Genomic DNA, 115149 nt, shown 5'->3' with positions numbered 1-115149 from the left:
GCCGGCCGGTCACGCCCTCTTTACGATAACTAAAATATTTGTCATTGTTGCTGACAGTACATTCAAAATCAGAATAAATTTCAGTGACATTCAGCTTATTCAACTCGATAATGGCCAATTTAAAAATATCCGCGATAAATTTGCATGAATTAGATGAAGGTTTAAAAGCCTGTGTGTAGCCATCGCTCACTTCCACAAACGCTTGTTTAACCTCAGCGCCAACTTCAAAAGCATCAGGACCAATTGCCGGACCAAACCAAACTAAAATATCGTTAGGTTCGAGTGAATGTTTACGCATGGCCGATTGAATCACTTGAGTTAACAACTGCTGCTGTAAGCCGCGCCAACCACAGTGTACAGCCGCGACAAAGTTAGCGTTTTTGTCGGTCAATAACACAGGCAAACAATCTGCCGTCATTACCACGCAAACTTGCTTAGATTTATGCGTCATAGACGCATCGGCCACAGGCGCGCTAGCAAAATTATCTAACTTAGATAAATCGATACAATTGTTACCATGCACTTGCTCAAGCCAAACAATAGGATGCTCAATCGCCAATAATTGGCGATTTTGTTCAACCACAGCAGCGTCATCCGCTACATGCATAGCTAGGTTAAAACTGGTATATGGTGCTGTGCTTAGACCATCTAAGCGTGTTGTTTGCATGGCCTTCACCTTGCTCGGTGCTGGCCAATTTGGCACAAAACAACGTTTGGCTTTAGTCATTATCCAAACCGTTTAATTTAGTGTCTTCACGTAAAATAGCAGCAATCGTTGTCATATCTTCAGGTACAGGCGCTTCAAATTGCATCCACTCACCTGTTGCTGGGTGTTCCAACTCCAAAATTGCAGCATGTAAAGCTTGTCTACGGAAGCCGCGTAAAGCGTCTAATAAACCTTCTGCCGCACCTTTTGGTGGCCGAACTTTACCTCCATAGGCGAAATCCCCCACCAACGGGTGTTTTAAATAAGACATATGCACACGAATTTGGTGCGTCCGTCCTGTTTCTAACCGCAGTCGTAAACGAGTATGGGCTCGATATTTTTCAGCCACTCGAAAATGTGTAACTGCAGGCTTTCCATCGTGGACAACTGCTTGAATAGTTCGTTTGGTCGGATGGCGACCTATTGGATAATCTGCCACACCACCAGCAGTCATAGTGCCATTTACGATAGCTTCGTACTCTCGCGTGACAGTTTTGTCTTGTAGCTGCGCAACCAGCGAGGTTTGCGCAGGCAAGTTCTTGGCAACAACCATTAAACCTGTCGTGTCCTTGTCTAGCCTATGCACTATCCCTGCTCGTGGCACCTGCTCTATTTGAGGGTAATGATGCAACAAGGCATTTAGGATCGTCCCTTTCGGGTTGCCCGCACCTGGATGCACAACTAAATTAGCTGGTTTATTGATAACTAAAATATCATCGTCTTCGTAAACAATGTCTAGCGCAATATCTTCGGCTGGAGCTTCAACTTCAGGTTGGATTTCAGCTTCAATTTCAATGAGCTCACCACCTAAAACTTTCTCTCGAGGTTTAACGGCAACAATACCGTCTACCGAAATATGTCCTGCGAGTAACCACTCTTTTAATCGAGATCTTGAATATTCAGGGAACAATTCTGAAATTGCTTGATCTAAACGGCTACCAATTGCGGTTTGGGGTAGCGTACCAGTTAATGTAATTTTTTCTGTCATATCGCGCTCTGAATGATAAATCTGTGCAACTTGGCCTGCCCTAGGTTAGAATGGGCGAATTAGTAAATTGTATCGCGTTATACAGATAATCTCATCATTTAAAATAAGAGGGAGTTCAAGTTGAACTTGAAACAAAGCCTAATTGTGGGTGCTATAGCACTTAACGTACTTGCTGGATGTACAAACACCCCAGATGAAATCGTAGTTGCAGAGCAGTCTGCGGTCGAAGCTCAATACAACGAAGCCAAAGATTTATTGCTTCAAGGTAATTATGTTAGAGCAGCAGAAATATTATCAGCCCTTGATGCAAGCTTCCCTTTTGGCCCGTATTCGCACCAAATTCAGTTAGATTTAATTTATTCTTACTATAAAACGGATAATACCGCGCAAGCTTTAGCATCAATCGATCGTTTTTTAAAACTTAATCCAACACATACTGATATCGATTATGTTTACTATATGCGTGGCTTAACCAATATCAAAGCCGCACAGAATGCTCTGCAAGAAATGATCGGACTTGAGCGTTTCGATCGCGACATTACTGAGCACAGAGAAGCGTTTAACGATTTCAATACCATTATCAATCAATACCCGCATAGCAAATATGCAAATGATGCGCGCCAACGAATGGTTTTCATTAAAGATTTTATGGCAAAAAGTGAACTTGCCGTTGCACAGTACTATATGAAACGTGGTAGTTATGTAGCAGCAGCGAACCGTGCACAGTATGTATTGGAAAATCTAGGTGATACGCAACAACTAGAAGGTGCATTAGAAATAATGTTAGAAAGCTACCGTCAACTTGATTTAGATGAACTTTATGACAATACCTATCAAGTGTTGAAATTGAACTATCCAAACAACCCGCTGGTTAACTAATCTCAATATATTCTTGTAACTGAGTCAGATTTGGTATAGCCAAATCTGACTCTTATTGATAACCTATTCTACGCCCAACTCCTTGAGCCGCTGTTTTAAATAACGACCGGCAGTATATCGCTCTGACAACACCACATCTGGCCGAGCGTGCAAAAACAATGGCATTGAAATTCGTGACTTTGTAGTTGCCTCGCCCGTTGGATTCACCACTCTATGGGTAGTTGAAGGATAATAATATTCACAAGCTTCTTGTAGCATGTCGCCAGTATTAATAATTAAATAACCAAACTCTGCAGGTACATCTAACCAGTTGCCGTTTTTATCTTGTACCTGCAAACCCGATTGTGTCGCAGCGGGTAATATAGTCAGTAAATTAATGTCTTCATGTGCGGCAGCTCGAATCGCCCCTTGTGCCTCGTTTCCGACAAACGGCGGATAATGCAATATTCGCAGCATAGTCATATCTGAATCAACTATCATATTAGACAGCGGCTCACTGAGCTTGTCTGTAATATGTGCTGGCGTGTATTGTTCAACCCAAGATAACAAGGTACAGGCAAGTTGATTAGCTTGTTGGTAATATTTAAGCGTGTCTGCTTTGAGGTTTTCAGGGCATTGACCCCAAGGGTAAAAATGGAAGTACTCTTTAATATCTTTAACCGAAGCACCTTTAGCGGTTTCAGCTTTTTCAGTGGAGAAAAAACCATCTTGACGATCTTTATTAAAAGCATAATCAAACTTAGCAGCTGAGTTATAAAACCCTTGCCATTGTTGATATAAATGGGTGACCTGTGCTTTTTGTAAAGGGTGATTTTTTAAAACTGCAAAACCTATTTCTTTCAGTGAATGTGCAAACTCTTGAGCGGCATTATCACTTATATAATCAATTGCTTCTAACATAAATCCCAACCTATTTCAGCCTCTACGCCATGGTCATTAAGGGATAATTTTCGCAAAAACGCTGTAAATACATCCTTGTACGCTCTGCTTTTTCATCCATGAAAAAGAGGTTTTGCTCTAAATCATCCCTTAACAACCACAGCTAAATTTCGTGCAATCATAGCCAACTGTAACAACCAGAAAAGCGATTTTGCGAAAATTCTAGCCCTAGCTGCTAGGCAGACAACTCGAAAATAAGCGCCTTGATGTCGATTAAATCATCCCTAACGACCATAGCTAAATTCGGAACTACAATCGCTACAATAACCATCCATAATGATACAAAGCAAATAAACACGCCCAGGCAAATAAACCCGCCACTATATCATCCAACATAATGCCGATACCGCCATGTACATATTTATCAAACCATTTAATCGGCCATGGTTTTAAAATATCGAATACCCTGAATAAAATAAAACCAACCACGACGGTTTGCCAATTAAATGGCATTGCAAACACTGTGATTAAATAACCAACTACCTCATCCCAGACAATCGCGGGGTGATCATGGGTTTTTAAACTGTTGGCTGTGTAGCCGCAAATATAAAAGCCAGCCAACGCAAATACCACAATTGCGGCCAGAAAAAACCAATTTGGAGTCAATGCCAACAACAAATAAACCGGAATAGCCGCTATTGTACCAAAAGTACCGGGGGCAATAGGCGCTAAGCCAGTGCCAAATCCTAGAGCCAAAAAGTGAATTGGATTGCGCCAACTAATTGATTTTAATTCTGGTTTAATTTGCCAATAAGGAGCGAGTTTAAGCAAAATGTTGATATCCCAATTGTGTTAATTGCTGTGTTTGACCGTCTAATAAAGTGAATACTTGGTGGTTATTTTGCTCAGATTGGGTAATTTCTCCAACCACAGTAACTACAACACCAGTTTGCTCAGCGATTTTATTAATGTCCATTAAATGTGCTGGATTAATGGTAAAACACAACTCGTAGTCATCCCCACCAGTTGCCGCGTATTCTATAGCTTGCATTTGACCAAACTGACCGACTAACGCGTCAGACAAAGGTAACTGCGATAGTTTAATTTCCGCTGATACTTGTGATGCTTTAACAATATGCGATAAATCAGCGACTAAACCATCTGAGACATCTATCGCGCAGCGCACAAATTGTTTGGCCGCTAAACCAAACGCCACTCTAGGTGTAGGGTGATTAAATCTAGTTAACAAATGTTGTTTGTATGCTGGTTGAACCGCAGTTAAATCTGAGTTCAATACAAACTGCAAACCACCAACTGCATCACCCAAACTACCAGTCACACACACCAAATCACCTACTTGAGCATTTTCTCGCAGCATAGCTTGGCTATGTTCAACTTCACCAATAATGCTAATAGTGACAGCCAGTGGGCCAGATGTCGTATCACCACCGATTAAATAGCAGCCGTATTCCTCATTTAACGCAGCAAGTTGTTGACTAAATTCGCTTAACCAAACTTGGTTGTTGGCGATGTTCTTTGGCAAAGTTAAAGCAAGGCTATACCATTTGGGAGTTGCCCCCATGGCTGCCAAATCACTTAAATTAGAGTTTAACGCCCGACTAGCCAATGCTTTTGGCTGGATGTCAGCTAAAAAATGAGTACCCGCAACGAGTGAATCTGTGGTAATTGCTAACAGCTTTTCGGACGAAGTAAGGGGTTTAATAAGAGCGCAGTCGTCTCCTTTATCTAAGACGACTGACTCTGGTTTATGACCGAAGGTAAAGTGTTGAGCAATCAGCTCAAATTCGGCCATAAATTATTTTCCGAATGGACGTAACTTTTTAACTGCTTTGTCTAAAACACCATTAATAAATTTGTGGCTATCTTCAGCAGCAAAAGTTTTTGCAATTTCAATTGCTTCGTTGATGACGACTTTATAAGGCACGTCAACACAATGAACAAGCTCGTAGGTAGCGACTCGCAAAATAGCAAGCTCAACCATATCTAACTCATCCAAAGGTCTGTCTAAGTGATCTTGAAAAGCAATATCTAGGTCTTTAGCGTTATTAGCTGTGCCAGTTACTAAGCTTCGATAAAAGTTAACATCAAAACTCTTTACATCTACTTCTTCCATTGTAGATTCAATGATATTTGCAGGCCTATTGCCTGAAGCTTGCCAAGAATAGATAGACTGAGTAGCAAGCTCACGTGAGCGACGACGATGAGAAGGTTTCAATGCCCCACTCCTATAGCTGAGCTAATACGTTAACCATTTCCAACGCGCTTAATGCAGCTTCGCCACCTTTGTTACCCATTTTGGTACCAGCACGCTCGATAGTTTGTTCAATTGAATCCGTCGTTAATACACCAAATGCAACAGGCAAGCTAAAGTCTAAAGAAACTTGCGCCAAACCTTTGTTACATTCATTTGCAACGAAATCAAAGTGCGGAGTACCACCACGAATAACAGCACCCAATGCGATAATTGCATCGTAGTTTTTACTTTCTGCAACTTTCTTAGCAACCAATGGCAACTCGTAAGCACCCGGACAACGAACAATTGTAATGTCTTCGTCTTTTACTTGACCATGACGCTTCAAAGTGTCAATTGCGCCTTCAACTAAACTTTCAACGACAAAGCTGTTAAAACGAGATACAACGATCGCAAACTTTTTACCTTTTGCAGGAAACGCACCTTCAATAACTTGCATGTAATTAACCTTATAAAATCTGTACAGTACGAAATTGGCGTGGATTCTACCAAAAAAATAATCATATGTTGATAACTATTAGCCAGTTATTCCTCTACATACTCTACTACTTCTAGTCCAAATCCACCCAATGAATGATATTTCTTCTGAGAGCTCAATAAACGCATTTTACCTACGTTTAGTGCAGCTAAAATCTGTGAACCAACACCTACGGTTCGAGACGACCCGCGCCAATTAGCGGTTCTGCGAACATTTTTACCTGCGTCTTCAGCTTCAAATGCTTTTACTTTAGCAATTAACTCTTCTGGCGTTTCGTTTTTACCCAGCAACACCAAAACACCGCCTTCTTTAGAAATACGCTCTAATGCACAACCTAATTCCCATCCACGTGACTCCTCACGAACAGACTGCAATAAATCACCGAATACATGGGTGACGTGAACACGCACTAAAACAGGGGTTTCGTGATCGATTTGGGTATTTTTTAATGCAAAATGTACTTGGCCGTCAATCGTATCACGGAAAGTGACTAAGTCGAATTCACCGTATTTTGTCGGTAATTTACATTCGGCGATTTTTTCTATGGTGGTTTCTGTATTGTTGCGGTACTCAATTAAATCGGCAATTGTGCCAATTTTAATATCATGCTTTTTGGCAAATTTTTCCAATTCAGGACGGCGCGCCATCGTGCCATCTTCATTTAAAATTTCGACAATCACTCCTGCAGGCTCTAGCCCTGCTAGCCGGGCTAAATCGCAACCCGCTTCCGTATGCCCAGCTCGATTCAATACCCCACCATCTTGTGCCATAATTGGAAAAATATGCCCAGGTTGGACAATATCATCTGGCTTTGCGTCACGAGCAACAGCGGCTCGAACAGTCCGCGAACGGTCAGCTGCAGAAATACCTGTAGTCACCCCAGTTGCCGCTTCAATGGATAAGGTAAAATTAGTGCCAAATTGAGCTTTGTTTCTATCTACCATTAACGGTAAATCTAATTGCTCACAACGCTCTTTAGTCAATGTTAAACATATCAAACCACGGCCATGGGTCGCCATAAAATTGATAACATCCGGGGTGCAATGTTCAGCAGCAACAATTAAGTCACCTTCATTTTCTCTATCTTCGTCATCCATCAAAATAACAATTTTGCCTTGACGAATGTCTTCAATAATTTCTGCGGCGCTATTTAATTTCATTGAATACCCTTATTTAATCATGCCACTTTTTTGCAACAAGTCTAATGTTACGCCTGACGTTGCTTGACCATCGGCACGCCCTTGCATTAATCGTTCTAAATAACGAGCAATTACGTCGACTTCCAAATTTACTGCAGAACCAATCTGCCAGTTGCCTATTGCTGTGCGCTCGCTTGTATGAGGAATGATGGTCAATCTAAATTGATTACCAGCAACTTCATTTACAGTTAAGCTGATGCCGTCTAACGTGACCGAGCCTTTTTCAGCAATATAATGGGACAAGTTTGCTGGCGTTTCTAACCAGTAGTCTATGGCATTTGCATTATTGTAAATACTAGTTACGTGCGCTACACCATCAACATGGCCGCTTACTATATGTCCACCCAAACGCGTATCAGGCGTACAGGCTTTTTCCAAGTTTACTTGACCTCCAATTGGCAATTGACCAATTTTAGTCCGTTTAATTGTTTCCGCCGACACATCAGCAAAAAAGCTTTGGCCTTGGAGTTTTGTAACGGTTAAACAAACGCCACTTACAGCAATGCTGTCACCGAGCTGAACGTCTGATAACTCTAATTGACTTTCGATAACAATTTCAAAATCACCAGCTTTTTGATTTACTGCTTTAATCGTTCCAACAGTTTCGACGATACCTGTAAACATGCGTTATATTGCCTTCAATACTAATTTTAAATCTTGCCCTACTCGGGTTTGGCTCTGATACTGCCATCTCACAGCTTGCTTCAACTCAGTTAGCTCAGGAATATTGACTAACCCAAAAGTATTCTCCCCCATTAATATGGGAGCTTGGTAAATAATCAACTCATCAACCAAGTTTTCTTTTATCAGAGCACCGGCTAATTTAGCGCCTGCTTCAACCCAAATCTCATTGATTTGTCTATTGGCCAATTCAGCCATCACCTGGTGTAAATCTACTTTTGCGCTCTGTTTGCTCAGTTGAATGGCTTGACAGTTAATGGGCAACTCCTGTTCTCTCTTCTTATTTGAGAGTAAATAAACCTGTGCATTGTGCTCAAACAAGTTTAAATCAGGGGTAATTTTAAGCTGATTGTCGATAATACATTTAACCGGTTGGCGAATAGGTGTGTGCAGGTAATCAAAATTTAGATCAGATTCGCGAACATTTAAACTTGGGTTATCAGCCAACACTGTGCCCGAGCCAGATAAAATAGCGCAACTGCGCGCCCGATAACTTTGTACATCTCGCCTTGCGTCTGCACTGGTAATCCATTTACTCTCACCTGAATCCATTGCCGTACGGCCATCTAAACTAGACGCTAATTTTAAACGTACATACGGCATATTTTCCGTCATACGTTTAATAAAACCAGGGTTTAAGTTTTTGCAATCTTGCTCTAAACAAGGCTCAATAACTTGGATACCAGCATCACGCAGCATTTCAATGCCACGGCCACTTACCTGCGGGTTGGGATCTGTCATCCCAACAACCACTTTTAAGATACCAGCTTTGATTAACGCTTGAGCACAAGGTGGTGTACGGCCAAAATGGCTACATGGTTCAAGTGTTACGTAAGCGGTCGCACCTTGCGCTTGTTCACCAGCCTGTTTAAGTGCATTCACTTCAGCATGGGCTTCGCCAGCTCGAATGTGATAGCCCTCTCCCACGACTTGTTGATCTTTGACAATTACACATCCAACTCTAGGATTCGGGCTTGTTGTATACAAACCTTTTTCAGCTAGATGGATTGCTCTAGCCATATATTCGAAGTCTTGCTTATAAAGCGCCGACATATCAGTTGCAACCTGCATTTTATTTACTTGATCTATTAGCTTAGATTATTTTGCTGATTTATCATCTAAACCGGCAATTGCTTCACCAAATTCTTTAATATCTTGGAAACTACGGTATACAGATGCAAAGCGCACATAAGCTACTTGGTCAATATCTTTAAGCTTTTCCATCAGAATATTGCCAATTAATTTGCTTTCAACCTCACGCTCACCAGTCGCTCTCAAGGCTGATTTAAGCTGCGTAATCAGTGTTTCTATATGCTCTGCACTGACGGGGCGTTTCTCTAATGCCCGCATTAAACCTGCGCGTAACTTTTCTTCATCAAATGGTTGTCGGTTTCCATCATTTTTAATAATGCGTGGCATTACTAACTCAGCCGTTTCAAATGTTGTGAATCTTTCTTGGCATTCAAAACATTGACGTCGACGTCGAATTTGATGGCCTTCAGCAACCAAACGGCTATCAATCACTTTAGTGTCTTGTGCCGCGCAAAATGGACAGTACATTTGTTTACCTCTATACCCAAATTACCGGGGTATAAATGCAAGCAGGCCGCTTAAAGCGGCCCGTTGTTCATTCAGAAAGTGTATATATTTTATGCATATACAGGTAATTTTTGACAAATACCTTTAACTTTCTCTTTAACTGCTTCAATAGCTGATTCGTCGTTGATGTTATCTAACACATCACAAATCCAACCTGCCAACTCTTTAGCTTCGGCTTCTTTAAAACCACGGCGAGTAATAGAAGGTGTACCTATACGTAAACCAGAAGTTACAAATGGTGAACGTGGATCGTTTGGTACAGAGTTTTTATTTACTGTGATGTTTGCGCGGCCTAATGCAGCGTCAGCATCTTTACCAGTAATGTCTTTGTCGATTAAATCAACTAAGAATAAGTGGTTTTCAGTTTTACCAGAAACAACTTTGTAGCCACGTTGGTTTAATACTTCAACCATAGCTTGTGCATTCTTAACAACTTGTTGTTGATAAGCTTTAAACTCAGGCTGCATTGCTTCTTTAAAAGCAACCGCTTTAGCCGCGATAACGTGACATAAAGGACCACCTTGGCCACCAGGGAAGACAGCACTGTTTAGCTTTTTGTATAAGTCTTCATCTTTCTTAGCAGATAAGATTAAACCACCACGAGGGCCAGCTAAAGTTTTGTGGGTAGTTGTCGTTACTACATCAGCATATTGCATAGGTGAAGGATAAACACCTGCTGCAATTAAACCTGCAACGTGTGCCATATCCACTAAAAGGTAAGCACCTACTTTATCCGCGATTTCGCGTAATTTAGCCCAATCAACAACTAATGCGTAAGCTGAGAAACCACCAATAATCATTTTTGGTTTGTGCTCTAACGCTAAAGCTTCGACTTGTGCGTAATCAATTTCGCCAGTTTCTGGGTTTAATCCATATTGGATTGCATTGTAGTGCTTACCAGAAAAGTTTACGTGTGCACCATGAGTTAAGTGACCACCGTGCGCTAGGCTCATACCTAAAACTGTATCGCCTGGTTGTAATAAAGCTTGGAAAACTGCGCCGTTTGCTTGTGAACCTGAGTGAGGTTGTACGTTGGCGTAATCAGCACCAAATAACTCTTTTGCACGATCAATTGCTAATTGCTCAACAACATCTACATGCTCACAGCCACCGTAGTAACGTTTGCCTGGGTAACCTTCAGCATATTTGTTGGTTAATTGAGAGCCTTGAGCTTCTAAAACGCGTGGGCTTGCGTAGTTTTCAGAGGCGATAAGCTCAATGTGTTCTTCTTGACGAACCGTTTCTTCTTGAATGGCTTGCCATAAATCTGGATCAAAATCAGCAATATTCATGTCACGAGTTAACATGGTTTCTCCTGTTAAAAAGCACAGTAAAGTATTAAAGTCGCGTATTGTAGTATGAACTACGAATAATGCCTACTGTTTGATCAAGCTTTTTCTTACAACTTTAAGATGAAATTTTCTCAATCAGTCGAATGAAGATATTCATTTTACACTTACTGGCTTAAGATATACGTGGGCGAGGATAGAGTATTAACTGTTGAAGAATCGTCTATTTAAATTGGACGTTTTGTTTTAAAAAATTCACCTTATCAACCGTCATGCCAATACCACCACCATTAAATGCAATGGTGATCTCTAAATTTGGATGTAACGACTTGATGATATCACCCCCTTTAACAAACAAAATGTCTGATGCTCCCATGTTTTTGATATACGACTCATCTTCAGAAATAACCACTGTGAAGGCATTTTCTGTTTGTTTTGATTGATAAACTAGATAATCAAAAGTTGGCTTTTTTTCATCAAATTTCTTGTGAATCGCAATATGAAATTTAGTATTTAGAAACTCAGCAATAAAAATACTTTCTTCCACTTTGCCCTGCTGGACATCTATGGTCAATTGCTGGAAAGGCGTTAATTCAACAGATTTTTTATTCATAATGCTCAACTTATAATGCAAAAGCCGAGCATGATAAAGTTGCGAACAAAGGAACACAAGTTTTAGCTTATATAGAACACAAAAACACCAAGTTTATTCCGATATTTACCTGCCGACATATCGGCTAGTGCGTTGCAAACTTGCAGTCGGAAAGTTGTGATATACACTACCAATAGAAAAATAAATGTTATAACATAACATTTATTAAATATTTAGTGAGGTAATGACATGACCAACTCTGCGATAGCATACAATTACCCTTCCATCAGTAAAATACTCAGCGCAAAATCACAAGACCCGTCGATACTCGCAGACATTTACGACCCAAATACCAATATTGCTATCTGGAAGCACAAACTTGAAGCTAAAATAACCGAAGAAATCGCAGTTATACAAAAATTGAGCCGCCTCAACCTTGTTTCATCGGTAACACCAGACAGTATAAAAGAGCAGCTAATTAATCATTCAGATATTTTTGGGCAAACACCTCAGTTTACTCAGCACTTGGCGACAGTTGTCGAAATGTTTTGCACTTTATTCGATTTACCACGAGCCGGCATGCGATTAAATTTATTAACTAAGGCCATGTGCCCCAAATTTCATGTTGATCACATTCCTTGCCGTTTAGTCAGTACATTTTCAGGCCATGCGACTGAATGGTTAGAACACAGCAAGGTAAACCGTGCTAAATTAGGTGCTGGTAGCCACGGATTAACAGACGAACAATCGGGTATTTACCGACACCATAGCGACATTCAACAACTTGATGTCGGTGATGTCGCTCTGTTAAAAGGCGATGGGTGGCAAGGCAACGAAGGCGCAGGATTAGTCCACCGCTCGCCAACAGTAAGAACAAATGAGTGTCGTTTATTACTCACGCTAGATTTTATCGACTAACAAGTGTTATTGACCATGCAAACTAGAATTCAAAAAAATTTCAAAAGAATAGCCGCCCACTTTATCGGCTGTACACTAATGCCAGTGACATCTGTAATGGCAACGCAGTACGATGCCCATATCCATGGTGTTGCAGAAATCTCTATAGTAATGGAAGGCAAAGAATTACACATGCAATTGCATTCACCCGCAGATACTCTTGTTGGCTTTGAGCATAAAGCACAAACACAACAACAAAAACAAGCCGTCCAAACGGTTGATAGATATTTAAACACGGTAAACAAGATTGTCGAATTTACTGGCAATAAATGTAATGCGGTTGAGATTGAAGTTGACGTAACTGCACTTTTGCCAGAAGAACACGGTCATGATGAACATGAACACGAGCATGATAAACATGCACACGAGCATGATAAACATACACACGAGCATGATGAACATGAACACAAGCATGATAAACATGAACATGAACATGAACATGACGGGCACGAGCGTTCAGACACTCATATAGAAATAACCGCCAATTATCAATTTTTGTGCGACGATATAACCGAAATATCGGCAATCCAGATTAAATTGTTTGAACAGTTTCCAGCGTTAGAAAAAGTTCAGGCCATCTGGATTGGACCGAATGGGCAGAACGCTCAAATGTTAAGCAAAAATGACAACTCAATCAAACTCAATTAAGCGATATGGCTGCATTGCGCAGCCAAACTTAATCGTAATACAACTCGTGATGACTCATCTGCACCACATAAGCGGACGTTGCAATTTCATCTTCAAACAAATCTGTCGATAACGTTCCAGAAATCCAAACGGGATCATATAAATACTCAACTTCAATACTTGTTTCAGTCTCAACATAAATTGTTTGATTGGGTGGCGGAGGAGGCATATGAATGCATGCACCGAAATACGGTACTAGGAAAAAGCTCTTAATCTTTTGCTCGTTGTCGTAATTCACCGGTACTACAAACCCTGCAATACGAATCTTTTGGCCATCCATTTCAGCAATAATATCCGACGACATTAATGCCTTTTCATAAGCAATAATTTCATCTTCATTTTCCTTTCTCGCCTGTTCTATGGTAGCCAACAGCTCTTGTTCACTCAAACCGTCAGGTAAATCGACCAAATAATTTGGCGGATTTTCAATTAATTCTAGTTGCTGTGGCGGAATTAAATCAGGCCAATCAATCGTTTTGTACTCAACTTCATTTGTTTGCTTTTCAGCTGCTTTTATATTTGGTGTTGCTAATGGTGTTGGATCTGCAGTCTGTTGCGGCGCTTGCTCACAACCAATAAGACACAATCCGCAGAACATCATTAAAATTCGAAACATGATTAAAAATTTCCAGCAATACACGGTTATGTTATATTATCACAAAGTAATCAATATAAAATTGTATCGCATGCTTATTCAGCTCAATAACACACAATTTGCTTACCCAGCAGCGCCAAATAAAACCGTGATCAATATTGATACCTGGCAAATACAACAAGGTTTAAAACATTTTTTGCATGGCCCTTCCGGTAGCGGTAAAACGACCCTGCTCAACCTGTTAACAGGCATTTCAGCACCTACTGGTGGTGAAGTTTATGTCCTTAACGAACCCTTGCACAAAATGAACCGCAAACAAAGAGATAAATTTAGAGCTCACAACATTGGGTACATTTTCCAAAAGTTTAATCTAATCCCATATTTAAACGCTATTGATAACATAAAGTTGGCACATTACTTCTCTCGTTCACACAGCAAAACATTAGACGCCAACATTGACGATTTACTACACACATTACAAATTCCGACAACGGACTGGAGCCGGCCAGTTGGTCAATTAAGTGTTGGCCAGCAACAACGCATTAGTATCGCTCGAGCATTTATTAATAAACCGAATTTGCTGATTGCTGATGAGCCGACCTCTTCTATCGATGAAGACGCAAAAGCCAATTTCTTGTCGATGTTGCAGACTTTATGTCAAGAATGCAACACCAGCTTATTGTTTGTTAGCCACGATATGAGCCTGCAAAATATGTTCGACCATAGCCATAGTTTACCTCAAATCAACCGTCCCAAAGGAGCGTAATCGTGTTTTTGAAACTTGCACATAAAAGCTTGCGCTTCCGCAAAAATTCAGTGCTATTGACTATATTCGCAATGGCTATCAGCCTTACCGTGTTATTGGGGGTTGAACACATTCGTCAACAAACCAAACACAGCTTTGCGAGCAGTGTATCGGGTATTGATTTAATTATTGGCACTCGGACCAGCCAGCTAAACTTACTTCTTTATTCAGTATTTCGGATTGGCTCGCCAACTAGCAATATCAGTTGGCAAAGCTACAAAAACATCCGCCAACATCCTGATGTAAGGTGGTCAATTCCAATCTCCTTAGGAGACTCTCACAAAAGCTATCGTGTTGTCGGTACGACAAATGACTACTTCAAATATTTTAAGTTTGGTGATACTCAGCAATTAGCTTTTGCTCAAGGACAAAATTTTCAAGGCACGTTTGATGTTGTGATTGGCCATAAAGTCGCGCAATTGCTTAACTACAAACTTGGCGATCAAATTACACTTTCACATGGTATTGGTTCAACGAGCTTTGTAAATCACGACAAAAATCCATTTGTTGTTAGCGGCATATTACAACCAACCGGGACCCCTGTAGATCAGAGTCTACACGTTAGCTTAGCCGGTTTAGAGGCAATACACGCAACACCACAAAGTATGCCTGGTACACTCACACCTAAATCAATTACAGCCATGATGATTGGTCTGGATTCAAAAACAAAAATATTCAGATTTCAGCGAGCAATAAATACCGATCCGAACGAACCTTTAACCGCGATTCTACCTGGCGTTGCGCTAGCCGAACTTTGGCAATCTTTGTCTATGATTGAAGGTACATTAACTGTGATATCTAGTTTGGTATTTGTTTCAGCAGCAATTGGCTTAGGCGCGATGTTGATGGCATCCATTAAAGAACGCACGCAAGAAGTACAATTACTGCGCATGTTAGGTGCGACGCCCATCTTTATATTTTGCTTTATCGAATTAGAAGCTTTGTTAATTACAGCCGTAAGTATATTAATTGCAGTGGTCATACTCAGTATTGCCATACTCATTGGCCAAGAACATTTGGCATCTCAATATGCAGTACAAACTGATTGGCTAATTTTGAGTGCAACCAGCGTCACCACACTAGCGCAAGTATTTGTAGTTGCCGCGGTTTGTTCAATCCCAGCGGCAATTGTTGCGTATAGAAGGCTTTAATTTTAGCGATTGAAGCTAAGTGGCATAACTTCTGGCTTACTTGAAATTGGCATTTGTTGTGCCTGATATGCTTGCTGGCCATTTACCCACGTAGACAATATTTTTGCTGAAAAATGAGTGGATAAAAATGGCGTCCAGCCACATTTATATAAAGTATTGTCTTGTGTCACCAGTGTAGAATCAGCCATATCAACCAAAACTAAATCTGCAAAGTAACCTTCTCGAATATATCCACGCTCTGCAATTGCATACCTTTTAGCTGGGTTATGCGCAGTTTTTTCCACCACTTGCGGCAAACTTAATCGACCCTGATTGACATGTTCGAACAAAGTTAACAACGCATGTTGTACAAGCGGCAAACCTGCAGGCGCTTTGGCAAACTCAACTTGTTTTTCTGCTAATGTATGTGGTGCATGATCAGTCGCGATAATATCAATTTTATTACTGTGCAATGCTTGAATAAGTGCATCTCGGTCTGCCTGAGTTTTAATCGCTGGATTACATTTAATAAAATTTCCCAAGCGTGCATAGTCTTGGTCACAAAACCACAAATGATGCACACAAGCCTCAGCGGTAATGTGCTTGTTTTCAATAGGGCCTGCCGCAAATAAGTCTAGTTCTTTGGCCGTAGTGATATGTAAAACATGTAACTGACTTTGATATTTTTTTGCCAAACCAACGGCATAAGAGGATGAAGCATAACAGGCTTTCGTATCTCGTTGAATTGGATGGTCTTCAATAGTCAAAGTTGACTTCTTTTCGAGCAGAGCTTTAGTATTTTCCGCAATAATTGGGCTGCTTTCACAATGCGTTACAATCAAAGTTGGTGCATCTCGAAAAATAGCGTCAAGCGCATGTGGTGCTTCTACCAACAAATCGCCAGTAGACGCGCCCATAAACACCTTTACACCACAATGGCGGCTCGGGTCTAAGCGTTTTATTTGCTCTAAATTATCTTCAGTTGCACCTAAATAAAATGCATAGTTTGCATGAGACTTTTCAGCTGCTATGGCATATTTTTGTTCAAGCGCTTCAATCGTTGTTGTTGCAGGGTTAACGTTAGGCATTTCCATATAGCTGGTAATACCACCTGCAACGGCAGCACGAGACTCACTTGCAATAGTGCCTTTTTGCGTAAGCCCTGGCTCACGAAAATGTACTTGGTCATCAATCATGCCAGGGATTAAATAACAGCCTTTGGCGTCAATAACTATGTCGTTTTGCTTGGCTGTAATATCTGTGGCTATTTTGTCGATACGTTGATTTACAATGCGTAAATCGGCTTGAATAACTTCGCCTTCATTTACAATTTGGGCATTTTTAATAACGGTTGTTGTCACTGTATAGGTGTCCTCTCATAGATGCCTGCCAAGCTTAAATTTTCGGGCTGCATTCAATGCAAACTCCGTGCATTTCTAACTGTTGGCTAGCAAGGGTAAAACCTGCTTTGTTAATACTCGATTGAAGAGATGTTATGGTTTCTGTTGCGACTTCAATTTCTTCGACTTTATTGCAATCGGTGCAAATTAAAAACTGTGATGTTTGATGGTGATGGCCACAAGATAAATGCGAGCAAGCAACAAACTTGTTCGCTAAGTCTAACTTATGCACCATGTGATGTGACTGCAAAAAAGCCAAAATACGATAAACGGATATGGCGGGTAAAGTTACTCCGTCGTGCTTTTTACAGTATTCGATAAGCTCATATGCAGACACTGCTTTACCCACTCGAATAAGCGCAACCATGACCATTTTGCGTTTAACAGTTAGACGCACACCATGGGCATTACTGAAGTCATCCACCTGTTGCACAATTTCAGTTAATGTCATTATTTATCCTTTAACAATTAGTTCCACGCTGGAAATGGATCCGCCAAACCAACCCAATGCATTTCCCCTTGTTCCATCTCAGCTTCAGATAATAAACAAGCATCTAAAGCCGCAATCATTTTAATTTTATTTAACCCTTGGCCAATAAAAACTAACTCTTGGCGCGAATCACCATAAGGCTCAACCCAATTTTCTTGAATTGAAGCCAAATAGCTTTGGTCTTGTGGCCAATGTTCTTCAGGCACTGAATTCCAAAAACGTCCAGCATAACCATAACGTGCTACCCCACCCGCTTGGCTCCATTGGCCAGCAAATTCTGGACGCGAAGCTAACCAGAAAAAGCCTTTTGATCTCAATAATTTTCCATATTCTTTGGTGTTGTGCAGAAAGTTGTAAAATTTTTCAGGATGAAACGGGCGTCTTGCTAAATAGCTAAAACTGGTAATGCCATATTCTTCAGTTTCTGGCACATGCTCTCCACGCATTTCTTTTAACCAACCTGGCGCTTGTTGTGCTCGCTCAAAATTAAACAAGCCAGTATCTAAAATATCAGACACCTCAACTTGTCCATTTTGGATCGGGATAATGCGTGCATCAGTATTTAGGGTTTTGATAATACCAATAAGCTTTTCAAGATCAGTAGGTTCAACCAAGTCAGTTTTGTTCACTAAAATAACATCGGCAAATTCAACTTGGTCAATCAGTAAATCAGCAACACTGCGCTCGTCTTCTTCATCCAAAGATTCACCTATATCTTGTAAATATTCGGCTTCTTCATAGTCTTGCAAAAAATTAGCCGCGTCGACAACTGTTACCATAGTATCGAGCTTAGCGACATCTGATAGCGAAACGCCATCTTCGTCAGCAAAGGTAAAAGTTTCAGCCACAGGCAATGGCTCGGAAATGCCAGTCGATTCAATCACCAAATAGTCAAACCGCCCTTCTTGAGCCATTTTGGTAACTTCTAACAGTAAATCTTCGCGTAAGGTGCAACAAATACAACCATTGCTCATTTCAACGAGTTTTTCTTCTTGATAATTTAGTGCAACGTCATTTTGTACAGTTGCAGCATCAATATTTATCTCACTCATATCATTGACTATAACGGCGACTTTTTTACCTTCGCGGTTATTTAAGATATGACTTAAAACTGTGGTTTTTCCGGCACCGAGGAAACCCGATAAAACGGTTACAGATAACTTGCTCATATGTATTTTTCTTCAATTTAAAGCGACCTTAATTAATGTTATAACATAGCATTAATTAAGTAAAACATATGGCTGTGAGAGTTTGGTTCAAAACATTAATGCTCGGCTGGCTTTTTTGCCATTCAGATACGCTTTATAAAATACCGTGAACTAAATTAGATAAATAAAAATGAGCCTAGCTCAACCCATTGATCTGAACCATTAAAAGTGGGCACTTCATTAAGCTACGTTTAATAGTTCATAATTTTCTGGGCTGAGATAGCCAAGAGCACTATGCCTTCTCTTCTTGTTGTAATCAACTTCAATTAATTCCAGCTTGATTTAATTTTGTCGCTTTGTTCATAAATATTTCATCCTGTTAAAGTAAAACTAATTCAGTCAGGTTCATGGTAGTCGAGCTTAGCTCAATGAATAAGGCATAATTTTTAACAAGGCGTTGAAGTTTATCTAAATGAAATGTGGTTCATTTTATTTAATAAGGAGTAAAAGGATGTTAAAGACCATTGGAATTATCGCACTAACCACACTCGCTACATTTTTATCTCAAGCTGTTGAAATAGTTGACAGAAATACTGATTCAACATCAGGAAAACAGATGCATATTTGCGGAGTAGGTGTTATGTCAGGATTGAATGTCAATAAAAACAGGCTTCTTTGTAATGTCGTTGTCAGAGAAATGCCTAGCTTAGATGACTATAGCAACTCCCGCTTGGGCATGCATGTTTGTTCATTGGGAACTGAAATGCTGGGTATACATGTAAATGACAATGAGTTCCTCTGTAGTCAGTTAGGCAACTAACAATACATAGATTGCGATACAAGGAACGTTTCGTTCCTTGTATATTAAGTTTAGCCTATTTAGCCTTTGTGCAGTAGCGCATGCAAAGTCATATAACACGCTTAAGAAGGCACTTAAATCAACGTAAAAGTATAACCAATAAACATAAAAGATAAATAATGAAAAAAATACCTATCGTATTCGCTTTTGATGACAATTTAATCTTACAAGCAGGTGTCTGTTTTAGCTCTTTGCTTGATCATGCTCACTCAGACACATTTTATGAAATTTACGTTCTTTACTGCGACCTTCTCGAAAACAATCAAAATTTGTTAAAAAAACTGAATGCTCGTTATGATAATTTTTCTCTCAAATTTATAGATTGTTCCCGTGAGTTCTTTGGCGGCTTTGAAACACGCGGAATTACAAAAAGCACTTACCTTAGACTATGGATTCCAAAATTATTAAATAATTACAGAAAAGTTTTATATTTTGATGTTGACATAATATTTAGAACAGACCTTACAAAGCTTTATGAATGGGATATTGGAGAGGCTTGTTTTGCAGGTGTCAAATCACCAGAAATAAGGCAAAAGTACTCTCGTTCGAAGGGCTGGGGTTCTGACTACATAAATGCAGGCATGTTAATAATCAATAACGAAAGAATATCTGAAGACGATGTAGAAAAAGCTTGCAGTCTTGCCATTAATGATTGTTTCAAATTTCAAGATCAAGACATCATTAATAACGTTTTTTCCGGACGAATATACTCGAGAATCCCTCGAACATTCAATTTTACGCCATCTGTTTACAAAACAAAGCTTAAATCTAATTTAAGCGATAATGATATTGGAGAACCAGATGTCATACATTATGTAGGCGCAAAGCCATGGAATGCATCAGTATTTTTAGGTGAGTATTGGTGGTCTGTTTATATAAACAGCATTTGGTATGAAAACACTTTTTATCACAAGTATTGCAGATCTTCTAGAAAACTGCCTCCTATACAAGTTATTTTAAGATATCTATTGAAATCTTTATTTTCTAGAAAGAATCAATTAGTTTGAACAGAAAGGAATATTTGAACCTTTATCTACTCTAACTAATATATAATTTTTGAGTCTATTCGACAAAACTCGATACTTTATCGCTCTTCTAAGCTAAACTTACACAAGGTAGTATAAAGTAGTATATATTCAGACTCATATATTGGAGGCTAAATATGGCAATGGTAAAGAAAAGTATCACAGTAACCGATCAACAAGAACAATGGATACAAGCTCAACTTGCAACTGGTAATTATGCCAGTGACAGCGAGTTATTACGAGATTTGATCAGAAAAGAGCAAATGCGTACTAACGAAGTTGAAGTTATTAGGCAAGAACTGATCAAAGCAGAGCAAAGCGGTTTTAGCTCTCGCTCTCCTGAAGATATTGTTAATGCAGTGATTGCTAGAAAACAAACTGATGGCTAAGTATAGATTAAGTAGTGCTGCCGATCAGGACTTCGAGCAGCTATTTGAATATGGCATTGATAACTTCGGCTTAGCTCTGGCTAAATCATACGTTGACGGATTGATTATCCAATTTCAAAGCATTGCGGAAAACCCATTGCATTACCAAGCAGTTGATCATATTCGTAAGGAATATAGGCGCAGCGTGTATGGAAAACATGCTATTTACTTCGTCATTTCTAACGACTGTGTCGATATCATGCGAATATTAAGAGCGGAAAACCTTAATACTGCTTTTGAGTAATGAATGTGTCTAGTTCGTTGTCAGATAGGCTATTAGAAATTGATAATCGGCTTCGGAGACTCAATTAAGAAAAAGAATCATTGTTACATGAACGTAATAATATTCTTGCGAAACAAGAAGTCGAGCTAGCCAAGCACTTTAATCAAAACGTCTCGCCAGAAGCTAAGGTCGATTTATTTCATATTTTAAAGGTCGAAATGACGTTTACCCGTTTCGTTGGGAGTCACAAAACGGCCGTAGTGGATACTCACCAGCGTGTTGGAATGAATGGAAGCCTAAACTCTGTAATAAGCCTAGAATTAGTTGCACGGAATGCACAAATCAACAATTCAAGCATTATGATGGTCAGGCCATATTTGATCACTTAAAAGGTAATCAAACGATTGGGATTTACCCACTTCTAGATAACAATACTACTCACATTCTTGCTGCTGATTTCGATAAAGATGACTGGATTCACTCCGTTAAAGCTTTTTCTGAAGACTGTGGTTTTTACAAAGTACCTCACATTATCGAACGCTCTAGAAGCGGTAATGGTGGGCATGTATGGATCTTCTTTTCGCAGGCTATTGAAGCAGCCAAAGCTAGAAAACTAGGTAACGGCTTATTAACGAAAGCCATGGAAATGTATCCCGCTCTTTCATTTACTTGCTTTGATCGTTTATTTCCAAATCAAGATGTTATGCCAGAAGGTGGCTTTGGCAACTTAATAGCATTACCTCTTCAACTAGAGCCAAGAAAGCGAGGCAATAGTGTATTCATAGATTCGTCAGGGATGCCTTATAAAGATCAGTGGGCTAAGCTCGCTTCTATCCCAAAAATCGATAATACGACACTTGATAGCTTGCTGGGTGAAATAACGTTAATCGATGAAAAAGCTAATAATGACTGGGCAGACACACCTTGGAAGAATCTCTCATCTATTGATAATGATGTGATTGCCAATTCCCCAGAAGAAATAACCTTAGTTATTGCAGATCAGATTTATATTCCTATCGATAAACTTCCCGGAAAATTAACATCAAGACTTAAACAGTTAGCGGTATTTTCTAACCCAGAGTTTTATAAACGGCAAGGCCTTCGCTTATCTACTATTGGCATTCCAAGATATATTTGCGCCGCTCATATTGAAGGTAAATTTTTAATTTTACCCAGAGGGCGTTTATCATCTGTAGAAACTCAATTAACTAAACAAAAAATTGAAATAAATTTCGATGATAAGCGCTTTTCTGGTGACAATCTTGCCAACGTTAAGTTTACTGGAAAGCTGAAAAGTCAGCAGAATAAGGCTGTTAATGCGTTATTAGAATCATCGGTTGGCATACTCGAAGCTTCTACTGGCTTTGGTAAAACAGTTACCGCTTTAGCACTGATAGCTAAACGCAAGGTCAATACGTTGATATTAGTTCACAGTCGGCAATTGGCTGAACAGTGGTTAGAGCGTATTAATGTTTTTCTAAAAGATACTGAAGTTGGTTCATTACTTGGTGGTAAGGAAAAGCTGTCGTATCAGGTTGATGTGGCTACATATCAAAGTTTAGTCAGTCGAAACGGCATGGATATAAAGCCATACATTGAAAAATATGGGCAAATTAGGGATATTAGCCCAATATGCAGGACGAATAGGCCGAGAGTGGGGTAATAAAAATTCAGTTCAAGTTTATGATTACCTTGATACTTTTCCAACACTTAAGAGAATGTTTTCAAAACGTGAAAAGGGATACAAAGCATTGGGTATAAAATTACCTTCAAGTGATAAATATGCTACCAAAAAATTAAAAGCCCCGCTTAATAACGGGGCTTCTTTTAGGATTGAGGGGTATACGCCACAAAAATTACATCATGCCGCCCATTCCACCCATGCCGCCCATATCTGGTGCTGCTGGTGCTGCTTCATCTTTAGGGATCTCAGTAACCATAGCTTCGGTAGTAATCATTAAGCCTGCCACTGATGCTGCAAACTGTAATGCACTACGAGTTACTTTAGTTGGATCTAAGATACCAGCTTCTAACATGTCACCATAAGTGTCGTTGGCAGCATTGTAACCGAAGTTTGCGTCACCTTCTTTAACTTTGCTAACCACTACAGATGCTTCTTCACCAGCGTTAGTTACGATTTGGCGTAAAGGCGCTTCCATTGCACGTAGTGCAACTTTAACACCGTGGTTTTGGTCTTCGTTTTCACCAGTTAACTCAGCAATTTTTGCTGCAACGCGCACTAATGCCACACCACCACCAGGTACAACACCTTCTTCAACTGCAGCGCGAGTAGCATGTAACGCATCTTCTACGCGAGCTTTTTTCTCTTTCATTTCAACTTCAGTTGCTGCACCAACTTTAATTACTGCAACACCACCAGCTAATTTAGCCAAACGCTCTTGTAATTTTTCTTTGTCGTAATCTGAAGTGGTTTCTTCAATTTGACCACGAATTTGTGCAACACGGCCTTTGATAGCGTCTTCTTCACCAACACCGTCAATGATAGTTGTGTTGTCTTTGTTAATTACAACGCGTTTCGCTTGACCTAAGTCTTCTAAAGTTGCTTTTTCAAGCTCCATACCGATTTCTTCAGAAATAACTGTACCGTTCGTTAAGATAGCGATGTCTTGTAACATTGCTTTACGACGGTCACCAAAACCAGGCGCTTTAACTGCTGCAACTTTAACAATGCCACGCATGTTATTTACAACTAGAGTTGCTAATGCTTCACCTTCAACATCTTCAGCGATGATTAATAAAGGCTTACCGGCTTTTGCAACACCTTCTAACGTACCTAACAATTCACGGATGTTAGAGATTTTCTTATCAACTAATAAGATGAAAGGATTTTCTAATTCAACAGTACCGTTTTCTTGGTTGTTGATGAAGTAAGGAGATAAGTATCCACGGTCAAACTGCATACCTTCAACTACGTCTAATTCGTTTTGAAGTGCTTGACCTTCTTCTACTGTGATAACACCTTCTTTACCAACTTTTTCCATTGCATCAGCAATGATTTGGCCAATTTCGCTATCAGAGTTAGCAGAAATAGTACCTACTTGTGCAATTGCTTTGCTGTCTGCACATGGTTGAGATAAAGCTTTTAGTTCTTCTACTGCACTAATTACCGCTTTGTCGATACCACGTTTCAAATCCATAGGATTCATGCCAGCAGCAACAGCTTTCAAGCCTTCGTTCACAATAGATTGAGCCAAAACAGTCGCAGTAGTTGTACCGTCGCCCGCTTCATCATTTGCTTTAGACGCAACTTCTTTAACCATCTGCGCGCCCATGTTTTCGAATTTGTCTTCTAATTCTATTTCTTTAGCAACAGATACACCGTCTTTAGTGATTAATGGGGCACCAAATGATTTATCTAGAACAACGTTGCGGCCTTTTGGACCTAAAGTTACTTTAACTGCGTTTGCTAAGATGTTTACACCCGCAAGCATTTTTACGCGAGCGTCTTCACCGAATTTTACGTCTTTAGCTGCCATAATTCTCTTTCCTAAATTCTAAACTAATGATTACTAACTAATTGAGGTTGGGAGAATTAACCTTCAACCACACCTAAGATGTTTTCTTCTTTCATGATCAATACTTCTTGACCATCAATTTTGTGTGTTTTTTCGATGTAGTTACCGAATAAAACAGTATCGCCAACTTTAACATCAACCGGTTTAACCTGACCGTTATCTAAAGTGCGACCATTACCCACAGCTAATACCTCACCTTTAGATGATTTTTCAGCTGCACTACCAGTTAAAACGATACCGCCTGCAGACTTAGTTTCTTCTTCTAAGCGCTTAACGATAACGCGATCATTTAAAGGACGAATATTCATCTTCTCCAATCTCCTGAGAAAGTAATTACACTAAATGTTATTTATAAAACCCAGCCTTAACAGACCAAGTAATTCTTGAGTTGTAGCATAAATGGGGATGCAAAAATGCTTCACAAGGGTTCAGATCAATTTTTTTTAAGTTTTTTATTAATTTTTTTGCTTTAAGCAGTTGTGCAACCAGCAGCTTACAAAATTTGTACTAAAATTAATCAATAAGTGTTGGTTTTGTGAGGCCGGTTATGCGCTACTTAAAGATTTTATTTGCATCATTTTCTTTTGCGCTGTTGTTCGGTTGTCAGCACCTACCTGAATATTTACGCTTATCTGTTGACCAACCCACTATTCCGCAACCAAACAATTATTTTAGTCATTTTATTCCGCCTGACGAGAAGTATGAATTTCTTGAGGTCACACCAGAAATGGAAGATTTTTTAGCCCAGCTCGATTTAGAAGATATGCAAGAGTCTGAAAAAATTATCACCATTTATGATGCCATATTTAAAAGTGAAGGCTTTAAGATAGACTACGACATGTTTACCACAGCTTCTGCCGCAGAAACCTTTGAAACCAAAGTCGGTAATTGCATATCACTTACTGCTATGTTTGTCGCATTGGGTCGCCACGTTGGCTTAAATGCACGCTTTCAAGAAGCGAATACAGCCCCCATTTGGCATTCTGAAAACGGTATATTCACCGAATTACATCATATCAATACTCTTATGTATCGTAATCGCGCTATTTCTGTGGTGATTGACCTGTACGATAAATACACCTATCGACCTCGCGAAGGCCGAATCATTTCCGATGAAGAAAGTTTTGCCTTTTATTACAACAATAAAGCAGCGGAAGCTATGATGGAACACGACAATGCTGCTGCCTATTATTACTATCAAAAAGCTTTAAGCTTTACCCCAGACACAGCCTATATGTGGAGTAATTTTGGTACTTTGTTTACTCGATTAAAAGATTACGAGCGGGCCGAACAAATCTTTCGATATGCGCTCAATTTAAATCCTCGAGAATATAATGCTTTGTTGAACTTGCGAAGCTTATATTATCAAACTGAAAGATACGAGCTGGCCGAAAACTTAAACAGCATTATAGACACCGAGTACGGTGATAATCCTCATTACTTAAAATCTGTCGCAGAACGAGCACTAATGAGTGGGGATATCGAAAAGGCAATTGTCTACATTAAGCGGGTCGAACAAATAAAACCTGGGTTGATTGATCCAAACTCAATTATGTTAACTAATAATCAAAATCAGCGTATTGAGTACCAACTCGACATAAGCAAGTATTAATTAATTCACATATTTCAAGTGCATAACTTTAGTTAATTCACAGAAAGCACTAAACTTAGCTCAGTTATAGTTTTTTGTTTGAGCTAGATGCATTACCGTCATAATCATGTATCAAAAGCCGTGCATAAATAATAAGGACAAAAGTCCACCAGGAGATAGAATGAAAACGCCTTGTTTTTATCATCTAGTTAAAAGCTTACCCATTTCATTTGCATTAGTACTTGCTGCTTGCGGCGGTGATAGCGCGCCAAATCAATCTAATGATAGCAGTGTTGAACCCCCAATAAATAACATCACTGTGAGTCAGCAATCGTACTCTGATTTCCAATTGCCAAAACGATTTGTCAGCGGCCAACCAGTACATTACATTAATGATGGCAACACTGCTCGTAGGGCTTTACCAACAGTTGATCTAGCTGACCTAACTGGTGATTTTACAGAAATAAATACCTCATTGTGGCAAAGTCAATTACTCAACTTAGAGCCAAATGTGCAAGGCGGCTTTTTTATTCGTTTAAAACTCTCTCCTGAGCAAAACATTAATTTACCAAGTCGGTTATTTTTTACCTTCTCAGGCTCAGACAAAAACATTATTTTGTGCCAACCTTGCAATCAATCTAGCTTAGTCAGTGCCAATAGTAACGAGCTAGATATCACTTTGACCGGCATCAACCCGGCAAATTTTGATTTGTCGCAAGGCAGTCAAGTGGTAGAAATTTGGGGGCAATCTGCTGAAGATATCGATAACCAATCAATTCGTTTAGTCGCGAGCCAATCATTTACTTGGCAACCAGCCAACATCGACCTAACGACCATAGAGCGCTCACAAGCCTCGATCAGCTTAAACTGGCAAAACCTTGGGGGTGATTACAGCCACTACAATGTGTATTGGCAACAAGATGACCAGCCTCAAGAGCACCAACTTGCAATTAGTGAAAACAACTTTAGTTTGCCTGCGACAGGTGGCAATTACAAAATTCAAGTGAAAGGCGTCGATAGCCACGGTGAATCAGCGCAATCGGAAATCATATTGTTAGGCAATCAAGCCCCGACATTTAGCCCAAGTAAAATCTCTTTAAGTGAAGACAGCCAAAGTCAATTTAATATCTTAGATAACATAGCTGATAATGAAGATCATCAAGTAAGCTTTTTAACGGGTACATTTTCAACCGCTCAGAATGGGAGCATAACACTTAATCAACAAGGGGATGTTAGTTACACCCCTGCCGACAACTTTTTTGGATTAGACTCGTTTTCATTTGAACTGGCTGATGAGTTTAATGCAACAACAACAGCAACAATAGAATTTGAAGTAGTTGCGGTAAATGACGCGCCCACTGCAACGACTGATAGCTTTTCTGTCACCAGCGGACAAACTTCTTTTCAAATTCCCTACTCTGAACTTTTAGACAATGATTTTGATATAGACGGTGATACTCTAACGGTTGAAAGTAGCAGCATAGCGAATATTGAAAATGCAACGATAGAGCCTACTAGTGATGGCTTAACCTTTAACGTTTCATTCGACTTTATTGGGCAGGTTCGTTTTAGTTATCAAGCAACAGATGGCACCGCATTATCCGAACCCGTTAGTGTCGCAGTGAATGTTGGCGATATCGCTCAAACGTTACGGGCGATAAATGATAGTTATGAAATCAATGAAGATACAAGCCTTGATGATAATCTAACAGCAAATGATTCAATCAATGCAAGTTTACCTTTTAGTTTAGCGGTAGTCAGTCAACCTAACCACGGTAGCCTTATTTTAGACGAAGCTGGCCAATTTAGTTATCAACCATCTGCTGATTTTAATGGAACCGATACTTTCACTTATCAAATCACTCAGGCGGATACGACCGCGCAGGCTGCCGTTAGCATAACAATTACTGCGGTGAATGATACCCCAAGACTGCAAGCTGATAGCTACTCAGTCAATAAAGGCGAATTGTTAAATATTTTAGCTCCAGGTGTGTTGGGCAATGATAGTGACGCTGATGGCGAAAGCTTAACCGCTAGTTTGTTAACCCCCCCGGCACAAGGTGAGCTAACGCTAAATTCAGATGGAAGTTTTAGCTACCAAGCCAATGAAGCTTTTGTCGGTAATTTATCATTCGTGTACGTGGCAACGGACACCGCAGGCTCGAGCGAACAACAAAGTGTCAGCCTAGAGGTTAAAGATATCAACCTCCCACCTGAAGTAAGTAACGGAAGTTTTGTTACTGCCGAAGACCAAAGCATCAACATAAGCCTAATCAATCTGACGCGGGATCCAGAAGGCGATCCACTTGTTTATAACATTGCAACTGACGCCCTAAATGGACAAACAAGTATTCAATCCGGCATTTTAAACTACCAACCTGCAAGCAATTATTTTGGCAGCGATACTATCGTATTTTCCGTGTCAGATGGGGTTAATGCGCCAATAACTGGCCAAATAGATCTGTCTGTCACCGCTGTAAATGATCCACCTATCATTAGCCAAACAAACTTTAGCTTAGATGAAGACAGTAACAAAACCATAGTTTTGGCCGACTTCGTTCAAGATGCAGAACAAGACAGCATAACTTTTGAAATCACAGCGGCACCGCAATTTGGTCAAGCAAGTTTGTCTGAAGGCACCTTAAACTACACACCCAATGATGACTTTTCAGGGCTAGATTCACTCACACTTACTATGTCAGATGGTCAAGGTGGCAACAATCAGGTTACGCTGCAATTTGCCGTCGCCATTGAAAATGATCCTCCAACTTTTAATAACCAAACATTAACGACTCAAGAAGACATTACCTTAACAATAGATTTAGAAACACTTGTCGATGATCCTGACGGAGATAGCCTATCGTTCGAACTATTATCAGGGGCTGAAAATGGACAAACAAACCTGTCCGGTAACACATTGATTTTTGTGCCTAATCCAGAATTTTCTGGCCAAGATAAAGTTCAGCTGCAAGTTTCAGATGGTTTATTAACAGATTCAGCTGAATTTACCATTACAGTTGAGGCAGTAAACGATGCTCCCATTAGCCAAAATGCCGCTGCAAATGTAAATAGTGGTACAAGCATCTTGATTGACCTAAGCAACTACGCAACAGATGCTGAAAATGACACATTAACCTTTTCAATCCAAACTTCTCCAACACAAGGTTCAGCAAATATTGAAGGCAGTAGTTTACTGTATACACCAAATTCAACATTTGAAGGCACAGACAGTTTAGCGTTTGTTGCCAACGACGGAGAACTGAATTCTGCGCCTGCTACCATTAGCTTTACGGTTTCAAGCACTCAACAAGAATTTTCGCCGCATTTAGTCAGTCATATCCAAACGGATGAAAAAATGTATGATATTGCGGTCAATCAAACAACCGCTTATATCGCCCAAGAAAGTGGCATCGCAATTTATGACATTAGTGATAAGAATGCCGCTAACTTAGTAGAAACAATTACTACATCAAGCCGACCTTACAAAATACTGTTTAATTCCGGCACCTTATACCTAGTGCTGGATGGCGGCAACTTAGAAACTTGGGATGTTTCTTCATCAAGCACACCGACTAATTTAGCCAGTCTTCACTTAGGTGGAAAGATCAACGATATAGCCATTGTCGGCCCTTATTTAATTGTAGCGAATGAACAAGATGGTGTTGATTTTGTTTATAGCGACCAAGGCCAAACCCTGACTAAAGCACTGCAATTCCATCACCATGAAAAAATCACAGCGGTCGCAACCAATGGTGACTACGTTGCATTAGCTACCGAGCAGAATTTATACGTATTGAATACAGACGATATTGAAAGCCCAGATTTATCTCAAGCAGCTCAATACAGCATTGCAGGGATTCGCAACATGCATTTGAGTTCACAAAATTTATTGCATGTTGCATGTAACTTCTGTGGCTATAAGGTTTTTAAAATTGAGCAAGATTCGACATCCGACTCAGTTGGCGTGGCCAGCACTATAAACCTAGTTCATGACAATAATAGATTTTTCCCAACTGACATTGCAATTAGCCAAGGCTTTGCGTTGTTTAATGATAGCTTGTTTACAAATGCCCTACCGATTGTAAATTTAGCGGACGAACAAGCGCCAAACTTCAGCCAACTGATTGATTTGAGTGAATCCTCTCTTGAAAAGAGCAATGCCATCGCAATTGACAACCAATATGTTTATGCAGTTTCAAACAATCGTTTTTATATTGGCAAATACCGTGCGTTAGAAAGCGCACCTAGCGATGCCAGCTCTCGCTTTAGCTTAGATTATTTTGCATTTTTAAACCCACAAGTAACCGAAGATACTTATTTTGAAATCCAAGCTAATTATCAAATGAGTGATAATCTAAATGAATTGGTTCAGTCAGTTTCATTCTTCATTGACGATGTATTAATTGGCACAGATACAACTTGGCCATACACCTACAGAGCACGAGCCAAGTCTGACAACTTTGCGGTAAAAGTTCGCTTTACTTTTGTGGATGATGTTGCCTTTGATGTAACTCAAACATTATCCCCCTTGCCCGATTCTGATGAAGATGGTTTGAGTGACTTAATAGAAATTTCACGATATAACTCAAATAAAGATTTAGTTGATTCAGACAGCGATGGTTTAACTGATTTATTTGAAGCAATTATTTTTACCAACTTAGACCAAGCCGATTCTGACTCAGATGGTTTTAACGATAAAGCTGAATTTGACAACAATGAAAGTCCAATCAATAGTGATAGAACAATTGCTAGTATTGAAGAACAATCGCCTGCCAACAATGCAACGGATGTCTGTGAATACGAGCCGGTCACTATCAAGTTTAACGAAACTATCAGTGTTAAAAGTGTCAACACATCAAGTTTCTACCTAACAAATGGCGAAAATGTTGTTGCAGCAAACGTCAGTTTCTTGCTGCAAAATACTGGCATTAAACTGACGCCCACAAGCAACTTGCAGTCAAATTCTACCTACGAGGTATTCGTTCCTGCAATCTCGGATTTAGCAGGAAACCTCACCGCAGCATTTAGCTATTCATTTACAACTGGTGCCTGTGCTGAAAGTGCTAGACCGAGCGTCGACAGTGTTTTACCGAATAACAACAGCACAGATATAGCAACTAATACTCAGGTCATTGTCAAAATAGACGAACCCGTAAAAGCAAGCAGCGTTAATAGCGACACTTTCAGATTAACTGACTTAAAAACCAATCAAGTGATAAGTGGAACATTAAGTCTGATGGGCAATAACGATACAATTGTATTTGTGCCGGATGAACCGTTAAAATCAGGTCGTCAACATTATCTATCCTTGACTACAGGATTAACCGATTTATTCGACAATGCCCTGTTTGCTCACACCGCTCGATTCACTACTGGTTATCAGGCGGATACCGTTGCACCTGAGTTAACTACATTTAGCATTCGGGAAAACGACAGTTCCGTGCCTATTAATGCGGTTGTGGCAGCTAAGTTTTCTGAAGCAATTGACCCATTAAATTTGGCTGGGGTAAATTTTAGCAACCAAACCAACAGTCAAGCAGTTAACTTTAGTTTAACTTTAGCCGATGACAACACAAGGTTGCTTATTCAACCTGAACAAGCGTTAGAAGCCGATAACATTTATCAAATTAATATATCGGGCATAAAAGATACCAGTGGTAATGTAATCGCACAAACACAAACACTCAACTTTACCACTACCGATACCACTTTCACTGACAGTCTTGATGTGGCAGCTTGGAGCTTTAAATCATCACAAACCCAAATGCCAAAGATGCCAGTACTCACAGTGGCCCATAATCATGCTGTAGACCCAACATCAATTAACCACGATAGTATTTACTTATGGGACAACTCTGCAGGCCGCAGAGTCGCAACAGACAATAACTGGTCGAGCGACCACACACGCGTGAGTTTAATCCCGTTACAAGCTTTAAAAGAAAACAGACGCTACACATTATATGTTAGTTATAACCAACGTTTAAAAGATATTACCAACACCAATGCGGTCGCGTTAAGAACTCGTAGTTTCACCACAGGCTTTTCTAGCGACACCAATGCTCCTTCAATGGTCGATTCAGGCATTACCGAACAATCAATCGTTGTTGATAAGCCGATTATCATCGGCTTTAACGAGGCAATTAATCCATATTGTCAAAACGCGCAAATCCAATTGTTTGATAGCCAAGGCGATTTAGTTGAACATTCGATTAATATCAGCTCTGATTTAACCAGCATAGCAATATCACCTGCGTCATCATTAACTGGTGAAAGCCAGTACAGCTTATCTATTAGTGATTTGTGCGATATGGCAGGCAACCAACTTCCCAACCAACAACTTGCATTAACAACTGCAGCAAACACGGTAACCGACAACTCTGCCCCCAACCTTAGTGCTATGGTGCCAGCACATAGAGCCGCTGAAATTGAGTTAGATACACAAATTGTATTGACATACGATGAAATCTTGTCGCCATTGTCAAAAATAAAAGTCACACATTCAGGTATTGAGGTGAATGGCGCAACAACAATTTCAGGCAATACTGTGACATTTGTTCCTGACGAACCATTGCGGGGCGATACACGTTACGTGGTATCAACGTCGTACACCATCATGGATATCTTCGGTAACAATGCCTATAGTGCAACACGTTATTTTGACACCATTAGTCAAACAGACGACAGTAAACCACAAATTGTCGCAACTTCTCCGATAAACGGACAAACTGAAGTAAACCCAGTGCAAGCTATTGAAGTCAAACTGAATGAAGCATTAACCAGTAATAGCATTAGTGCGTCCAATATTGGGTTATTTCATCAAGGAGAAAAACTATCAGCGACAATCACTCGCTCTGCTGACAATAAATCTATCTTTATCTCTTCAGCTTTACCTGAACATTCTTTAATTAGTCTGGTATTGACCAATGAGTTAACCGACTTAGGTGGTAACGCGTTAGACCCATTTGTAATGAGTTTCACGACAGGCAGCAATACGAATGAAACAACACGGCCAACCGTACTTAATATGAATCCATCATCAACGGCTTATTCTCTGACAAATATCGATACCTTGTATTTATATATGTCAGAAAGCATAAATGAATCATCGCTGACAGATAACTTATTTGTTACCCAAGATGGCGTATTGTTGCCGATTCAAATTGAAATGTTAGCCAACGACCGAATCATTAAATTAACAAACTCCAACGATTTTGCGAGTGGCAGTTTAGTTGAAGTACGTTTAACCACAGGTGTCACAGATCACAATGGCAACTATTTATATGCGTACAATACCAGCATATATATTGGTGATGGAATTGACACAAACGCTGTCAGCCCATACCCAGTTGCCTATTCACCCAATAGCTTTAGTCAAATAGATATCCTAAACCCTGTGCTTAGAATTAAATTCTCAGAAGCCATGGCACAAAGCTCTATCAACTCAAACAATTTTGTTTTAACCAATACAAGTGAAAACAACATAGTGCCGGTTGATGTATCTTTAGCGAGCAATCAAACGATTGTATCGGTTAAACCGCAAATTCAATTAAATGCGGGCGACAGCTACACCTTGACCATAGAGAAGTCGATTGAAGATACAGACGGTGATCAATTGCCCTTCAACCGTTACATTTACTTTACCGTGACTGAAGACGCAAGCTTAGACAATCGAGCGCCACAAATGGTTAATATCAGCCCACTACCGTCAACACAGGCTGTGCCGCTGCAAACACAATTTTCAGTAGCATTTGATGAAGCTGTAGATCTACTATCATTCGATTATTCGGATACTACTTTTAATAGCTTGCAAATTAGTACGGACAACAAGGTGATCACCTTAAAATTAGCACACCCGCTCACTGAAAATACCAGTCACAGCTTAACCTTGCCTCAAATAAGTGACTTTGCCGGAAATTTAGTGACGGATGTTTCAACCAACTTTACCACTGGCTCTGAATTAGATTTCACTTCTCCGCATATTATCAGCCAGACAGAAATTGTTGAGCCGATGAGTAGAAATCTCAAACTATATTGGCGATTTAACGAAACCATCGACTTTACCAGTGTTGACAGTAGTCGAGTATATTTATTTGATACGGTTACCAGTGAACATGTGCCAGTCAGCTTATATCTGTCGCACAGCGGTACTCAGCTGAATATGCAGCCTGAGAGTCAATTGGCAGCTGGCAGAAAATATACTTATATTGTATATGGGGTTAGAGACCTAACGGGTAGAAGCGTGAGCTACAGAAATCATAGCTTTAATACAGGTTTTGACTCTGATACCGCGGCACCTGAGCTAGTCAACGCAAGTATGCTTGATAACGCTAGCGACATCCCAATTAACCACTCACCAAACTTTCAGTTTAACGAAGCGATTAACTTGAATGAAAATATGGTCGTGCAACTTGAACAAAATGGCGTGATGCTAGATGTTCAAACAACACTTTCATTCGGTCAAACCTTATTAACGGTTACGCCAACACAATTGTTTGAGCCTAATAGCCAGTATCGCATTGAGATATCAGGCATCACAGATACAGCAGGTAACGGACTTAGCCAAACAATCGTTCGAAACTTTACCACAGGCGCACAAGCGGATTTAGTTGCCCCATCATTTGAAACTTGGTCTTTAGCTCAGTCAGGGCAAACAAACGTGCCACGAAACCCTGAAATTATTTTAGAGTTTGGCGAAACCATCGACAGAGCGACAGTAGCATCCGATACCATATACTTATACAACAATGGCCATGCTGTCCGAGTGCCCATAGACTTTAGTTATGGGGATAATTTAAATTCAATCAAGCTAAAACCAACAGAGCCACTTGATGCAAACACCAGTTATAGCTTGTATATATCGACGTGGCCTTACGTTAAAGATTTAGGCGGAAACCGTGCCGCATACAGGGCATATGGCTTTACAACTGGCGAGCTTGTAGACGAAACATCTCCAAGCATAGTCACGACCAGTTTCGCCAATCAAACCAGTGATATTCCGGTTAATGCTCAACTTGGTATTACTTTTGATGAAAGAATCAGTCGCGCCTGTATAAATGAATGTTTAAAACTCGTTGATAGTCAGGGTAATACAGTTGAGATGTCGGGCGATATACATAATGACTTTATGGGTGCGACACTTACATTTGGCTCTGGATTAGCACCATTAGAAACCTACCAGCTTATCGCCGACAATATGTTAGATTACGCTGGCAATCCTTACTCTGGCACTATTATTGAGTTTTCAACTGGCTCTGTTGCAATTGAAGACACTGAAGCTCCAAATTTAGTGTCTATCACTCCAAACCACAACGCCACAGAAGTTGAGGTAACCACAGAACAAATTCAATTAACTTTTGATGAGAATATTTCGCAATTAAGTTCAGTAACAATACTAGCCGATGGATACGAGGTCGCAGGCGAACAAAGTGTTTCCGGCTCAACTCTAACCTTTACATTTGCAGAAAACTTAAGAGCAAATACTCGATATATTGTCGAGCTATATCGACAAATCCCAGACTTCGCTGGCAATACCCGAAATATTGGCACACGCCAATTTGAAACAAGCACATCAGGGCAAGATACAACAGCCCCATCCATTGTTAGTGTCACACCAAACCATGGTAGCAGTGATATTGCAGTAAATTCTGAGATTTGGTTAGAGTTTTCTGAGCCAATGAACGCCTCAACACTAAATACTAGCCATATTAGTTTATTTGAAAATGGTCAAAGAAAAACAACATCGGTCAGCCGAAGTGCTGATGGAAAGCGAGTAAAATTGACCACGGGCACTTTCAGTGCTGGCAGTACAATATCAGTTGTCGTCAACAATAGTGTCACAGACTTAGCCAATAATGCTATAACCCCCTATGTGGCTAGTTTTACCACGGGCATTGATACCGTCGAGTCTGCCCGTCCTTCTGTGGCTCACCAATACCCAGCAGCCAATAGCCAAATCAACTTTGTGCCGCAGAACATTCAGTTGTATCTAACTGAATCAATAGATGCTTCCACTGTGCCGTCGCAAATTCAAATTGCGCGCAACGGTGAAACCAACACAGCAAATGTGAGCGTCTCAGCTGAAAATATAATTACCATAACACCAACTGAAGCTTGGCAATTAGGTGACCGTATTGATTATAGTATCCCAAACCAAATCAGAGATTTAGCTGGCAATTACTTGTACAATTACGATGCTACATTAACTATTAACAACCCAGAAGATAGCCAATTGAGAGTGGTTGGATACTTCCCACATGCTAGTTCAACTAATTTAGCTGACAATGTGCAATTGAGTGTTCAATTTAATCAAGCGATAGATGAAGACGACGTGTCGGATGATTTTTTTGTACTGCTTGATACCTCCACCGACAGCATAGTCGCGACCGATCTAACGCTTCATTCAAGTGGCAACTTGGTATTCATAACGCCGGAAACTAAGCTTGCAGCAGATACGACCTATCGCTTAACCGTCAGTAACGGCATTCGATCTGAAAACGGCGTACAACAATTAAACTCTGCAAACGATAGCTATTACACCACTGCCGAACAAGCGTTTAGTGATAACATTGCACCAACAATAGAATTATTCAGCCCCGCCGATGGCTCCAATAATATTGGCCTTAACCCTGAGTTTTCTGTGAAATTGGATGAAAGCGTTAATCCATTATTGTTTGCAACAACTGCGTGGGCTGATAAAAAAGTAATGTTTGATGACAGCAACAAGCTAATAACTTACCAAAAGCACCAACCTCTTACACCAAATACTTCAGTTACAGAAACCCTATCTAATATTCAAGACAGTGCTGGCAACCTTGCTGCGGCTCACCAAACCACTTTTGCGACTGCAGCAAATCACGACCTTTCTCAACCTCAGCTTCTGAGTACCAATGTCACGAGTGGTCAAGAAGATGTTGCAACCAATGCTGTCATTGAGCTTGTGTACTCTGAAGCGATTAACCCAGCCCAATTGGCTGTAGAAAGTCAATATTTATACAACACCGCCACTCAGCAATATTCAGATATTAGCGTTAGCTATTTAGATGAAAATAGCCGAATTAGCATTACGCCTACGCAAGCACTTGACGCTGGTACAGCGTATAACTTGATTGTTGGCCGCGCAAAAGATACCAGTGGCAACCGTGCAGCTAACATCAACTATAGTTTTACGACTGGTTTTAGTGATGATAATTCGGGTCCGTTCGTTGCAAATACATCTATCGCAAATGGCCAAACGGACATTGCAATTAACAGTATATTTAGAGTCGAATTTAACGAGTCTATCGGATTTATTTCTCCAGATGAAATCAAGCTAGAAGACTCAACAGGCACTGCGGTTGATCATGCAATTGAATATAACAACCAGCGAAAACTTCTAATTATTAAACCGCAAAACCTACTACAAAGTAACAGTGCGTATCGATTGGTGGTTCAACGTATTACAGATATCAGTAATAACCAAACACTGAATCCAGTCGACGTCAGTTTCACAACTAAAAATACTATGGATATTACTATTCCAACGGTTGCTAGTTATAACTTTACCAATGGGCAAACAACAGATTCTAACTTTGTTCCACAAATTATCTTTTCTGAAACTGTCGACCCTACCTCGGTGAATTCTGCAACCGTTTATTTAACCGACAACAACGGAAACAAGGTTTCAGGCAATTTGAGTTTAGCAGCTGACAAACAAACTCTAACTTTTCAACCTGATACACAACTGCAAACCGATATTCGATACTATTTATACATCAGTCGATCACCATATATTTTTGACCCTAGCGGCAATCGCATGAATAGCACATCACGAAATTTTATCGTTAGTGAATCTGATACTGATAGCATTTAAGCCCTCAAAAGTATGGGTGAGCTAGATTTCAACTCACCCATCCAAAAGTCGCTAGGACTGACAAGTTGGTCACATAGATACAAAAAAATAACATTAGTCTAGAAATTAGGCTTATTTTAGTTCAGAATTCTCCTATAATTTATGTAAGCCAATGTCGAAAGGCAAGCTCACAATCCATTTTTTGAACGATAGGACGTCGCTCACATATAGAGAAGACGGTTATGAAAATAGAAGAGTATATTGCCAAAGCTGGTAGAATTTGTGCCCTGCCTGATACCTGCCACAGAATTCAAGAGCTAATCGAAGATGACAACTCAACCATGGACGACATTGCTGAAGTGTTGTCGTTTGACCCTATTATTACTGGGCACGTATTAAAGTTAGCCAACAGTGCTTTGTATAATTTTAGCAGCCAAGTGGAAACAGTCTCTAAAGCAGTAACCTTGCTGGGGGCCGACGCAGTCTACAACTTAGTCTTAGCTACGGGCACATCGACTGCACTTGCGAAACTGGATACATCATCAATTGACCTTGATAGGCATTGGCGTACGAGTATCAACAGCGCGCTCATATACAAAAGATTTGCCAAAAAAGAGCGGATAAAAAAAGCAGATAGCTTGTTTGTAACTGGGTTATTACATAACGTCGGTGAACTTATCGTTGCTCAAGTTAATCCAACTGCAGCCAGTAAATGTGAAGAATTGCACGCCAATCAACCACCCCACTACATCCAGCAAGAAGTGTTAGGTTTTGACTATGCCACATTAGGTGCAATGCTGTTTAAACATTGGCGATTACCCAACCACATGGTGAACCTAATTTTGAATCAGCACAACATTGGCAGCTCAGTAGAGAGCCAGTTGATGTTTTTATCTACTCGCTTAGGCTTGGTCAGCGTCTTTCCAGAAGAATTCGAATTAGACCAAATGATCCCAAGTCAACTTTCCGAGCAATTGGGTTACAAAAAAGCAGATTTAGACGGTGCCATCGATTGGGCAAATATCGGTGCATTTAGCGTATTTTCCATTGTATGCCCACAGGCGAATTCTGTTTATTAACCAAGAGATTATGGCAGGTGTAAATATCTACACTTGCCAAACTTCTATCGACCGTCGAGCTATTAGGTACGATAATCCGCGTTGATTCGAACGTAGTCGTAACTAAAGTCACATGTCCAGATGGTGACTTCAGCATCTCCGCGATTTAACTGTACTGTCATATCGATTTCTTGGTGGTCCATCACACTTTGTCCATCTGACTCTGTGTAACTCTTTGCTAGGCCACCTTTATCGGCAACCAGTACATCACCTAAATATAAATCAATCAAGTTAGTGTCTAGATCGTTTAACGACTCACATTCACGAGCTGCATAACCAATTGCCGCTAAAATGCGCCCCAAATTAGGATCTGATGCAAAAAATGCAGTTTTAACTAGCGGGCTCTTACCTATAGCAAAACCAACGGCTTTGGCTTCAGCAACAGTTTTAGCGCCTTGAATAGTTACAGACATAAACTTAGTTGCACCTTCACCATCACGCACAATCGCTTGCGCTAGTACTTGAGCATTGGCCAAGAGAGCTTGATACAACTCAGCAAAGCCAGGCTGCTGCCGACTGGTAAAGTGAACGTCCGCTTGACCACTTGCAATAATAATAAATGAATCATTGGTCGATGTATCACCATCAACGGATATACAGTTAAATGATAGATCTGCAATTTCTTTGGTGATTTCATTTAAAAGTGACTGCTCAATACCAGCATCAGTTGCCAAATAGCCTAACATGGTCGCCATATTAGGATGGATCATGCCTGCGCCTTTAGATATGCCCGTTACCGTAACTGTTGAATTTTCAATGGTTAACTGTTGTGAAATCGCTTTAGGTGCAACATCTGTTGTCATAATAGCGTAAGCAGCTTCTTTCCAATTAGTTTCGGCTAAATTATTAACCGCTGCAGGCAATGCAGACAGCAATCGTTCCATCGGCAAGTTTTCTAAAATCACACCAGTTGAAAAAGGCAATACCGCCGAAGGTTCAATCGCCATTAATTCAGCAACGGCTTGGCAAGTCGCTAGTGCATCTTGCATTCCTTGCTCACCGGTACCTGCATTTGCACATCCAGTATTCACTACCAGTGCCCGAATACCATCACCGCTAGACAAATGTTTACGGCATAAAGTAACAGGTGCAGCACAAAAACGATTTAAGGTAAATACGCCAGCGACACTTGCGCCTTCACATATTTCAACAACAAGCACATCTTTTCGGTTAGCTTTTTTTATATGACCTTCAGCCCAACCAAGTTTTACCCCGGCAACAGGGTATAGCGCCATAGATTCAATTTCAGGTAGATTAACTGGCATAGTTTTCTCAATGTAAATTAATTTTTTGTGAATTTTAGCGATTGCAACTACACGTTGCAAAAGTTTTATATATGGAAAAAGGTTAAATATTTGTCAAAAATAAGCTTTAAATAAACACTAAAACCTTTTAGAATTGCAGCTCTTTATTAACATATTGGGCATTTATGTGAATAAGAACAACAAACCACTTACACTCAAAAAAGTAGCTGAAATTTTAAGCTGTTCTACAGCGACAATTTCTAACGCATTTAACCGACCCGATCAGCTTTCGGCATCTTTGCGCGAGCGCATTTTAACTGAGTGTAAGCGAATTGGTTACCATGGTCCAAACATAACAGCCCGAACGCTAAGAAAAGGTGAATCTGGTGTTATTGGCGTTTTGCTTTCTGACGCGTTAACTTACCACTTTACCGACCCTGTCGCCAATCAGTTCTTACAAGGAATTAGCGAAATTTTAGAGCAAAATAACAAACAACTTTTGTTGTTATCTAGCGCGACTGGTGAAAAGACATCAACAGGCATTGAATCATTGCCTGATGGCTTTATTGTTTATGGTAATCAAGAAAACAGCCGCTTGTTCGAACGAGTCGTTCAGCAAGGAAAATCTATGGTTACCGTCGACTTTGACTCAAGCGACTATGCCTCTATCAATATCGATAACTTCCAAGCAGCGTATGATATTGGCAACCATGTTTTTGTCAGCGAACCAATGCAACCAGCCATTTTAGGTTTAAAGCTCATACACAGTGACCGGGTATGTCGAATCACCAAAGCTGAGCTATTGCAAGAATCTCAATCTATTTCCCGCAGGCGATTAAACGGATATCTGTCCGCAGCCAAGGCGAATAACGTAGAGATTTCTTGTAATCGGATATGGCATATACCAGAAAACGATTACCAACTTGCATACCAAGCAGCGCACGAAGCGCTCACCTCTCTACCCATGCCTGATGCGTTAATTTGTATGAGCGACATCATTGCAATTGCGGCTATGGCTGTCGCTAGAGAGTTAAAATTAGATGTACCAGATATTGTAAAAATTGTCGGTTTTGACGACATACCAGAAGCCGCGCGTGTATCGCCACCACTTACAACGGTTTGCCAACGCAACAAAGAAAAAGGCAAAGTTGCCGCGGAAAAATTATTGGCTGGTGAGCTAAGCCAAAATACCATTTTACCATCGCAATTAGTTGTACGTTTAAGCAGTTAACGGCTAACCAGCTTAAATAAAAACTTAAACGTTAAAGCCGTTAAATTACGCCAGAACCGACAAAAGTGAGCAAATACCTATTTGCTCACCAGCTCAACCGTATACTCTCCTAAACCTTTGTAGCTGATTTCTGTTTGGCCAAACTCAAGTTCAAGCACCCCAGCAAATGATCCAGTAATAATCGCTTGACCTTTCTTTAATTCAAAGCCGTTTTCCAGCGCAAAGTTAACAAACCAGCTAAGTGGGTTGCCAGCAAGCTTATTCGGATGTTTACCCTCGTATGCAGTCGTTTTACCGTTTTGTGTTACTCCAATATCTATAGTTGCTGTGTTAAAAGCGGTTTGTTTATCAATTTCTGGACCAACAAATAAACCTTGATTGGTTAAACAATCAGCCAAACGCTCATAAAATTGCGCATCACAATCATCTTTATAACGCGCTTGCATCAATTCCAATGCCATATGTGCACTGGCAATTACACTTTGAATTTCTTGCTCTGAGTATCCACCCGCTTTTGCAGGCAAGTCTTGTGCTAACACAAAAGCGATTTCGGGCTCGATGCGTGCTCGAGTATGTTCGGGCATTAAACACGCTTGCGCACCTGTGTGGTAGCTATCGGAAAAAATTGGCGAGATCACCACTTTGCCTTCAGCAGGAGGCAACAAACACTTCCAACCAGCTACTTTATGTTGTTTTAATTCAATCATTTGCTTATGTACAGCTAAAGCTGAATCGATATTGTCTGGGCGAATATCAATTGGCAATGCATCAAATTTTTGTTCGGGTTGACGACGGTTTAACAAAGTTTCAGCCGCTTGTTTTGTATCTATTTGAGTAGTCACTAGTTATAGCTCCAAATGCTGTGGATTAAATTTTGTCAGCATATATTAAACTCAAAATAGTGCTTGAGCATAGTGAAATCAGCAAGATAGCCAGCATAACCACAGCAGATAACGACAAAATCATCTTACAAAAAAAATAAAACAAACATTAATTGTAAAACATATTGAAAAAACATTGTAAAACAACTAAATTTACAAAAGTGTAATTCATAACAATACTTACTTACAGAAAGGCAACATAAATATGTCGATACAAAAAGCATTTTTGTTACTTACAACTGTGTTGGGGTTAATATTCGCACCACACTCTTTTGCTCAAGAACATCCGAGCCTGATTTTAACCAAAGCAGGTGTTGAAAAAATTCGTGCAAATTTGGGTAAAACACCACTATTTGATGCAAGCTTAGAAAAAGTAAAACAACAGGTAGATGCTGAAATTGCATTAGGGATTGATACCCCGATTCCAAAAGACTTTTCTGGTGGCTACACCCATTATCGCCACAAACTCAACTTTGTGATCGCACAAAAAGCGGGCGTGTTGTATCAAATATTGCAAGATGACAAGTACGCAATTTATGTGCGAGATATGTTGTTGCAATATGAAGCTATGTATAAAAACTTACCCGTTCATCCACAAGAACGCTCGTATGCGCGTGGTAAGCTATTCTGGCAGTGCCTGAACGACAGTAATTGGTTGGTCTATATGAGCCAAGCATACGATACAATTTATAATTTCTTAACAGCTGAACAAAGGCAAAAACTTGAAAACAACCTGTTTCGTCCGTTTGCTAATTTCATTTCGTTAGAAAATCCTGCTTTTTATAATCGCATACATAACCATAGCACCTGGGGCAACGCCGCAGTTGGTATGATTGGTTTGGTTATGAATGATGAAGAACTGATCCAACGAGCACTCTACGGTATTGAAGATGATGGTTTACCCGTTGGTGGTGTAGACAATGACGGTGGCACCATAAAAGTAAAAGGACAGAAAAAAGGCTTTTTAGCAAACCTAGAAGACCCTTTCTCTCCAGATGGTTACTACACAGAAGGTCCTTATTACCAGCGATATGCTATGTATCCGTTTTTGATTTTTGCACTGGCAATGGAAAATACTCGCCCAGAACTCAAAGTACTCCAACATAAAAACAATGTATTACTGAAAGGGGTAAATGCGCTACTTAATTTGACCGACGCAGATGGTAACTTTTTCCCACTAAATGATGGGCAAAAAGGTATGTCTTACTACACAGCGTCATTAGTAACAGCGGTCAATATTGCATATTACTATGGTGGAAAAAATCCACAATTGCTCAGTATTGCGCAAAAACAAAATCAAGTATTGTTAGACCAATCTGGTTTAGCTGTCGCTATCGCAATTCGCGAAGGCAAAGCGCAGCCGTATGTAAAACAATCCATTAATTTATCAGACGGTATAAATGGCCAACAAGGGGGAGTGGGAATTCTTAGATACGGTAATGAAGACCTCACCTTAGTATTTAAATACGCAGCTCAAGGTTTAAGTCACGGTCATTACGACAAACTGTCTTTTTCTTACTATCAAAAAGGCAATGAAGTCCTACAAGACTACGGACTGGTTCGATTTGTAAACATAGGTCAAAAAGGTGGTGGCAATTACCTTAAAGAAAACGCGACATGGGCTAAAAGCACCATTGCACATAATACCCTATCGCAAAACCAACAAATGCATTTCGGTGGCAAGTACGCTGTAGCAAGCCAGCACCACTCAGAACTGTATTTTTATGACGACAGCAATGCAGATGTACAAGTTGTAAGTGCTACCGAAAGTAACGCATACCCTGGCAGTAAGATGCATCGAACCATGGCATTGATAAAAGATGAGCACTTTGAACAAGCTTATTTGCTCGACATCATGAAAGTCGACTCAAACAGTAAAAATGAGTATGACCTCCCCTTTTATTATATGGGCCAAGTGATTAGCACTAACTTCGAGTACCAAACACCAACTAATCTACAGCCGCTAGGCGACAAAAATGGTTATCAACATTTATATTTAGAAGGTAAAGGCAAAGCAGCAGCAAATAACACCCAGTTTTCGTGGTTAGGCAATGGCAAATACTTTACGTTAACTGCTATTACTCAGCCTTCAGATCAAATATTGCTAACTCGCATTGGTGCAAACGATCCTGAATTTAATTTACGCCGAGATGCTGGTTTCATGCTACGCAGATCGAACAGCGACAATACAACCTTCGTATCGATTGTTGAAGCACACGGCAGCTATAGTCCAGTGTCAGAACTATCGCTAAATTCGAGCTCAAACATTAAAAGTGCCTCGTTGCTTTACGATACAGACCAGTATACTGCTGTAGAAGTTATCGATATTAAAGGCAACCAACAAGTATTTATTTTGTCCAACCAAAATGCTGACAAATCAAAGCAGCATAAAGTAACAATTGGTGGCAAAACTTACCGTTGGCAAGGGCCATATTACTATCAATAACCCTCCAAAAGGGGCTAGTTAACTAGCCCCTCTCTACCATCATTTACCAACATTCAGATAAAAAACACCGCCAAACGCTGACGACACGATTAAATCCACGTACACTACGCGCAATTTAGTTTTACGAGTAAGAAATAATTGTGTTAATTGCAAATAACATCACCCAACAATTCGGTGCCAAACCACTTTTTGAAAACATTTCGCACAAATTTGGTGGCGGCAATCGCTACGGCTTAATTGGTGCCAATGGCTGTGGTAAGTCCACTTTTATGAAAATATTAGGTGGTGATTTAGAACCAACCAGTGGCAACATCAGCCTAGACACTGGAGAACGAATTGGTAAATTACGCCAAGACCAATTTGCATTTGAAAAATACAGCGTAATCGACACAGTTGTAATGGGCCATAACGAACTGTGGAAAGTAAAAGAAGAACGTGATGGCATTTACGCCAAAGCAGAAATGACTGAAGAAGATGGCATGCGTGTCGCGGATTTAGAAACTCAATACGCTGAAATGGATGGTTACAGTGCAGAAAGTCGTGCAGGTGAACTACTGATTGGAGTTGGCATCGACGTAGCACTACATTATGGCCCCATGAGTGAAGTAGCACCCGGCTACAAATTACGTGTGTTACTTGCACAAGCTTTGTTTTCAGACCCAGATATTTTATTACTCGACGAGCCTACCAATAACTTGGATATCGACACCATCCGCTGGTTAGAACAAACTCTTAACCAACGCGAATCAACCATGATCATCATTTCGCATGACCGTCACTTTTTAAATACAGTTTGCACACACATGGCGGATTTAGACTATGGTGAGTTGCGCATTTATCCAGGCAACTACGACGAGTATATGTTGGCAGCAACTCAAGCCCGTGCGCAGCTATTAGCAGATAATGCGAAAAAAGCAGCGCAAATATCAGAATTAAAAGAGTTTGTAGCTAGATTCTCAGCCAACGCGTCCAAAGCAAAACAAGCCACTTCACGTGCAAAACAAATAGATAAAATTCAATTGTCAGAATTTAAAGCTTCGAGCCGTGTTAATCCATTTATTCGCTTTGAACAAGAAAAACAACTTTTTAGAAACGCACTAGAAATTGAAAATCTAAATAAAAGCTTCGACGACAAAAAAATACTTAAAAACATCTCATTGTTGGCTGAAGTTGGCGAAAAGATCGCAGTAATTGGGGCCAATGGTATTGGTAAAACCACATTTCTGCGTACCTTGATGCACGAGATTGAAGCAGATTCAGGCATGATAAAATGGTCGGAGAATGTCAATATCGGCTATTACGCACAAGACCATGCTCACGAGTTTGAGCAAGAGATGTCGCTATTTGAATGGATGAGCCAGTGGCGTCAAGAAGGTGATGACGACCAAGTTGTACGTGGTTATCTAGGCCGGTTATTGTTTTCTCAAGATGACATTAAAAAATCGGTAAAAGTCTGCTCAGGTGGCGAACAGGGGCGCTTATTGTTCGGCAAAATTATGATGCAAAAGCCAAACATTTTAATAATGGACGAACCGACCAATCACTTAGATATGGAGTCGATTGAATCGCTTAATATTGCGCTAGAAAAATATGAAGGGACATTGATTTTCGTCAGTCACGACCGTGAATTTGTATCTAGTTTAGCCACGCGAGTGATTGAACTAAATGACAATGGCTATACTGATTTTGCAGGTAATTACGAAGAGTTTTTAGCGGCACAACAATAACCAATTAAACAGTAAAAAAGCGCACACTTAAATGTGTGCGCGTTATACAACAGCTTAAATCAGTATGACAGTAGTGTTATTCAACCGCTAAAATCAAACTTTCAAGCGCTGCCAATTCAACGTCCAGTAATCCTTGTCCATTAATAACAGTTAAATTACTTTGATATTCGCCGTATAACTTTTCAGTCAACCTATATTGGCCATCAACCAAGCCCATATCAGCAATGACATTCGCCGGAACAACTAAACTAATCTTAGGTGTTTTAACTTCAGCAAAGTTTGTAACGATAAAGAGTTTTTCACTATCGCTATAACGCGCATAAGCAAACTGCTGATCAGTATACGTTTGGTAATTCGCGCTGCGGTTAACTTGGTGTAAATCGGCATAATCACCCATTAACGCATCACTGGATATAGTGAAGTTTAATAACCTTTGATAAAAGTCACGCAGTTGACGCTCTTCGTTTGTTAATTTTCCGCCATCAAATTTCCCATCATTCATCCACCTTTGATGTGCTGGAACGCCAGCATAATCAAATATTGTTGTGCGGCTTGGATCACCAAAGCCCATTTCTTCACTACCATCTTCACCCACTTCTTGGCCAAAATATACCATCATTGGTGACGTACTAATTGTTGCCGACACGACCATAGCCGGTTTACCTTTGTTCGCATCACCGGCAAACTCAGGGCTCGCGATTCTTTGTTCATCGTGATTATCTAAAAAGTGCAATAAATTGTGCTCAATATCGGCAAAACGATTTTGGATAGAGACTAAATGATCGGTTGAACCTTTACCTTGCATAACGGGTTTTAGACTATCGTAAAAATCTACTTTATCGTATAGATAGTCCATTTTGCCTAAATGGATATAATCGCGGTAACGTTTAGGGTTATAAATTTCCGCCAATAAAAATGCATCTGGATTAGCCATTTTGATCGACGAATTCATATAACTCCAGAACTCCACTGGCACCATTTCAGCCATATCAAAGCGGAAACCATCTACACCTTTATCAATCCAGTATAAAGCGATATCACGGAATTTAACCCATGAGTCAGGCACGTCTTGCTGCGCCCAAAACTGAAAATGTGCTTGATAATCTTTTTGCGCAAAACCCTCAGGCAAAGTCGGAAAATCTAAACTACCATCAGGTTTGACACCATAGTTAATTTTAACGGTTTCATACCAGTCATTAAAATGCGGCTGTGCACGACGCGATCCATTGCCTGTCCACTTAGCTGGAGATTCTGCAAAATAATTATCCGCCAATGGATGAGCTTCACCGCCTAAAGGTTCATAGCCATTCAGTGCAGCAGGCACTTTGAAGTCTTGTCCTGGTACGTAGTAAAAATTATTGTCTCGTGCATATTCAACCGAAGTATCATCACTTACGCCAAAATCTTCAACCCCAGCAGGTTTATCTAAAGACTGATAATTTCGTGCAATATGATTTGGCACAATATCAATTAACACTTGTAAACCCGCATTGTGCGTGCGCTCAATTAAAGCTTCAAACTCGGCAACTCGGTTGACAGGGTCCAGCGCTAAATCAGGATTGACTGAGTAGTAATCTTTCACCGCGTACGGAGAACCCGCGCGACCTTTGACTACATCAGGGTCATCATTACTAATTCCGTAAGCGCTATAGTCGTTGATTACAGCATGGTGCGGTACGCCCGTATACCATATATGAGTAACGCCTAAATCTTTAATTGCATTTAGTGCTGTTGGGGTAAAATCTGCAAACTTACCTACGCCATTTTCTTCAATTGTTCCCCAAGGTTTATTGGTCGTATTGGTATTGCCAAACAAACGGGTAAAAACTTGATAGACAACATATTTATGCTCTGGTTTTACCTGTTCTGATGGCGCAATTACAGAGGTGTTTTGCCGACTACTCGTTTCATTTTGGGTTGACACACAAGCCGTAAATAAAGCTGAACTTATACCGGCTACGACTAAACTTAGCACTAGCTTAGATTTAAACAATTTCACTCGATATCCTTTAGTTTTTATTGATTGAGCTAAATATAGCGCACTACTGGTTAAGTTAAGGTTAAGATTCCACCACACCCATTCGTATTATGTTTGACATTTTCACACCAATAAAACTATATTGTAATAATTGCATAACCCTAAAACACATTAGGTTTAAATTATGAACAAGCGTCCTATTATCTCATCATTTATGTTGGTAGCCTTGGCTGGTTGCCAAAGTACAGGCACGGAACAAGCGCCAATTGAAAAAAATAACTATATCCCACCCATTCATACGCCAAACGGTTTAGTCACAAAAGAAAAACGTTTAAAACTATTGGAGGAATTTTCTGATGATTTTGAACAAGCGACTTTAGATGAATCAAAATGGGAGAACGCCCCCAAGTCTTTAAATGTTGGAGCATGGACATTTGCTCAGCCGAATGCTTATGTCAACGACGGTCAATTAGTAATCGAAGCCACTCAAGAAACCCACACCAGACCATTTAAAGATAGCTGTTGGGACGGCAAAGCTGGCGGCTCAGCTAAAACAGTTGAACGCACCTTATACTATAAATCGGGTGCAGTGCGCTCTGCTAAAGAAACCGTGTACGGTTATTATGAAGCGAAAATGCAAGGCGTAAAAATATTTCCGGGGTTGTGTCCGTCATTTTGGATGTACAGCGATGGCCACCCTTTCCCTGATCGCAACGACAAATCAAAACAATATGTCGATTACAGTGAAATAGACATTGTTGAATTGCAACAAGCCGATTGGCGCGCACCAGGCGATGAAGATGATGTGTACGACATGGACCTTAACCTGCATGCTCGTGTTGAAGAAAATGGCCGTATTGTGTGGAAGCGGCCTAAACCCAACAAGGCAACACAGTTTAACCACTACCGCGCGCCATTTGATCCATCAAAGGGCTTTCATACTTATGCAGTTGAAAATCGCAAAGATAAAATCACATGGTATGTTGATGGGGTAAAAGTAGCTGAGAAACCCAATACCTGGTGGCACCGCCCTATGCATGTCATTTTCTCAATGGGTTTACGCCGTAAGTTTATAAAATATAACCCAGCATGCCAACGCGCAGATCCAAACCCTGATTATGTTGTCAAAGAAGGTTATCCAGAAGATGCACGAATGCGGGTCGATTATGTGCGTGGGTGGGAAGTCCTTCCATCAATTTGGTTAGATCACTCAAGCAAACAACTCAAGAGTATTAAATACACCACCTCTGATACTTTGTCAGTTAAATTACATTATCACGGTGGCAGTAATTACCATGTAGCAAGCCCAATAACCGTCAGTTTAGTTGAAAGAACTGACGACAAAATTATACAAACAATCCAAACACAGCAAGAGCCAAGTGTAACCAGCGAAGATAAACGCTACGGCGGTGAACTTGAAGTTAAACTTAATTTACAGGCCGCAAAACCGCTAAGTAGGTTAGCCAACGGACATTACTATGCATTGCAAGCAAGTTTTAAATCTTCCAACGGCGAAACCATTAGCTTGTTAGGGGAACCTGTTCGCATTAACGTTAGTAAATAATTTTTGAATCAACTAGTAGATAAAGGGAACTAAAAAAAGGTGTAATAATGAACACAGCTACCACATTAGCGTTTACCCAAAAACGAATTACTGCCGTTTAGGAGTAAATTAGGCTGATTTATTTTTTAAATCAGCCTACTTTTTGAGCTAATAGTTGTCCGAACGATGCGAACGGGACAATCTGCGAAGGCTCTATATTTTCGTTTTGATAATCACTGATGCTAAATAAGATATCTAACGCGACATCATCGCTCGATATCATAAAGCCTTTATCGCTATTGATTTCGACCACTTGTTGGTCTTGCGTTTGTAGCTTGAAGTATTTTAGCTCAAAGTCCAATAAACTAAATTGATACTCCGGACGGCAGCGATATTGGTATTGAGTTTCGGTTTGACCGATAGTTTGTAGGTAGAAGGTTTAACCAAGAAGCGTCCTGCGGTTAAATGGTGATACCAAGTGAAATTGGTCAAGCTTATGGCAATTTTAATTTAGTCGCGCTAAGCCAGTTGAAAGACAAAAATAAGGTGTAGTGATAACGTATGGGGTGTAAAAAACTTTTATAAAATACTGCAATCTATTGATTTTTAAGGAAAAAATGGTGGCCCCACCTGGACTCGAACCAGGGACCTAACGATTATGAGTCGTGCGCTCTAACCAACTGAGCTATAGGGCCATTTAGAATTGATTTTACAACTTTCTTTGCTATGCGTCGAAAGTGGTGCGCAGTATAAAAGAAGCTTTTTTACTTGTCACTATTTTTTGTTAATCTTTTGATTAAACGGTTAATTTTTCTACATTATCCGTTATAGCTAACCTAAAATAAAAAAGCCCCAAGACGAACTTGGGGCAATGAGCACACATGGCACACACACACAAAAAACTGTTACAAGGTATTTGGGTCTAAAATATACTGTTCGTAGCGACGATCAACTTTGCTAATCATAGGGTTAGCAAACTTAAATATTCTGCGTTGCTTTAAATTGCTAAACTGAAATCTTTCGTAAAAATATTCTTTCCAAAGCGCACTTAGTTCACCACTTTGATATGCCCTTTCCAAACCAATTTGAACTCGCTCCGCTAACAATTTATTGTCGGGATGAGTAAAGAAAAATTTTGGCAACGGATAATAAATGCAAATCTCGGTGTCATACCGCAAGCCGTCAATATGCTTGAATTTATCCCACTCACGCTTTAATTCGTGTGCACCCAAAGGAAACATATCGCCGCGATTGTTTGCAGCCATATAAAACAAACCTTCGATATGGCTACCTTCAACAACCCTAAACCCTTGCGAGCGCAAAATATCTCCATCTAACCAGCCGCGCCCTTGAATAATCTTTAAAGACGACGCATCTTCTTTTGTTTGCACAGTTCGCAACTTGCTTTGCGCTTCAGGCGAAATTAAGCCAACTCGGTAGCCCGCTACGCCAAGCTCAACCGGAAAGTGCACGGCTTGTAACTTTTCTAATAATTCGTTCGATACTGAGTCTTTGTATAAATAATTGTTAAACTGTTTTTCTTCAGCCTCCACACGCATTCTGGTATAGCTAGGCGTGTCGCCAGGTCGAAGGTTGATTTGGTATGAACCGTAATCTTCAACTGTGTTGTCGAGCGCTAATTTTACTAAGTTATATTCGTATTGTTGTTTAACGTCACCTTGTATACCAGTTGCAAATGTCACAACAGTTTTAGCAATCCCTTGTGAATGACAACTAAGCGTTAATGCTAACACCGCAATTAACTTTTTCATCTTTAGCTCACCTCTCACAACACTTTAAAAACATTGTACATTGTAAACAATTTACTGTAAATAGAGAGATCTAAAAAAGTTTTAAAATAGTTAACCTGAACTCTGGATAACAAGTTAGCTACCTCATTGTTATTAGTAGTTAAGTTTATTTTTAGCCATTCTAGAAAGCAAGTTGTTATCCAGAGTTCAGGTTAGTTAATGTTCGGTAAAAAAATAATCCCCACTACCTAATTTGGCAGCAGGGATTATGGGGAGGCTAGTTAATTTGGCTCGCTCCAAACTAACAATCTTATCTAATTTAGGCGCTTTATTTAGTTTCTTTTAAATATACAGTTTTCTTCTCTAGATACTGTTCTAAACCAAATTTACCATCTTCACCACCAAAGCCACTTTGTTTCCAACCATTATGGAAACCTTGATGTTGCTCACCCATTCCTCGGTTAACATAAACTTCACCAACGTCTAAATCGTTGATAAATTTGTTGATGTCGAAGTAATTTTTGGTGTAAACGTAAGCGCTTAAGCCGTATATGCTATCGTTACAAAACTCAATTGCTTGGTCTGCGTCTTTAAATTTAACAACAGGTAATACTGGTCCAAACGTTTCTTCATGAACTGCAATATTAGCTTGGTCAACATCAACCAATACAGTTGGCTCGTACCAACAACCACCTTCAAAACCTTCTACTTTTGCAACTTGGCCACCGGTTGCTAATGTCGCACCTTGTTTAACAGACTCTTTAACAATGTGATCAATGTTTTCAATTTCACGCTGATTGCACTTTGGTCCCATTTGGCTGTCGCGATCCATTGGATCACCTACTTTCAAACCTTTCACTTGTGGTAAGAATTTAGCCATAAATTCATCGTACACTTTTTCATGAACGTACAAACGTTCAACACAAGTACATACCTGGCCACAGTTAGCAAAGCGGCCCCATAGCGCACCTTCAACAGCTTGGTCAATGTCGGCATCGTCCATTACAACCATTGGCGCTTTACCACCAAGCTCTAACATAACAGGTGTCATGTATTCAGCGCTGGTTTTGTAAATTTGTTTACCCGCGTAAGTTGACCCTGTCATGGTGATCATCTTAGTAATTGGACTTTCGCATAAAGCTTGGCCCACAACAGAACCCGAACCGTTAATAATGTTCAACACGCCTGCAGGAACTCCTGCTTCGTTAGCAATGCGACCCAACTCAGTAGTTGCCAATGGTGTTTCTTGAGTCGGCTTTAACACAATAGTGTTACCAGTAATCAAAGCAGGACCAATTTTACGACCAGCCAAAGCAAGTGGGAAATTCCAAGCCGTAATACCAACAACTACCCCACGTGGGACTTTATGAATATAAATTTTTTCGTCTTGATTGTCTGAAGGTAAAATATCGCCTTCGATGGTTAACGCGTTGTCACAAGCGTACTCAATAAAAGTCGCAGTTACTTCAACTTCCATTTCTGCTACAGAAATCAGTTTGCCTTGCTCAGCTACCAACATAGGTGCAAGAACGTCTTTGGCTTCACGAATTTTTTGTGCAAAGTTACGTAAGATTTTTTGACGCGTACGAGCGGTTAATTTAGCCCACTCTTTTTGAGCTTTATTCGCATTTTCTAATGCAAATTGCGCATCTTCAGCACAGCCTTTTGGAATCTCACCAATTTTCTCGCCCGTCGATGGGCTCAATACGTTAATAGTGCCCTCAGCGTATGACTTAACGTATTCACCATTTATGAAATTAAGGTTGTTATGAAAGTTCATTTGGCTTATCTCCCCATCCAGCCGCCATCTACTAGTAGAATAGCGCCATTTACATAGTTTGCTGCTTCAGATGATAAAAATACAGCTGGGCCTTTAAAGTCTTCAGGTTTACCCCAACGACCCTGTGGAATTCGCCCTAAAATAGCGGCACTACGCTCTGGGTCGTTACGCAATGCCTCAGTATTGTCAGTATCAATATATCCTGGTGCAATTGCGTTTACGTTAACACCTTTACCAGCCCATTCATTCGACAATGCCATGACTAATTGACCAATTGCGCCTTTACTTGCCGCGTAACCAGGTACAGTAATACCACCTTGGAAAGTTAATAATGAAGCAGTGAAGATAATTTTACCTTCGCCACGCGCGACCATCTCTTTACCAATTTCGCGGCTTAATACGAATTGAGAGTTTAAGTTAACGTCAATTACTTTATCCCATAAGTCGTCACCATGCTCAGCAGCTGGCGCACGTAAGATAGTACCTGCGTTATTAATTAAAATATCAATTTTTGGAAAATCAGCTTTAACTTGCTCGATAAAAGCATATAGAGCTTGGCGATCTGAAAAGTCACATTGATACGCTTTAAAGTTTCGACCTAATGCTTTTACTTCTTTTTCAACTTCCGAGCCTTCAAGCTCTAGGTTTGCAGATACACCTATAATATCAGCGCCTGCTTCTGCTAAACCCAACGCAATACCTTTACCAATGCCGCGTTTACAACCGGTAACTAAAGCAACTTTACCTTCTAAACTAAATTTTTCTAACATAATAAAATCTCTTACTTAATTGGTTTTAATAGGATTATTCAGCGTTACATTCAACCAAGGCTTTCATGCCTTGTGGGTTGTTATCCATACTTGCAAACGCACTACCAATGTCAGTCAATGGATTTACTGAACTAATAAAGGGTTCAACATCAACTTTACCTGATGCAATCAAATCAATTGCCCAGTCAAAGTCTTCAGCTTCGTATACACGCGCACCTAACAACTCAAGCTCTTTCCAGAAGAATTGGAACAAATCAATTTCAGGTTTTTGAGAATGAATTGCAACCATTACAATACGACCACGGCGGCCAGCAATTTGCGTCATTGCATCGATTGCAGGTTTAACACCTGAAACTTCAAATACAACGTCTGCACCTTTGGTACCTGTCCACTCGTCAACAAACTTCTCTAAATCTGTTTCTAATGGATTAACGGATTCCACCCCTAACTTTTCAGCAAATGCACGGCGAGATTCATTAGGCTCAGAAACAAGAACATCGGCACCAACACTTTTAGCAACTGCTGCAACTAATTGACCAATTGGACCACCACCCAACACAACCGCTTTTTCACCAGCTTGTAATCGAGAACGACGAATATCATGACAAGCAACTGACAATGGCTCGATTAAAGCGCCTTGTTTTAAGTTAACGCCTGCTGGCAATTTGTGTAATGTACGTGCTTTAACAGTCCAGTTTGACTGGAACGCACCAGGAGAATCAATCCCCATAAATTTTAAGTTCTGACAAATATGCGTATGGCCCGCTTTACAAGTCGGACATTCACCACACCAATCTAATGGACGCACAACCACGCGCTCGCCTACAGTAAAGCCTTCAACGTCAGCGCCAACTTCAACAATTGTACCTGACATTTCGTGACCAATTGTTTGAGGTGGATTAACACGACCATCCATTACACCGTGATAAATGTGCATATCGGTACCACAAATACCTACATAACCTACGGCGAGTTTAACTTCATCTGCTTTTGGTGAACTGTTAACACCTTCAACAATTGAAAAACTTTTATCACCCATGTATTGAGCAGCTATCATTATGTTACACCTCTAAGATTGTTTGATTAAATGTGGGCCAACTAACGCTGGGTCGAATTCAACACCCGTACCGGCAACGTTTGGCGCGACAGCTCTACCGTTCTCATCAACGATAAATGGCTGTGTTGTGTATTGTTCTATTGGGAATGAATGTACTTCCATATGCCCAGCATTCGGCTGTGAAGACATTAACGACACGTGCAGTTCATGCATACCATGAGTACAAATTGGCAGATTATTGATATAAGCAAGGTCTGCAACTTTTAACCAACCGGTAATACCACCAATATTTGAAGCATCTGGCTGTAAAAAGCCCAATTTAGCTTGCTGAATAGCATAGTTAAATTCATACACAGTGTGGAGGTTTTCACCCATAGCTAACGGGATACTGGTATTTTCAGCAATGCGAGCATAACCTTGGTAATCATCTGGGATAGTTGGCTCTTCAAACCAAGTGATGTCATATTGCTCAATGGCTTTGGCAAAACGAATAGCTGTTTCAACCGTTAGTGAATAATTTGCATCCACCATAAATATAATGTCTTTACCGATTAACTTGCGCACTGCAGCAACTCGCGCCACGTCTTCGCGGTAATCAGGCTTACCAACTTTGATTTTGACACCTTTAAAGCCACGGTCTAAATATCCCTGAATATTGTTTAATAGCTTTTCTTCAGAGAAATTAAGATCGATTCCACCTGCATAACAGCGTGTTGAACTATTTGCGCCACCAGCCACTTGCCATAGTGGTTGATTTAAACGCTTACAGCGAATATCCCAAAGCGCGATATCAACTGCAGACATAGCAAAACTTAACAAACCACCACGACCAACATAATGTAGTTTGTACAGCATATCTTCCCAAATTTTACCGATTCGAGAAGCGTCTTGGCCGACTAATGATGATTTCAAATCGTCTTCAATGAGTGAATATATTGCGCGCCCGCCAGTACCGCCGGTGTAGGTATAACCAACCCCTTCGAAACCATCTTGAGTGAACACACGACATACAACTAGCTCAAAGTGAGTATGGTCACCATGTTTTGCATCACTCAAAACCTCAGCTAGAGGTATTTGGTAATACTCAGTTTTAATCGCTTTAATATTGGATTTCGCGGTGGCAAGATCTAATACTTGTGCTTCTTTATTTACAACGGTCGTCACAATTACATTCCCAGCATTTCATAAAACACAAATCATTGTACATTGTTAACAATGAAACATAAATAGTAATATAACCCTTTTTTTAAGATTCTGCTAATTTTTTTTACAAAATAAAGCAGATTTATTGCAAATGTAGCTTGCTACACTAGCGGATTTACGCACAAATAGTCAACAATACAACCGACAGGTTAAATATATAGCTAAAATTGCATCAAATTGCTTCGTAATTCAGGTCTTTTCGTTTACAATGTAAACAATCAAAACATAACAAAATCAACAAAATTTAGGGTATTATATGGCTACAAAAACCCCAAAAATTATTCCTGTACGCGAGCAAATCGCTGATGCGTTGCGCTCTGATATAATTTCAGGTGAATTAGAAGCAAACACAAAATTAAATGAGCAACAATTAGCTGAACGTTTTGGCGTTTCTCGTGGACCCATTCGTGACGTGTTACTCAAACTGACCAAAGAAGGTTTGTTGGTAAGTAAAAATAATGTCGGCTCAAGTGTTAACAGCCCACTTTCTCCTGAAATGCAGAAATTAAGTATAGAGCTTCGACGAAAAATCGAAGAATTTGCGGTAAAAACCTGCATGCCATTGGTGACAGATAAAGACATTGAAGCACTTGAAGAGATCATCGCCGACATGCAAGAAAGCTTCGATAAAGAAGAGTATACTGACTTAACCAAATCAGATATTAGCTTTCATCAGTACATCGTTAACCTAGCGGGCGGTGAGTGTTTGGTGAATATTTGGTACCCAATCGTTATACGCATGCGTATGAACTATCAACGTATCAAAACATCTCAAGCTTTAGTTGATGAGCATAAACATATCTTAGAAGGCATTCGCAACAAAGATGTTAAAGCAGCTACAGCCGCTTTGAAGAAAAACATCAAATAAGCCATTCAGGCTCTAACCGCCCTACTTAGCTGGTTCAGAGCCTATCTCTTTTCTTATCTGCAACATTTCAATAAATTTTTCAGCAATAACAGTTTGGTGTTTTCTGCGAGTAATTAATCCCGTTTCATTAATTGTTATATCCTGCAAAACGCAGTAATTGAGCGAATTTGCATCACAGATAGTTTTTGCTGAGTTTAAACTTACAATAGCAACACCGATGCAATGAACAACTGCATTAATTAAATGATGCAGTGACTCCGTTTCAAATACACAGTTCAAATCTATTCCCAAGTGTTCTAGCTCACGGTCAATGGTTTGACGAAACTGCATGGTCTGACTCAGTAAGCACATAGGCATGTTCTTTATATCCGTCAAAGTCAATGATTTTGATTGTGTTAAAACCGCCTGTTTTGGCCCTTCCTTAGTAAAAGATTGATGATAAACAATCGCTAATTGTCGCTGACAGTTAGAAAACTTAAAACTCTGCAGCTGAGGAAAATGAAATAATTCATCAGTAAAGCCAACACCTAATTCGATTGCATTTTCTTTTAGTGCGGTGCAAATTTGCTTGTTTGTCATCACATGCAATTGCACTCTGACTTGAGGGTATAGCTGCTGAAACAACTTTATTTTCGGCATAATTTCAACACTGCATTGTGGCACAACGGCAAGCTTTAATTGACCTGAAAGCCCAGTGGTAGCCAATTGAATTTGCTGCTTCAAGTTGCGCTGCTCGGCTAAAATTTTATCTGCACTGTTAAGAAGCTGAGTGCCAAAATCAGTCAGTCCGATAAATTGTTTATCGCGTAACACCAATTGCACTTGCAGTTCTTGCTCTAGTTTAGCGATACCCGCTGATAAAGTAGGCTGAGTTACATGACAGGCTTGAGCCGCTCGTGCAAAGTGCTTATGCTCGGCAAGCACAACAAAATAGTGTAAGTGTTGAATATTCATCAATTAAAATGCAATTTTTTAATAAATTTTACCTATTAAACAATAAAATTGATTAATTGGGAAATATTCGCAAGATTGCGTAAACTCAAACGATTGTATTAAATCATAACGTACCGAGCACTTTGAATCAGTTAATCACCTCAAAAGCTAACCAACCCAGAGTACTGCCAGATGAAGCGCCAATCGCCATCACTCTAAACGGGTTAAACTACGCGGTTATGATGGCAACACCGGATGATTTAGACGATTTCGCCTATGGCTTTTTGTTTGGCGAAAATATTATTACCACAGTGGTGGATATCCACGATATCGATTGCCAGCCAGTTTGTATGCACGGCAGCCCAGCTTACGAGCTTAAAATCACTTTAGCGAATAGAGCGTTTGCACAATTGAAAAATAAGCAGCGGCAACTTGTTGGCAGCAGCGGTTGTGGTATTTGTGGTGTAAAAGCACTAGAGCAAGTGCTAAAACCACAAAAGCAAATTATCCAAAAGTTTCCTGCCAGTGCTTTTCCACTAACAGATATCCGCAGCCGAATAAATCAATTACAGCGTAAAAACCAATTATCTGGTGCCCTGCATGCTGCGGCTTTGTTAACCGACCAGGGTGAAATTGCACTGATAAAAGAAGATATCGGTCGCCACAATGCAGTAGATAAATTATTCGGTGCCGCGTTAAAAAATCCCAAAGGCTTGGACAATTGTGCAATGGTGATTACCAGCCGCTGCGGTAGCGAACTCGTGCTAAAAGCAATTAATTATGGTATTGCAACATTGATCAGTTTTGCTTCCCCTAGCCAGTTTGCAGTTAATTATGCAGTCAAACATGGTTTGGTGTTGGTGCATGTAAACAAAAATGGTCAATTAACTTACTGGGATAATTAATTTATTCTCTCGGTAGCAACTAGAATACAGAGCCAAGTATGCAACATAAAACAACTCAGAAACCGAACAAAGCAGGCGGGTTTCCGTCAATAAAATCAACGGTTAAACATATAGTAAAAAGCCAACGTGCTAGTGATAATTTTAAAAACCTTTTGCGCGCAAACCAAGACAAGGGGTTTGATTGCCCAGGTTGTGCATGGGGTGACAAAAAAGAGGGGTTGTTTCAATTTTGCGAAAATGGTGCCAAAGCTATTGCTTGGGAAGCGACCAATAAAAAAGTTGATAGCGCATTTTTCAACCAATACCCAGTAAGCTATTTGAAAGAACAGAGTCACTACTGGTTAGAATACCAAGGTCGCCTAACTCAGCCAGTCCGGTACAATTCGCAAACGGATAAATTTGAAGCTATCAATTGGTCAACCGCCTTCAAACTTATCGCCCAACACTTGCGCAACCTAGACCATCCAAACCAACTAGAGTTGTATACTTCAGGCCGTGCCAGCAACGAAGCTGCTTTTATTTATCAGTTATTTGGTCGTAGTTTTGGCACCAATAATTTCCCTGACTGCTCGAATATGTGCCATGAAGCCAGTGGCGTTGCCCTCAATCAAACTATCGGCATTGGTAAAGGCACAGTTGTGTTAGATGACTTTGATCAAGCCGAAGTAATCTTTGTTTATGGCCAAAATCCAGGGACAAACCATCCGAGAATGATGAATGCGCTGCGCTCGGCTGCAAAATCAGGTTGTAAAATTGCCACCTTTAATAATTTAAAAGAAGTAGCGCTAGAAAAATTTGCAAGCCCACAAGATCCAACTGAAGTTCTGACCAACAAGGCTACGAAGATAAGCCATGTCTACTTTTCGCCCAAGCTAGGTGGAGATTTTGCGGCTATCCGCGGCATCAGTAAAATCATTTTTGAACGCTTTAGCGACAAATTAAATAGTGAGTTTATTCAAACACACACACAGAGTTTTACACAATACCGAGCTGAAGTTGCGCAAACCGATTGGCAACAAATTGAACTGCAATCTGGTTTAAGCAAAAGTGAGCTTAAACAAGCTGCCGAATTATATACATCTAGCAGCAAGGTAATCAGCTGCTGGGCTATGGGTATAACTCAGCACAAACATTCAGTTGATACCATTAAAGAAATTGTAAATCTGCATTTAATGTTGGGTTTAATTGGCCACAAAGGCGCTGGGTTATGCCCAGTGCGCGGCCACAGCAACGTGCAAGGCAACCGAACTGTAGGTATAAATGAAAAACCAACCAAAGCCTTTATTGATGGATTAAATCAGCATTTTCAACAGCACTTTTCGTACGATAAAGGTCATAACGTTTATCAAGCTTTAAAAGCCTTGCATACAGGTACAAGCAAAGCATTAATTTGTTTAGGTGGTAATTTAGCCGCTGCCGCACCTGATAGCGAATTTACCGAACAAGCAATTAGCAATGCACAACTAAATGTGCAAATCGCCACAAAACTCAACCGCAGCCATTTGATGGTTAACCCACGCTCTGGTTGCGACACGCTATTGTTACCTTGTTTAGGTCGAACTGAAATTGATCGGCAAAGAAGCGGTGAGCAGAAAATTACCGTAGAAGATACTTTTAGTATGGTGCACGCTTCCGCAGGAAAAAATCAACCAATTGCACAGCAATGTATGTCTGAAGTTGCGATTGTGGCTGAAATTGCCGATGCGACCATAATCAATAGCCAGATTGACTGGTTAGCAATGCGTGACAATTACGCTATCATTCGTGACCATATTGCCGCGAGTATCAAAGGGTTTGATAATTTTAACCAGCAAATAGAACAACCCTGTGGTTTTCACCTAAAAAACTCTGCAGCTCAGTTGCAATGGAATACCCCAAGCCAAAAAGCTCAGTTCAGTGCCAGTAAATTGCCATTGCAAATTATCCATAACGACTACCTTCAGTCTAACGATAGTTTTGTCCTACAAACATTACGCTCGCACGATCAATATAATACAACCGTATATGGTTACGACGATAGGTATAGAGGCATTCAAGGTGCAAGAGATATTGTGTTTATCAGTCAAGCTGATGCCGACGCACAACACATAAACCAAGGAGATTTGTTGGATATAGAATCAACTTGGCAAGATGGTAAAGTTAGAAAAATTACTGGTTTTAAGGCTGTGATATACGATATCCCCCAAGGAAACCTAGCGGCCTATTATCCAGAAACCAATCCGCTAGTGCCAATCGATAGTATCGGCGATGGCTCGTTTACCCCAACGTCGAAGTCGATTGTGGTAAAACTGCGAAAATCGCAAAACCAAACTATTTTACAAACCAAGTAGCTGACTCCTATTATTAAACACTTCTACTAACAATAAAGGCAGCCGAAGTTGCCTTTATTGTCCTACTAAACAAACCACCACTAATTAACAGGTGTACCGATAATATCTAATTCGGTCATCGACCATGGTTGTTGCGAACTACCATTTGTTAGTACAAAGCGTACGTATTTAGCTTGTTGTCCCAACGTTTGCATTTGATAGGATTTGGCGAATTTAATTTTACTATCGACTTTAGTCCAGTTATTACCATCGATTGAAAACTCCAAATCAAAGGCTTTGGCGCACTGCCAGTTAAATTTGCGGCAATCCATATCAATTCGACTGATTTGATAAACCTGCGGCAATTCAACTTGCAGCCACATGCCAATATCTTGATTCACCCCACTGGTCCAACGTCGCCAATCTTTTTTGCCATCAATTAATGCAGCAAAGTTTTTCGGATTGTGACTTGCGCTAAATTTCCATTGTTTTTTGTTAGTGAGCTTTTGAGCAAATTGAGCATTTAATTCGTCTAACGTCCAAGCAGTTTTGCGTGTTTCTAATTGACGAATCTGTGCAATTTGTTCAGGTCTCACAGCTTCTGCTTTATTGCCAAAACTATTTCGAATATAGGTTAAAACATCCGCTATATATTGGTCATCATGTGATGCGAGTGACATCATAGACACACCTAAATAGTTTTTACCTTCAATTTCACCAACAAGTCCCTGCATGGCAATACGACCAAGGATAGAAAGATCACCGTTTACCCGTGCATTGTCAGCAAATGAAGGAGCTAACAAGCCAGTGCCAGCAGGAGTACCTTTACCGTCTTGACCATGGCAATCAGCACATAAAGATTCAAAATGACGTTTACCACGCTGCATTGATTCTGCCAATGCTTTATTGCCTTTGGCCAACTTAGCTTGCGCTCTCTGTTCTTTAATTTGATATTCCATTGACTTCACAATGGCATTGACCCCTATGTGCCCTGGGTATTTTTTGTTAGCGACTTCAACAAACTGCGCGCGCGTGCTATCAGAGGCATTCACGTAATAAATCGATAATAATAGTTGCTGGGTAAGTTCTATGTCTGCTTGATTTAGCAGGTCGCGCCAAATCTTAACAATGCTTTGGTCTTTATCAGTAAATAGCCGTTCGGAAATTCGCACTGCCGCAACTTGAACATTGTGATCGTCATCAGCAAAAGCTTTCGCTAACAAGGCCAAATCAACACTGTTTAGTCCTTCCAATGTCCACAATGCATGTAATCGAGCCAATGGATTTTTGTGGTTAAATAAAACGCTTTTTAGTGCTGGCACAACTGATTTATCTTGATTAAGCACCAATAACTTTTGTGCGTTGATACGCCACCATTGGTTATCATGCGCCAAATACTCGACCAACTGCTCGGCTGATTGAGCGTATAAATTTGGCTTTTCACCTAATTCTACACCAGGTTTCGACACGCGATATATGCGCCCACCGCCAATAATTTTATCTAAGCCATGTTTTTTAATTACTTCTCTTAAATAAGAGCCTTCACGCGTCCAATTACCTTCTTGGATAATCCCACGATACATATCGACAATATATAAAGTGCCGTCTGGGCCTGTTTCACTCCAAACAGGCCTAAATGACGAATCTGTCGATGCAATAAATTCGCTTTTTTCAGCTTGATATGGGTGAGAAATAACAGAGTAACCATTGTCACGAGTGACTTTGGCGCGACGAATTAAATTCCCCACGGGTTCAGGTAAAATATAATCTCCGATTAAATCTGGTAGCTTATCGCCAAGGTAAATACTTTGCCCAGCAACCCCAGTAAAATGATTTAGGGTGTTATCATCACGTAATCTAGGTTTCCCGCCTTGAACGTCAGGGATGGTTTCTATTGGAAAAACTTCGTTGAAACCCGGAGCTGTTTCACCATTAATCGGAATCGCGCCATAAACACTTGGATACTGAAAATTAAATACTGGTTTTTCGGCACCTGCCGTTGAATAGTATAATCGCCCAACTGCATCTTGCGCTAACCCCCATTGGCCACCGCCGTAACGGATGTTTTCAGATATAACTTTATCACCTTCAACTCTATAACGCCTATTGGTATAAGTAACATACAACCAGTTGTCAATTCCCCAAATTAACCCGCTTGGTTGATGCTCTAAGTTTCCGCCTCTTTTACCCCCTTTATAAACTGTTGTACGTTTATCAGCGACGCCATCACCATCGGTATCTTCCAATAACAACAAATCAAATGTATTGGTTTCACGGGCTAAAATCTTGCCGTCCTGCAGAGGCAAAATCATCCTAGGGAGTAATAGCTTGTCTGCAAACACTGTAGCTTTGTCCATAACGCCATCATTATCTGTATCTTCTAAGCGTTTAATTCTGCTAACTGGTTTCATTTGCCCAGTGCCATCTATATCTTGCATATAGGTCAACATCTCGGCGACGTACATACGCCCCTTTCCATCAAAGCTCAGTAGCACTGGTTCTTCAACCATAGGCTCGTGAGCAACTAACTCCATTTTATAGCCATCTTGAATTTGCATTGTCGCAAGTGACTCTGTTGGCGACAGTGCCGTTATCTGCTCTTCTGCTTGAGCGCTTGTAATAGCCGTGTTTGCTAAAACAGCCATTACTGCTAAAGATATTCTTTTCATTATTTAACAACCAAATTTAAATATAATTACAAATAATTATATACAAATAAAAATCAGAAACCAGCTTAATAAAACATAGATCATTTACTAGCTAACAACCACCTAATAAAACCATAAGACCTCAACAATACATCATTTTGACTCATATATTGAATTTATTTTAAACATTAAACTTTACAACGCAACAACTTTTGTTAACATTATACTTAACACATAAAACAACAGTATTGCTTTTTAAAACCAAACTGTACAGTTTCTCGGAGATTAACCATGTTAACAAATAGAAAAGTCAGTACGATTCAGTCGCAAATTGCCGATATCCTGCGAACAGAACTGATATTTGGCGACTACCTCCCAGGCGAAAAGTTAAATGAACAAGATTTAGCCGCACGCTTTGATGTCTCAAGGGGACCAATACGAGAAGTTTTATTAATTTTACATAAAGAAGGTTTGATCGAAAGCAAACGCAACTGCGGCAACTTCGTGTGCCAACCGTTAAGCGAACCAGTTAACGAACTTATGCTGAGCTTTAAAAGCAGCATAGAACAATTCAGCTCAGCCGAAGCTGTATGCGTTACAACACACCAGTTCAACAATTTGTCTTCGCTGACAACTCAGATGGAAGTGCATTTAAAACATGGTGAATTAAACGAATTTAGAGCAGCGGAGCTCGAATTCCAACAGCTTTATATAGAGCTAGCAGCAGGCAAAGATTTATCAAACCTTTGGTATCTAATGGCAATTAGAGTTGATCAAAATCAAATCACTGAGAAGTCACTAGCAGATAAGCTCGAGCTATATCAACAACAATTAAGCAAACTTCAGCAAATAAACACACATGCGAACCAATAATTAATAACAATCAGCACTTACGATGTGTATCGAGGTAAAGTCATGAAATATCAATTAACTCGTCGCGACGCTTTAAAAATTGCAATGGCCGGTGTTGCAACATCAGCCATTGGCTGTACAAATCAAGAGTCCGACAAGTTGTTAGCTACCGGGCCCTCTAACCCAACTAAACTCACTAAAGCTAAAAGTTCACAATGGCACAAAAACCATGACCGAATATTTATCGGCGGTGAATATTGGGCAAACCCAATGGAAAACTGGTGTATTAAAAATGGTGCCGCAGAGTGTGTTTCAACCGGTGGCAACCGTAGCATTCACTCTCTGGTTCACCAAATAACAGATGTTACCGCCAGCTTTAAAACGTCAGTAATAGTTGAAAAATACCACCAAGGTGAGCTAGACGGTGGTGCAGGTTTACGAATTGGCGCCAAAAGCGATATTAACGAATACAAAAGTAACTGTTTTGTTCAACAAGGTATTGATGCAGGTATCATTGATGGCCAATTGGTGCTTGGCAAAAAACGAGTTCACCTCAATACTCCATTAAAATTAAATAGCGCAAAAATCGTATTGTCGGGTGTACCGACCAATGGGATATATGCACTGACAGCTCAAGCATTTGACAGCAATAATCAATTGCTTGCTGAACTTACCGACTACTACCCTGCGAGCGAGGTGAGCGGTAACATTGCGGTTGTCAGCAATTTTACTCTAGCGTCTGAGCAAACAGGCCCTGACAATGGCAGCAAGTTTAGATTCAGCGATTGGCAGTTTGAAGGTAATGCAATTTGCGATATTCCTGACCAAAAATTCGGTCCAATTCTATGGAGCATGTATACCCTTAATGACTCGAGATCAGACAAAGGTTACATTCTGAAACTGAGTGCTTTAACAGGCCCACTCGGTAAACAAGATAATCACTCTTTACAACTAGAGGTTGAAAAAAATGGACAATGGCAACAAGTTGCGCAAGCAGAGCTAGACAAAGACGCTTGGGTTGCAACGTTTGTAGTGGAAAATTGGCAAGCCAACTCTGACTTCAATTATCGTGTTATTTATCAAGAGTCGCTAACTGACAATAGTCAAAACACCGATACTTTTAGTGGCATTATTAAAGCAAATCCAACCGAGCGTAATTTACGCATGGCCGCATTGACCTGCCAAAATGATTATGGTTTCCCATATGCGCCGGTTGCCGAAAATGTGGTAAAAATGAATCCTGACTTGGTCTACTTTTCTGGCGACCAAATTTACGAAAACCACGGTGGTTTCGGTGTTATTTATGCGCCAGCTGATTTAGCAATTCTCAATTACTTACGAAAATATTATCAGTTTGGTTGGGCATTTAGAGAAGCAATGCGCAACGCCCCTACCGTTGTTTTGCCAGATGACCACGATATTCTCCAAGGTAATTTATGGGGTGAAGGCGGCAATGCAATGAGTGACGAAGCAGTTGCAAGTGGCCGAACTGACAATGCAGGGGGTTACATTAGCCCAGTAAAACTGGTGAATGTAGTTCATAAAACCCACACTGGCCACCACCCAGATCCAGTTGACCCTACCCCTTCTGCACGCAACATTAGTGTTTATTACACCGAGCTGGTTTATGGCAACGTCAGTTTCGCCATTATTGCCGATAGACAATGGAAAAGTGGCCCTGAGACATTGAATATTGATGTTGGTGTGACAGGCAACGACGAAGCACCAAATTACTTTAACCCTGACTTTGACGGCGAAGGTTTAGACTTATTAGGTAAGCGCCAAGAAGCTTTTTTAGAAAAATGGGCTGACGATTGGCGTGGTCATAGTCTTAAAGCCATGTTAAGCCAAACTGTATTTGCGGGTATTTCAACCCACCAGCCGCTACCTGACCGCTACCTAAAATATGATTTCGACAGCAGTGGCTGGCCAGCATCAGCACGAAACCGTGCAATTGAAATTATGCGCAAATCTAAAGCTTTACATATATGTGGTGATACTCACCTAGGCACACTATCGCAATATGGTGTAAACGAACAACGCGACAGCAATTGGGCATTTTGTACACCTGCAATATCAGCTGGTTGGCCAAGATGGTGGCGTCCTGATGCTATGGGTTTACCAATGAAGAATCGTCCATCGCACGGTTTAGAACAAACCGGTGAATATTTAGATAGCTTCGGCAACAAAATATACGTGTATGCAGTTGCTAATCCACAAGTAGGTAAATCGGGAAATAGGTACATTCAAGCGCATGAAAAAGGTAGTGGTTTCGGCTTTATTGAATTCGATACTCAAAATAAAACTTACACCACATCCGCATACAAGTTTTTAGTTGATGTAAGCAATAACAACGCGGACAACCAATTCCCAGGTTGGCCTGTAACAATAGCGCAAGACGAGAATATCGGCATAAATAAAATAGGTTAATACAATGAAATTCAATCAAAAATTGGCAGTAATCGCCTTAGCTGTCACCAGTGCCAGTTTAGCCACTGGCTGTGTTGGTACAACTGATTCTGTTGCAAATGTAGCAGCAAAAAATAGTCCGGTCATCAAGCAAGTACAAACGCTAACTAATAGCAATAACTTCACAACGCCGTATCAAGTAACAGGCACAACCACAAAACGATTAGTCGCAGAAGTGTCAATAGACAAACCATATGCAAACTTAAGTGTTTTAGCTAATGGCAAAGTAATTGTCGATAACGCCAACATTCCGCACAAAGGTAAACACAAACTTAATTTTTTAGTCGACTTTGAAACCACTGGGGTAAAAGAACTTACTTTTATTCGCCGAAGTGCTGATATCAAAATACATTCAGTACGATTTGAAGATGTCACTGACGTAAATTTACCCAAATTCGCTAACATCTCCAAACAAGCGAATTTTGATACCGAAATTACCTATAAGTACGGTGGCCCATCTATTGGCGATATAGACGGCGATGGCGATTACGACTTTGTTTTAAACAACCACAACCATGTACCAACCCAACTTGTTACCAATAATGGTGATGGAACAGTTAGTATTGAGCGTTTGTTTAAGCACTCGTTAGATTTTCATGGCTCTGCCGTTGGTGATTACGACAACGATGGTGACTTAGACATTATGGTTGCGCAAGGTGGCGCGAATGGTACCAATCCGACCTCTTATATATTGCTGAAAAACGACAACCAGAAATTTACCAATGCCTCGCCTGAAGCAGGTATTTTAACACCAGCTCGAGGTCGCTCACCACGCTGGATTGACTTAGATTTAGATGGTGATTTAGACGTTGCATTATTTAACGCCAAAACCCCCAATTACGATGGCCCACGCCAACTATTCTACAAAAACAATGGTGACAGAACCTTTACCCAGCAGAGAATCACAGGATTAGAACACGCCCAAGGCGAACGAGTTGTTATTACTGATTTTAACAACGATAACATAGACGACGTTGTTATTTTCTCGCCAATCACCTTATGGCAAGGAAATGGCGATTTCACTTTTACTAATGTGACTGGCACGCTACTGCCGAAAAACCTCCAAGGAAAAGTTGGCTACAATGCTGCAACAGATATAGATGTAAACAACGACGGTTTGGTGGATTTATATTTTGCAGGTAGCCGCACTCACTACCAGCTTTCACGCAAATCAATCGACTTCAATCCACAAACCAAACGATTGGATATTCGCGACGATGGTGAAAAAGGCACAACCTTAATTAACTTTAATGCTGAAGGTCAGGTAAAACTATCCGACATGGATTTAACCTATCGTCAGTATAACGATGGTTTCGCAATCTTTTTAGGTAAAAACAAAACTCGTAAAATTGTTAAAGCAAAAGGTTTCCAACCAAGCCAATTGCCGGAAGAAATGAAAACAGCGCCGTCAGAAATGACCTTTAGGGCCGCTGATGCTCAGGGTTGGCCACAAGAGCGCAACGTCAACGGTTTATATATTGGCCATTTAGACAATGGCAAATGGCAAGCAGAATGGGTTCGTGATCGCAATATTTATTGGACGGTAACCTTCTCACTAACCGGCTTGTCGGATGTCAGTTACGATTGGAAAGCCAATAATCGCAACGTGCAAGATATTTTATTAGTTAACCAAGGCGATAAGTTTGTTAACGCAACCAAAGCATGGAATATACCTAAAGGTGGCAACAACTGGGGGGTAACGCGCGGGGATATTAACAACGATGGTTGGCAAGACCTATTTGTCTATCGATATGGTCATTTAAGTGAGCGTATTGCAGATTTATTGCTGCTGAATACTGGCAAAGGCAAATTCGATATTATCACCAGCCATGGCGCATATGAACCAACAGATGTTGGCCATGGAGACATGGGCCAGTTATTCGATTTCGATTTAGACGGCCAGCTAGATTTGTTAAGTGGTAGTGAAGAAGAAGGTCGTTGGTACCTGTTTGGCAACCAAACAAACAATGACAACAATTACTTGCTAATCGATGTCAACTACAGCCCTAAACACAATATAGACCCACAATCGGCCTTGGTTAGTATTGAAACTGCCTCTGGTAAAAAGTACCAACAAAGAATTGGTTCAGCTGGTGAAGTTCATGCACAAAGTTTGTTAGATATTGTCCACTTTGGTTTAGGAAAAGAAGACAAAATTAAATCAGCAACCATTCGTTGGCGTAATGGTGAAACCCAAACGTTAACCAATTTAAACGCTAACAAGCTGTATAAAACCAAATAGACGTCAGATAAAACATCTTGTCGTTGAAGTCGCTCAAGGAACGAGCGGCTCTTTTTACCAACAATCCTAACAACAACCACCAACGAAGTAGAACATCATGCTAAAACACACAATTACGGCTCTAGCATGCAGCTTACTTTTAAGCGCATGCAGTCATCAAGCTGACACTCAAATGGCCAACAAAAACAACCAACAGGACAAAAAGCCCAATATCATACTCATTTATGCAGATGATATTAGTGCGCGTGAATTTGCCATGTATCAATCGTCTAAATGGTCTGGTTTCCGAGGCAAAACGACTGACGACAAAGCGAAACTTGCCGACATTCCAGTAATGAGCCAAATGGCAGAGCAAGGCGTTTTTGTAGAAACTGCTTGGGCGGCTACAGTTTGTTCACCTAGTCGAGCTATGATGATGACTGGCCGCTATGCCTCATTGCATAAGTGGTGGCACAACAAAGATTATGGCCAAGTAACAGATGAAAACGGAAAAAAACGACCTACCCGATTATACGAAACCAGCCCATTACAAATCGGCCACATTGCACAACAAGCAGGCTATAAAACCATTTGGGCAGGTAAAACTCAAATGGGTCATTCAACTGATCACAGTGTATATGGATTTGACGAAGGCGTATTTACCCCAGGTACCAACTATCCCGAATTAAGTGAGCATACAACTTTTGGCGTACATGCCAGAAAAGTAAATGGCCAACGTGAATTATTTAATGTTGATTCAGGTAAAAAAATTCAAGGCCGCAGTTACGTGCAACAAGGCTGGTATTGGAAACCAAACGTACAACTAATGAATCATCCTAGCGCTAAATCTAGTTTGGAGTATTGGCCAAATACCCCAGAATCTATCGCAAACTATGGGGTTAATACTTATGGTCCAGATGTTGAGTTAGACTTTATTTTTGACTTTATCGACCGCCAACATGCACAAGACAAACCATTTTTTGTCTACCATACTACGCACCTAGGTCACGACGCCTTTGACTTTTTACAGCCAGAATCAAAAGACAAATGGCCAGGCACACCAATAGTAAATTGGGATGGAGAAAAATATACCCGCGTACAACCCAATATCACCGGCGAAAAAGGCCAGTATCAACTCAATGGCACAGTTACCGAGCCTGGTATTCACACCCATATAGAATATTTAGACTACCAAGTGTGGTTGTATCAGCAAAAACTGCAAAAAATGGGGATAGAAAACGACACCATTTTTATAATTACCGCCGATAACGGTACCAGTGGTTATGGCAAACATATACATGTAAAACAGCAAGGTACTCATGTTCCGTTTATTGTCTATGCACCAGGTCAACAACTCACTAAGCAAGGCAAACAATCTATTCTATTGTCCATTGCGGATGTACTGCCGACCTTAGCGGATATTATGGGGCAACCAATACCTGAAGATTATGAAATTCATGGCAAAAGTTTATGGCCGTATTTAACCACAGACAGCAATAAACACAGAGATTGGATATACGCCTATAAACAAGATATGACACTTATTCGCGGCTTTAACCTAATGAAAGACGGCAACAACGACTGGTGGGATGTCAGTTCAACACCTAAAGACCTAACCAGCTTTACCTCTATAAATGATTGGAGTCAGGTGTCTGATAAACACAAGCAAGAGCGCGATTTATTAAATGACATATTGCCAAGGTTTGATGTTTACCATAGTGAACATGATCCTATAAGCGATTAAACATCAATTGAATTAACTGATAATCCCACTTCGCAGCGCTTTGGCAACCGCACCTGACTGCGACTGCACTTGCAGCTTAGAATAAATTCTAGCAAGATAAGTTGAGACTGTGCTGTGGGAGATATCAAGGTTACGAGCAATTTCTTTTACGCTGCAGCCTTGCGACAACTGTTCAAGTACTTCAATTTCGCGGGCAGCTAAATTGAACTCAGGTTCAGGCGCGGTTTTGCGAATGTTTTGCAACACGATTTTGGCAATTTCAGGGCTCAACACTGAGCCCCCTTTGATGACATCGTGGAGGTTTTTGACGATTTGTTCACTGCTTGCTGACTTTAGCAAATAGCCAGCAGCCCCCGCATCAATCGCTTCTAAAACTTTTTCTTTTTCACTGAAAACCGTTAGCACCACAATCACCAAATCAGGGTGTGTTTGGCGCAATTGAATAATACCTTCAACACCGCCCAATCGTGGCAAACCTAAGTCCATCAATATGACATCGGGTTGTACGGTATTGGCTAGTGTATCAAATAATTCAATACACGACGGAAATGCACGACACTGAGCAATAGTTGGATCATTCGTTAAAACTTTAACCAAGGTACGACGATAGCTCGCGTCATCTTCTACCACCCAAACATTAATAGCCATTATTTACCTCTAATTTGACGTTTGATAACTATCACCTAGCTGCAGGCTCAAGGTGTTTAAATCAATTTTGAGTTCAATACGCACACCTTGGTTTAGCACAGCCGATATTTTTAAATCGGCTGACAATTCTTCAGCCCGCGCTTGAAGGTTTTTTAACCCCCATCCATCGTGAATATCATCAGGGTTAAAGCCACATCCATTGTCCTCTACTACAAGGATTAAAAAGCCATGCTCGCAGCGTGCAATTAAGCTTAAATGAGTCGCGCCGGAGTGCCGTGCACAATTGTTAATCACTTCTTTAAAAAACAGCGATAGATGCTTCTTCACGGCGGTCGAGACTTTAATTTTCGGGCAATGTTCTGCTAGTTTTTGTTCAACCACTACATTGCGTAAAACTCGCTGTGCCCGTTCAAATAATGATTGCAATAAGTCGGGTAATAAACATGAATCACCTTTACTATGCCAAACTATTTCTCGCAATGACGCATTTGCCTCTCGCGCCATAAGTGACAATTCATCCAATTCATTTTTTAATAGCTCACCCGACTGACTATGGCCTTGAGCCAATGAATCAGCCAATAAGGTAATACCGCCTAAACTGCTGCCCACTTCGTCATGTAAATCTCGATTTATCCGCTCAGAATGTTTAATCAACGCACGATTGCGCTGTGATTTTTGATAAAAAAGTACCGCTAGCAACAGCAATAAAAACAACAACACTAGACCAACTATAGTCAATTGCGACAACAACCATTGCCAATAAGAATGCGCTGCAGCTAATTCATTTTTAACCTGTTTAAGTTGTTGGTCGAGCGGCCGACGTTTCGCTAAACCTTTTAACCATTGTTGCTCGGTTAAAATTGTACGTCCCCACACGTAGCCATCTAATAATCGATTCAATTGTGCATTCGCATCCAGCGGTAAACCTTTAGATTTGATTGTTGCGTTGTTAACCAACTGACCATTGTTGGCCACTATCGCAATTTCACCTAAACCTAACACCCATTGATTATTCAATTGCTGCAAATCCGCTAATTGAATACGGATATATTTAACTTTTTTATTGGCCGTATTTACCGAATACAAAGTGCCAAATTGCTCACCTGTGGTTGTGGGTTCGAGTATTTGTGCTGAATTAAAATCTGCTGATTCAGCAGCCGATATCTGAATACTCGCTGGAAAGGCAAAATCAGGTAACAACAAATTACCACTCGGCTTTGCAGGCCATACCTGTATCTTTTTAATGCTGATAGCTTGTGGCAACTCAAGCATCAATTCGACTTGGTGATCAACACCCAATTCATTCTCTGCAGTAAACAAAAAATCAGCTGTGTCCGATTGCTGTTCACTGATCGCAAAACCCAAACTTGTATGCTGATCGGTCAAATATTCTGGGTTCCATTTGGTTGTTTGTTCAAAACTCGCCAAGGTTTTTATTTGTACATCCGGGTTTTGCAGTAGGTTAATTGTGTCACCTGTTTGAGGGTCTTTCGCCCAGATAAAAACTTCACCGAGGGCAAAATGCACGTTGCTTTGTTCTGCCGTTTTAGCTGGAACAGTAATGCGTAACTTATTCGCTTGCTGGTTGATATTGTTAAAATATACAGGGTAAGTGTCAGGATTTGGAAAGTCGGATTCAAACCAATCAACAATACGAGTGAAGGATTTTTCGTGATCTTTTGCAACTTCAATTTTAAACCTTGCAGGAAACGCATAAGAACCGCCGTAAGGTTTAAGTGGATTGAGTGCTGGAACCAGTGTTAGCGCTTCTAGCATGTAAGATTTATCAAAAATAAATTCGATAATATGGTGATCACCTTGGCCGCTGCCAGCTAGCTCTAGTGTTGAATGATAACCTAAACGTTTGTCCGGAATTATTGGGCAATGCCGCGGTAGTTGGGCAATTTTCCAGGTAAGTGCCTGCTCAAGTTTTTTCAGTTGCTCAATGCGAGTGACTGGCCAGCTAGACAAATTTTGCTGATGGTTGTGCTGTAGTTGCAACCAAACTTGTGGATTGATTGGATCAACTATATCTTGAGCTCTAGCAGTTGTTGAATTCGCAAGGGCAATGTTTGTGCAACCCACATACAACAACACATTAGTTGCAATTAAAATCAGCATTTTTGTTAACCAACGAATCAAAATCATCTAACGCTCAAAATCAATAAACCATACAAACAAAATAAAACCTTAGGCTATTGCCAAATGGGAAATTAGCAGCAATGCGCCAACATTGCTGCACCTTAAGTATATCCGTATAAACTAAAGCTAAACGAGATTAATCAGCTTTTAGTGGAATAAACAAAGAATGTGTATCGCCATTTTTTAAGAATATTCCAGCTGTCATCACTGCAGGTTTGCCATCCTCTAAATAGATCCCCATACGCTCATAGCGATGCACTTTAACCGTTTTTCCATCCGTTGTGGTGTATTCCTTGTCGGCCACTTTGTAATGTTGGGCTCTGTGCCAGTTTAAACCATCAGTGGAAGTGAGCATGCCCATATAACCGAACGCATGATACAAATTATAATAGCGCTTGCGCTCTTCGTCGTACCAAACTTCAGGATCTTCCGAGTTATAATTTACCACCACAGGTTTTGACTGCATTTTCCAAGGGCCCAATGGATTATCAGCCAACAAAACGGCTTGCATACGGACTATCTCGTTTGGTTTTTGATCTGGCTGATCACCACGAATAATCATTAAATATCCACCATCAGGGCGTTTAGTCACTGTGACGTTATTCGATTGATTGGCTATTGGAAGTTGCGGTTCAAACAAAGGTCGACTAAAACGTTTCCACGGCCCTTCAATGTTATCTGCGACCGCAACGCCTATGCGTTGATTTAAGCGTAACATACCCCTTAGATTGTCTGGTTTCCATTTGCCATGGCGAACTTCATCCAGTTGAGCTTCGGTTAAATCCATAATGCCAGAGTTGGTCGACATGTAATAAAGATAATATTTACCATCAAACTTATACACTTTTGTACAGTGAACTGTATATTGGTCCCAATAACCATCGCCGCGCCCTGCCAAAACTTCTTGAACTTTTTTCCACGGTCCCGTTGGGCTATCAGACACAGCACGTGAGACAATGCCATCAGTTAACCACGAGTAGAACCCATGTTTTTTCGGCATTTGGTCGTAAAACAAATGGTATTTGCCATCGTCGCCTTTGACTATGGTTGAACCCCAGTTGTAGTAGTCTTTATCATGAAATATATTTTCTTCTGACACTGGCTGCATAGCCGCAGTTAAATTATAGGTGTCAGTGTTATTGGCTTTGACTGTGTTAGACGCGAGCGTTATCAATAAAGCAGCCCACATTCCCAATTTATTTTTTATATTTATGCTTTGCATATATTTCCTCCGGCCAAACTAAGCAGCGTCAGTCGCACTGTTATAGTTCAATTCTTGTTTTTCTACTTGGTCATGTTTTTTACCTATGTATGCCCCCACTAATCCCCAAGAGAGCGCCACAACAGCCCCAAAAATAATCTTTTCAGCTGTGGTAAAACCTAAATAGCCATCGCCAATAAAAGCTATGGTCCAAATCCAAAACACGTCGCCGCCGCGGTAAATTGCAATATCGATAATAGGTTTAGATTTGAAGCGCGCCTCTTTATCTACTGCAGTAAACAAGACCTCTCGGGCTGGTCGGACAATGGCATAGTTACCCGCTCGGCGAACAACCACTAATACCAACACAAATAACACCACAGGGTTGGCACTTAACAACAGCATTAATCCAGCAATTGCAAAAGGGACAAAAGATAAACTGGCAGATATGCCAAATTTTTGGAAAATTCGGTTCGATACAAACAAGCCCAACAAAATAGTTAATGTATTGGTCACAAGCTCAATGCTGCCCAACATTTGTTGTCTTTCTGCACGATCAAATGCAGCCAATACGTCACTTTGTGTTGTGTAAAAAAACGCACTCACCCCAGTCATTAAAAAGATAAAACTCGCGAGCCCAAGTAGTTTTTTGCTTTCGATTAGCTCTTTTAAACCAGAAAATGGGTTAGTTTGCAGTTGCTCTGAAGCGCTATTGTTCGCCCCAATTGAGTCGAAATGGCGGTTTAATATCGCAATAATCGGCAAGCTTAATAACAGTACGACACTTGTTACCACTAGCACATTTTCAATGCTCATAGTTTCAGACAATAAAATAACCGTTAATGGCCCTAATATTGCCCCTGCGCTGGCGCCAGTATTGATAAAAGCAAAGGTGCGTTTACTTTGCGATTTAGAATAATGTTGTGAGACAAAACTCCAAAATACCGAGATATGAAACAAGCTAAACACACTGCTCCATACATAAAAAACTTTGCCTAAAAAATTAACATCAATCCCTAATTTATAAGCAGAGAAAATAGCCATAAAACTGCCAGCGAAAGCAATAAATACACAAGGCACCAACTTTCGAATGGTCATTCTGGCTGCACAAAAGTTGTATAGCATAACGGCTATGGTCGCGAAGACAAACGTATAGGTCCATTGAGTTGCGCGGCTTACATCTCCCCAGTCGCTCGGCAGTGCATCGCGTACTGGTTTTAGAATCATGTAAGATGTCATCAACAAAAATATAAACAGAAAAGACAATAAAGCCCCTTTTGTTTCTTCAGGTTCAATTTGGGTTAATCGATTAAATAAATTCATATTAATTACCACTTAATTGAAAAGCCTGAATAACCCACAAAGGTTCCCGTGTCTTGCATGGATAAACCTTTAATCACCTCTTTGGCTTTACCCATTGAAAACTCTGGTTCTAATTTAGCGTTTTCCCCACCCATATCGGTTTTGTTATGCCCTGGTGCAAGCGCCACAACTGCTATATTGAATTGCTGGAGGTCTTTTGACATATCAATGGTTATTTTATTGAGCGCGGTTTTGGTTGGGTCGTACGAATATATACCATTCACTTTTGGACGATTAACTATGCCACCGTGTGATGAAATATTGACCACCTTTTTCACCTTGCTGGTAGACAACATCAGGTTGGGCAATAACGCTCGCGTCACCATAAAAGGGCCAACAGCGTTGACATTATAGGTCAGTAAAAAATCGCGCCGACTGGTGTTTTTAAATGACTCAAAACCACGATCTAAATTTGCAATGTAGCCAGCATTGTTAACCACAATATCGATAGGTGTGTCTTTTAACGTCAGCGCCATTTGTTCGATTGAAACATCGTCGGTTACATCCAGCTGAACAACCTTAGCCCCCAAAGCCTTGAGCTCGTGTGCCTTTTCAGGTTTGCGCGCTGTACCTATTACTTTATACCCATCGGCAATAAAATGCTGCGACAGAGCAAAACCTAAACCTCGGTTTGCCCCAGTTATAAGTACCGTACCTTTAATTGAATCTGGGCTATGTACATCTGCACTGTGTGCAAAAGCGGAATTGAATAGCGTAAACGCTAATAGATATTTGATTAATTTTGTCATTGTCATGTAACCACACTTTATATTTTGTTAACCATATGTAGTTACCAATTGTATAGTTAGATAAGTTTTACGATAGTCGGTTAAATCAATGACAAAGGTTTGGTTTGATATTTAAAAAACGCCCAAAGTGCTCAAAACCTTGGGCGTTCTAGTCGGACTTAAGGAATTAAATGTGGTGGGATGTTGGCCACTTTATCATCCGCTCCTTTAGCAAAAGTGCTGATGTGGTATGAGTTTTCTTTTGACCAATCAACTTCTATGCGGCCATCACCTAATACAATGTTGCCAAGTTTATTTCTAAACCAATTAGCTAAACCTTTGTAAGCAGGATCGTAGGCCAAGTTGCGTCGTTCCAATGGGTCGATTTTTAAATCGTATAGTGACATTTCTGCTTCTTCGGCTGTTGTCTCTAATGCCCACTTAACGTCTTTACCCAGTCTTTCGGCATTGACTAAACCATTAAATGGTCGGGTACGCATTGAAAACCTAAAGCGTTCTGTATGTAAATAGGCTCGCGGTCCTCCAACTAGATTAAGTTCACCTAACACGTAGTCGCGTTTTGGTGCATTGTCATTCATAACGTCAATTAAGTTGTAGCCGTCTAAATAATTAAACTTGTCTTGTTGGATATCTACACCCGCAGCAGCAAGCACAGTTGGTGCAAAATCCACAAACTCAACTAAATCAGTCACAACTTTGCCTGCTGGCACCAGTGATTTATCAGAGCTGACAATTATTGCGGCATTTTCTACCGACTGTACCCAAGGGCCAAATTTGGCTTCTATGCCCTGCTCGCCTAGGTGCCAACCATGATCGCCCACAGTATATATAATTAAATATTCTTGGTTACGTGCTTCGCTATAAGCCTTAAAAGTTTCGACTGCTTTGCCAATTAAATAGTCGCCATATGCACAAAACGCATAATAATCTTGAATGGCTTTTTGCTTTTCTGCATAAGTCATTTCATCGACTTTCATCGCATTATAAATGGTACGCAATTGTTTAGGTAAATACTCAAGTTCTGATTTTTCAAATTTAGGGATATCGTAAACCTTGTCTTTAAACCTATCTCTAAATTCTTTTGGCGGTAGTACTGGGCTATGCGGTAAATGGAAGCCTAACTGCACAAACTGTGGTTTTGCACTGTCAGCGCCTGTTGCCGCTTTGCCCCAACTAGTGGTAAAGGCATTGTCAGCATTATTCAAGTAGTTTTGCATTTCTTTAACTATGTATGCATCTACGGCTTTATCCGCCGGTTGTGGGTTTTCACCCGCTAAAATTAAGTCCTTTTGATAGCGCGTATAAGCCCGCAACAAATCAAACTCTTTGGCTGTTTTGTTCTTTTCGGCAATATCTTGTGCAGTTAGCTCCTCGTTCTGGCGCTTTAAAAAGTAACTGCGTTTTGTCCCATCTGGGTAGATTACATTTTCGGTTAAACCTGCCATAACAGGTGTACCAGACGAGTGATCGTATGAGGCTTTTACAAACAAATCACCTAAGCCATTTTTTTGCAAATCATGTTTAAAGTGCACTTTATAATCAAATAAATTGGCATCGTGAAAACCTTGACCCGGCCCCCATTTAAAAATGTACGCGTCTTCTTTACCAAACACAGAAGTACCATAACCATGCTCACGCAATGTCTGCGACACTGTAGGGGTTACAAAATCTGGCGCTTGATGGGTTAATTCAAATGCGTAATGGCCGTTTCTAAATGGATAACGCCCAGTCGCCATAGACCCGCGTGACGGACCACACACGGGAGAATTGGTAAATGCTTTGGTAAACAAAACCCCTTCACTTGCTAGCTTATCAATGTTTGGCGACTCTACATGACCCAGTGGGCTATTTTTACTACCAAATACTTGTTGATTGTAATAGCTAACGGAATCAGGCCTTTGGTCATCCGTTATAATCCATAATATATTTGGTTTAGTTTGTGCCTTGGGTTGTGCTTCAGCCACTGCACTGGTTTGTTTATCTTGGCTTTGCTCAGTGCCTGAATTACACGCAATTAAGCTTGCCGATATGGCAGCGGTAAAACCTAATTTGATAACTGATTTAATTTTCATTTTTATACCTTTAAACTCAATAACTAAGCTAAATTACATGCAGCTTGGTAATTCGATATTGGCTAACCCTGCTAATTTTTTGTCGTGCGCACCTAATGCAGCGTCACTGACAAAGTAGCTATTCGGTTTGCGCCAATCAATTTCTACTCGGCCATCACCAATTACAATATCGGTCAATTTTTTCCTAAAATACTCAGTTACTTGTTTATAGTTTGCTTGATAGGCAATATTGTTTTGTTCGTTAGCATCACAGCGCAAATCGTACAAACCCATTTCTAAATCTTGGTTTGACGCATTGTAAGCCCAATAAACATTTTCACCCGGTGCGTAGCCCTTACCTGGGAATCCGTTTTCTTTGCGCACCCGCATCGAAAATGCAAAGTTTTTTGAACGTAAATAAGCACGTGGGCCAACCACTGCATTTAGTTCACCAATAACATAATCTCGGGTTAGCTCTGGTTTGCGAATAACTTCGGCTAAATCAACGCCATCTAATTGAGGTTTGCTGGCTTTAACATCTAAACCTGAAGCGGCTAACAAGGTGGGTGCAATATCAACGTATTCAACAAAGTCCGAATAAACAACACCTTTAGGGAAGCGTTCAGCACGCGAATCCGCTACAACAATAATGCCTTGGTTTGATGTGTTCCAAGGTGAGAATTTAGCCTCTATGCCTTGTTCACCAAGCTGCCAGCCGTGATCGCCCACTGTCACCATAATTACATAGTCGCGACCTTGCTGTTGGCTAAATTTCTTAAATTCATCAATCGCTTGACCAATTAACCAGTCACCATATGCGCAAAACGCGTAATAGTCAGCAATCGCCTGTTGTTTTTGTTCAGGTGTTAAACCGTCAATTTTTAGGTTTTTATATAAGGCCTTCATTTGCTTAGGCAATTTTTCCACCTCAGCTTGGCTAAATTCAGGCACCTTATATGTTTTGCCTTTAAACTGGTCGCGAAACGATTTTGGCGGCAATACCGGCGTATGCGGAAAGTGAAAACCAAGGTTAAACATTTGTGGTTTGTTTAAATCAGGTCCTTGGATTTTGCGGCCAAAAAAGCCATCGTAGCGGGTGTTCGGTTGGCGTAAATGCTCAACAAAGGCTTTTAAAATATAACCATCAAGTGTTTCACCAGCGGGTTTTGGACTGACCCCACCAATAATCAGATTTTTTTGCGAACGTGTATATGAACGTAAAATGTCCAGCTCTTTTTCAACGGCAGTTGGATTGTTTACATCTATATCGTTTTGATCAATTTTCTCAATTCGGCCATCAGGGAAAACATAAACTTCGTCGGATTTTAATTTAACCCATTTAGGGCCACTTTTGTCAAAAGTGTCTTGGCGAGAATAATCGGTAAAGAGCTTAGGTTCTTTACCATTGTTATGACCTTGATGGCCTAAATCACGGCTGTAGTCTATTTTCTCATCATAAATGGCGACTTCTTGTTTTAAGCCACCATCTTGCCACTTTTTATAACGCACACCCCGTTTACCAAATAACACAGTTTGATACCCTTGCTCAGACAAGGTTTGTGATGTTGTTGGCATTGCTAAGTCATGCTGATTATGAAAGTATTCAAAACCAAATCGACCCGAGTGATGCGGATATAAACCAAACTGCATAGAGGACCGAGACGGTGCGCACGCAGGCGAATTGGTGTAAGCATGGGTAAACATGGTGCCTTCACTGGCCAATTTATCAATGCTGGGAGATGACACATAACCCAGTGGGCTCTCAGCTTTACCTGTTTGACTCATATTGTAAGCTGCAATTGAGTCTGCCCTTTGGTCATCGGTTACTATCCATAAAATATTTGGCTGCTGAGAAACTTTTGGCAGCTCAGTTTTAACCTTGGCTTCTGGCGCTTTACTGACAACCTCATTGTTTTTTTCTTGTTTGAGCGTACTGTTGCAGGCGCTCAGCGCTATCATGCAACTTGCAACAACCAATTTAGTTTTAAAGCTAATCATTTATTACCTCATGACGATATTATGCGAATAGGCATTTGAGCATTGGTCTCTTTTAGCCATTTTTTAAATTTTGTTTTTAAAGATTGTGTAATATCCGGGTGAATCTTGGATAGGTCTTCACTTTCACTTGGGTCAACGTACAAGTTGTATAACTCGACTGAGTCGTCGTCATACCAATTTATTAACTTGTACGCCCCTTGAATAATTGCGCCCCCTAACCGATTATTTTTGTGCCATGCATAATTTGGGTAATGGAAGTAGATGGCTTGCCGATTTAGATTTTTCGTTTCAGTTAATACTGGCAATAAACTTTCACCGTCGATATTAGAAAATGAATTTGGGTTGATCCCAGCAGCAGACAAAAATGTTGGAAAGAGATCTGTATTAATAATTCGATTTTGATTAACGACATTTTCTTTAATTTTTCCAGGCCATTTAGCAATAAATGGCACTCTTACACCGCCTTCGTATGGAAAACCTTTGCCATACTGAAGCTCTCCATTGTCTGAGAGTTTCCAAACACCACCGTTATCAGAAGTAAAAATAATCAAGGTGTCATTCGCCAACCCCAAATCATCAACCGCTTGTAATACTTTACCTACCGAAGTATCCATAGCTTCAATCATGCCAGCGAACACGGGTAAACCGACATTTTTACCTTCTTTGGCACGCTGCTGATATTTTTTGGTTAACGCCTCAGTTGTTTTAAGTGGCGAATGTACAAGGTAGTTCCACATCACAGCTAAAAAAGGTTTTTGGCTGTCATCTGCCATAAAATTGATTACTTCATTGGCAAGACGAGTCGGTAAATACTCTCCATTTTCACCATCCGACATATATGGATTTTTGTACGGCGAAAACCAAGAAGGAGGTCCTCCAAAAGCGCCTCCCCCCACATTAATTTCAAATCCTTGGTTGTCAGGTAAAGTGGACGGGTCGTCCACTTCAAAATTCTTTTTACCCATTAATGACAAATGCCACTTACCAAAGAATCCAGTGCGATAACCATGGTCACGCAATACTTCAGCGAAAGTAATTGCCGACTCTGGTAACGCAGTTAAGGTTGGAGCATCTAGCAAAGTAGCACTATCAGGAGTAAATACCTCATGTGAAATATGATTTGTTAATCCAATTCTGGCTGGATGTTGCCCAGTAATTGCGCCAGCCCTAGATGGTGAACAAACAGGTGCACTAGCATAAGCATGGGTAAACAACATTCCAGAGTTAGCTAGTTTATCTAAGTTGGGCGTGTCGATATCTCGCTTGCCATAAGCACCGATATCTTGCCAACCTAAATCATCAACCATAATAAATAGAATGTTAGGCTGCTCACCATCGAGTTTATTTGCATATGCTTTTACGCTAGTGATGCAATAGAAAATCACCAGGCTAATCATAAATATACAGCTAGTTAGCAATCTTGTTTTTTTTCGCATCTAACCAATACCTATTTAATCTAACACTGTAAGTTGAACTTGGTCTGATATACCGCTTGTTAAAAAGCTTGGCGATTTTCCATCGGCAAGCGGTTTAGCGTCACTCCACGAATAAACATGAATAGTCACTTTGCCTGCTTTATGCGCGACCACTTCGCCAAATTTATTAATTGAAGCGATAGCAAGATCAGACGAAACCCAAACGACACCATCTCTATTCGTGTTAAATGGCAAAGTTGACACATTTAAATCCAACTTTTCACCAACAATTAACTTATTTTTAGTTGAATGAATAATAAGTTGCTGCGCATCAACATTTTTGTTGCTTTCAACCACTTGTTTGAGTTCGAGGTAAGCACGTTTTTGCTTTGGGGTTAGCTTGTTTATATCCAAGCCATTGTAACGGCGCACCCCCCAGCCCACAGTGATATATTTGTCACCTTGGCGCTCAAATAAATCTTGGGTTAAATCAAAAAATCGCCCATTGGGATAGGCTTTAGTTGGACCGTAATATTTGTACGATTTATTAAAAGCAAAGTGGGTAAAACGTTCGTTGTTTTCAATACCGTCATAGCGACCATTGGCAATGTACCAACTGTAAATGTGTTTTCTATGCTCTTGAGTTTTATCTAACATTTGTGGCCAAAAGCTAATGCCATCTAAACGAGTTTCTTGAGGAATGGGCACACTTGCAGCTTCAGCTATTGTAGGAAAAACATCAGTAACATAGGTTAACCCGTCATAACTATGTACGCTGTTTTCACCAGCTTGAATTGTACCTGGTTGACTAAGCACCATGCCAACATGAATACCGTTGTCAGCATTACCGCCTTTACGTGCAGGATATTCACTGCCATCTTTTTTCACATGGGTAAAAATTTCTTTAGTGCCATTGTCGCCCATAACAACAATCAGCGTCTCTTCACGCAAATTGAGTTCATCTAATTTATTAACCACCTTACCGATTAGTTTGTCGGTATATTCAATCATGTCAGCTATGTATTTAGGATCGTCCCCCTTGTGACCATTTTTGTTGTTTGGCCATTCATCAAAATTATCAAATATTGAGTTGGGCTTTGTATCTGGCGTTGGTTTGTGATCGTCATGCACAAGCGCCATTGGGTAGTATAAGAAGAAAGGTTTGTCTTGGTTTTTTTCGATAAACTTGAGCGCATGTCGATTATAAATATCAGGACCATACCAACGACGACCTGTTGCAGGATCTAAGTCGGTGCGTTTTCTATAGTCAACCAACTCACCATTTATCACCAAATTTGGATTGATAAAACGTTGCCCTTCTTCTACCACATCAAAAGCGACATAGTCATCCCAGCCAAATTCACTAATGTAGTGTTTACCTGGTATCTGTTTGGTACCACGCGTTTGTTTCCATTTACCGAACATGCCTGTTGTGTAGCCTGCTCGTTTAAACACATCACCAAAAGTAATATCCGATTCATGCTGTGATTTAGGTTTTAGATAATTACGGTTATTTTGTTTACCACTCATCAATGCAATGCGGGTGTTTTCGCATAGTGGGTGAGTAAATGCACGTTCAACTCTAACGCCCTGCTGTGCAAGCTTATCTATATTGGGTGTTGAAAATTGAATATCTGCAAACTTGCCATGTTTTGAACGAATGATGTCAGCTCCATAGGTGGTAAAACCATAATGGCTTAAATCATCAATAAGAATGAGGACAATGTTAGTGTGGGGTTTTGGTTGTTTTTCGGCCGTTATTTCAGATGAGTTCTGAGTTTGAATGTTAATGCAGCCTGCAAGCACTATTAGGCTTGCGATAGCTAAACAAAAAATCTTTTTTTTCATGAGTACTTCCAATGAGACTTTGGCTAAAGTGGATTTATTGAATTTAAAAAAAAGCCCTCACAAGGAGGGCTAAAGATAAACACCGGATGTCAATTAGTGTTATGGAACCTGGTAGAGGCGAACATCTTTAATAGTGAAAGATTGATCGTTTTGCCAGAATACGAAATCTAAAGTAACGTCTTCATCTTTCCAGTTCACACCTGATGGTTTTTCAAACTCAGTTAGCATAACCAATGCAACATTGCTGTTTGCATCAACATTTCTATTGGTCATGTCGCGCTGAATCATTGCTGAGCCACCTGCATTCGATAAACGAATTGCAAAGTTTTTCAATCCAACAGGAAGTTCAAACTCAACCATATAACGGCCACCCGTTTTAACAGCGCCGGCTTTAACCGGAAAGCTAACAACTACAGGCTCAGTTTTACCCGTTGTATTAACTTTAAGCTCTTGTGCAGCAGTATCAACTGTTACTGTACCTTGGCCATTGTTGCTAACTAATGCCGCATCAAGGAATTGACCCGCATCACTTTCAATAATGTCCGCTTTTGCTGTATCAATAAAGTTAAAGTTAACCACTTTAAATGAATCCCAAACTGAGTTTGGTTTGTCATGCGCACCACTATTATTGAATATGTACATACCAAGTGCTGCTGGGTCTGCTACAGGTGATGTATGCGTGTTGTGGGTATACCACCACTCACGCCATTGGCCAGCGTCAGCTGCTTTGTACGGTAAGCGATAACCGCCCCACCAGCCTGCATCCCATAACTGGTTTCTTTCTGGCGCTCGGCCATTGGCAAACGTAACCATAGGCATTACTTCAAGATCAGAAATCTCATCATTCTTAAACCACCAAGAAATGTAGTACTTTCTGTTATCAATTAAGTCAGGGAACTTACCAGCAGGAATATCATTGGTTTTCTTAGCAATAGATTGCTTAGCACCTTCACCCGCTTGCACCAAATCAGTTACATGCACAAAGCCATTTGGATCTAAGAATAATGTAGATTCTGCTGTATCTAACCCAGCATCCAAATCATCACGGAACAAGTTAAAGTCGCGCTCAGCAATTGCAACTGTCAATGTACGCGTTTGCGCACTTTCATCTCCAGAATCGGCGTTTCTGAGTTTATACTCAAACATTAATTCATGGGGTTGACCTGGTTGTGTTTCAGCAAAAAATGCATGAGTGTCAATATCTAAAGTATTGCCACCAGCATAAGATAAACCAAACTCAAGTGCCGCTTTATCTTTTTGTACAAAGTTGATAACTTCTAAGTTATCACCTTCGGTTAGCTCCAATAAATCAACTGAAACGACTCCATCAGTATCGCCAGACTCTTGAATATTGATAGTATGTTCTGCAGTTTTAAATGCAGGGAAACCAACAGGTGGTAAACCACTGATAGTTACGACTTTAACACCAGTCACTTCTTTTATGCCGTCGGTTAAAGTATACAAAATACCTACATTCTTTTTCTCTTGGATAAAGAGTTCATCTGCATATAATGATGGGTCAACAGTTAAAGTGACATCAGCACCGTTGCATTTCGCAGTACCATCATGCAAAGGCTGATTATCATAAGCCAGCTGCGCTTCCATCTCAGCGATTTCAGCATCCGATTTACCCGCTTTTTGTGCATCGGTTAACGGTGGAAAGATATACTGAACACAGTCTTTCAACCACAAATTTTGCACAATTGGAAATTGTAATTCGTCAAAACCACTCTGGCCATTATCTACGATATATTGCGCCATATCTGTGATGTCTCGGTCTGATGCATGATCAAGTAGATTCACCACAACCTCAGGGTCGCGTTCAGCAACAACTACTTTGTCTGCATCTACTTCAACTTGGTCAATAACAGGCGCATAATCTTCACCTTGAACCGTAATTTTAACTTCGCGTGCTACTTCAGCTTCACCATCGGTAAAGATAACTTCGAGATGCAAAAATGCTTTATGTTCATCCGTTAACATAGGTGCAAATGCAGTCGGGGTTACTTTTACTTTGTCATCTAAAATTTCAAAGCCAAATTCGGCTTCAGTAATCTTTGGTCTGCCGTCAATACATTCGTCAACAACTGGTTCTTCTGTATCTAAACACCAGTCCGTCCAAATTGGGCGAATAGATTTAATTGCGACACGATCCCCCATGTCAGGGTCTGATACACCTTGCTTTAAATCAACAAATGTAAAGTTTACTTTTTCACCGCCGTTAGGGTCTGGGTAAGTAAACTTCCCATCAGCAGGGTTTAAACCATCAGATTCCATAAAATTGACTTCGATCAGAGCTGGTTCAACTACGGGTGCTCTATTCTCTGAAGTTTTATTATTTGGATCATCAGCTACACAACCAACTAGCGCTACAGAGATAACAGACGCTAGCATCGTTTTTGCAAAAAATTTCATAATCTTGTTACCACGCTATTAAAAGTTAACACGTAAGTTAATACGGTAATTTGTACCAGTCTTATACATAAGTTGAGTTCTACCTTTATAGACGCTATCCACCAAAGCATTACCCTCATCAAGCTTAGCTTCTATTGGAGAACCGTTGGTATCAAGGATTTGATTGCCACTATCATCCAATTCGTAATCTCCAAGCCACATATTCCTGCTCGTGTAATAATGACGTGTTGCTGTATCAGTAATATTTAATGCTTGGAAAGAAACGGTCATTTTGTTATTGATTTTATAACTCGCGTTAAAATCAAGGCCACTATCCCCTTCTTGCCACAATGCACCTTCACCCCAACTACCATTGACCAGTTCATCTGACTTACCGCGGTAACTTAGTCTTAACTGGTGGCCAAATTTTTCCCAATATACAGTCGCGTTATAACTATGGGTTGGTGTTCTATCAGACGGTAACGGTTTTAATCCACCAATAATATCTGATGCCTCCAATTCCTTTTGAGACTCCTGATAGGTATAGTTGGCATTAACACCTAAGCCAGACCAAATGCCAGGTAAAAAGTCGTAAGTTTGTTGGTATTGCAACTCAACCCCAGCAATTTCCGCACCTTTACCATTACGTATTTCTGTTACGTTAAATACAGCACATTTCTCAAGTAATTCGTCGGTAGTAACCCCACCTTCATTATCAAAATCACCTGATATAAAGTAATCTTGACGAACTTGGTCGGCAATTGCGCGTGCAGGGAAACAAACACCCATTTTATCTGCATCAGTTGCAAACTCGTTTACAACCTGTTCTTCAGTTTTGATCAGATTGTCTAAGTTATATCCATCAAGGTTAGCGATGCGTAAATCATCCATAAGTGATTTATAATCAATCGGAGCTTCAAAGTTCGACATATCTTTATAGAAGAATGCAGCGCCTAACATACCTGTCTTATTGAAGTACCACTCTATCGATAAATCTAAATTTTTAGATTCCAAAGGTAATAGTTTTGGATTGCTTAAAGATATCTTGTTACCCGTACGAGTTCCCCACACAGATTCATTAACGGTAAAGCCCGGTTTTAAACTGTCGATTTTTGGACGAGACATAGTTTTAGATACTGCAAAACGAGCGATCAAGTCTTCAGTCACTGCGAAGTTTAGATTTAAACTAGGTAATACCATGTCATAATCGTTTTCACCAGTAGTTCTAAAGTTTTGGATATCGCGACGTTCACGCACTACATCTGGGTTATTAGCATTTAAGTGCTCTTCGGTGAACATATGATAGTTAGTTGAAGTACTAATATCTGAATGTCGAGCAAAAGTTACCCAACCAACATTTGGCTGACCTTGCGCATTAACAGCAAAACCTTGATACATATCCGTATAAGGGTCGTAACACAAACCATTGGTTTCAGTTAATTTTTTCAGTGGCAAATCATCACTACGATCATCTGGGGTACCATTGTTATACCAACCATGTCCATCTACACGCGCATACGAGTATTCTCTACCTGGGGTAGTTGATGGATATTCAATTGAAGTTTGTCCATCTGCAGTCGTATAACCGTCGGCTAACTCATATGGGCCTGTATTTGCAGTTGGTTGACCATGACATAATGGGTTTGCGCTGTTACGTAACTGCAATGCATAAAAAGGGTCGAATATACGATGTAACAATTGAGGATCAGTTTGATAGGTTGCACCTGAATATCCCCAAGTATTAACAACGTCTTTTACGTATCTAACACCAAGGTCTGCAGTTAATCTATCATCTATAGCTGAAAAATTGAGTTTAAGATAAGCAGCTTGAGTTTCAATATCCATTTCACGCGTTTGCGAATTGTTAATAGTTAATGCTGCATTTGCTGAACCTAGAGCGCGCTCAAATGCTAAAGTTGAATCAATCATAGGCCAGCCATCAGTAGCTGCATTTCGACTGACTCCTAAACCGTCCATAAAGTCGTTGTAAGGGAAGCTATCTGTACTCGCAATTTCAGAACCTAAAATTTCAGTAACAGATCCACCAGCTTTGATAATTTTATCAGTGACATAATTACCGTCGTTGTCAAATACAGGAACTGTGTTTGCTTGGGTTACGTTGTCAAATTTTCCTTGTTGATTATCAACAAATTTTGTACGTTTGTTAGCCTTTGCGCCAAATTCAACTTTAACTAATGGACCAAAATCAACATCCCAATCAAAATCTAGCGATGCACCTTTGTAAGTATCTTCTATTTTTCGAACCGTACGGCCCATAAAACCAATGTTGGTTGCTGCGCGATCATCAGGGTTAAAACCAGTTATTACGTCATTATCAAAGTTAGTATCAGGGTCGTTATGTACAATTAAACCGTTACCAAATTCAAGCTCACAAACACCATTAGATTTGCCTCTACAGTCGTAACCTACTGGTTGAATACCGCCGACTGTGCCATATTCACCAGCGAGTGCCAGCCTTGACTGTGGAATTTGGAAACCTTGCATAGTAATAAAACTTGAAGGACCTGGGTGTTCAACAGTTTCAGAATAATTAACTTTAAAATCCATTTTTAAATCGTCTGTAATTAACTGCTCAATTTGAATACCACCAGACTTATTGACAATATCTTTAACACCTTCCGAACGATTATAACCACCATCACCGAATCGATTAACAAATTTATCTACAGTGTTAGTATCAGTATTAATTTGAATCCAATCTAATGCTGGATCGCTAAATTTAGCTGCTTTATCAAGCGATTGAATGGCGTCATGATTAATTCCCGCCTCAAGTAAAGGAGTATCTGCGCGCGTGCGAGTCGCAATGGCTAAATCATCATTTACTAGGGTTTGTTTACTATAGTTGAAGTCAACCAATACATTAGTTGAATCTGTAGGCAACCATTGAAAAACAAAGTTACCACCTTGGCGGTCGCGTGTATTTTGCAACATTGAATACTGTGCCTGGCCACGAACTATAGCGTAAGTATCGGTTAGTACATTGCCATCTTGATCAGAAGCTAAAGGAAACTGAACAGCTTGATATTGATTGTCTCCAACGATAAATCGATCAGAACGAAATGCTTGCGTTTCTTTAAATAGAGTTGCTGCAACCCCGAATGTATCATCAAAGAACTTATCTGAAATTGAACCTGACAATTTATAGTCCGACTCTTCCGATAATTCGTTGTATCTTCCTTGAAGAGTTATACTACGTACGTTATTTTTACGGTTAAGCGGCTTACCAGTTTCAAGGTTAATTGTTGCGCCTAGTGACCCCTCGTCATGATCAGCACTGGCTGTTTTAACAACGGTAATTTTTGAAAGAATATCAGATGAAAAAGCTGAAAGGTCAACACCTTGGTTATCACTTGCACTGGTTAACTGCACACCATTTAAAGTAATTACGTTTTGATCTGGACTAGTACCGCGCACTGAAACCTTAGTACCCTCACCACCTTCTGTTTGAATAGAAATACCTGTTACACGCGATAGTGCATCAGCAATATTTTGGTCTGTTGATTTCCCAATATCCTCAGCAAAAATTGAATCTGAAACATTCGAAGTATTTCTTTTTTCAAACATTGATTTTAAAACACTGCCGCGGTAACCAGTTACCTCAATTACCTCTGGTTCAGCGTCATCTTTCTTCTTTTTCTTTTCATCTTCTGCTTCAGCTGCATAAGCCATTTGGCTAGCAGTTAGTGCCGAGGCCATCATCAGCACTATAGGTTTAAACTTAAATTGAGTCGCCATAAAGCAACCTCCAAAAATTTAATGTAGTAAATGTGTTTATCGTTTTCCCATTGGGTGATTACAAGTCACTTTGTTATCACGAAGTTAATAGTTGCACAGAGAAATGTCTTTTGTCAACAATTCACACCAACAAAAACATCAAAAAGTTTCAAACAAAGACTAAAATAGAAACACAAGTTTTTATAAAACTTTTTTAACACCCAAAGCATATTTTTATAAATCAACAATATAAACCATACAAAAACCCTATTACCACTGGGCTAACCACCTCATTCAAAGCTAAGCAAGCGCACATTCAATGTAAAATTTATGTGAAAACAAAAATTGACCCACCTCAACAATGATGTAAAATGCATCACTGATAAATGTTAACAATAAACCATACGTAAAATAACAGGTTAAAAATATGACTTATTACCGCACTAAAGCGCTGGCAATAACAACTGGCTTGCTGTTATCCATGTCGGCTGAAACATTTGCGCAAACACAAACCGATATCAATTTAAACGTGCAGCACTCTGTAGGCGGGGTTGCAGAGTTTGACCGTAAAAAGTTTATAACACTACACGCAACCCTTTCTGAAAGCGGTTGGACAGGCGAAGAAGAAAAACTTCAATACATGATGGACGAGCTAAACGTTTATTTTGGCCGTGACAATGGCTCTATTATGTGGAATTTAAACCAAGCAACAGAAGATCCTGAACGTCCTGGCTATGTTGACCCCACATACATGGCTACTAAAGGTAAGCAAGCTAGAATAAATGCTTACGGTAAGCAGTTAGCAGACCGACATCAATTTGACGATCACAACGATGTTATGGTGGGTGGACAAACCAGCAGCTTCTGGTTGGGCCGCTCGACAAAACCCTGTTGTGGCAAAGAAGGCTGGGAAATTGCTGGAGCTGACGCTATTGGCGAATATGTTGGTCACTTTTTAAATGAGTTTTATCGTAATGACGGTGAAGACCCGAGCATGGGCCAAGCACGGCCAAAACTATTTGAAGTATTAAATGAGCCTTTATATGAATTAATAGATGGCGAAGCTGACTCACATGTAACACCACTTGAGGTGTTTGAGTACCACAATGATGTCGCTACGGCGGTTCGAAAATTTAACGATTCAACTCTGATTGGTGGTTATACAACTGCCTTCCCTATTTTTGAAGAGCGAGATTTTGCCCGCTGGGATGAACGCATGAAGCTGTTTATGGACACCAGCGGCGAATATATGGATTTCTTTTCCATCCATATTTACGACTTCAATAACTTAGGCAACGATGGCAAAGTGAACTTTAAAGGCGGCCGTTTAGAAGCCACTTTTGACATGATGGAGCATTACAGTGCACTGCGTTTAGGTGAAGTGAAGCCTTTGGTCATTTCTGAATATGCTGGGCGTGATCATAAATTAGAGAAAAATTATTGGAGCTCGTACCGAGATTGGCAATCAATAAAAGCCATTAGCCCTTTGTTATTGTCACAGATGGACCGACCTAACTTAATTTTAAAATCAATTCCATTTATTAATGTAAAAGCGATTTGGGGTACTGCCGATGGCATACCATACAATTGGCGTTTATTGCGCCAAGAAAACGAAAACGCTGATGGTTTGTCGGGCGATTGGGTATTCTCAGATGTAGTTAAATTCTACGAGCTATGGTCTGATGTGGAGGGCACACGTGTAGAATCTCGTACCACCAACCCTGATGTTTTAATTGACACATATGTAAATGACAACAAAGCTTACGTTATTTTAAGTAACTTAAACTATTCGCCAGAAACTGTTTATTTAAATCTATTTGGTGAAAATGATAACAACATTAGCCAAATTAAGGTCAAGCACTTACATTTAAGCGGTGGCAAGGTTGTATTAGACGAAACGACTCAAAGCACCTCACTTGAATCCTTCACGCTCGACACTGAAGCAACGGCAATTATTGAATATACCTTTGATAGTGCCTTGGCTATTAACCAAACAGCCGAGGAGAACAAATACTATGCACAAAGCTACAACCAACAAATTATTGCTAACCAAAGCATTCAATTTAACATTAATGACGTTGTAACTAGCCAATATGGTGATGCAACTTTAAGGCTGGGTATTGGTAGAGACTTAGACAAAAGCCGCCAACCGATTGTGAAAGTAAACGGTGTGCAAATTGATGTGCCAACTAACTTTAGTGGTGACGATCAACAAAACCGCCCTGCTTTTTTTAGCTTGTTAGAAATTCCGGTACCTTACAATTTATTAACTGAAGAAAATACGCTTGAGGTAAAATTTAACGATGATGGCGGCCGTGTAAGTAGCGCGGTATTGCAAGTAATGAACTTTAGTGCTGACATTCGCGCGAAAACATCAGCAGTAACAGGCGTTGCAATTTCGCACCATGGTCACTTCTTAGCCACTGGCGAAACCGTGCAAATTGAAGGCACAGCACTACCATTTTTTGCAAACAACACCCAAGTCACTTTTAGCGTTGATAACCCAGCGGTTGCTAGCATTTCAAGCGACGGGCTGTTGACAGCACTAAACCCAGGGCAAGTCATTGTCACTGCAACTTCAGTTGAGGGCGGATTAACAGCTCAAAGCACTATTACAGTTGAACAACCCGCAGAAGCTTCGTTTAGTTTTGACGACATCAATAAATATAGAACAGCCGAGTACACAGCAGGTGAAACGTTAGATGTTACAACACATTTTGAAGCAGGCACTGGTTCAACCGTTTCAGATAAATTTGGTGGTGTTCAATATTTGTTACGAGAGCTCACATCAAGCTGGCAGGTTGTTAAAGATATTGCCGTGACTGACTACTCGGCGGTTGGCCAACAACGCGGTACTTCAAGTGTTAATATTCCACTGCATGGCGTAACAGCGACTGAAAACTTACCAGAAGGCAACTTTTACTTTTTATTCATCCGTTTTGCCAACACCGAAGGCGTTACTAAAACAGTGCAACTAGCTCGGCTGAACATCAAACCTGATCCAAATGTTGTGCCTGCGATGCTTAGTTTAGATGACCCAAGCATTTATCAAACAAGTTCGTATGTTGCTAATTCAACCCTTCCTGTAACCGTGAATTTTGAGGCTGGTACCGGTGAAACCGTAACCAACCAATTTGGTGGCGTTCAGTTCTTTTTGCGCTTAATTGATACATCCACTGGTAGTTGGCAAGTATTGCAAGATGTGACCATTAGCTCTGCTGATGCAATTGGTCAGCAGAATGGTCAAGCTACCGCAAACTTATCGCTAGCAGGATTAACTCCGACCGCCGATTTACCAACTTCTCAGTTCTACTTTTTATGGGCTAGATTTAATAGTTCAGATGGTAACAACTATTCAATTGGTGGAGTATCACCTATCGAAATTATTGAGCCATCTATAGCGCCATCAGTAACCTTTGATGACCCTACAAAATATAGCAGTACCACATATCTAACCTCTGGTTCAATGGATTTAACCACCAATATAGAAGCAGGCTCGGGCAATGTTATTAGCGAAAAACTGGGCGGCGTTAAAGTATTTTTACGAGAATTGCGCCCTAACTGGACTGTGGTTAAAGACGTAATCGTGTACGACAGCTCAGTAATTGGCGAACAAACAGTTAGCTCAACTGTATCAATCCCACTAGGAGGATTAACTCCAACCCACCAGTTACCAGCAGGAAACTTTTATTTCCTATACGTTCAATTTGCCTCGTCTAATGGGCAAACCTATAACAACGGTATTGCAAGGTTAAATATTGATAGCGACTTTGACAACGACGGTATTGGCGATTTGCTCGATACCGATGACGACAATGACGGCACACCAGACGCGACAGATACCTTCCCGTTTGACGCAGTTTATGGCGTATTGGGCGATTTTGATGGTGACCAAGATATTGACCGCAAAGATATCTCTTTCTTTGTTCGCGCACTACGTAACCCAAGCTTGATTCGACCTGAGTTTGACTTTAATGGCGACGGCAAAGTGCATCAAAGTGATGTCAGCAGGTTACGCAATTTGTGCACACGCCCACGCTGCGCTGAATAATCTATCGGCTATTTTTGATTCATTACATTAGGGTACTATTATGAAGAAGTTAAAAACATTACTAATCGCGGCACTAGCAGGTTTAACTTTAAGTTTTAACAGCTACGCTGGTTTGTTAATCAGCTCTGGTCAATCTGAATATTCAGTTGGTGATACTCTATCGATTGATCTTTTTTATCAAACTAACGACGGCAGCCCAGCCGCAAACGTTTTGGATATTTGGTTTGACTCAAACCTTTGGTTCGATTACTCAAATGATGTTGCTAGTTTTGTCGACTCAAACTTACCATCAACCTATAACAACGCAGATCCATTTGCTTTTGTCAGCGAATACGCGGTGGATGAAGCTGAATATTTTTTATCAACCTTTGGCACTGAAGGCCCGTTCGATGCAACAGACACCTTTAGCTTAGGTACGTTAAATTTCCAAACAACGCAAGCAGGTGTATTTAATTTTAACCTGATTGACTTCGGCTTATACGACTTTTGGGGTTATTTTGATGACACGGCACCAGCAAGTTATTCGGTTAATGTAGTAGCGGCAGAAGTGCCTGAGCCTTCAGGTTTGGCTGTGTTGGGTTTTGTCGGGTTAATGCTGTTTAGGTTAAAACGTCGCAATTGTTAAATTAAACTGCTTTTAAAATCTCAATTGCTTAAAAATCCCTCGACTGAAATCGAGGGATTTTTTTATGTCGTCAAGCCCAACTATTTAACTAAACGCCGGCTGCATAGTGCAACTAACATCAACAACCATGTTGCACCTAAAGAGCCGCCCGACGAAGCTTCAGAGCTACCTGGCTGCTCTGTTTCAGGTGTGGGCTCTGGGCTTGGCTCAGGCGTTGGTTCTGGTGTTGGTTTAATCACAGGTTCCGCATTTGGGTCACTTAAACACGTTGTGCAATCATCTAATATTGCATTTACCCCAGGTCGCCAATTGACACCTTGTAATTCATATGCACCGATATCTGGTGATGGGCCTGTGTATTTGTGCTCTAAACCATCAATTAGCCGGCCTTTATCCACCAACTCAGAATCATCGTTTGGCATAAAGTTTAACGTTTTATCCGCTTCGTATTTCACTTGGTTGGTTGAAATTAAGCTGCTGTCGATATCATATGCTGGGTTAGTTAACCAAGCTGGCGTATTGGAATAGTTATTCCACACACGATTGTTTTGTTGCACATGGCCATTAACCCATTCACCCATAGCTTTTTCGACATCTAAAATAGTGTTGTGGTAAATAAAGTCGTTAAAGTTTTCCCAATTTAACTGGATACCTGACCAAGGCAAGTTCCATACAACATTGTGGTGAACTATATAACCTTTACTGTTGTTATCTAAGTAGATACCTGCAACTCTTTGGTCGTGATATGTGCGGCGAGCTGGCGAGTGAAACCAGTTATGATGTACCACTACATTTTTGTCATCTTTGTTGCCTGTTACATAAAAAATACCTGTGTCGTTATTTATTTGCGCGGTTTGGGATATTTCGTTGTAACTAAACTCAGAATTTACCCCAGTTAAATACACACCATCGCGTCCTGTGTAGGACATTTCATTTTGGGTAATTGTGGCCGCTTCACCTGTAGCTCTAATCAAGCTTGCGTGAATCCCTAAAGTGTTAAAGTTTTTAATTATATTCTTTTTAATTGTGGTGTTTTTGCCACGCCCACCCCAGCCTTGAATATAAATACCGTTTAGTGAACCAAATTCAATATGGTTGTTTTCAATTAGGTTATTTTGTCCAGAAACAGTTATTGAACCTTCTGAGACTTGCGCGTCAGTATTGTCTAACTCGCCCATACGTTGCAAGCCGTGAATTATCTTGCCATTAACAAAATGATTGTTATTCCCTGCCATTAATACATTGGCACCAAAAACTTCAATGCCATCAACACGAATATAATCACCGGCTAATTCAATCGCGTGTTTACGCGCGGTTATTTCAACCTCATTATCTTGTGGTAATTGCCCATCACTGGTTTGTAAATAAAGTTCGTCGCTACTTTGCTCATAAAACCATTCATTTTTATAATCAAGCAACTCTAATTTGCCAAATACAAAAAAGCGGCCGTAATTTCCCTCACGTAAATGTACTGGCGCATGTGGGCTAAATGGCCATTTTTCGGTATTTACTGCAACAAAATTTAACGAGTTATCAGTTGATGAAGTAATTTTACGTGTCCAACTTGTGCCTGAATGAGCGCCCAAATACCAAATATAACCACCCGTTAAATCCACATCGGGAATGTCAGCATGGGTTATGCTGGACTCAGTGCCTTTTTGTGAAAGCTCAATGGTATCTATCGTAAAACGATTTAAATCTTGATCATTTGGGTAACGCGCTACATCCATCAATTCGCCATTGTGATAGAGTTGCAAATACATTTGGTCTGCTATTTTATTCAACCCTGCTAAGCTCACCCGAGAAATATTATTTTGATAAGACGACCAACCGCTTAAAGGCTCAGTACCAGAAATCACCACTTGTGCATTATCTGCTGATTTTATGGTAATGGGCTGCGACTCGGTACCACTTTTAGTTATAGTCAGCGTTTCTCTGTATGTACCTTCATTCAAGATCAGCTGATCACCAGCTGATAGCTGACCAACACCTTTAGCAAGTGTTTTAAAAGGCTGCGCAGCACTACCGTCATTATTGTCGTTTCCGTTAGGTGACACATAATAATCTTTAGCACTTACACAATGTATTGCCAACAAAGGCAACATCAAAAAAACACGACCAATTTCTTTACCAATAAATCTCTTCATAACTATATGCAATCCACAATTAAAAACATTTTTCATACAACAGTAAACAATGAGTTGTAATGATGTTAATTTAATTTTATCCTGACAGCAAATAATGTTTGGTCATTTAATTAAAAGGCAGAAAAGGTTATGGCGAAATATACTTGGTTAACTGCAGCTTTGATTGCGATATCGTCAGGCGTTACATTTTACTTTCAAACTTGGTGGACATTATTAGCCCCACTAACTTGTGTAATAACAGTACTGTCAATACCTCATTTAACCTCAAACGAACAAAATACTACTAGTTCAAACAACGAACAAAATGAACAACTAATTGCAAATATAAATTATTTAGAGCAGGAAATATCCAACTACAAACACCAACTTAGCCAAGCTAGCCAAAACGAGCAACTATATCGCTCAGTACTCGATTTAATACCTGACTGGATATACGTAAAAGACACTCAACACAACTACTTATTTGCTAATCGCTCGTTTATGCACGCACTACCCAAACTTGAAATTGGCGCGAGTGACGACAAAATAATGCCGGCAGATTTTTGCGAAAAAATATGGCGAGACGAACAACACGTAATTAAAACAGGACAACCAATCAAAGACGTCGAAGAGCAAGCTGGTGATACCTGGTATTCCACCACGAAAGTTCAATGGAATGATGCAGAGTCTAAACAAACAAAAGGCATTATTGGCGTAACCCGCAATGTAACCGAAGCAGTCAACAACCGTTTACGAGTTGAAGAAAATGCCCAGCTTATTCAAAAGAAAATTGCCCGTGTTTATGAAATTCAAGAGGACACCGCCAAGGTAAAACAAGGCGCAAATGATTGCTCTGGCGTTGTTGATAAAATGACAGAAATAATTAAACAAATTAACGACGGTAACGAAAAAATAGAATCAACCGTTGTACTCATTAAAGGTTTGGCTAGCCAGTCAAAACTACTATCGATCAATGCAGCAATTGAAGCGGCCAAAGCAGGCGACAGTGGTCGAGGTTTTGGAGTGGTCGCTCATGAAGTTAGGGAGTTGGCTGAGCGCAGTGAACAAGCAGTTACCGAAATTCAAGCAGCAATCGATGCAAGCTCTATCGTTATCAAAAGTGGTACAGGCACTATGCACGATACTAACAAAGCATTTTCTGTCAGCATCAAACAAATTGAAGGCATATCGGAAAGCTTAAATGGCTTATCTGACGAGTTAAAAGCAATTTAACCAAAAACCACGAGCGCTAACGCATCTAAAGGCCAACAAGTCCTAGCTAATCTGGCATTGCCCAAATTGTTTTAATATTGAGTAAATCACTGTCCACAAGCTTTGAATCTAAATCTGTTCTATCAAAGCTAGAGGCAGAAAATATCAATTCGTAGTTGGCGCTAGTATCCTGATAAACATGTGAATGCTGCGCCATTTCTTTTGAAAATAACTTATTTGAACTTGAGAGATACTTGGCAATTTGGATAACCGATGAGTCTGAAAAGCCCGCAATAATATAAAACAAATTGCCGCTAGGCCCTGAAAATTTGGCAAAGCTACCGTAGTCAGTGTACTCTTGCTCTAAATCGCCTGTTACAGCATATGACTTACCAGACCTTGTATGCTTGAGTGCCGAATATTCTTCCGACAATTTAAAGTTTGTTCCTTGTAAATAAGCATCTAATAAACCAAGAGATTTATACAACCCCAAATACACCACATTAAAATCACGTAAATCACTTGCGGTTAAATCAGATGCTAAACGAATTGTAGTGGAAGGTTGTTCAAACAAAGGCAATAAATGTTGAAGCGCAAACACACTGTTTTTAAGTAAAAACGCGCTAGAAGCTTTATTTAATTTAGTTCGTTTGTTGGGAAAGCGTTGCAAAAAAGCTTCAAACTGTGCATCTGAATTTATGCTAAATTCGCGTACAGCTCGAAGAATACGGGTATCAGGATCTACCTCTGTCAGCATATATAAATCACCAATCACAATCAGTATTGGTTTATCGCTGGTTAATAAAGGTTGCCAAATGCTGTGTTGTTTTATTTGTGCCTTGCTATCAAGTTGCTTAACCTCACTATTTGTACCAGTAAAATTAGTCACCAACAAAAGTACATTTATCAATACCGAAACGACTAACGCCGGCCATAACCAAGGTTTATATTTTAAAGGTTTGTTTGATTTTTCTGCTGGCACTTGCTCAGGTGCATCCTCAACTGTATTCGGCTCTACACTATAAAATTCCAATCCATAACCACCAGTTGGAATATTAATTTGGAATAGTTCCTCAGCACCCTCAGTTTGATAATAAGTTTCTAATTTTTTTCGAAGGTTAGAAATATAAACACGAATTGAAGAGTCTTCTGATGGATTAAAGTCTTCCGCTTTACCCAAAGCTCCAATGGCAATTTCAATTTCTTTTGGTGCTTTTGCGCCTTGGCCGCTGTCGCGTGATTCAAGGTGGTAATTCACTAAAAAACTGAGCAATTTACAATTGATTTTTGAGCGTTCAAAGCCCTTGCTTTGGGTAATACGCACTAATTGTGCTTGAATGACTTGCGTACTCGGCTCACGAGTTAATTCTACAGGTTTATTCATGTTATATAACAGTTAAATTAACTCTCCAAACTACTGTTAAATCGTATATTTTACTTATTTTAAGCAACTGCATTTGTAAACTACCAAAACTCACTTTCAACAAGTAAAAACAAAAAACCTAAGTTTATTTAAATTTGTTTGATTTGGATAGCTTTAAGGGTAATTTATGAAATTAAAAAACAAAAAGACGATAAAGCGAGCCGTCCTGTTGTTATTTTCAGGAGCAATCAGCCAGCCAAGTTATGCGATTGACCAAGGAAAGTTGGCCTTTGAAGCGAATTGCAAAGCTTGCCATTCACTTGCCAAATTTAGCACCGGGCCGTCACTGGTTTATATACGTGACCAATACCCAGCAAACAAACAAGCAGAATTCCTTGAGTGGGTAAAAGCACCCGGCAAAAAAAATCCAGACACAATTCAAATGCCCCCTATGGGACATTTAAGTGAACTGACCATAAAGCAGATCCATCAATACATTTTACTTATTAGCCAACATGTAGTTGAACAAAAAAGTAAACCTAAATTTGCTCCGTATAAACCACCAGCAAAAACCTATCCAAGTGTAACAAGAGGTTATTTACCATTTACTAACCCTGCTTCAATTGTTGTCCATTTAACGCCGAAATTATCCCTAGCATGGGATACTAATTTGGGTCAATTGCGGTATGCATTTCCAACATTTGCGCCATTTTACGGCGAGAAAAAACGCCAACAAAATAAGCAACAAATTATTTACTCAGAAACAAGCGAAGTCGGTTTTAATTTTGCCAAAGGCCAAGCTGTAAACTTTTTAGGCTATAAATTTATAAATGATAGCCCTGAATTCAGCTACCAAATTAATGGATATCAAGTTAAAGAACAAATCCGTTTAGGCGCCACAAAAACTAGTTTTATTCGCGAATACCAAGTAACGCGTTTAAACCGTGATCACATACCAACCCAACCAATAACCTTAGACCTATCACATACCAATAAAGGCGGTGAAAGCGGCAAAACTAGCCAAATTATTGCCAGTAACGGCCGTTTAACCAACAAGGTATTGCATTTAACCGAGCAACAAGCCAAAAACTTTTCTGTTGAGGTTGTATTACCATGAAAATAATCAAACCCGTATTAGCCTTAACCTGCGCACTAGGCTTTTTTGCCGCCAGCACATTACATGCAGCGCAAAACACCCACAATAAATGGTTAGATTATTACGACATTAAACGTATAGAAATACCAAAACATATCGACCCACAAATTGGTGGATTGTCAGCGTTAAAAGACGGACGTATCGCCATTACCACTCATTATGGTGATGTGGTTTTATACACCCCATCAACCAACAAATGGCACACCTTTGCAAGCGGCTTACACCTACCCCTTGGCATAGTGCAAGAAAGTGAAAACTCATTTGTGGTGATGCAAAAGCCTGAACTAACCCGTTTGATTGACCAAGACAACGACGGAAAAGCAGACATTTACCAAACGATTTACGATGGTTTTGGCATGACAGGGAACTACCACGAGTTTGCATTTGGCCCAGCTGTAGATAACAAAGGAAACTACTATATCTCACTGAATGTTGCGTCGAATTTTAACGGTATCAACCAATATATTAGAGGCGAATATAGTGATAAATGCCTTGACGAAAACAAAATGCGTCAATGGCATGATTTTGAAAAATGGATGGCTGGCATTCGAAAAGAAGTTACCCGCATGTTTAGCTGCGTGCCTTATCGCGGCTGGGTGATGAAAGTAACACCTGATGGCAAAGCTGAACCTTTTGCATCAGGCTTTCGTTCTCCTGCAGGTATTTACATGGACAATAATAACAAACTTTGGGTAAGCGATAATCAAGGAGATTGGATTGCAACCAGCCCACTTCATCAAGTAAACCAAGGCGAATTTTATGGCCATCCAGCCTCACTACATTGGCAAAAAGACTGGTCTATAAAACACCAAGATGTCACAGCAGATGATTTAAACAAAATTCGAACTCCCGCAGCCGCGTTATTTCCGCAAGGCGAACTGGCGAATTCCCCTACCCAGCCGCTTTCTACAACCAATCAAGCAGCTTTTGGTTTACCTGAAGGTGAACTTTTAATTGGTGATATGAATATGAATAACCTAATTCGCTTTTTGCCAGATGCTCAAAAAGGTGAGATGCAAGGCACACTAATCCCGTTTGTTAGTGGAGATGAATTAGGTATTGGTAACTTTAGGTTAGATTTTGCCCCAGACAACAGCTTATGGGTTGGCAAAATACACTTAGGTTGGGCGGGTGACGAAGGTTTAGTAAAAATAACTAAAAACAAACAACCCATGTTTATTGTTAAAAAAGTCAAACTATTACACGACGGCTTTGAAATTCAGTTCAATCAAAAACTCAAGTCAGCACCAACAAGCATAGAAGTTACGCGCCACAGCTACCATTACCATGCAGCTTATGGCTCACCTAAAGTTGATTTGCAAAAAGTAACGCCAAGTAAAACCAAACTCAATGCAAATGGCAAAAGCGTTAAAGTATCCATTGATAAATTAGTCGCTGGCCAACTATACACCATTACTTTAGGCGACTTAACTGATGTGCAAGGCCGCCCACTTATGGGTAATGTATTGCGCTACAACTTGAACGGCTTGGCCGATAAACCTCGATTCAAAAGAAGAAAATTCTAATGACCACAACAATTATTAAGACGAAAAATAAAACCATGACTAACCTAAATAAAATAGCCATAATCGCAACCAGCTTATTATCAATAAGCTGCGCAACTGCAAATGATATCGACCCCAAACTAACCGAAGTATGGGCGCCAATACCGAAAAAAGTAACGACAAACACCATACCATCTGATGCAATTGCTTTGTTGCAAAACGCTGGTGACGTAAATAAACACTGGCAACACCGTGATGGCAAACCTGTACAATGGGTGTACAAAAAAGGCAGCTTAACGGTTAAGCCTAAATCTGGCTCAATATTTAGCAAACAGTCTTTTTGTGACATGCAAATGCATTTAGAATGGCGCGCACCTACCCCCTCAGAGCGCCGAAAAGGCGCACCTGGCCACGCCAACAGCGGTATTAAAATTCAAGAAAGATACGAAGTACAAATACTGGATACTTACGGACAAAAAATTTACGTAAATGGCCAAGCAGCGTCTATCTATAAACAAGCAGCACCTTTAGTTGACGCCCTCTCCCCCAGTGGCGAGTGGAACAGCTATGACATTATTTTTAAAGCGCCAAAGTTTAATCAAGCGGGTGAAGTTACCAAAAAAGCCACAATTACCGTATTGCACAACGGCGTATTGGTACAAGACAATTTTGAAATACAAGGCACAACCATGTACAAAGGCCCAGCTAAATACTTTAATGCGCATGGTTGTAGACCCATTATGTTGCAGGACCATGGCGGCGAAATCAGCTTTAGAAACATTTGGGTAAGACCTTTGTAAATAACCCTATGGTCGCTTTTTAAGCAAATTGGCGGTATGCTGGGTACAAATAAAATCAATTTGGACTGATTGATGAAATACGCAGCGCTGATATTTGCAATAACCAGTGGTTTTGCATTCGCCCAAACACCTATAGATGTTCAAATTAAGGGGTTTGATGACGGTGTTAAAACCACTATGCAAACAGACTACAAAGAAGCAGTTTTATTTGCCAAACGAGAAGCAATAGAACGCAGCGGCGTTAAAGTTAAGTCGCTCACTACGGTGAAAGACTTTGTCTTACAGTCTGATTATATTGAGTCAACTGCTGAAGCAGTTTTGTTACCTGGCTACACAATTTTAGACATAGGTTATCAAATAGATGGCTCGTATTTAGTTGTATTAACAGGCCAAGTCGCTCAGCCCGACCAACAAAGCCCAATTAATTCAGCACTCAAACAATTAGAACAAAATCATCAGAAATACGAATTTGAGTTGGGCGCTTTGTTGGGTACGCACAAAATAACCAAAGCCTACTTTGCCAACTCAAATAAATTTGTTATTCATTACGCTTTTAAAAACGGTGTAATAACCTTATCTGACTTAGATCAAGGCCTGATGGTATTGCAAGGTGAATACAAAACAGATGCCGACAGTGGCACCGTAACCTTAGACTTTAATCAAGATGGCTCAGCCAAAGGAAAATGGCGAAACTTCCTTGCATCAGGCGATATTCAGATAAAATTAAAAAGTTATTGATTAACATCTGGTCCACTAGCTTTAATAGAACCAGCATCATCCCGTAAATTTTAACAGCATTTTGCTAAGTGGGTATTCTCAAATTGAAGTGTGCCAGCCCAAGTCGAATTTCTTGAACTCTTTAACCGATTTAAACCATCAAAAGTTGAGCTTTACACTTGGTTATGTAGCGCCATACCAAACGTATATTAAAAAGAAAAATGTTGCTTAGAATTTCTACAGGAAAAGTTGACCATTGCAATACATAACTATAGCTATTAGAGCTTTGGCTATTAGCAGGTGCCTGAATAAAAATATCAGCATTTAGAAATCGCCCTACCGTTGGTGTTAATTTGCAATTAAAAACCACACAAACAAATTGCAAATTGTTAACACAAGTTACATCAAAAAGAAACAAAACACAAATCACAAACAACCAACAACAACATCATTTAACATCATATGGTAAATACAGATTAAAACCGAATAAAACAGCAAGAGTGGATTCACATATTGTTAAAAAGAACGGATTACTAATAGCAAACCGCCTGTGTCTATTGTCAATATATGACAATGATGTTAAATGTGACATAATGTAGAAAAATAATAATAGTAAATTTTAATAAAAAATTAGCGAAGAGAACCCCATGAAAATTACCCTAGATGACGTAGCTAAGGAAGCTGGCGTTAGTCGAGCAACCGTCGACCGCGTATTGAATGAGCGCGGTAATGTAAGCCCGATTACTGTTGAAAGAGTACACAGGGCGCTGTATACCACCAATTATTGGCTGAGCGATGAAGATGATACTCCCAAAAAAATATACGATTTCGATTTTATATTCCCAACGCCACATACTCGTTATTTAGATTTTTACTCTCGTTTAATTGAAGCAATTAAGCAAAGCTACAATGGTCAACAAGTAAACGCTCGGTTCCATCGAGTGGAAGCATTTAATCCAAATGCACTTGCACAAAAACTACAACAGATAGGCACGAATACCGATGGTATTGCCTTTGCCGCCTACGAACACCCAACAGTACGCAAAGCAGTAGACGAATTGGTTGCAAAAGGTGTAGGTGTCGCTACGCTGGTTTCGGATATTTCTTCAACCAGTCGTATTTCGTATGTCGGTATAAATAACCGAGCTGCTGGCCGAACCGCAGGTTTACTGATGGGACGTTTTTTAGGTAAACAAACCAACGGCAAAATTGGACTATTTTTAGGAAGCCATGCCTATTTAGGCCATGAGGAGCGCGAAGCAGGATTTAGAGGGCTTATTCGAGAACAATTTCCTAATTTACGCATAGTTGAAATGCCCGAACTATTAGATAACGATGACCGCGCTCAGGACCTAACTGCTAGTGCACTGCAAGAAGAAAGTAACCTAGTTGGTATATACAATGTTGGTGGTGGTACCGAAGGTATTGCGCAAACCTTAAAAAACTTAGATTTAGCCGACAAGCTTATCTTTATTGCACATGAATTATTCGACAATACCAAAGCCCATTTATTAGATGGCACAATTGACGTTATTCTTAATCAAGACGTTAAACACGAAGCATTTAACGCCATTGAAGTGCTTATAAGCCATAAGGAGGGCCGTCCGTTATCCAGCGGCACTACTGAGCCTCAGGTTGAAATTTACTTGGCCGAAAATATTTAATGATTGCGTCGAGTTAACATAAGCTCTATATCTTCAATTGCTTTGCCGGTAGTTTCGGGCAAAAGCTTATATAGCAATACAAAGCCGACGGCAGATGCAGCTGCATAACTTGCGAACACCCCGTCGGCTCCCCAGCTTGCCAACATCCATGGGAAAAAAGTCTGCATTAAATAACTGACAATCGAAGTAACAAAGGCAAATAGCGGGATCATAATTGCGCGGTATTGCGTAGGAACAATGTCGGAAAACACCACCCACATTACTGGGCCAATCGATATATGGAAAGCGCCAACTACAGTCAATATCCCAAATAAAACCAACCACAGATCAACTGTAATTGCTGCACCTATTATGGCTTTTAACACAGGCTTAGATAAGGTCTGCCCTGTTAGCCGTTCAAATTCTCCAACAAAATGCGCTTCGCTGGTGTAAACCACACCTACCATAGTGGATACATCAATGTCTTGAAGAACAGCAAAAGACTGTTGTAGCTCCACTAAAGATTCAGTGGTCATTAAATAAGTCGCTTGCGAGAAAGCCCAACTACATACTAATAAACCTGCCACCGACATTAGCAAGCCCAAGTTTACCAAAAACCTGCGACCGTAACGCTCAATATACAATACCGTCCACAGAGTGGTGAAAAAACCAACCAGCCCAATTAAAACCGTATGTGCATAGGCAGCCTCAGCTGAGACTCCAGTTTGCGCGAAAATCATTGGTGCAAAATACAAAATCGGATTTATCCCAGTTAGCGGTTGCACACACGCGAATGTAATACCAATCAGCATAATCAGCCGATATTTTTTTGCAGTTAATGTTAGTAATCGAGTCCACAAACTGGGTTGGCGAATTTCGGTTTGAATAGATAACTTAAGTTTATTAAGTTCTGCGTCTACGTCTTCATCTGGGTGAATTTTCGCTAACACTCGCTTTGCCTCGGCCAGCTTATCTTTGGCGATAAGCCATCTAGGGCTTTCTGGAATAAAACTGATTAGCACGAGCCAAATAAACGCGGGAACAATTTCAAATCCTAACATCCACCGCCATTCGTTTGACTTGACAACAAAGCTATCGGGCAGCCAGCTTATAGCACTACCAGAAGTTAAAACTAAGTAGTTGAATAATTGAGCAAACACTACCCCCGTCACTATCAAGATTTGATTTAGTGAAACTAACCGACCTCTTTGTTTAGCTGGTGCGATCTCACCAATATACATAGATGCCAATGATAAAGAGGTGAATGCCATGCCGCCTAACATTCTGGCAAAAAACAATTGTGTGTAAGATTGGGCAAACGCGGAACAGACAGCTGAAATAAAATACATTAAAGCAATTACTAACAATGTTGTTTTGCGCCCGTATTTATCACAAAACCAGCCAGTCAATACCAACGCCAACAACACACCCAAAGCGGGCGCACTTACCAGGTTTCCCAACGCCAATTCATCAAGAGAGAAATCATCGACAATAAAGTCTAACGTGCCGGAAATTAACGCGGTATCTACACCAAATATGAATCCACCAAATGCAACAAAAATAGAATACACAATTGATGGATTTAACCTATACTTCATTCGAACAATGCACCCTAACCACGCAATTCTAGTGTTATACATGTTATTACATTTTATACATTTTTTTAATCTTAACCGCTAACTTTACTCAAGTATTAACCCTGTTGTTAAACCAGGTTGGAGCATCATTAGCAACATCAAAAAGACTCAAAAATAAAAACAAAATATGACAAAAGCTAAAAATTGATATACATTTACACCCATTGTTAACAATAAACAGTGGTAAACAAAGTGAGATATTTAAAAGTTTTAGTGTGTTTTTTAATTACAGTTAGTACTTTTGGTGTACTGGCAGAACAACAACGCCCTAATATTGTCGTCATTTTATCTGACGATGCGGGTTATACCGACCTTGGCAGTTTTGGCGGTGAAATAGATACACCACATTTAGATGCATTGGCACAACAAGGCATGCGTTTCAGCTCATTTTATAGCAATGCACGCTGTAGCCCTACCCGAGCATCACTGTTAACAGGGGTTGATTCAGCTAAAGTTGGTTTTGGTGGTGGAGTCGTTGGCGATTGGGTACGTGAACTACCATTCGAAGCACATCGCGGCCGTTTATCATACGACCAGCCTTTAATATCCGAGCTATTAGGTGACAATGGTTACCAGACTCTTATGGTGGGTAAATGGCACTTAGGTGGCAGCTACATTAAATTTAATCCCAAAATGGCCGATGGTTGGAAACGCACTCACCCACCGCAAATGAAATTAACCGAAGAAGAAATGGAGCTAGATTATTTGGCGTTACCACCACAACGTGGTTTCCAACAAAGCTTTGTATTTCATGGTGCACAAGGTAATTTATTTTATTTACCTAACAAACCACATGAATATTTTGAGGGCAACAAACCTGCAAAACTAAAATACGATTATCACTATACGATGCACTGTTATGCAAAAACGCCATTTGCGAAAAAAATGTATAGCGATTGTCATGGTAAAAAAGGCCAAGCTTTTTATGCAACTGACGGCATGACAGACCGAGCAGTAGAAATGATTGAAGATGCTTCGAAAAAACAAGATCCGTTTTTTATGTACGTTGCTTATCGCGCACCGCACAAACCACTACAAGCACCTGAAGAGTTAGTACAGAAATATTTAGCTCGTTACAGCGATTTACAAAAAATTGCTGATGACAGACACGCGGGTTTAGTGAAACAAGGGTTGTTTCCTGAAGATGCAAAAGTCCGCAATAACAATTACATGTGGACCAAACGAGAAAAAGCCAAAATTGAAGAATTTAGGCTGATGTCAGCGGTACATGCTGCAATGATGGAAAAAATGGATGAAAACATCGGCAAGTTGGTTCAAAGCTTAAAAGACAGTGGCGAATACGACAATACTTTAATTGTATATATGTCGGACAATGGTTCAGCATCACACATTGGTGACCTAATGAATGCGCCATACAACGGGGTAAAAGCCTTGTTGTGGGAAGGTGGTGCACGAGCACACGCCATTGCTACTTGGCCGGGTGTTATTAAGCCAAACACAATTAACGATGATGTAATTTGGGTTGGTGATCTTATGCCTACCTTCTTAGAGATGGCAAAAACTGAATTTCCAAAAACCTACAGAGGCAAAAAAATTCACCCTATGGACGGTCGCAGTGTACTAGCATCACTTAAAGGTAAAGAAATTGCCCCACCAGAAACCATTTACAACAACGACAAAGGCCAACAAAGTGTTATTTATCAGGGTCGTTGGAAGTTGTTAATTGAGCCAGGTTGGTACTTGCAAACGCTTGCTAAACCAGGGATTAATGTTGAACTATATGACTTAAACCGAGATCCGGGTGAAACCACTAACTTAGCTAAACAAATGCCAGAGTTAGTCGCTAAGTTGACCAAAATGAGTGAACAATGGAAAGTTGAAAACAAAATAACCGATTACGCTGAAATCATTAAACTAAAACCGAACGATCCCTATTAATTGCAATAAATAATCGGTAAATTGAAAAGGCTTTTGTGGCAACACAAAAGCCTTTTTTGTTAAAACTCAAACACAAGAGAAACACATGTCCGAATTTAAAGCGATACTTTTTGATAAAGACGGAACCATTTTTGATAGCGAAGCTGTTTACCGCGAGTCTTGGGTGAAAGCGGCTAACGAGCTAGGTTTTCACTTCACAGCTGAAATGTACGACCCTTTTGTTGGTGTAAGAGCCATTGAAAGCTATCAAGGTGCAGAAAAATTATTTGGCCCAGATTTTCCTATTGATGAGTTTATTCAACGCACGCGCTTATACAATGAACAAGTGAAGAAGGCAGGCATGCCGATTAAACCCGGCTTTGAAGCGTTTTTTAGTCAAGCTAAAAAGCTAAACATTCCGCTTGGTTTAGTCACAAGTGCGGTACACGACGCGGCCATATCAACTTTTCAAGGCACTGACTTTTTACAAAGTTTTTCAGTAATCGTTACAGGCGATATGGTTGAACACCCTAAACCTGATCCAAGCTGCTATCAAATGGCCTGCGAACAGTTAAAGTTAAAGCCGAGCGAAGTATTAGTGTTTGAAGATTCCAATGCAGGCGTGGCTGCAGCGGTTTCGGCTGGCTGTCAAACGGTTGCTATTCCTGACTATTTACCAGTTAAGCCTGAATTACTCAAACAAGCTGCATATGTATTTAATAGCTTTAACGATGCACTATTTTTGGTTAAGTAAACAACATTTAGTCTTTATTCAGCCTCTGTTCTAACTGCATTTTGTACTTTTTCGGCGTCACACCAAATTGTTTTTTAAACAAAGCAATAAAATGAGATGGCGTCGAAAAATTCAATTCAAATGCAATATCGGTAATCGACATTTTGCTTTGCGACAACATACGCGCCGCGTTGTAAAGTTTATGTCTGTTAGCATATTCTGAATAATTACACCTAAAGACACTCTTAAATAATCTTGAGAAATAAGATGGCGATAAATGGCACAAGTCTGCTGCTTGCTCTAATTGCAATTCAACCGTAGACTGTTTTTTAAACAACTCAACTACGGGTAATAAGCGCTCATACCCTTGTGTTTGATTAATGCCTTGGCTTTTTACTGACTGAACAGGCTTTGCGTGCTCGCTTATCCATAATAAAATTAGCTTAAGTAACGTGTTACTTTTATCACCTTGTGGATCTTGTTGGTAAGCCTCATGTAGCCATTTGACTTGCGTGCTTAATGCTTTAAAGTGCTCAGCCGACATACGCAAATGCATGCCCTGCTGAAAAAAGGCTTCAACATTATGTAGCTTTTCGTTGGTTAAAAAAGCAGGTAAAAACTGAATGATAAACCAAGATTTTGCTTTATCTTCCAACTCAAAATCATGCGTTTCCATGCTCGGGGTAAACACAATGTCATGATCTTGTAGTTGCGACTGCCCTTGGCTATAAAAATAAATACCGTCTATTTGCTCAAAAATAATAATTTCATGTACTTCATGAAAGTGCATAAAACACGAATAGCCTAAATTACTCTCATAGCTTACGTGATGCACTTCGAAATTGTAGCCCTTTTGAATGCAAAACGGCTCACAATATACTTTTTGTTTAGCCACCGAATACTCTTTATCTCAGTCAAATAGTGCTAATTAGTCTACAACTAAAAATTGAAAAATAGCAATATTTTGACATTTATTGATTTTGATATAACAGTTTTGTTGTTAAAAGCATGTTTAAATTTATTCAATCAAAATTTGAATAGAGGTTTTTCATGATCAAATCACGCGCAATTATTTCAGACGGTAAAGGCAATATTAAACTCACAGAAGTAGAAGTTGGTGAGCCTGGTGCACATGAAGTACAAGTTAACATAAAAGCGTCTGGTATTTGTCATACCGACTGGGATTCAATTCAAAACTGGAACAAAGAATTTATCGTCGGCCACGAAGGTGCAGGTATTGTTACTGCTATTGGTGAAGGTGTGACCAAAGTTAAAGTTGGCGACAAAGTCATTTTAAACTGGGCTATTCCATGTGGCGAGTGTTTTCAATGCTTAGAAGGCAATCCACATATTTGCGAAACCAACTCACCTGTTTGTGGTTGTGAACTTAAAGGTCATGCGCATGCACACGCTTGCACTAAAGATGAAAAACCAATGGAGCGTTCATTCCACTTAGGCACTATGTGCGAATACACTGTGGTTAAAGAATCTGCAGTGGTTAAAACCGATGTAGACATTCCATTTGAATCAGCCTCCATTGTTGGTTGTGGCGTTATGACTGGCTGGGGCTCAGTTGTAAATGCAGCCAATTTAAAAGCAGGTTCAACCGCCTGTATTATTGGTTGTGGTGGTGTAGGTTTAAATGTAATTCAAGGCGCTAAATTATCAGGCGCTGCGAAAATAATTGCAATCGACATTAATGAAGAACGCATCGAACAGGCGAAAAAATTTGGTGCAACCCATGGTGTTATCGCCAAACGAGACGATATAGACTTCAACCAAGTCGCAGCCGATGTTAAAGCACTAAATGGTGGCCGCGGTGCGGACTACGCATTTGAATGTACAGCAATTCCAGCTCTCGGCTCTGCCCCACTAAAACTGATTCGCAGCGCAGGCACAGCAGTACAAGTCAGCGGAATAGAACAGCGTATTGATTTTGACTGTGAATTATTTGAATGGGACAAAATTTACATCAACCCACTATATGGCCAATGCAATCCAGATCGCGATTTCCCGCGCATTTTGTCTTTATATCAAAGCGGTAAATTATTGTTAGACGAGCTTGTAACCAAAACCTATACACTTGAAACCGTTGCTGAAGGTTTTGACGATATGCTTAACGGCCGCATTGCCAAAGGTGTCATTAAAATTAGCTAAGTTGGGCAAATAACATGGCGATTAATCGTTTAGAAATTTCTAATCCGGCATATACGCCGGACAACACTAAGTTTGTCACTGTACATTCTTCCAACCTGCAAAGACGTCACGACATTGTGTTATATAACAGTAATGCTCAAGGCGAAAATTTGCCAGTTGTTGTGTTAATGCACGGCGTATATGGCAATGCTTGGGTTTGGATGTATCTGGGTGGCATTCATCTAGCGTACGAAAAAGTTCAAGCTGAATTAGGCGGCATTGAGTTTATTTTGGCCATGCCATCTGACGGCGGCTTGTATGACGGCAGTGCTTATTTACCGCTCAAGAAACATGCTGATTATGATAAATGGATTACTGAAGATGTTATCGCTGCAGTCAAACAAGTACAGGACACTGTATCGGATAGCAGCCGTTTTTATATATCCGGTTTGTCTATGGGTGGCTATGGGGCACTGCGCTTAGGTGCAAAATATCCAAACTTATTCAGTGGCATTTCAGCGCACTCATCTATTACTAAAATAGACGATATGGCGCATTTTGTACCAACTGAGCTAAGCGAATACCAGTGTGACAATCAACGAGAAACGGATATTTGCTATTGGCTTGAACAAAACAAAAGCGACATCCCGCCACTAAGGTTCGACTGCGGTGTGGACGATGTTTTGTATCAGAGCAATTTAAACCTAGAAAACAAGCTAAAAACACTAGCTGTAAACTATACTTTTGACAGCTTTGAGGGGGAACATAGTTGGGAATATTGGCACCAACATGTGCAAACGACCTTCAAGTTTTTCGCTAAACTAGAACTATCGGCCAAAAACATCGATTAATCTTTTATTAAAGCTATTCGAGCAAGAGGTGGCATGCCACCTCTTGTATAAAAGGTTAACAAATTAAAAATATGCTGTTAAAGCGGCATATAACGCACCAAAATAGTATTCTTCAGCACAATACTGACCATTCAACAAATAAAACTTTTTGCTCTTTATCCTGCCATATCTCAGAGCTAGCATGAGATATTAACCTTTAGTAAATAAATCCAACGATAAAACAAAAGTAACAACCCAAGCGGAATGGTACATTTATATCATCAAGCCTATCAGGAGATTAGGATGAAAGAACGCCCACCTCTCGTTGTCGCAAACTGGAAACTCAATGGCGGTACAGATTTAATTTGTGCTTCAGTTGCTTCATTTTTACGTCAAAATTTTCGTGTACAAATAGGTATTGCGCCACCTTACGTGTACATAGGAAATATGGCTAATTTTTTGCGAAACTCACAAATAATGATTGGCAGTCAAAATGTAAGTAAATTTGAATCTGGTGCTTTTACCGGTGAGACATCGGCGCAAATGCTCAAAGAGGTTGGCTGCGAATTTTGTTTAATCGGCCATTCTGAACGCCGACAAGTGTTTTTAGAAAACAACGCCTCGTGCCATACAAAAATTTCGAGCACACTTTCAGCTGGCTTAATGCCGATAATTTGTATTGGTGAAAACGCTCAGCAGCACGAGCTTGGTTTAACTAAACATATTTTATACCGCCAACTGCACGAATCCTTGTTAGGGCAAAATATCAAAGGCCAACAAATTGCGATCGCTTACGAGCCCATATGGGCAATTGGCAGTGGCAAGGCCGCAACCCCTGAATCGGTACAAGAAGTCCACGAATATATTTTTAACGAATTGTGCACTATATTTGATGAGGAGAGTGCCAAAAACATTCGTATTTTGTATGGCGGCAGCGTAAACAAAAACAACGCAGCTCAACTATTAGCCATGCCAAATGTCGATGGCCTGCTTGTTGGCGGCGCCAGTTTAGACCCTGAACATTTTTCAGAAATTTGTGCGTTAGCTAATCAAGTTACACCGGAAAATTAAATCACTCGCTAAAACATGGGAAGGACGATATGAGCAATGAAATCAAAAATGTACCAGCAGGCGTAGCTACTGGTGAAACGGTAAAATATCTATTAGATACCGCCAGAAACAATGGTTTTGCCTACCCCGCAGTAAACGTAGTTAACACCAATTCTGCAAATGCAGCATTAGAAGCGGCTGCC

82 protein-coding genes and 1 tRNA gene are annotated in these 115149 nt (G+C 40.2%); 37 read left to right on the top strand and 46 right to left on the bottom strand.

The window, feature by feature from the left end:
- Nucleotides 1–727, bottom strand: a 727-nt coding sequence (gene pgeF / locus DS2_RS07065; RefSeq protein WP_035013976.1) for a peptidoglycan editing factor PgeF, incomplete at its 3' end; no start/stop codon positions are given.
- Nucleotides 720–1694 carry a 23S rRNA pseudouridine(1911/1915/1917) synthase RluD gene (gene rluD / locus DS2_RS07060; RefSeq protein ID WP_035013975.1) on the bottom strand — a complete coding sequence of 325 codons (975 nt, stop codon included), beginning with the start codon at nucleotides 1692–1694 and terminating at the stop codon, nucleotides 720–722. The genes rluD and pgeF, both read right to left, overlap by 8 nt.
- A gap of 120 nt (nucleotides 1695–1814) precedes the next feature.
- Between rluD and DS2_RS07055 the strand changes: the two genes are divergently transcribed.
- Complete coding sequence (locus DS2_RS07055) at nucleotides 1815–2573, top strand: outer membrane protein assembly factor BamD (protein WP_051479699.1); 759 nt, start codon at nucleotides 1815–1817, stop codon at nucleotides 2571–2573.
- A gap of 63 nt (nucleotides 2574–2636) precedes the next feature.
- Here the strand turns inward: DS2_RS07055 and DS2_RS07050 are convergent, their stop codons facing one another.
- The 11 genes from DS2_RS07050 to DS2_RS07000 form a co-directional block, all read right to left on the bottom strand.
- Entirely contained in the window at nucleotides 2637–3473 is an 837-nt protein-coding gene (locus DS2_RS07050; RefSeq protein WP_035013974.1) for a 2OG-Fe(II) oxygenase family protein, read from the bottom strand.
- 297 nt (nucleotides 3474–3770) lie between these two features.
- On the bottom strand, nucleotides 3771–4283 hold the full coding sequence (locus DS2_RS07045) for a phosphatidylglycerophosphatase A (protein WP_152537557.1): 513 nt from the start codon (nucleotides 4281–4283) through the stop codon (nucleotides 3771–3773).
- The gene (thiL, locus tag DS2_RS07040; RefSeq protein WP_035013972.1) at nucleotides 4276–5265 is read right to left on the bottom strand and encodes a thiamine-phosphate kinase; all 990 of its coding nucleotides are present in this window, start codon (nucleotides 5263–5265) and stop codon (nucleotides 4276–4278) included. Before thiL ends, DS2_RS07045 begins: the two co-directional genes overlap by 8 nt.
- A 3-nt stretch (nucleotides 5266–5268) precedes the next feature.
- Nucleotides 5269–5688 carry a transcription antitermination factor NusB gene (gene nusB / locus DS2_RS07035; protein ID WP_035013971.1) on the bottom strand — a complete coding sequence of 140 codons (420 nt, stop codon included), beginning with the start codon at nucleotides 5686–5688 and terminating at the stop codon, nucleotides 5269–5271.
- Nucleotides 5689–5698: 10 nt separating this feature from the next.
- Entirely contained in the window at nucleotides 5699–6163 is a 465-nt protein-coding gene (ribE, locus tag DS2_RS07030; RefSeq protein WP_035013970.1) for a 6,7-dimethyl-8-ribityllumazine synthase, read from the bottom strand.
- A gap of 86 nt (nucleotides 6164–6249) precedes the next feature.
- Nucleotides 6250–7362, bottom strand: a complete 1113-nt coding sequence (ribBA, locus tag DS2_RS07025; RefSeq protein WP_035013969.1) for a bifunctional 3,4-dihydroxy-2-butanone-4-phosphate synthase/GTP cyclohydrolase II — start codon at nucleotides 7360–7362, stop codon at nucleotides 6250–6252.
- A gap of 9 nt (nucleotides 7363–7371) precedes the next feature.
- Nucleotides 7372–8025: a riboflavin synthase gene (locus tag DS2_RS07020; protein WP_035013968.1), complete on the bottom strand. Its 654-nt coding sequence runs from the start codon at nucleotides 8023–8025 to the stop codon at nucleotides 7372–7374.
- 3 nt (nucleotides 8026–8028) lie between these two features.
- Nucleotides 8029–9153, bottom strand: coding sequence for a bifunctional diaminohydroxyphosphoribosylaminopyrimidine deaminase/5-amino-6-(5-phosphoribosylamino)uracil reductase RibD (gene ribD / locus DS2_RS07015; protein ID WP_081754213.1), 1125 nt, complete (start codon nucleotides 9151–9153; stop codon nucleotides 8029–8031).
- A 27-nt stretch (nucleotides 9154–9180) separates the two neighbouring features.
- Nucleotides 9181–9642, bottom strand: coding sequence for a transcriptional regulator NrdR (gene nrdR / locus DS2_RS07010; protein ID WP_035013967.1), 462 nt, complete (start codon nucleotides 9640–9642; stop codon nucleotides 9181–9183).
- Nucleotides 9643–9731: 89 nt separating this feature from the next.
- Entirely contained in the window at nucleotides 9732–10988 is a 1257-nt protein-coding gene (glyA, locus tag DS2_RS07005; RefSeq protein ID WP_035013966.1) for a serine hydroxymethyltransferase, read from the bottom strand.
- Between the two features lie 205 nt (nucleotides 10989–11193).
- A complete protein-coding gene (locus DS2_RS07000) occupies nucleotides 11194–11583 on the bottom strand; it encodes a hypothetical protein (RefSeq protein ID WP_035013965.1) in 390 nt (129 codons plus the stop codon).
- Between the two features lie 228 nt (nucleotides 11584–11811).
- On the opposite strand from DS2_RS07000, the gene DS2_RS06995 reads away from it, so the two are divergent.
- Both DS2_RS06995 and DS2_RS19735 read left to right on the top strand, forming a co-directional pair.
- Nucleotides 11812–12480 (top strand): DUF1826 domain-containing protein, encoded by a 669-nt coding sequence (locus DS2_RS06995; RefSeq protein ID WP_035013964.1) that lies wholly within the window; start codon nucleotides 11812–11814, stop codon nucleotides 12478–12480.
- Between the two features lie 78 nt (nucleotides 12481–12558).
- Entirely contained in the window at nucleotides 12559–13167 is a 609-nt protein-coding gene (locus tag DS2_RS19735; protein WP_200870123.1) for a ZrgA family zinc uptake protein, read from the top strand.
- A gap of 28 nt (nucleotides 13168–13195) precedes the next feature.
- Here the strand turns inward: DS2_RS19735 and DS2_RS06985 are convergent, their stop codons facing one another.
- On the bottom strand, nucleotides 13196–13822 hold the full coding sequence (locus DS2_RS06985) for a DUF3299 domain-containing protein (RefSeq protein WP_051479697.1): 627 nt from the start codon (nucleotides 13820–13822) through the stop codon (nucleotides 13196–13198).
- Between DS2_RS06985 and DS2_RS06980 the strand changes: the two genes are divergently transcribed.
- Both DS2_RS06980 and DS2_RS06975 read left to right on the top strand, forming a co-directional pair.
- A complete protein-coding gene (locus tag DS2_RS06980; RefSeq protein ID WP_235188554.1) occupies nucleotides 13821–14567 on the top strand; it encodes an ABC transporter ATP-binding protein in 747 nt (248 codons plus the stop codon). The genes DS2_RS06985 and DS2_RS06980 overlap by 2 nt on opposite strands.
- Nucleotides 14568–14569: 2 nt before the next feature.
- Nucleotides 14570–15757: an ABC transporter permease gene (locus DS2_RS06975; protein WP_035013963.1), complete on the top strand. Its 1188-nt coding sequence runs from the start codon at nucleotides 14570–14572 to the stop codon at nucleotides 15755–15757.
- A gap of 2 nt (nucleotides 15758–15759) precedes the next feature.
- On the opposite strand, the gene DS2_RS06970 is transcribed toward DS2_RS06975, so the two are convergent.
- The 3 genes from DS2_RS06970 to zigA are packed head-to-tail and all read right to left on the bottom strand — an operon-like array spanning nucleotide 15760 to nucleotide 18795.
- The gene (locus DS2_RS06970; RefSeq protein ID WP_035013962.1) at nucleotides 15760–17097 is read right to left on the bottom strand and encodes a dihydroorotase; all 1338 of its coding nucleotides are present in this window, start codon (nucleotides 17095–17097) and stop codon (nucleotides 15760–15762) included.
- A gap of 34 nt (nucleotides 17098–17131) precedes the next feature.
- Complete coding sequence (locus tag DS2_RS06965) at nucleotides 17132–17587, bottom strand: Fur family transcriptional regulator (RefSeq protein WP_051479696.1); 456 nt, start codon at nucleotides 17585–17587, stop codon at nucleotides 17132–17134.
- A gap of 17 nt (nucleotides 17588–17604) precedes the next feature.
- A complete protein-coding gene (zigA, locus tag DS2_RS06960) occupies nucleotides 17605–18795 on the bottom strand; it encodes a zinc metallochaperone GTPase ZigA (RefSeq protein WP_035013960.1) in 1191 nt (396 codons plus the stop codon).
- A gap of 490 nt (nucleotides 18796–19285) precedes the next feature.
- Between zigA and DS2_RS06955 the strand changes: the two genes are divergently transcribed.
- The 5 genes from DS2_RS06955 to DS2_RS20800 all read left to right on the top strand — a co-directional run bounded on the left by DS2_RS06955 (nucleotide 19286) and on the right by DS2_RS20800 (nucleotide 22972).
- On the top strand, nucleotides 19286–19594 hold the full coding sequence (locus tag DS2_RS06955) for a hypothetical protein (RefSeq protein WP_035013959.1): 309 nt from the start codon (nucleotides 19286–19288) through the stop codon (nucleotides 19592–19594).
- Nucleotides 19595–19752: 158 nt separating this feature from the next.
- Nucleotides 19753–20640 (top strand): glycosyltransferase family 8 protein, encoded by an 888-nt coding sequence (locus tag DS2_RS06950; protein ID WP_035013958.1) that lies wholly within the window; start codon nucleotides 19753–19755, stop codon nucleotides 20638–20640.
- A gap of 155 nt (nucleotides 20641–20795) precedes the next feature.
- The gene (locus tag DS2_RS06945; RefSeq protein WP_035013957.1) at nucleotides 20796–21047 is read left to right on the top strand and encodes a ribbon-helix-helix domain-containing protein; all 252 of its coding nucleotides are present in this window, start codon (nucleotides 20796–20798) and stop codon (nucleotides 21045–21047) included.
- Nucleotides 21040–21330 (top strand): type II toxin-antitoxin system RelE/ParE family toxin, encoded by a 291-nt coding sequence (locus DS2_RS06940; protein WP_035013956.1) that lies wholly within the window; start codon nucleotides 21040–21042, stop codon nucleotides 21328–21330. Before DS2_RS06945 ends, DS2_RS06940 begins: the two co-directional genes overlap by 8 nt.
- Nucleotides 21331–21505: 175 nt before the next feature.
- Complete coding sequence (locus DS2_RS20800) at nucleotides 21506–22972, top strand: TOTE conflict system archaeo-eukaryotic primase domain-containing protein (protein WP_419177437.1); 1467 nt, start codon at nucleotides 21506–21508, stop codon at nucleotides 22970–22972.
- A gap of 193 nt (nucleotides 22973–23165) precedes the next feature.
- Here DS2_RS20800 and groL read toward each other — a convergent pair whose 3' ends face one another.
- Nucleotides 23166–24806 carry a chaperonin GroEL gene (groL, locus tag DS2_RS06930; protein ID WP_035013955.1) on the bottom strand — a complete coding sequence of 547 codons (1641 nt, stop codon included), beginning with the start codon at nucleotides 24804–24806 and terminating at the stop codon, nucleotides 23166–23168.
- Nucleotides 24807–24862: 56 nt separating this feature from the next.
- Complete coding sequence (locus tag DS2_RS06925) at nucleotides 24863–25153, bottom strand: co-chaperone GroES (protein WP_035013954.1); 291 nt, start codon at nucleotides 25151–25153, stop codon at nucleotides 24863–24865.
- A 239-nt stretch (nucleotides 25154–25392) separates the two neighbouring features.
- Here DS2_RS06925 and DS2_RS06920 point away from each other — a divergent pair, with 239 nt between their 5' ends.
- From DS2_RS06920 to DS2_RS06910, 3 genes are all read left to right on the top strand, one after another.
- Nucleotides 25393–26457 carry a tetratricopeptide repeat protein gene (locus tag DS2_RS06920; RefSeq protein ID WP_035013953.1) on the top strand — a complete coding sequence of 355 codons (1065 nt, stop codon included), beginning with the start codon at nucleotides 25393–25395 and terminating at the stop codon, nucleotides 26455–26457.
- A 160-nt stretch (nucleotides 26458–26617) separates the two neighbouring features.
- Complete coding sequence (locus tag DS2_RS20410; protein WP_035013952.1) at nucleotides 26618–38284, top strand: Ig-like domain-containing protein; 11667 nt, start codon at nucleotides 26618–26620, stop codon at nucleotides 38282–38284.
- Between the two features lie 221 nt (nucleotides 38285–38505).
- Entirely contained in the window at nucleotides 38506–39342 is an 837-nt protein-coding gene (locus DS2_RS06910) for an HDOD domain-containing protein (protein WP_051479693.1), read from the top strand.
- Nucleotides 39343–39404: 62 nt separating this feature from the next.
- Here the strand turns inward: DS2_RS06910 and argJ are convergent, their stop codons facing one another.
- Nucleotides 39405–40646 (bottom strand): bifunctional glutamate N-acetyltransferase/amino-acid acetyltransferase ArgJ, encoded by a 1242-nt coding sequence (gene argJ, locus DS2_RS06905; RefSeq protein ID WP_035013988.1) that lies wholly within the window; start codon nucleotides 40644–40646, stop codon nucleotides 39405–39407.
- 166 nt (nucleotides 40647–40812) lie between these two features.
- Between argJ and DS2_RS06900 the strand changes: the two genes are divergently transcribed.
- Nucleotides 40813–41856, top strand: coding sequence for a LacI family DNA-binding transcriptional regulator (locus DS2_RS06900; RefSeq protein ID WP_051479692.1), 1044 nt, complete (start codon nucleotides 40813–40815; stop codon nucleotides 41854–41856).
- Between the two features lie 77 nt (nucleotides 41857–41933).
- Here DS2_RS06900 and DS2_RS06895 read toward each other — a convergent pair whose 3' ends face one another.
- A complete protein-coding gene (locus tag DS2_RS06895; RefSeq protein ID WP_035013951.1) occupies nucleotides 41934–42698 on the bottom strand; it encodes a hydratase in 765 nt (254 codons plus the stop codon).
- A 244-nt stretch (nucleotides 42699–42942) separates the two neighbouring features.
- Here DS2_RS06895 and DS2_RS06890 point away from each other — a divergent pair, with 244 nt between their 5' ends.
- A complete protein-coding gene (locus DS2_RS06890) occupies nucleotides 42943–45183 on the top strand; it encodes a heparinase II/III domain-containing protein (RefSeq protein WP_035013950.1) in 2241 nt (746 codons plus the stop codon).
- Nucleotides 45184–45323: 140 nt separating this feature from the next.
- Nucleotides 45324–46910, top strand: coding sequence for an ABC-F family ATPase (locus tag DS2_RS06885; RefSeq protein ID WP_035013949.1), 1587 nt, complete (start codon nucleotides 45324–45326; stop codon nucleotides 46908–46910).
- A 76-nt stretch (nucleotides 46911–46986) separates the two neighbouring features.
- On the opposite strand, the gene DS2_RS06880 is transcribed toward DS2_RS06885, so the two are convergent.
- Entirely contained in the window at nucleotides 46987–48909 is a 1923-nt protein-coding gene (locus DS2_RS06880; protein WP_419177436.1) for an alpha-amylase family protein, read from the bottom strand.
- Nucleotides 48910–49072: 163 nt separating this feature from the next.
- Here DS2_RS06880 and DS2_RS19720 point away from each other — a divergent pair, with 163 nt between their 5' ends.
- The gene (locus tag DS2_RS19720) at nucleotides 49073–50452 is read left to right on the top strand and encodes a family 16 glycosylhydrolase (RefSeq protein WP_051479691.1); all 1380 of its coding nucleotides are present in this window, start codon (nucleotides 49073–49075) and stop codon (nucleotides 50450–50452) included.
- A gap of 130 nt (nucleotides 50453–50582) precedes the next feature.
- Here DS2_RS19720 and DS2_RS06870 read toward each other — a convergent pair whose 3' ends face one another.
- The 7 genes from DS2_RS06870 to DS2_RS06840 form a co-directional block, all read right to left on the bottom strand.
- The gene (locus DS2_RS06870) at nucleotides 50583–50792 is read right to left on the bottom strand and encodes a hypothetical protein (protein ID WP_035013948.1); all 210 of its coding nucleotides are present in this window, start codon (nucleotides 50790–50792) and stop codon (nucleotides 50583–50585) included.
- A 257-nt stretch (nucleotides 50793–51049) separates the two neighbouring features.
- Nucleotides 51050–51126, bottom strand: a tRNA-Ile gene (locus DS2_RS06865).
- Between the two features lie 210 nt (nucleotides 51127–51336).
- A complete protein-coding gene (locus DS2_RS06860) occupies nucleotides 51337–52203 on the bottom strand; it encodes a hypothetical protein (protein WP_035013947.1) in 867 nt (288 codons plus the stop codon).
- Between the two features lie 307 nt (nucleotides 52204–52510).
- Nucleotides 52511–53962 carry an aldehyde dehydrogenase gene (gene aldA / locus DS2_RS06855; RefSeq protein WP_035013946.1) on the bottom strand — a complete coding sequence of 484 codons (1452 nt, stop codon included), beginning with the start codon at nucleotides 53960–53962 and terminating at the stop codon, nucleotides 52511–52513.
- A gap of 5 nt (nucleotides 53963–53967) precedes the next feature.
- Entirely contained in the window at nucleotides 53968–54732 is a 765-nt protein-coding gene (locus tag DS2_RS06850) for a 2,5-didehydro-3-deoxy-L-galactonate 5-reductase (protein ID WP_035013945.1), read from the bottom strand.
- A gap of 34 nt (nucleotides 54733–54766) precedes the next feature.
- On the bottom strand, nucleotides 54767–55789 hold the full coding sequence (locus DS2_RS06845; protein WP_035013944.1) for a (R,R)-butanediol dehydrogenase: 1023 nt from the start codon (nucleotides 55787–55789) through the stop codon (nucleotides 54767–54769).
- Between the two features lie 12 nt (nucleotides 55790–55801).
- A complete protein-coding gene (locus DS2_RS06840; RefSeq protein ID WP_035013943.1) occupies nucleotides 55802–56953 on the bottom strand; it encodes a mandelate racemase/muconate lactonizing enzyme family protein in 1152 nt (383 codons plus the stop codon).
- A 295-nt stretch (nucleotides 56954–57248) separates the two neighbouring features.
- Between DS2_RS06840 and DS2_RS06835 the strand changes: the two genes are divergently transcribed.
- Nucleotides 57249–57860 (top strand): GntR family transcriptional regulator, encoded by a 612-nt coding sequence (locus DS2_RS06835; protein WP_035013942.1) that lies wholly within the window; start codon nucleotides 57249–57251, stop codon nucleotides 57858–57860.
- Between the two features lie 21 nt (nucleotides 57861–57881).
- On the opposite strand, the gene DS2_RS06830 is transcribed toward DS2_RS06835, so the two are convergent.
- Nucleotides 57882–58814, bottom strand: coding sequence for a LysR family transcriptional regulator (locus DS2_RS06830; RefSeq protein ID WP_051479690.1), 933 nt, complete (start codon nucleotides 58812–58814; stop codon nucleotides 57882–57884).
- A gap of 122 nt (nucleotides 58815–58936) precedes the next feature.
- Here DS2_RS06830 and fdhD point away from each other — a divergent pair, with 122 nt between their 5' ends.
- Together fdhD and DS2_RS06820 are read left to right on the top strand one after the other, a co-directional pair.
- Nucleotides 58937–59698, top strand: coding sequence for a formate dehydrogenase accessory sulfurtransferase FdhD (gene fdhD, locus DS2_RS06825; RefSeq protein WP_051479689.1), 762 nt, complete (start codon nucleotides 58937–58939; stop codon nucleotides 59696–59698).
- Between the two features lie 38 nt (nucleotides 59699–59736).
- A complete protein-coding gene (locus DS2_RS06820) occupies nucleotides 59737–62028 on the top strand; it encodes an FdhF/YdeP family oxidoreductase (protein ID WP_035013941.1) in 2292 nt (763 codons plus the stop codon).
- An 80-nt stretch (nucleotides 62029–62108) separates the two neighbouring features.
- Here DS2_RS06820 and DS2_RS06815 read toward each other — a convergent pair whose 3' ends face one another.
- The gene (locus DS2_RS06815; RefSeq protein ID WP_035013940.1) at nucleotides 62109–64676 is read right to left on the bottom strand and encodes a DUF7133 domain-containing protein; all 2568 of its coding nucleotides are present in this window, start codon (nucleotides 64674–64676) and stop codon (nucleotides 62109–62111) included.
- Between the two features lie 270 nt (nucleotides 64677–64946).
- Here DS2_RS06815 and DS2_RS06810 point away from each other — a divergent pair, with 270 nt between their 5' ends.
- The 4 genes from DS2_RS06810 (at nucleotide 64947) to DS2_RS06795 (ending at nucleotide 71941) form a co-directional block, all read left to right on the top strand.
- Nucleotides 64947–65528 carry a GntR family transcriptional regulator gene (locus DS2_RS06810; RefSeq protein WP_051479688.1) on the top strand — a complete coding sequence of 194 codons (582 nt, stop codon included), beginning with the start codon at nucleotides 64947–64949 and terminating at the stop codon, nucleotides 65526–65528.
- Between the two features lie 42 nt (nucleotides 65529–65570).
- On the top strand, nucleotides 65571–67937 hold the full coding sequence (locus DS2_RS06805) for an alkaline phosphatase D family protein (protein WP_035013939.1): 2367 nt from the start codon (nucleotides 65571–65573) through the stop codon (nucleotides 67935–67937).
- A 4-nt stretch (nucleotides 67938–67941) separates the two neighbouring features.
- The gene (locus tag DS2_RS06800; protein WP_035013938.1) at nucleotides 67942–70218 is read left to right on the top strand and encodes a CRTAC1 family protein; all 2277 of its coding nucleotides are present in this window, start codon (nucleotides 67942–67944) and stop codon (nucleotides 70216–70218) included.
- Between the two features lie 172 nt (nucleotides 70219–70390).
- Complete coding sequence (locus DS2_RS06795) at nucleotides 70391–71941, top strand: sulfatase-like hydrolase/transferase (RefSeq protein WP_035013937.1); 1551 nt, start codon at nucleotides 70391–70393, stop codon at nucleotides 71939–71941.
- Between the two features lie 12 nt (nucleotides 71942–71953).
- Here the strand turns inward: DS2_RS06795 and DS2_RS06790 are convergent, their stop codons facing one another.
- The 11 genes from DS2_RS06790 to DS2_RS06740 all read right to left on the bottom strand — a co-directional run bounded on the left by DS2_RS06790 (nucleotide 71954) and on the right by DS2_RS06740 (nucleotide 91505).
- Nucleotides 71954–72589, bottom strand: a complete 636-nt coding sequence (locus tag DS2_RS06790) for a response regulator transcription factor (protein ID WP_035013936.1) — start codon at nucleotides 72587–72589, stop codon at nucleotides 71954–71956.
- A gap of 9 nt (nucleotides 72590–72598) precedes the next feature.
- Nucleotides 72599–74710 (bottom strand): sensor histidine kinase, encoded by a 2112-nt coding sequence (locus DS2_RS06785; protein WP_160168543.1) that lies wholly within the window; start codon nucleotides 74708–74710, stop codon nucleotides 72599–72601.
- A gap of 157 nt (nucleotides 74711–74867) precedes the next feature.
- Nucleotides 74868–75953 (bottom strand): glycoside hydrolase family protein, encoded by a 1086-nt coding sequence (locus DS2_RS06780; protein ID WP_035013934.1) that lies wholly within the window; start codon nucleotides 75951–75953, stop codon nucleotides 74868–74870.
- Between the two features lie 18 nt (nucleotides 75954–75971).
- Entirely contained in the window at nucleotides 75972–77255 is a 1284-nt protein-coding gene (locus DS2_RS06775) for an NTP/NDP exchange transporter (RefSeq protein ID WP_035013933.1), read from the bottom strand.
- Nucleotides 77256–77260: 5 nt separating this feature from the next.
- Complete coding sequence (locus tag DS2_RS06770) at nucleotides 77261–78043, bottom strand: SDR family oxidoreductase (protein ID WP_035013932.1); 783 nt, start codon at nucleotides 78041–78043, stop codon at nucleotides 77261–77263.
- 158 nt (nucleotides 78044–78201) lie between these two features.
- Nucleotides 78202–80115 (bottom strand): sulfatase-like hydrolase/transferase, encoded by a 1914-nt coding sequence (locus tag DS2_RS06765; protein WP_081754210.1) that lies wholly within the window; start codon nucleotides 80113–80115, stop codon nucleotides 78202–78204.
- A gap of 33 nt (nucleotides 80116–80148) precedes the next feature.
- On the bottom strand, nucleotides 80149–82092 hold the full coding sequence (locus tag DS2_RS06760) for a sulfatase-like hydrolase/transferase (RefSeq protein ID WP_051479687.1): 1944 nt from the start codon (nucleotides 82090–82092) through the stop codon (nucleotides 80149–80151).
- Nucleotides 82093–82100: 8 nt separating this feature from the next.
- Nucleotides 82101–83489 (bottom strand): sulfatase, encoded by a 1389-nt coding sequence (locus tag DS2_RS06755; protein ID WP_035013931.1) that lies wholly within the window; start codon nucleotides 83487–83489, stop codon nucleotides 82101–82103.
- Between the two features lie 54 nt (nucleotides 83490–83543).
- Nucleotides 83544–85355: a sulfatase-like hydrolase/transferase gene (locus DS2_RS06750; RefSeq protein WP_081754208.1), complete on the bottom strand. Its 1812-nt coding sequence runs from the start codon at nucleotides 85353–85355 to the stop codon at nucleotides 83544–83546.
- A gap of 99 nt (nucleotides 85356–85454) precedes the next feature.
- Nucleotides 85455–87770: a hypothetical protein gene (locus DS2_RS06745; RefSeq protein ID WP_035013929.1), complete on the bottom strand. Its 2316-nt coding sequence runs from the start codon at nucleotides 87768–87770 to the stop codon at nucleotides 85455–85457.
- 18 nt (nucleotides 87771–87788) lie between these two features.
- Nucleotides 87789–91505 (bottom strand): TonB-dependent receptor, encoded by a 3717-nt coding sequence (locus tag DS2_RS06740; protein ID WP_035013928.1) that lies wholly within the window; start codon nucleotides 91503–91505, stop codon nucleotides 87789–87791.
- A 406-nt stretch (nucleotides 91506–91911) separates the two neighbouring features.
- On the opposite strand from DS2_RS06740, the gene DS2_RS19715 reads away from it, so the two are divergent.
- Both DS2_RS19715 and DS2_RS06730 read left to right on the top strand, forming a co-directional pair.
- Nucleotides 91912–95535, top strand: coding sequence for an Ig-like domain-containing protein (locus DS2_RS19715; RefSeq protein ID WP_051479686.1), 3624 nt, complete (start codon nucleotides 91912–91914; stop codon nucleotides 95533–95535).
- 40 nt (nucleotides 95536–95575) lie between these two features.
- Nucleotides 95576–96160, top strand: a complete 585-nt coding sequence (locus DS2_RS06730; RefSeq protein WP_035013927.1) for a PEP-CTERM sorting domain-containing protein — start codon at nucleotides 95576–95578, stop codon at nucleotides 96158–96160.
- An 80-nt stretch (nucleotides 96161–96240) separates the two neighbouring features.
- Here DS2_RS06730 and DS2_RS06725 read toward each other — a convergent pair whose 3' ends face one another.
- Nucleotides 96241–98307 (bottom strand): right-handed parallel beta-helix repeat-containing protein, encoded by a 2067-nt coding sequence (locus DS2_RS06725; protein ID WP_035013926.1) that lies wholly within the window; start codon nucleotides 98305–98307, stop codon nucleotides 96241–96243.
- Nucleotides 98308–98436: 129 nt separating this feature from the next.
- Between DS2_RS06725 and DS2_RS06720 the strand changes: the two genes are divergently transcribed.
- Nucleotides 98437–99519: a methyl-accepting chemotaxis protein gene (locus DS2_RS06720; protein WP_035013925.1), complete on the top strand. Its 1083-nt coding sequence runs from the start codon at nucleotides 98437–98439 to the stop codon at nucleotides 99517–99519.
- 46 nt (nucleotides 99520–99565) lie between these two features.
- On the opposite strand, the gene DS2_RS06715 is transcribed toward DS2_RS06720, so the two are convergent.
- Entirely contained in the window at nucleotides 99566–100882 is a 1317-nt protein-coding gene (locus DS2_RS06715; protein ID WP_035013924.1) for a helix-turn-helix domain-containing protein, read from the bottom strand.
- 166 nt (nucleotides 100883–101048) lie between these two features.
- Between DS2_RS06715 and DS2_RS06710 the strand changes: the two genes are divergently transcribed.
- From DS2_RS06710 to DS2_RS06685, 5 genes are all read left to right on the top strand, one after another.
- Nucleotides 101049–101978, top strand: a complete 930-nt coding sequence (locus DS2_RS06710; RefSeq protein ID WP_035013923.1) for a c-type cytochrome — start codon at nucleotides 101049–101051, stop codon at nucleotides 101976–101978.
- Nucleotides 101975–103543 (top strand): DUF7133 domain-containing protein, encoded by a 1569-nt coding sequence (locus tag DS2_RS06705; RefSeq protein ID WP_051479685.1) that lies wholly within the window; start codon nucleotides 101975–101977, stop codon nucleotides 103541–103543. Before DS2_RS06710 ends, DS2_RS06705 begins: the two co-directional genes overlap by 4 nt.
- On the top strand, nucleotides 103543–104322 hold the full coding sequence (locus DS2_RS06700) for a 3-keto-disaccharide hydrolase (protein WP_235188553.1): 780 nt from the start codon (nucleotides 103543–103545) through the stop codon (nucleotides 104320–104322). Before DS2_RS06705 ends, DS2_RS06700 begins: the two co-directional genes overlap by 1 nt.
- Nucleotides 104323–104394: 72 nt before the next feature.
- Nucleotides 104395–105060, top strand: coding sequence for a hypothetical protein (locus tag DS2_RS06695; protein ID WP_035013922.1), 666 nt, complete (start codon nucleotides 104395–104397; stop codon nucleotides 105058–105060).
- A 626-nt stretch (nucleotides 105061–105686) separates the two neighbouring features.
- Complete coding sequence (locus DS2_RS06685; RefSeq protein WP_035013920.1) at nucleotides 105687–106703, top strand: LacI family DNA-binding transcriptional regulator; 1017 nt, start codon at nucleotides 105687–105689, stop codon at nucleotides 106701–106703.
- On the opposite strand, the gene DS2_RS06680 is transcribed toward DS2_RS06685, so the two are convergent.
- Entirely contained in the window at nucleotides 106700–108280 is a 1581-nt protein-coding gene (locus DS2_RS06680) for a sugar porter family MFS transporter (RefSeq protein ID WP_035013919.1), read from the bottom strand. The genes DS2_RS06685 and DS2_RS06680 overlap by 4 nt on opposite strands.
- 231 nt (nucleotides 108281–108511) lie before the next feature.
- On the opposite strand from DS2_RS06680, the gene DS2_RS06675 reads away from it, so the two are divergent.
- Nucleotides 108512–110218, top strand: a complete 1707-nt coding sequence (locus DS2_RS06675) for a sulfatase-like hydrolase/transferase (protein ID WP_035013918.1) — start codon at nucleotides 108512–108514, stop codon at nucleotides 110216–110218.
- 85 nt (nucleotides 110219–110303) lie between these two features.
- A complete protein-coding gene (locus tag DS2_RS06670) occupies nucleotides 110304–110951 on the top strand; it encodes an HAD family hydrolase (protein ID WP_035013917.1) in 648 nt (215 codons plus the stop codon).
- 7 nt (nucleotides 110952–110958) lie between these two features.
- Here DS2_RS06670 and DS2_RS06665 read toward each other — a convergent pair whose 3' ends face one another.
- Entirely contained in the window at nucleotides 110959–111720 is a 762-nt protein-coding gene (locus DS2_RS06665; RefSeq protein WP_081754214.1) for an AraC family transcriptional regulator, read from the bottom strand.
- 260 nt (nucleotides 111721–111980) lie between these two features.
- Here DS2_RS06665 and DS2_RS06660 point away from each other — a divergent pair, with 260 nt between their 5' ends.
- The 3 genes from DS2_RS06660 to tpiA all read left to right on the top strand — a co-directional run bounded on the left by DS2_RS06660 (nucleotide 111981) and on the right by tpiA (nucleotide 114967).
- Nucleotides 111981–113087, top strand: coding sequence for a Zn-dependent alcohol dehydrogenase (locus tag DS2_RS06660; RefSeq protein ID WP_035013915.1), 1107 nt, complete (start codon nucleotides 111981–111983; stop codon nucleotides 113085–113087).
- 14 nt (nucleotides 113088–113101) lie between these two features.
- Entirely contained in the window at nucleotides 113102–113917 is an 816-nt protein-coding gene (locus tag DS2_RS06655; RefSeq protein WP_035013914.1) for an alpha/beta hydrolase, read from the top strand.
- 282 nt (nucleotides 113918–114199) lie between these two features.
- A complete protein-coding gene (gene tpiA, locus DS2_RS06650) occupies nucleotides 114200–114967 on the top strand; it encodes a triose-phosphate isomerase (protein WP_035013913.1) in 768 nt (255 codons plus the stop codon).
- The last annotated feature ends 182 nt before the right edge of the window (nucleotides 114968–115149 follow it).

It is taken from the genome of Catenovulum agarivorans DS-2 (assembly GCF_000568405.1).
In the GTDB taxonomy this organism is placed as follows: Bacteria; Pseudomonadota; Gammaproteobacteria; order Enterobacterales; family Alteromonadaceae; genus Catenovulum; species Catenovulum agarivorans_A.
This window is presented reverse-complemented; position numbering and strand designations above follow the sequence as displayed.

Excerpts from the sequence above, each read along its gene's own strand:
- DS2_RS06835 (WP_035013942.1), top strand. The coding sequence starts at position 57,249 with ATGGCTACAAAAACCCCAAAAATTATTCCTGTACGCGAGCAAATCGCT.
- DS2_RS20410 (WP_035013952.1), top strand. The coding sequence starts at position 26,618 with ATGAAAACGCCTTGTTTTTATCATCTAGTTAAAAGCTTACCCATTTCA.
- DS2_RS06700 (WP_235188553.1), top strand. The coding sequence starts at position 103,543 with ATGACCACAACAATTATTAAGACGAAAAATAAAACCATGACTAACCTA.
- DS2_RS06810 (WP_051479688.1), top strand. The coding sequence starts at position 64,947 with ATGTTAACAAATAGAAAAGTCAGTACGATTCAGTCGCAAATTGCCGAT.
- DS2_RS06965 (WP_051479696.1), bottom strand. The coding sequence starts at position 17,587 with ATGACATTAACTGAAATTGTGCAACAGGTGGATGACTTCAGTAATGCC.
- DS2_RS06680 (WP_035013919.1), bottom strand. The coding sequence starts at position 108,280 with ATGAAGTATAGGTTAAATCCATCAATTGTGTATTCTATTTTTGTTGCA.
- tpiA (WP_035013913.1), top strand. The coding sequence starts at position 114,200 with ATGAAAGAACGCCCACCTCTCGTTGTCGCAAACTGGAAACTCAATGGC.
- DS2_RS06995 (WP_035013964.1), top strand. The coding sequence starts at position 11,812 with ATGACCAACTCTGCGATAGCATACAATTACCCTTCCATCAGTAAAATA.
- DS2_RS06920 (WP_035013953.1), top strand. The coding sequence starts at position 25,393 with ATGCGCTACTTAAAGATTTTATTTGCATCATTTTCTTTTGCGCTGTTG.
- DS2_RS06860 (WP_035013947.1), bottom strand. The coding sequence starts at position 52,203 with ATGAAAAAGTTAATTGCGGTGTTAGCATTAACGCTTAGTTGTCATTCA.
- DS2_RS19720 (WP_051479691.1), top strand. The coding sequence starts at position 49,073 with ATGAACAAGCGTCCTATTATCTCATCATTTATGTTGGTAGCCTTGGCT.
- DS2_RS06715 (WP_035013924.1), bottom strand. The coding sequence starts at position 100,882 with ATGAATAAACCTGTAGAATTAACTCGTGAGCCGAGTACGCAAGTCATT.
- DS2_RS06710 (WP_035013923.1), top strand. The coding sequence starts at position 101,049 with ATGAAATTAAAAAACAAAAAGACGATAAAGCGAGCCGTCCTGTTGTTA.
- DS2_RS06925 (WP_035013954.1), bottom strand. The coding sequence starts at position 25,153 with ATGAATATTCGTCCTTTAAATGATCGCGTTATCGTTAAGCGCTTAGAA.
- DS2_RS06750 (WP_081754208.1), bottom strand. The coding sequence starts at position 85,355 with ATGAAAAAAAAGATTTTTTGTTTAGCTATCGCAAGCCTAATAGTGCTT.
- argJ (WP_035013988.1), bottom strand. The coding sequence starts at position 40,646 with ATGCCAGTTAATCTACCTGAAATTGAATCTATGGCGCTATACCCTGTT.
- DS2_RS06940 (WP_035013956.1), top strand. The coding sequence starts at position 21,040 with ATGGCTAAGTATAGATTAAGTAGTGCTGCCGATCAGGACTTCGAGCAG.
- DS2_RS06950 (WP_035013958.1), top strand. The coding sequence starts at position 19,753 with ATGAAAAAAATACCTATCGTATTCGCTTTTGATGACAATTTAATCTTA.
- DS2_RS06955 (WP_035013959.1), top strand. The coding sequence starts at position 19,286 with ATGTTAAAGACCATTGGAATTATCGCACTAACCACACTCGCTACATTT.
- rluD (WP_035013975.1), bottom strand. The coding sequence starts at position 1,694 with ATGACAGAAAAAATTACATTAACTGGTACGCTACCCCAAACCGCAATT.
- DS2_RS06670 (WP_035013917.1), top strand. The coding sequence starts at position 110,304 with ATGTCCGAATTTAAAGCGATACTTTTTGATAAAGACGGAACCATTTTT.
- DS2_RS06755 (WP_035013931.1), bottom strand. The coding sequence starts at position 83,489 with ATGATTAGCCTGGTGATTTTCTATTGCATCACTAGCGTAAAAGCATAT.
- DS2_RS06850 (WP_035013945.1), bottom strand. The coding sequence starts at position 54,732 with ATGTTAGAAAAATTTAGTTTAGAAGGTAAAGTTGCTTTAGTTACCGGT.
- DS2_RS06795 (WP_035013937.1), top strand. The coding sequence starts at position 70,391 with ATGGCCAACAAAAACAACCAACAGGACAAAAAGCCCAATATCATACTC.
- DS2_RS06805 (WP_035013939.1), top strand. The coding sequence starts at position 65,571 with ATGAAATATCAATTAACTCGTCGCGACGCTTTAAAAATTGCAATGGCC.
- DS2_RS06770 (WP_035013932.1), bottom strand. The coding sequence starts at position 78,043 with ATGACAAAATTAATCAAATATCTATTAGCGTTTACGCTATTCAATTCC.
- aldA (WP_035013946.1), bottom strand. The coding sequence starts at position 53,962 with ATGAACTTTCATAACAACCTTAATTTCATAAATGGTGAATACGTTAAG.
- glyA (WP_035013966.1), bottom strand. The coding sequence starts at position 10,988 with ATGTTAACTCGTGACATGAATATTGCTGATTTTGATCCAGATTTATGG.
- DS2_RS06985 (WP_051479697.1), bottom strand. The coding sequence starts at position 13,822 with ATGTTTCGAATTTTAATGATGTTCTGCGGATTGTGTCTTATTGGTTGT.
- DS2_RS06790 (WP_035013936.1), bottom strand. The coding sequence starts at position 72,589 with ATGGCTATTAATGTTTGGGTGGTAGAAGATGACGCGAGCTATCGTCGT.
- DS2_RS07020 (WP_035013968.1), bottom strand. The coding sequence starts at position 8,025 with ATGTTTACAGGTATCGTCGAAACTGTTGGAACGATTAAAGCAGTAAAT.
- DS2_RS06945 (WP_035013957.1), top strand. The coding sequence starts at position 20,796 with ATGGCAATGGTAAAGAAAAGTATCACAGTAACCGATCAACAAGAACAA.
- DS2_RS06705 (WP_051479685.1), top strand. The coding sequence starts at position 101,975 with ATGAAAATAATCAAACCCGTATTAGCCTTAACCTGCGCACTAGGCTTT.
- DS2_RS07000 (WP_035013965.1), bottom strand. The coding sequence starts at position 11,583 with ATGAATAAAAAATCTGTTGAATTAACGCCTTTCCAGCAATTGACCATA.
- DS2_RS06695 (WP_035013922.1), top strand. The coding sequence starts at position 104,395 with ATGAAATACGCAGCGCTGATATTTGCAATAACCAGTGGTTTTGCATTC.
- DS2_RS06740 (WP_035013928.1), bottom strand. The coding sequence starts at position 91,505 with ATGGCGACTCAATTTAAGTTTAAACCTATAGTGCTGATGATGGCCTCG.
- DS2_RS06890 (WP_035013950.1), top strand. The coding sequence starts at position 42,943 with ATGTCGATACAAAAAGCATTTTTGTTACTTACAACTGTGTTGGGGTTA.
- nrdR (WP_035013967.1), bottom strand. The coding sequence starts at position 9,642 with ATGTACTGTCCATTTTGCGCGGCACAAGACACTAAAGTGATTGATAGC.
- ribD (WP_081754213.1), bottom strand. The coding sequence starts at position 9,153 with ATGCAGGTTGCAACTGATATGTCGGCGCTTTATAAGCAAGACTTCGAA.
- DS2_RS06780 (WP_035013934.1), bottom strand. The coding sequence starts at position 75,953 with ATGCAAAGCATAAATATAAAAAATAAATTGGGAATGTGGGCTGCTTTA.
- zigA (WP_035013960.1), bottom strand. The coding sequence starts at position 18,795 with ATGAGCAAGTTATCTGTAACCGTTTTATCGGGTTTCCTCGGTGCCGGA.
- DS2_RS06730 (WP_035013927.1), top strand. The coding sequence starts at position 95,576 with ATGAAGAAGTTAAAAACATTACTAATCGCGGCACTAGCAGGTTTAACT.
- DS2_RS06655 (WP_035013914.1), top strand. The coding sequence starts at position 113,102 with ATGGCGATTAATCGTTTAGAAATTTCTAATCCGGCATATACGCCGGAC.
- DS2_RS06910 (WP_051479693.1), top strand. The coding sequence starts at position 38,506 with ATGAAAATAGAAGAGTATATTGCCAAAGCTGGTAGAATTTGTGCCCTG.
- DS2_RS06785 (WP_160168543.1), bottom strand. The coding sequence starts at position 74,710 with ATGCTGATTTTAATTGCAACTAATGTGTTGTTGTATGTGGGTTGCACA.
- DS2_RS06830 (WP_051479690.1), bottom strand. The coding sequence starts at position 58,814 with ATGAATATTCAACACTTACACTATTTTGTTGTGCTTGCCGAGCATAAG.
- DS2_RS06800 (WP_035013938.1), top strand. The coding sequence starts at position 67,942 with ATGAAATTCAATCAAAAATTGGCAGTAATCGCCTTAGCTGTCACCAGT.
- DS2_RS06820 (WP_035013941.1), top strand. The coding sequence starts at position 59,737 with ATGCAACATAAAACAACTCAGAAACCGAACAAAGCAGGCGGGTTTCCG.
- DS2_RS06815 (WP_035013940.1), bottom strand. The coding sequence starts at position 64,676 with ATGAAAAGAATATCTTTAGCAGTAATGGCTGTTTTAGCAAACACGGCT.
- DS2_RS06845 (WP_035013944.1), bottom strand. The coding sequence starts at position 55,789 with ATGATAGCTGCTCAATACATGGGTGATAAAAGTTTTTCAATTGTTGAA.
- DS2_RS06685 (WP_035013920.1), top strand. The coding sequence starts at position 105,687 with ATGAAAATTACCCTAGATGACGTAGCTAAGGAAGCTGGCGTTAGTCGA.
- ribBA (WP_035013969.1), bottom strand. The coding sequence starts at position 7,362 with ATGAAATTAAATAGCGCCGCAGAAATTATTGAAGACATTCGTCAAGGC.
- thiL (WP_035013972.1), bottom strand. The coding sequence starts at position 5,265 with ATGGCCGAATTTGAGCTGATTGCTCAACACTTTACCTTCGGTCATAAA.
- DS2_RS06765 (WP_081754210.1), bottom strand. The coding sequence starts at position 80,115 with ATGAAAATTAAATCAGTTATCAAATTAGGTTTTACCGCTGCCATATCG.
- DS2_RS06760 (WP_051479687.1), bottom strand. The coding sequence starts at position 82,092 with ATGATTAGCTTTAAAACTAAATTGGTTGTTGCAAGTTGCATGATAGCG.
- groL (WP_035013955.1), bottom strand. The coding sequence starts at position 24,806 with ATGGCAGCTAAAGACGTAAAATTCGGTGAAGACGCTCGCGTAAAAATG.
- DS2_RS06720 (WP_035013925.1), top strand. The coding sequence starts at position 98,437 with ATGGCGAAATATACTTGGTTAACTGCAGCTTTGATTGCGATATCGTCA.
- DS2_RS06980 (WP_235188554.1), top strand. The coding sequence starts at position 13,821 with ATGATTAAAAATTTCCAGCAATACACGGTTATGTTATATTATCACAAA.
- DS2_RS06745 (WP_035013929.1), bottom strand. The coding sequence starts at position 87,770 with ATGAAATTTTTTGCAAAAACGATGCTAGCGTCTGTTATCTCTGTAGCG.
- DS2_RS06660 (WP_035013915.1), top strand. The coding sequence starts at position 111,981 with ATGATCAAATCACGCGCAATTATTTCAGACGGTAAAGGCAATATTAAA.
- DS2_RS07050 (WP_035013974.1), bottom strand. The coding sequence starts at position 3,473 with ATGTTAGAAGCAATTGATTATATAAGTGATAATGCCGCTCAAGAGTTT.
- DS2_RS19715 (WP_051479686.1), top strand. The coding sequence starts at position 91,912 with ATGACTTATTACCGCACTAAAGCGCTGGCAATAACAACTGGCTTGCTG.
- DS2_RS06665 (WP_081754214.1), bottom strand. The coding sequence starts at position 111,720 with ATGCACTTTCATGAAGTACATGAAATTATTATTTTTGAGCAAATAGAC.
- DS2_RS19735 (WP_200870123.1), top strand. The coding sequence starts at position 12,559 with ATGCCAGTGACATCTGTAATGGCAACGCAGTACGATGCCCATATCCAT.
- ribE (WP_035013970.1), bottom strand. The coding sequence starts at position 6,163 with ATGCAAGTTATTGAAGGTGCGTTTCCTGCAAAAGGTAAAAAGTTTGCG.
- DS2_RS06725 (WP_035013926.1), bottom strand. The coding sequence starts at position 98,307 with ATGAAGAGATTTATTGGTAAAGAAATTGGTCGTGTTTTTTTGATGTTG.
- DS2_RS06775 (WP_035013933.1), bottom strand. The coding sequence starts at position 77,255 with ATGAATTTATTTAATCGATTAACCCAAATTGAACCTGAAGAAACAAAA.